The following is a 92,787-nucleotide window of genomic DNA, read 5'->3' as shown; positions in this document are numbered from 1 at the left end:
CGCTCCTCCTCGTACTGCTCGTGCCGCTCGCCGGACATCAGACGGCGGTACTCCGCGCTGGAGCGCAGCAGTTCGGCGTGGGTGCCGACGGCGGCGATCCGGCCCCGCGACAGCAGCGCGACCCGGTCGGCCAGCAGTACCGTGGAGGGCCGGTGCGCCACCACCAGGGCGGTGGTGCCGGCCAGCACCTCGCGCAGGGCGGCCTCCACCAGCGCCTCGGTGCGGACGTCGAGCGCGGAGAGCGGATCGTCCAGCACCAGGAAGCGGGGGCGGCCCACGACGGCGCGCGCCAGCGCCAGCCGCTGGCGCTGCCCGCCGGACAGACTCAGCCCCTGCTCGCCGACCTGGGTGTCCAGCCCCTGCGGCAGCGCCGCGGTGAACTCCTCGGCCTGGGCCACCCGCAGGGCACGCGCCAGTTCCTCCTCCGCGCTGTCCGCAGCCCCCATCAGCACGTTCTCGCGCACGGAGGCGGAGAAGAGCGTGGCCTCCTCGAAGGCCACGGCGACCAGCGAGCGCAGCTCCTCGCGGGACATAGCGGCGATGTCCCGGCCGTCGAGGGTGATCCGGCCGGACGTCGTCTCGTGCAGCCGGGGGATCAGGGCGGTGAGAGTGGTCTTGCCGCTGCCGGTGGCGCCGACCAGGGCCATGGTCTCGCCGGAGCGTATGTGCAGATCGACGCCGTCCAGGACGGGCGGGGCCTCCGGCGGGGTGTCGGGATGGCGGAAGACCACACCTTCGAAGCGCAGGCCGTCCCGAACGGTCCCGATCTCCCCGGCCTTCTCCGCTTTCCCGGCCTCCCCGGTCTTCCCGCGCGGGGCGGGGGAGGGGCGCTCGGCGGCGAGGACGTCCGGCGGCACCGGCTCGTCCAGCACCTCGAAGTAGCGGTCGGCCGCCGTCGCCGCCTCGTTGCTCATGGCGATCAGGAAGCCGATCGACTCCACCGGCCAGCGCAGTGCCAGGGCCGTGGTGAGGAAGGCGACCAGGGTGCCCGCCGACAGCTCGCCGTCGGCCACCTGGACCGTGCCCCACACCAGAGCTGTGCCGATGGCCAGTTCCGGCAGCGCCGTGATGACCGCCCAGATGCCCGCCAACAGCCGTGCCTTGTGCAGTTCGGTGCCCAGCAGCCGCCGCGAGAGCTCGCGGAAGGCGCGGGCCTGGCTGCGGTGGCGGCCGAAGCCCTTGATGATCCGGATGCCGAGGACGGCCTCCTCCACGACCGTGGTCAGATCGCCGATCTGGTCCTGGGCCCGGCGGGCCTGGAGGGAGAACCTCGTCTCGAAGACCGAGCAGAACACCACCAGCGGCGCCACCGGGGCCAGCAGCACCAGCCCCAGTGTCCACTCCTGGGACAGCAGCACGGCGAAGCCGACGACGATGGTGGTGCCGTTCACCAGCAGGAAGGTGAGCGGGAACGCCAGGAAGATGCGGATCAGATGCAGGTCGCCCGTGGCGCGCGACAGCAGCTGCCCGCTCGCCCAGCGGTCGTGGAAGGCGACCGGCAGTCGCTGCAGGTGCCGGAACAGGGCGGCGCGCATCGACGCCTCGACCCCGGCCAGCGGGCGGGCCACCAGCCAGCGCCGAAGCCCGAACAGCGCGGCCTCCAGCACACCGACGGCCAGCAGCAGCGCGCCGCCCAGCCACACCCCGCCCGTGTCGCGTCCGGCGATCGGCCCGTCGACGATCCACTTCAGGATCAGGGGGATGACCAGGCCCAGGCAGGAGGCGAGGACCGCGATGAAGGCCGCCGTGAACAGCCGGGCCCGCACCGGGCGGACGAAGGGCCACAGCCGCAGCAGCGAGCGTACGGCGGAACGGCCTTGCCGCCCTGCGAGCGCGGCCGGGGCCGAGGCGTCCGGGCCGCCGGGGCCGGAGCCGCCGGGTTCTGGGTGCGGGGGGTCGGGACGCGGTGGACTGGCGGCGGTGGCAGACATCACGAGTGAGACTACGGTTCACCACTGACAGGGCACACTCGGTTTTCCGCCGTAGGACTGACGGCCGAGCCCGCCCGGCCGAAGCCCCGCGCGGCCGGGTCCCGTACCGCCCGCACCGACAGGCCGCGGGCGGTGTGTCGGTGCGGGCACTTACGCTGCCCGGTATGAGTCAGGCAGAACTGAGAGAGCTGCGGGCCGCGCTGCATACCGCGTCCGACATCGTCTTCACGCTGGACGGCGAGCCCTCGGCGGAGCAGGCGGAGCAGCTGACCGACGCGCTGCGCCGGGCGCTGGACGCGGCCCGGTCGCTGGGCGAGGACCGCGGTGGCACGGGCTGCCGGGAGCATCCGCGCGGGGCGGTCGATCCGCTCTACGGGGACAAGGACGATCCGCTTCCGCCGGGCTGGGGGCGGTGCCTGCTGTGCAACGACCGGCGGCGCCGGGCGGGCGCGCGGCGGTACGCCGCACGCTGAGGTGAGCGGGAGCCGGGGGCCGGGAGCCGGGTGCGGACGGTGGGCCGGCGCCGGTCAGGGCTCCTCGTCCCGCAGTTCGAACCAGGTCGTCTTGCCGAGCGGCAGCAGGTCCACGCCCCAGCGGTCGGAGAGGTGGTCCACCAGGAACAGTCCGCGTCCGCTGACGTCGAACTCGTGGACGGGCAGCAGACAGGGCAGCCCGCGCGAGGGGTCGCGCACCTCCAGGCGGATCCGGCCGCGCTGCCGCCGCAGCCGCAGCCCCAGGGACTGGGCCCCGGTGTGCCGTACGGCGTTGCCGACCAGTTCGGAGACGAGCAGCACGGTGTCCTCGGCCAGGGACTCGGGCAGTCCCCAGCGGTCCAGCAGGACGGACCGGACCAGCCGGCGCGCGGTGCGCGCGGACTCGGGGCGGTTGGGCAGCCGCACCTCCGCGGTGGCCGGGTCGCCGAACTCGGCCGTCTCGGCGGGCTCGGCGGGTTCGCCGAGCGGGCCGGTGCCGGCGAACGGATCGGTCCCGGCGAACGACCCGGCCCCGGTGAACGATCCGGCCCCGCCCGGCCCGTCGTCGGGGACCGCGGGGGCCGGTTCCTCCCCCGGTGCCGATGACATGTGCGCCGTGTTCGCTCCCGCCATGGGCCAATCATGGCCGCGAAACGGCCGCCGTGCGGCCGTACAGCGCGAATTCACGGCCGGCGGCGGGCCGTTCGGGTCGCGCCGTGCCGTACGCGCACCGGTTGTGTGCGCCAGGGGTGGAGCGCGGAACGGCTCGCGCGCCGTTCCGCGCTCCCTGCGCTCCGGCCGCTTCCGGCGGCCGGGCGTCAGCGGAACTTCGCCTTGCCCGGCCCCTCCTCGACGAAGCTGCGCATGCCGATCTCGCGGTCCTCGGTCGCGAACAGCCCGGCGAACCAGGTGCGCTCGATCGCCAGCCCGGTGTCGATGTCCGCCTCCAGCCCGGCGTCGACGCACTCCTTGGCGGCGCGCAGGGCGATCGCCGGACCGGCTGCCAGCCTCGCCGCCCAGGCGTGCGCCTGCTCGTAGACCTCGGCCGCGGGCACGACCTTGTCCACCAGACCGATGGCCAGGGCCTCGTCCGCCTTCACCTGGCGGCCGGTGAAGATCAGGTCCTTGGCCCTGGAGGGGCCGACCAGCCGGGACAGCCGCTGGGTGCCGCCGGCGCCGGGGATCAGCCCCAGCAGGATCTCGGGCTGCCCCAGCTTGGCGTTGTCGGCGGCGATCCGGATGTCGGCGCACAGCGCCAGCTCGCAGCCGCCGCCCAGCGCGTAGCCCGTCACCGCGGCCACCACCGGCTTGGGGATGCGGGCCACGGCGGTGAAGGAGTCCTGCAGACCGCGGGACCTGGCGACCATGGCCGCGTGGTCCATCTCGCGCATCTCCTTGATGTCCGCGCCCGCCGCGAACACCTTCTCCCCGCCGTAGATCACCACGGCCCGTACGTCGTCGCGGTGCGTCGCCTCCTCGGCCAGCTCGCGCAGCCGGTCCTGGGTGGCGATGTCCAGCGCGTTCATGGGGGGACGGTTCAGTCGGATGGTGCCGACGCCCTCGGCGACCTCAAGAGTCACAGTCATGGGGGCAGGTTAGCCCCCGTTAACGCCGCGCGGTCCGCCGCCTCCCGGCCGCACGCCCCCCGCCCGGCCCCGGTCCGGCCTCACCCGGCCGGAGCAGCGTGGTGGAAAGAAGACGATCACAAGGGTGAGGCGGGCGGCCGAACGGGAACACTCCTGCCAGACCCGGGCACCGGGCCCGTGCGGCAGGCGTGCCGCGCGGGCCCCGAACCCGCCCCCGCCGCGAGCCGCCGGAGGCCACAACGTGTCGGACGTGTCGAGCGCACCCGAACAGCACACGCGCCGGGAGCCCCGGTACGCCGGGGCCCCCGCGACCCCTGCGGCCGCCCCCACCGTCTGGCCCGGCAGCCCCCAGCCGCTGGGAGCCCGCCACCACATCGGCCCGGGCGGGGTGGCGGGCACCAACTTCGCCCTGTGGTCGGCCGGCGCCGAGGCCGTCGAGGTCTGCCTCTTCGACGACGACGGCAACGAGACCCGCTGCCCGCTGACGGAGCACACCCAGGAGATCTGGCACGGCTTCGTCCCCGGAGTCGGCCCGGGGCAGCTCTACGGCTACCGGGTGCACGGCCGCTGGGACCCGTGGACGGGCGCCCGCTGGAACCCGGCCAAGCTGCTGCTGGACCCGTACGCCCGCGCGGTGGACGGCGAGTACGCCCTGCCGCCGGAGGTCTACGGACACGTCCGCGACTGGCCGCAGCGGCAGCTGGCCGACACCGTGCGCGACGAGAGGGACTCGGCGCCGTACGTGCCCAAGGGCGTCGTCGTCGACTCGGCCCTCGGAGCCGGGCCGGGAGGCGGGGACGAGTGGGCCGAGGACCGCCGCCCCAAGACCCCCTGGGCCGACTCGGTCATCTACGAGCTGCACGTGCGCGGCTTCACCATGCGCCACCCCGGCGTCCCGCCCGAGCTGCGCGGCACCTACGCCGGACTGGCGCACCCGGCCGCGATCGAGCACCTGGTGAAGCTGGGCGTGACGGCGGTGGAGCTGCTGCCGGTGCACCAGTTCGCGCACGAGGACCACCTGCTCCGCCGCGGCCTGCGCAACCACTGGGGCTACAACTCCATCGGCTACTTCGCGCCGCACGCCGCGTACGCCGCCGGCGGAACGCGCGGCCGGCAGGTGGGGGAGTTCCGGAAGATGGTCCGGGCGCTGCACGCCGCCGGGATCGAGGTCATCCTCGACGTGGTCTACAACCACACCGCCGAGGGCAGCGAGCTGGGACCGACGCTCTCCCTGCGCGGCATCGACAACCGCGGCTACTACCGGCTGGCCGACGACCCGCGTCACTACGCCGACTACACCGGCTGCGGCAACACCCTGCACGTCGTCCAGCCCCAGGTGCTGCGGCTGATCACCGACTCGCTGCGCTACTGGGTGCAGGAGATGGGGGTGGACGGCTTCCGCTTCGACCTGGCCGCCGCGCTGGCCCGCTCCATGCACGACGTGGACATGCTCTCCCCCTTCCTCGCGGTCATCGCCCAGGACCCGGTGCTGCGCCGGGTGAAGCTGATCGCCGAGCCCTGGGACGTGGGCGCGGGCGGCTACCAGGTGGGTGCCTTCCCGCCGCTGTGGACGGAGTGGAACGACCGCTACCGCGACACCGTCCGCGACTTCTGGCGCGGCGCCCTGCCGGACGTGCGGGACCTGGGCTACCGGCTGTCGGGCTCCAGCGATCTGTACGCCTGGGGCGGGCGGCGGCCGTACGCCTCGGTCAACTTCGTCACCGCCCACGACGGCTTCACCCTGCGAGACCTGGTGAGCTACGAGCGCAAGCACAACGAGGCCAACGGCGAGGACAACCGCGACGGCACCGACGACAACCGCTCCTGGAACTGCGGCGCGGAGGGCGAGACCGGCGACGAGGCGGTCCTGGCCCTGCGGCGGCGCCAGCTGCGCAACCTGCTGTCCACCCTGCTGCTGTCCACCGGGGTGCCGATGCTGGTGGCGGGCGACGAGATGGGCCGCACCCAGGGCGGCAACAACAACGCCTACTGCCAGGACAACGAGACCGGCTGGGTGGACTGGTCGCTGCTGGCCGAACCCGCCTGGCGCGAGCTGTACGCCCTGACCTCGCGGCTGATCGCGCTGCGCCGCTCCCATCCGGTGCTGCGGCGCAAGGCCTTCTTCTCCGGGCGCGCGCACGGCCCGGAGGGGCTGCGTGACCTGGCCTGGTTCACCGGGAGCGGCCAGGAGATGAGCGAGCCCGACTGGTACGCGCCCGGCGCCACGCTGGGCATGTACCTGTCCGGCCGGGACATCCCGCAGCGCGACGAGCGGGGCGGCCCGGTCGTCGACGACAGCTTCCTGGTCGTCCTCCACGCCGGGCACGAGGACGGGCGCTTCAGGCTGCCGGGACCGCCGTGGGGGCAGGGCTACGAGCTGCTGGTGGACACCGCGCGGGAGGATCAGCGGGAGGAGCCGGGCACGGTCCTCCCGGCGGGGGAGGCGGTCGTGCTTCCGGCACGCTCGGTGCTGGTGTGGCGTGTGCTGCCCTGAGATACCTGCGCTGCCAGAAGATACGCAGGTGGCTCGTGTGACGTGAGTGATGGCCCGTTAGGGTGTGCGCGTCACGACCGCACGAGGGAGGGGACGACAGGCGATGGCCGACATGGAGACCGCGCGCGAGGCGTTCGACCGCTTCGACCTGGACGGGGACGGACTGGTCACCGCGGCGGAGTTCCGCAAGGTACTGGGCGAGCTGGGGGACTACACCCTCACAGTGGACATGGCCCAGACGCTGATCAACCAGCACGACGGCGACGGCGACGGACTGCTGTCCTTCGACGAGTTCTGGCAGGCCCGCCAGAAGGCCGCCACCCGGTCGGCGTAAGGCGGGGCGCGGTCCTCGCGGTACGGCGGGGGCGCGACGCGGCACGGCGGGGCGGCCACCACAGGGAGCAACCCAGGGTGACCGCCCCGCCTTTCTGTGTCATAAGTGGCTTTTGTCGGCTGATGCCCCCAGCGCGACACCGACCGGTGCGGCGGCATCACCGAGCCCGCCGAGCCCGCCGAGCCCGCCGCGCCCCTCTTCCCCGACCGGGGCCGGGCGCGCGGCACGACACGGAAGGACCACGATGCGCACCAGACGCCCAGTCCGCCACCGCTTCGCGCCCCGGACCCCCCGCCCGCTCCGCGCCACCCGCGCCACCCGCGCCACCCGTACCGCCCTGCCGGCCGTGGCCCTGCTCTGCCTCGGTCTCGGCCTCGCGCCGCCGGCCGCCCCGGCCCCCGCTCCCGCCGCGCGTGAGGCGCCCGGCCCCGTCCAGACCTGGGCGGCCGACCTGTCCCGGGTGGACGCCGACGACAGCGGTGTCCGCCACACCGACGGGGAGCTGCGCACGACCGGCGACTACGGCGTCCAGGTCCTGGACCCGCACCGGCTCGACCGGCAGGCCAACCGCGTCCGGGTCAGGCCCGACGCACAGGTGCCCGGCGACGCGGGGATGGCCTTCGACGTCCGCGGCCGCACCGGGAGCGGCCCGTGGACCGAGTGGCGCGAGGCGGGCGACGCCGACGGCGGCACCGCCGTCCTCCCGCGCGCCGTCACCACCGTCCAGGTCCGGCTGGCGATGTGGGATCCCGAGGGCGCGATCCGGCTGCGCGGCCTGGAGGTGAGCGCCGACACCGACCCGGACGCCCGGCCGGAGCCGCAGGAGGCCGCCGCGTACGGCGCCCGTGTCTTCGCCACCCGGATCGGCCTGGTCGGCCGCACCACCGCCAACGGGCACGTCATCCGGAAGAACGACCGCTTCGTGGCCCTGCCCTCCCGCCGGGGCCTGTCGCGCAAGGGAGGCCGGGAGTACTCGGTGCGGGTCTGCGGCCCGGCCCGCTGCGTGACCGCCCCCGTGTGGGACGTCGGGCCCTGGAACATCCGCGACGACTACTGGAACCCGTCCTCGGTGCGCCAGACCTTCCGCGACCTGCCGCGGGGGGTGCCCGAGGCGGAGGCCGCGTACTACACGGGCTACAACGGCGGACGCGACGGGAAGGGCCGCCGGGTGCTCAACCCGGCCGGCATCGACCTGGCCGACGGCACCTTCCGCGACGTCGGGCTGCGCGACAACGGCTGGGTGACCGTCACCTACCTGTGGACGGGCCGCTGACCGCCGCGTGTCCTGCCCTCGTTTCCGGCCGCCCGGGTCAGCGCACGACGCCGCTCTCCCGGGCGGCCCGCAGCCAGTCGGGGAACTCGCCGGTCAGCCGGTCGTACAGCTCCGCGTCGGCTATGGCGCGCGGGTCGGGGCCGACGGCGAAGAACCCGGCGTTGTCCACCACCCTCTTCCCCGGCACGGGCAGGTCGTCCAGCTTCCGCAGGAAACGGAACTCGTCCTCCCCGAACCCGACGAACTGCCAGAAGATCGGCAGGCGCGAGGCCTCGCACAGCACACGCTCGGCGGCGGCCTTCGAGGTGGGGCCGCCGTCGGTCTGGAAGACCACCAGGGCCGGGTCGGTGGAACCGCTCGCCCGGTAGTGCTCGATCACCGCCTCCATCGCGAGGTGGTAGTTGGTGCGGCCCATGTGCCCCAGGGACGAGTGGAGGGCCTCGACGCGCCCGGCGTAGTCCTCCAGCGCCACCTCGGCGCTCCCGTCCACGCCGGTGCTGAAGAAGACCACCGGCACCCGTCCGTCGTCGTCCAGGTGCGCGGCCAGCCCGAGGACCTGCTCGGCCAGGTGCTGGACGGTGCCGTCGCGGTAGTACGGCCGCATCGACCCGGAGCGGTCCAGCACCAGGTAGACCGCGGCCCGCTGCCCCGACAGCCGGTGCTTCTCCAGGCTGACCGCGGCCTGCTTGTACAGGCTCACCAGCCCGGGAGCGGTGGCCTCCACCTTCTCCAGACTGATCGCGGACCCGGACCCGGAACCCGCCCCCGGCCTCTTCACGTAGTCGACGGCCATGACGCCCCCTTCGTACTCGGTGCTGCGGACGCCGAGGTTAACCGAGGCACGGGCGGCGGCAGGACCCCTGTGGACAACCGCCTCCCCCGGAACGCCCTGGCGCGGCGGCCGGGGGCCGCCGCGCCAGGGGTGCGGTGCTCGGAGCGCTGCCGGTGGCTAACCGGCGCTGCAGGAGACCGTTGGCCAGGTCCAGTTGCCGTTGTGTTTGATGGTGACCCCGAAGTTGTTGCCGCTGCCGTTGGGTCTGGCGACCATGACCTGGCTGCTGGGCCAGGTGGCGGTGGTGTTCCAGGTCGACAGGATCGTGGCCGGGGAGGGGACGTTCATCGTCACGGTCCAGTTGCTGGAGCCGGAGACCGAGACGTTGAGGTTGTAGCGGTCGTCCCACCTCTCGCCGGCGGACAGGGTGGCGGTGCAGCCGCCGCCGCCGCCACCGCCGCCGCCACCGCCGCCGCCGCCACCGCCGTCGGAGGTGCCGCCCACGGTGATGTTGGAGCTGCCGCTGCTCTGGTAGCCCTCGGTCGCCATGATCATGTAGTCGTGGCTGCCCAGCTGCATGCCGGCCCGGGCCCAGGCGTCGAAGTGGTTGCCGGTGGTGATGGTGCCGCCGGTCCTCTTCTGCTGCCGGACGCTCCAGTACTGGTCGAAGGTCCTGGTGCCCTCGATGGAGGGCTGGTTGTACCGCGTGGTCTTGTAGATGTCGTACGTGCCGCCGTCGGTGGTGACCGTGCCCCGGTGCTCGCCCGTGGGCCGGTAGGTGCCCCAGTTGTCGACGATGTAGTACTCCACCAGCGGGTTCCTGGACCACCCGTAGAGCGTCAGGTAGGCGTTGCCGGAGGGGTTGAAGCTGCCGGAGTAGGTCACGGTCCGGCGGCCGCCGGTGCTCCAGCCCTTGCCGATGACGAAGTTGCCGGTGTTGCGCCACGAGGTGCTGTAGTTGCCACCGTTCCCCATGGTGGCGGAGACCGTGCCCGGGGCGTCGGTCCAGAACGAGTAGAAGTAGCCGCCGTGGCTGCCCGTCTGGTTCGAGGTGACGGTCTGGGCGTGGGCGGCGCCGGGCGGAAGTGCCAGGGTCGCGAGCAGTGCGGCGCAGGCACTGGCGATGAGCAGTTTCAGCCGGGCGAACCGGCTGTTCCTCGGCAGCAGCCAGGTGCGGCCGGATCTGCGTCTCTTCCGCTGTGCGGGTGCGTCGTGCATGTGCGTGCCTCCTCGTAGGGATCGGCGGCGATGCCGGGCAGCGCGTACGGAGCTGAGGGCTCTGCGGCGGCCGGCCCGGGGCGGGGCCGGCCGCCGCAGAGCCGGTGCCGTACGGCGGCCGTGGGGGTCGATCAGTCGGTCGCCGCACGGCCGGCGACCGAGGGGCCGGGCCACGGCAGGGGTGGCCCGGGTCGACGACGGTCGGGGCCTGTCGACGCCGACAGTGTTGATTCGCTCTGATGGGTTGTCAATGGTTTCCGCAAGGATTACGGAAGGCTCCTGACGCCCTGAATCTTCGCCGAACCGAGTAATCCCTGATCAAATGCCATGCAGAGTGGGCTTTCCTTGGCCGCTTCCGTGGATTGCGTCGATCATGTGGGCGATCAACGAGAGAGATTCGCCGCAACTTCCGGATCTATTCCGGAAGTTGCGGGACCGGATACGGGTCACCCACGGCGTGGACGGGGGACGAGGGGGAACACGACCGTCCCCGGCCCGAGGGACACGGACCGGGGGCGGAACGGGGCGTCGGCCCCTGCGGGCGGACGGGAGTGAGGGCCGGACGCCCCTTCAGCACTCGATGACGTTGACGGCGAGCCCGCCGCGGGCGGTCTCCTTGTACTTGACCTTCATGTCCGCGCCCGTCTCCTTCATCGTCTTGATGGCCTTGTCCAGGGAGACGTGGTGGCGGCCGTCGCCGCGCAGGGACATCCGCGCCGCGGTGACCGCCTTGACCGCGGCCATGCCGTTGCGCTCGATGCAGGGGATCTGGACCAGTCCGCCCACGGGGTCGCAGGTCAGGCCCAGGTTGTGCTCGATGCCGATCTCGGCGGCGTTCTCGACCTGCTCGGGTGAGCCGCCCAGGACCTCGGCGAGACCGCCGGCGGCCATGGAGCAGGCCGAGCCCACCTCTCCCTGGCAGCCGACCTCGGCGCCGGAGATCGAGGCGTTCTCCTTGAACAGCAGGCCGATGGCGCCCGCGGTCAGCAGGAAGCGCACGACGGTGTCGTCGTCAGCCCCGGGTACGAACTCCATGGCGTAGTGCAGAACGGCCGGGATGATGCCCGCCGCGCCGTTGGTGGGGGCGGTGACGACGCGCCCGCCGGCGGCGTTCTCCTCGTTGACCGCCATCGCGTAGAGCGTCAGCCACTCCATGGCACGCGACGCGGCGTCCCCCTCGGCGCGCAGCCGCCGTGCCGAGGCGGCCGCCCGCCGGCGGACCTTCAGGCCGCCGGGCAGGATGCCCTCCCGCGACAGGCCGCGGGCCACGCACTCGCGCATCACCCGCCAGATCTCCAGCAGACCCGCGCGGATCTCCTCCTCGCTGCGCCAGGCCCGCTCGTTCTCCAGCATCAGCGCCGAGACGGACAGGCCCGTCTCGCGGGTGGTGCGCAGCAGTTCGTCGCCGGTGCGGAAGGGGTACTTCAGCACCGTGTCGTCGAGTTTGATGCGGCCGGCCCCGGCCGCCTCCTCGTCCACCACGAAGCCGCCGCCCACCGAGTAGTAGGTCTTCTCCAGCAGCGGCGTGCCGTCGGCGCCGTACGCGGCCAGGGTCATGCCGTTGGCGTGGTACGGCAGCGAGCGGCGGCGGTGCAGCACCAGATCGCGGTCGACGTCGAAGGGGATCTCGTGGCCTCCGTGGGCCTCATGGGCCTCACGGCCCTCGGAGCCGCCCTCGCCGTCGCCCTCCCCGCCGGCGGTGAGCAGGCCCAGCCGGCCCGACTGCCGCACCCGTTCGACCTCCGCCTCCGCGGCCTCGACGTCGACGGTGCGCGGAGAGTGGCCCGCCAGGCCCAGCAGCACGGCCTTGGGCGTGCCGTGGCCGTGGCCGGTGGCGCCCAGGGAGCCGAACAGCTCGGCCCGCAGCGAGGCGGTGCGGTCCAGCACGCCCTCCTTCCGCAGCCGGCGTGCGAACATCCCGGCCGCCCGCATGGGGCCGACGGTGTGGGAGCTGGAGGGGCCGATGCCGATGGAGAAGAGATCGAAGACGGAGATGGCCACGGTGGCGGACTCCCTTGTCTGCTCGTGGTTCGCGGCCCGCCGGGTGCGGCGGGCGTGGGGCCCTGCGGGTGTGCGGGGCGGGACACGGTGTCGGTGGACCGGACGGTCGGGAGGGACCGGGCGGTCGGGATGGACCGGGCGGACCGGGTGCGCCGCCGGCGTGGGCGGCGCACCCGGTGCCGCGCCGGGGGCCTACAGCCCCGGGTACAGCGGGTGCCTGTCGGCCAGCGCGGAGACGCGGCCGGCCAGCTCCTTGGCCTTCGCCTCGTCGAACGAGGGCTTCAGCGCCTCGGCGATGACGTCCGCGACCTCGCGGAAGTCGTCGGCGGTGAAGCCTCGCGTGGCCAGCGCCGGGGTGCCGATGCGCAGGCCGGAGGTGACCATCGGCGGACGCGGGTCGTTCGGGATGGCGTTGCGGTTGACGGTGATGCCGATGGAGTGCAGGCGGTCCTCGGCCTGGCGGCCGTCCAGCTCGCTGTCGCGCAGGTCGACCAGGACCAGGTGGACGTCGGTGCCGCCCGACAGCACGGCGACGCCCGCCTCGGCCGTGTCCGGCCGCGTCAGCCGCTCGGCCAGCAGCTTCGCGCCCTCCAGGGTACGGCGCTGGCGGTCCTTGAACTCCTCCGTCGCCGCGATCTTGAAGGAGACGGCCTTCGCCGCGATGACGTGCTCCAGCGGGCCGCCCTGCTGACCGGGGAAGACCGCGGAGTTGATCTTCTTGGCGTGCTCCTGCTTCGACAGGATCACCCCGCCGCGCGGACCGCCCAGCGTCTTGTGGGTCGTGGTGGTGACCACGTCCGCGTACGGCACCGGGTTGGGGTGGAGACCCGCGGCCACCAGACCGGCGAAGTGCGCCATGTCCACCATCAGCAGTGCGCCCACCTCGTCGGCGATGCGGCGGAAGGCGGCGAAGTCGAGCTGCCGGGGGTACGCCGACCAGCCGGCGATGATCAGCTTCGGGCGGCGCTCCCGCGCCAGCCGCTCGACCTCCTCCATGTCGACCAGGCCGGTGGCGGCGTCGACGTGGTAGGCGACCACGTCGTAGAGCTTGCCGGAGAAGTTGATCTTCATGCCGTGGGTCAGGTGGCCGCCGTGCGCCAGGTCCAGACCCAGGATGGTGTCGCCCGGCTGCAGCAGGGCGAACATCGCCGCGGCGTTGGCCGAGGCGCCCGAGTGCGGCTGGACGTTGGCGGCCTCGGCGCCGAAGAGGGCCTTCACCCGCTCACGGGCGATGTCCTCGATCACGTCGACGTGCTCGCAGCCGCCGTAGTAGCGGCGGCCGGGGTAGCCCTCGGCGTACTTGTTGGTGAGGACCGAGCCCTGGGCCTGGAGAGCTGCGACCGGGGCGAAGTTCTCCGAGGCGATCATCTCCAGGGTGCTCTGCTGGCGGCGCAGCTCGGCGTCGACGGCTGCGGCGACGTCGGGATCGACCTCGTGCAGGGAACTGTTCAGAAGCGACATCCGGGTCTTTCCGATCGTGGTGGGATGGCGGCGGACGGCGGATCCGGGCGCGGAAGGGGCGGACGGGCCGCCGCTCACTCGCCGGTGAAGGCGGCGTACTCGTCGGCGGACAGCAGGTCCGCCGGCTCGTCCGTCACCCGGACCTTGAACAGCCAACCGCCCTCGTAGGGGGCGGAGTTCACCAGCGCCGGGTCGTCCACCACGTCCTGGTTGACCTCGGTGACCTCACCGGTGACCGGCGCGTACAGGTCGCTGACCGACTTGGTCGACTCCAGCTCGCCGCAGGTCTCGCCCGCGGTGACCGTGTCGCCGACCTCAGGGAGCTGCACGAAGACGACGTCGCCGAGGGCGTTCGCCGCGTGCTCGGTGATGCCGATCGTCGAGACGCCGTCCTCGGCGGCCGACAGCCACTCGTGCTCCTTGCTGTAGCGCAGCTGCTGGGGGTTGCTCATGGCGTGATTCTCCTGATCAGGGGTGTGGTGTGAGAAACGGGTCTTGCCAGGTGGGACGGTGTCCCGGGCCGGTGGTGCGGCAAGCGGTCGGTCGGGCGGTACGGCTGGTGGGCGGTACGCGGTGGTACGGAGCGGCCGGGGCCGTCAGCGCTCGCGCCGGTAGAACGGCAGCGCGACGACCTCGTAGGGCTCATGCGTACCGCGGATGTCCACCGCCACACCCCCGGTGCCCGGGGCGGCGTGGGCGGCGTCCACGTACGCCATGGCGATCGGCCTGCCCAGCGTGGGGGAGGGGGCGCCGGAGGTGACCTCGCCGATCACCGAGCCGTCCGCGCCGACCACCGCGTACCCGGCGCGCGGCACCCGGCGGCCGGCGGCGACCAGGCCGACCAGCTTGCGCGGCGGGTTCTCGGCGGCCCGCGCGGCGGCGGCCTCCAGGGCGGCGCGGCCGGTGAAGTCGCCGGGCTTGTCGAACTTCACCACGCGGCCGAGCCCGGCGTCGAAGGGGGTGGTGGAGCGGGCCAGCTCGTGCCCGTACAGCGGCATGCCCGCCTCCAGCCGCAGCGTGTCGCGGCAGGACAGCCCGCACGGCACCAGGCCCTCGTCCGCCCCGGCCTCGGTCAGCGCCCGCCACAGGGTCTCGGCGTCGCCGGGGGCGACGAACAGCTCGAAACCGTCCTCGCCGGTGTAGCCGGTGCGGGCGATCAGCGCCTCCACGCCCGCCACCGTGCCGGGCAGCCCGGCGTAGTACTTCAGGCCGTCGAGGTCGGCGTCGGTGACCTTCGCCAGGACGGCGGCCGCCCGCGGCCCCTGGACGGCCAGGAGGGCGTAGGCGTCGCGGTCGTCGCGCACGGCGGCGCCGGTGAGGCCGGAGGCGCCGAGCCGCTCGGTGAGGGCGTCCAGCACCACCTGGGCGTTGGAGGCGTTGGCGACGACCAGGTACTCCTCGTCGCCCAGCCGGTAGACGATCAGGTCGTCGAGGATGCCGCCGGACTCGTCGCAGATCATGGTGTAGCGCGCCCGGCCCACGGAGACGGCGGACAGATGGCCGACCAGGGCGCGGTCCAGCAGCTCGCCGGCCTGCGGGCCGGTGACGGCGATCTCACCCATGTGGCTCAGGTCGAACAGGCCGGCGCGGGTGCGCACGGCGTTGTGCTCGTCGCGCTCGCTGCCGTAGCGCAGCGGCATGTCCCAGCCTGCGAAGTCCGTCATGGTCGCGCCCAGGGCGCGGTGCACGGCGTCGAGGGCGGTACGGCGGGGGGAATCACTCATGGTCGGCAGGCTCCCAGGCGAGGTGGCGATGTCGTACGAGGACGGCGGGAAGGACACGTCCTCCCCATCTGTCATCGGAACCTGAGAGGTTCGCCGCGAGTCCGCACGGGCGGGCCACGGCTTGCACCTTGGGTGGGACGGCTCCGCTCGGGGCCGCCCGCTTTTCAGATCTGCCTCGTCCACACGGTATCGGGGCCTGAGAGATTCAAGGGAGGACTTGCTCCTTCGGCGCCCCGGAAACCGTCGTTACCAGCGTTTTCCGGGAACTCTCCCGTGCGGACTCGATCGGCCGGTATGCAGTTGACCCGCTCATCATCGCACGCCCGGCGCGCACCGCCCCCGGGCGGGCGCGAAGCCGTGCGGCCGGGCCCGTGACGAGAGGGGTGACGTGACGGGTACGGCACCGTGACACACCTGATGAGCTGCCGTCTTGTCCACCGTCGTCCTTCTTGACACGCTCAGGGTGACGCCGCGAGCACGTGGCGCGAAAGCGGGGAGGGCGTATCCGGTGAGCAGCCTGGAGAGTGCTTGTACGGCACAGGGCGGAGCGCCGCCCCGGCGCAGGGCGGTGCCGGGGAAGGCGGCGCCCGCGGCGGTACCGGCAGCGGTGCCCGCGACGGTGCCGCGGAGAGCGGCGGGGGCCGGCGGACGCGATCTGCGCGGCACCGCGGCGGTGCGGATCCTGCGCTTCCCCGCGGGCGACCGGGTGGTCGTCTCAGGGCTGCCGGGCAGCGGCAAGTCCACCCTGATCCGCCGCGTGGTCGCCGAGGGCGACGCGGTGGTGCGGATCGACTCCCAGGACGTGCGGGAGCGCTGGGAGCGGCGGATGCCCGCCCGGCTGCCGTACGCCGTCTACCGTCCGCTGGTGAGGATCGCGCACTACCTCGCGCTGCGGCGGGCCCTGGCCTCGGGCGCCGGTGTGGTGGTGCACGACTGCGGGGCCCAGGGCTGGGTGCGCCGCTGGCTGGCCCGGGACGCGCGGCGGCGCGGGCGGGCCGTTCACCTGCTGCTGCTGGACGTGCCGCCCGAGGTGGCGCTGGCCGGGCAGGCGGAGCGGGGGCGCGGAGTGTCGGCGTACGCCTTCGCCCGGCACCGGCGGGCGGTGCGCCGGCTGGTGGCGGACGCGGAGGCCGGGCGACTGCCCAGGGGCTGCGTCGCGTCGGTGCTGCTGGACCGGGGAGCGGCGGGGGCACTGCGCGGGGTGGTGTTCGACTGACGTTCGCGCCCGACGCCCGCGACCGGCGTTCGCGTGCCCCGCGCCCCGCGCGCCCGTGAAAGCGTGCGCGGCCGGCGGAGGAGCACACCCGCCCGGTGCCGATAGGGTTTTCCCATGACCATCCCGCAGCAGTACGGACCGGGGCACGGCGGCGGCTGGCCCGGCAACGAGCTGGAGGAGACCCTCGCCGCCTCCCTCGGCGCCCCGGGAGCGGGCGCCCGGCTGCTGGAGGTGCTCGGCCGCAGCAGTCTGTGGGTGCCGCTGCCCGAGGGCGGCTCACCGGCCAGCCCCAACCTCGACCTGCCCACGATCCAGCTCGACGGGGCGCCCTATGTGCCCGTCTTCAGCTCCGAGCAGCAGTTCCGGCAGTGCGCCGGCTCGCATCTGCCCTTCGCCGTCGCGCCCGCGCGGGAGTTCGCCCGGGGTCTGCCGCCGCAGGTGGGCATCGCGGTCAACCCCGACGGCACCGTCGGCGTCCCCCTGCCACCCGAGGCCGTGGCCGAACTGTGCCGCGAGGGCGGGGCCGAGGGGATCCCGGGGACGGCGAGCGGCGCCCGGGTCCGGCTCTTCGAGCCCGACTGGCAGGAGGAGCCGGTGGACTTCCTGGCCGCCGCGGCCGGGGAGTTCGCGGTACTGCCGCAGGTGCGCACCGCACGCCGCGGCCTGGCCAGCGTCGAGGGCGACCCGCCCGCGCTCTTCGTCGGAGTGGAGCTGGACCTGCTGGACCCGCAGGCCCGTGCGGCGGCGCACGACGCGCTCGGCCGCGCGCTGGGCCGGGAGCCGGTGCGGTGGCCGGTGCAGATGGTGCTGCTGGACGCGGCCCAGGACCCGGTCGTGGACTGGATGCGCCAGTGCGTGCGGCCCTTCTACGACCGCCAGGGCCGGACGTACTGACCCCCGGGCCGCCCGGTGCCCCGCCCGGTGCCCCGCGCGGCACCCCGCGTGGCCGCGCCCGGGTGTCCGGCCCGCTCACCCCTGCCCGGAAACGGCCGAGTGGTCCGGGCCCTGTCGGGTGCGGACCGTAAGCTGGTTGGATGTCGGGACGGGACGCGCGCGCGGCCCGGTGAGCGAGGACGACGCGAGAAGGGGCGGCCCACGTGAGCGCGGGTGGAAGCGTTGAGCAGCTGCTGCGGCAGGTGGCGCCCGGGCGGTACGACACCTATGAAGCGCTGTTGGGTGCCCTCGCCTCCGGCCGGGTGTGGATGCTGCTCTGGCACGGCCAGACCGGCTCCCCCGACGCCCAGTACGGGAACATGGAGGTCGCCGGGCACGGCTACGCGCCCTGTGTGACCTCCGAGCACGAGCTGACGGCCTCCGGCTGGACCAGGGCCCACGAGGTGGTCGGCGGGCGCGACATCGCCGCCGCCCTCTTCCCCGACCGCTGGGGGCTGTGGCTCAACCCGCACGCGCCCGGCGGCGGCGTCGGCATCCCCTGGCTGGACCTGCGCCGGATCGCGGGCGGGCTGGAGAGGCTGCCGGCCGGGCCGCTGCGCATCGGCGAACCGACCGTGGACGTACCGCACTTCTACGCCCAGCTGGTGCACAACGCCCACCGCACGCCCGCCGTGCGCACCCTGCGCCGGGCCTGGGTGCAGCCCGCGCTGGGCGCGCCGCGGCTGGTGATCGGGCTCGACCTGTACGACTCCGCGCCGGAGGCGGTGGAGTCGGTGCACTCGATGATGCGGCAGTCGGTGGCCGCGGTGCCGGACGGACTGGCGGTGTCCACGGTGTCGATGTCGGACGAGTACGACCCGGTCGCCATGTGGCTGCGGGCCAACTCCCGTCCCTTCTTCGACCGTGACGCCCACGCCGCCGCCCCGGCGGCGGCTCCCGGACACGGCTACGGCTACCCCCGCCCCTACTGACACGGCCCCTCCGGTGCCGTCCCCGCCTCCTCGGCGGCCGGTGGTTTCGTCCGGTATCAATGCTTTGACCTGCACTGTCGCTGTTTCGGGCGCCAGGGTCTCAGGTCTATATCACCGACATGCGGACAGTTCACACCGATGGTTGGGCGCAGTACTGTTCGGGCGACCAGCAGTCAAACCGTCACCGACCCCTGAGGTGGAACATGCGAATAACCGGTTCCAGGGTCGTCCAGACGATCGCGGCGACCCTCGCGGTTGGTGTGATCGCCACTGGATGTGCCAGTGAACGAGGCGAGAAGGACGAAGGCAAGGGTGGGGAAACCTTCGTCTTCGGCGCCGCCGGAGACCCGGGCTCTCTGGACCCGGCGCTGGCCAGTGACGGTGAGACGTTCCGGGTCACCCGCCAGGCCTTCGAGGCGCTGATCGAGCACGAGCCGGGCGGCACCGAGCTGGTCGGCGGCCTGGCGAAGTCGTGGAAGCCCGACGAGAGCGGCACCGAGTGGACCTTCAACCTCCACGAGGGCGTGAAGTTCCACGACGGCGAGAAGCTCACCGCCGAGGCGGTGTGCAAGAACTACGACCACTGGTTCAACTGGACCGGTACGTACCAGGAGAGCGCGGTCTCCTACTACTGGCAGAAGATCTTCGGCGGCTTCGCGAAGAACGAGCACAAGGACACGCCCAAGGCCAACTACAAGGGCTGCGAGGCGAAGGACGAGCACACCGCCGTCATCAGCGTGCACGAGTCCACCGCCAACCTGCCCGGCGGCTTCTCGCTCCAGGCGCTGGCCATCCACTCCCCGAAGGCCATCGACGCCTACAAGAAGCAGGAGCTGAGCGGCGAGGGCGACGCCATCTCCTACCCCAAGTACAGCCAGGAGGCCGGCACCGTCGCGGGCACCGGCCCCTTCAAGATCGCCAAGTGGGACAAGGGCAACAAGGAAGTCACCCTCGAGCGGTTCGACGACTACTGGGGTGAGAAGGCCGGCGTCGAGAAGCTGGTCTTCCGCACCATCGCCGAGGAGTCCGCGCGCCGCCAGGCGCTGCAGGCCGGCAACATCCACGGCTACGACCTGGTCGCGCCCTCGGACGTGAAGACCCTGGAGAAGGAAGACTTCCAGGTCCCGGTCCGCGGCGTGTTCAACATCTTCTACATGGGCATGTCGCAGGAGGCGAACAAGGCCCTGAAGAAGAAGGACGTCCGCCAGGCGATCACCCACGCCATCGACCGCGAGAACGTCGTCAAGACGCAGCTGCCCGAGGGCGGCGTGGTGGCCACCCAGTTCATGCCGGACACCGTCGACGGCCACTCCGACAAGGTCGCCACCTACGAGTTCGACACGGACAAGGCCAAGGACCTGCTGAAGAAGGCCGGCGAGGAGAACCTCAAGGTCACCTTCTGCTACCCGACCGAGGTCACCCGCCCGTACATGCCCGCCCCGGCCGACATGTTCGAGCTGATGAAGGCCGACCTGGAGAAGGCCGGTGTCAAGGTCCAGCCCAAGCCCATGAAGTGGGCCCCGGACTACATCGACGCCACCGAGGCCGGCACCTGCGACCTGCACCTGCTGGGCTGGACCGGTGACTTCAACGACGCCTACAACTTCATCGGCACCTGGTTCGCCGGCTACGACAAGCAGTGGGGCTTCCGCGACGACAAGGTCTTCGACGCGGTGAAGAAGTCCAGCGCTGAGCCGGACGTCGCCAAGCGGGTGGAGCTGTACAAGAAGGCCAACGAGGCCATCATGGAGTACATCCCGGGCGTCCCGGTCTCCTCCTCCCCGCCGTCCATCGCGTTCGCCAAGGACGTCAACCCCCCGAAGGTCTCCCCGCTGACGCAGGAGAACTTCGCCGAGGTCTCCTTCAAGTAAACGCATGACCGCGCGCAGGTCCGCCCGGCCACGGCATCCGAAGTGGCCGGGCGGACCTGCCCATGAGGACCAAGAAAGGGGCATCGCGGGGTGTTGCGTCTCGTCGTACGAAGACTGCTCCAACTGATACCCACCCTGCTGGGCCTGTCCGTTCTGCTGTTCATCTGGCTGAACCGGCTGCCCGGCGGACCCGCAGCGGCCATGCTCGGCGAGCGTGCGACCGAGGCGGACAGGGCCCGCATCGAGGCGGCCCTCGGGCTCGACCAGCCCGTGTGGGTCCAGTACGGCCGCTTCCTCAGGCGGCTGTCCGAGCTGGACCTGGGCGTCTCCACCCAGACCGGCCAGCCGGTGTGGGACGAGTTCACCCGGGCGTTCCCCGCCACGGTGGAGCTCGGCATCTCGGCCATGATCATCGCCATCGCCGTCGGTATCCCGCTGGGCTACTTCGCCGCCCGCCGGCGCGGCAGCTGGCTGGACGTCACCGCGGTCTCCGGCTCCCTGGTGGGCATCTGCATCCCGGTGTTCTTCCTGGCCTTCCTGCTCAAGGCGCTCTTCGCCGTCAAGCTCGGCTGGTTCCCCAGCTACGGCCGCCAGACCACCGGCATCGACGCCACCGAGGTCACCGGCTTCTACGTCCTGGACGGCATCCTCACCGGCGAGTTCGACGCGGCCTGGGACGCGGTGAGGCACCTGGTGCTCCCGGCCCTGGCGCTCTCCTCGATCCCGCTGGCCATCATCACCCGTATGACCCGGGCCAGCGTGCTGGAGGTGCTCGGCGAGGACTACGTGCGCACCGCCGAGTCCAAGGGGCTGAGCCGCCAGGTGGTGCGCGGCCGCCATGTGCTGCGCAACGCGCTGCTGCCGATCGTCACCGCCGTCGGCCTGCTCACCGGCGGTCTGCTGTCGGGCGCGGTGCTCACCGAGTCGGTCTTCGCCTTCGGCGGCATCGGCTCGTTCATCAAGACCGCCATCGACGAGCGCGACTACCCGGTCCTGGTGGGCTTCATCATGTTCATCGCGGCTGCGTACGTCGTCATCAACCTGCTGGTTGACCTCGCATACAGCCTTATCGACCCGAGAGTGCGGGTGCACTGATGAGCACCAAGACCGACAAGATCGACCGGCTCGCCGAGCTCACCGCCTCCACCGAGACCTCCACGGGCGCCAGTCTGTGGGTCGAGGCCTGGCGCAGGCTGAAGGCCAGCAAGATGGCCGTGATCGGCGCGTGCATCATCGGTGTGTTCGTGGTGGTCGCGATCGTGGGCCCGTGGGTCGCCCCGTACAGCCCCACCGCGCAGCTGTGGCGCGGTGAGGTCCTCACCAACCAGAACGTCTTCGTCGGCCCCCGCGCCGAGAACTGGCTCGGCCTGGACCACCTGGCCCGCGACGAGTTCTCCCGGATGCTGGTGGGAGCCCGCCAGACCCTGCTGGTCGGCATCGTCGCCACGCTGCTGGGCTTCACCGTCGGCGCGCTGATCGGCGGCGCCTCGGGCGCCGCCCTGGTGCTGGGCGGCAAGGCCGGCCGCCGGATCGACACCGCCGTGATGCGTGTCATCGACATCATGCTGGCGCTGCCCTCGCTGCTGCTGGCCGTGTCCGTCGCGGCGGTCCTGGGCCAGTCCCTGACCACCGTGATGATCGCGGTGGGCGTGGTGCAGATCCCCATCTTCGCCCGGCTGCTGCGCGGCGCCATGCTGGCGCAGGGCGGCTCGGACTACGTGCTGGCCGCCCAGGCGCTCGGAGTGCGCAAGCGGCGCATCGCGCTCGGCCATGTGCTGCCCAACTCGCTGAGCCCGGTGATCGTCCAGGCCACCCTGAGCCTGGCCACCGCCATCATCGAGGCGGCGGCGCTGTCCTACCTCGGCCTGGGCAACCCCGACGCCGCCGAGCCGGAGTGGGGCGTCATGCTGGCCCAGGCGCAGAAGTACTTCGACAGCGCACCGATGCTCGCGGTCTACCCCGCGCTGGGCATCATCGTCACCGCGCTCGGCTTCACCCTGCTGGGCGAGGCGATGCGGGAAGCCCTCGACCCGAAACTGCGGAGTTGATCACATGGCCCTGCTTTCCGTGGACGAACTGACCGTCACCTTCACCCAGCGCGGCCGCCGCGACGTGAAGGCCGTGTCGGGGGTGTCCTTCGACGTCGACCAGGGCCAGGTCGTCGGCCTGGTCGGCGAGTCGGGCTGCGGCAAGTCCGTCACCTCGCTGGCCCTGATGGGACTGCTGCCCCCCAGGGGCGTGAGGACCGGCGGCCGTGCCGACTTCGACGGCACCGACCTGCTGACCCTGAGCCCGAAGAGGATGCGCGACCTGCGCGGCTCCCAGATGGCGATGATCTTCCAGGATCCGCTGTCCTCGCTGAACCCGGTGGTCCCCATCGGGATCCAGGTCACCGAGATCCTGGCCCGGCACCGGGGGATGAAGGGCGAGGCCGCCCGCAGGGAGGCCGCCTCGCTGCTGGAGCGGGTCGGTATCCCCGACCCCACCCGGCGGCTGAAGGAGTATCCGCACCAGCTCTCCGGCGGCATGCGCCAGCGCGCCCTGATCGCCATGGCGGTGGCCTGCGCGCCGCGGCTGCTGATCGCCGACGAGCCGACCACCGCGCTGGACGTGACGATCCAGGCCCAGATCCTGGAGCTGCTCAAGGAACTGGTCGACCAGGAGGGCACCGCCCTGCTGATGATCACCCACGACCTGGGCGTGGTCGCCGGCCTGTGCGACCAGGTCAACGTGCTCTACGCGGGCAAGGTGGTGGAGTCCGCCGAGCGGCGCGAGCTGTTCGAGGCGCCGACCCACCCGTACGCCAACGGGCTGCTGGGATCCATCCCCCGGCTCGACGCGCCGCGCGGCGAGCCGCTGAGGCCGGTGCGCGGGTCCATCAACGACACGATCGCCTGGGCTGACGGCTGCGCCTTCGCCCCCCGGTGCGACCACTACACGCTGGAGTGCCTGGAGGGCGCCCCGGAGCTGGGCGAGCCCCGCAAGCCCGGACACCAGGTGCGGTGCGTCAACCCGGTGCTCTCCGGGGGCGCCGCCGATCTGCGCAAGTCCGCGCTGCCCGAGCCGGACGAAGTGCCCGGCGCCGACGCCGAGGCCGAGGGCGGGCCCGCGGGGGACGAGCCGGTGGAGAAGACCGAACCGGTGGAGAGGACCGCCGCGGTGGAGAAGGACGCGGCGGTCGGCACGGCCGGCACGGCCGAGAAGGAGGCCGGAGCATGAGCCTGCTCCAACTGAACGGTGTGAAGGTCCACTTCCCGGTGAAGAAGGGCATCCTCTTCGACCGCACGGTCGGTCACGTCTACGCCGTCGACGGTGTGTCGCTCTCCGTCGAACCCGGTCAGACGTACGGCCTGGTGGGCGAGTCGGGCTGCGGCAAGACCACGCTGGGCCGGGCGGTCCTGCGGCTGGTGGGCATCACCGACGGCGAGGTCGTCTTCGACGGCACCGATCTGGCGAAGCTGCCGGACGAGGAGATGCGCCGCTTCCGCCGCCGGCTCCAGATGGTCTTCCAGGACCCGCTGGGCAGCCTCAACCCCCGGCAGAACATCGAGTCGATCCTCTCCGAGGGCATGGAGGCCCACGGCATCGGCGCGGACCAGGCCGAGCGCCGCGAGAGGATCCGGAAGATCCTGGCGAGGGTCGGGCTGCCGGCAGGCGCGCTCTCCCGCTACCCGCACGAGTTCTCCGGCGGGCAGCGCCAGCGCATCGGCATCGCCCGTGCGCTGGTCCTGGAACCGGACGTGATCATCTGCGACGAGCCGGTCTCCGCGCTGGACGTCTCCATCCAGGCGCAGGTGATCAACCTGCTGGAGGAACTCCAGAAGGAGATGGGGCTGACCTATGTGGTCATCGCCCACGACCTGGCCGTGGTGCGGCACATCTCCGACGTCGTCGGGGTGATGTACCTGGGCTCGCTGGTGGAGGAGGCGCCCAGCGACACGCTGTACGCCGAGCCCCGGCACCCGTACACCCGGGCGCTGATGTCGGCCGTGCCGGTGCCCGACCCGGAGGTCGAGGACAACCGCGAGCGCATCCTGCTCACCGGTGACCTGCCCTCCCCGGCGAACCCGCCGGCGGGCTGCCGCTTCCACACCCGCTGCCCGTGGAAGCAGGACACGCTCTGCGCGACCGACCGCCCCGAGCTGCGCGACCTGGGCGGCGGGCACAGGGTGGCCTGCCACTGGGCCGAGGAGATCGCCGACGGCCGGATCAGCCCCACGCACAACGCGGCCCAGGTCGTCCCGGCCGGGCACGAGGGGCACGGCGGGCACGCCGAGCACTCCGAGCCGGCCGAGGCCGTGAAGACGGAGAAGGCCGCGACCGCGGCCGAGTGAGCCGCGCGCCGTGCTCTTCGGCGCCCCGGGCGCCGCGTATCGCCCCCGCACCGCCCGCCTCCCGCCCGATGGGCGCGGAGGCGGGCGGTGCGGCGCCTGCGGCACCTGTTACAACCGGGGGGTGGATCTGTTCACCCCTTCCGTCCAGCACTGGCTCGACCTGGCCGGGATCTTCGTCTTCGCCGTCTCCGGCGCGCTGCTCGCCGTCCGCAAGAACTTCGACGTCGTCGGCATGGCGCTGCTGGCCTCGGTCACCGGGCTGGGCGGCGGGCTCTTCAGGGACCTGGTGATCGGGGCGGTGCCCCCGGCCGCCTTCACCGACCTCGGCTATCTGCTGACCCCGCTGGCCGCCACGGTGCTGGTCTTCTTCCTCCATCCGCAGGTGGAGCGGATCAACCGGGCGGTGATGGTCTTCGACGCGGCCGGGCTCGGCCTGTTCTGCGTCACCGGCACGGTCAAGGCGTACGCCTACGGGCTCGGCCTGACCGCCTCGGTCGTCATGGGGCTGGCCACGGCCGCCGGCGGCGGCGTGCTGCGCGACGTCCTGGCCAACGAGGTGCCCTCACTGCTGCGCTGGGACCGGGAGGTCTACGCCGTGCCGGCCGTCGTCGGGGCGGCGGCGGTGGCGCTGCTGATCAGGGCCGGGGAGCTGAACGGGGTGACCAGCGGCGCGGCGGCGGCCCTCGCCTTCGTCCTGCGGCTGCTGGCCCTGCGCTACAACTGGCGCGCGCCGAGGGCCTGGCACCGCCGCAGCCGGCGGACCGAGGAGAACGAGGAGGGGGGCTGAGCGGATGCCCGGGCAAGCGGGGGACGGCCCTGACGCGACTTGGCTACTAGCCGGTAATAAAAGCCTGTACCGTGTACTGCCATGACCGAGGCAACCATCGGTACCAGCGCGTTCGATCGCGACACGGCCGTCACAGCGCAGGGGGAGGGCGTCTACGGCGCCGAACTCTCCGCCCAGTGGACCATCGGGCACGCCGTCAACGGCGGCTACCTGCTGGCCCTGCTCGGCCGGGCCCTCGGCGACGCACTGCCGCACCCCGACCCCTTCACCATCACCGCGCACTACCTCACCGCCTCCCGGCCCGGCCCGGCGACCGTGCGCACCACCGCCGTACGCGCCGGCCGGACCCTGTCCACCGGCGCGGCCTCCCTGCTCCAGCGGGACGAGGACGGGCGGGAGGTCGAGCGCATCCGCGTGCTGGCGAGCTACGGGGACCTGGCCGCGCTGCCCGACGACGTCCGCACCAGCGCCAAGCCGCCGCAGATCCCGCCGTACGAGAGCTGCCTCGGGGCCAGGGACGGCATGGACCCGTCCGCCGTCCCGCCCATCACCCACCAGATCGACCTGCGCCTGGACCCGGCCACCGTGGGCTGGGCGGTCGGCGCTCCCAGCGGGCGCGGCGAGATGCGCGGCTGGTTCGGGCTGGCCGACGGTCGCGACCACGACCCGCTCTCCCTGCTGCTGGCGGTGGACGCCCTGCCGCCCACCGCCTTCGAGCTGGGCCTGTCCGGCTGGGTGCCGACGGTGGAGCTGACCGTCCACGTCCGCCGCCGCCCGGCCCCCGGGCCGGTGCGGGTGGCGATCACCACCCGCAATCTGGCCGGCGGCTTCCTGGAGGAGGACGCCGACGTCTGGGACAGCGAGGACCGGCTGGTCGCACAGTCCCGGCAGCTCGCCCGCGCCCTGCCGGCCTGAGCCCCGCCGGTCCGGTCCCCGCCGGTTTGATCCCCGCCGGTTTGAGCGCGGACCGGACCGCCCCCGTCGCGCGATCCGCGGCCCGTCCCCCCTTGCCGGAGGGGGACGGGCCGCTTCCGCATGCGGCGGGCGGCGCGGGGCACACGTGATGACGTCGCCCCGATGCCCCGGCACCCGCCGCGACCGGCGCGAACGCGGTGCGCGACCGGACCGGCGGGGCCGGCGGCACGGGAGTGGCGGAGCCCTTCACGGGTAGCCTGAAAAGGGACGAATGGCGTGAATGGCGCCACATGCGGCAAAGCTCCCCCGTGAGAGAAGTGAAGGTGGTCAACGGATGTACGCCGTGAAGAGCACACTGCCCGACCAGGACCTCAAGGTCGTCGGAGAGGCGCTGCAGGGCGCACTGGTGGACCTGGTCGATCTGTCGCTGGTGGCCAAGCAGGTCCACTGGACCGTGATCGGACCGCGGTTCCGCTCCATCCACCTCCAGCTCGACGAGGTCGTGGACACCGCGCGCACCTACTCCGACACCGTCGCCGAGCGCGCCGCGGCCCTGGGCCTGGCCCCCGACGGCCGTGCCTCCGCCCTCGCCTCCGGCAGCGCCATCACCGGGGTGGACAGCGGCTGGCACCAGGACGACAAGGCCGTCGAGGTCATGGTCGGTGCGCTGGCCTCGGTGGTGAACCGGATGCGCGAGCGCATGGACGCCACGGAGAAGCCCGACCCGGTGACCCAGGACATCCTCATCTCGATCATCGCCGACCTCGAGAAGCACCACTGGATGTTCCAGGCCGAGCACAAGGGCGGCTGAGGACGTCCCCGGGGACGTCCGGGGACGTCCGGGACGTCCCGCCCGCCCCCGGGCCGGGCGGGACGGAAGGAGCGAGGACCGGCCAGTCGGCCGGTCCTCGCTCTCGTCCCGGCCCGGGCGGCTCGTAGAATCGGTTAACCATGGCCTACCTTGACCACGCCGCCACCACCCCCATGCTTCCGGAGGCGGTGCAGGCGATGACCGCCCAGCTCGGCCTCGCCGGCAACGCCTCCTCCCTCCACGCGGCGGGAAGGCGGGCCCGCCGCACGGTGGAGGAGGGGCGCGAGGCCCTCGCCGCGGCGCTGGGCGCCCGGCCGAGCGAGGTGGTCCTCACCTCCGGCGGCACCGAGGCCGACAACCTCGCGGTCAAGGGCCTGTACTGGGCCCGGCGCGCGGCCGACCCCGCCCGCACCCGCGTCCTGGCCAGCCCCGTGGAGCACCACGCCGTCCTCGACGCCGTCCACTGGCTCGCCGACCACGAGGGCGCCCGGGTGGAGTGGCTGCCGGTCGACTCCCTGGGGCGGGTCCACCCCGAGGCGCTGCGCGAGGCGGTGGGGGAGAAGCCCGAGGACGTCGCCCTGATCACCGTGATGTGGGCCAACAACGAGATCGGCACCCTCCAGCCCACGGCCGAACTGGCCGCGACCGCCGCCGAGTTCGGCATCCCGATGCACGCGGACGCCGTCCAGGCCGTCGGCCAGGTGCCGGTGGACTTCGCCGCCTCCGGCCTGGCCGCGATGACGGTCAGCGGCCACAAGATCGGCGGCCCGTACGGCATCGGCGCGCTGCTGCTGGGCAGGCAGTGGTCCCCCACGCCGCTGCTGCACGGCGGCGGCCAGGAGCGCGACGTGCGCTCCGGCACCCTCGACGTGCCCGCCGTCGCCGCCTTCGCGGTCGCCGCACGGCTGGCGGCCGAGCGGCGCGAGGAGTTCGCCCGGGAGATCGGCGCGCTGCGGGACGCACTGGTGGCGGCCGTGACCGAGGCCGTGCCGGACGCCGTCCTGGGCGGCGACCCCGACCCGGCCGGGCGGCTGCCCGCCAACGCGCACTTCTCCTTCCCCGGCTGCGAGGGCGACTCGCTGCTGCTCCTGCTGGACGCCCAGGGCATCGAGTGCTCCACCGGATCGGCCTGCACCGCCGGCGTCGCCCAGCCCAGCCACGTCCTGCTGGCCACGGGCACCGACCCGGAGCTGGCCCGGGGCACCCTGCGCTTCTCCCTGGGGCACACCTCCACCAGGGCGGACGTGGACGCGGTGGCCGCCGCCATCGGCCCGGCGGTGGAGCGCGCCCGCAGCGCCGGGCTGTCGTAGCCGTACCCGGCCGTACCCAGGCCGTACCCGCCGCTGCAGCCGGACTCGAGTCCGGCTGCAGCGGCGTCTGTGACCCTGTCCGAAACCGGTCTGTGCCGTCGACCGCGCGAGTACGGTGTACGCGTTTCCCCGGCTCGGTCACCACCGGCACCGCCCCGCGCGGGTCGGCTCTCCAGCCTGCCCGAGGCACGACCACCACCGCGACTCGCAGCAAGGGAGAGCCGGATGCCCACCGATACCTCCAGTCCCCGGCCGCCGCACACCGCCGACGGCCACGACACGATCCAGGTGCGCGGCGCCCGGGAGAACAACCTCCGAAACGTCTTTCTGGACATTCCCAAGCGCCGTCTGACGGTCTTCACCGGCGTCTCCGGATCCGGTAAGTCCTCGCTGGTCTTCGGCACCATCGCCGCGGAGTCGCAGCGTCTGATCAACGAGACGTACACCGCCTTCGTCCAGTCGTTCATGCCGAGCCTGGGCCGCCCGGACGTCGACGGCCTGCACAACCTGAGCGCCGCCATCGTCGTCGACCAGGAGCGGATGGGCGCCAACTCACGCTCCACGGTCGGCACCGCCACCGACGCCCACACCATGCTGCGGATCGTCTTCAGCCGGCTCGGCACCCCGCACATCGGCACCTCCAGCGCCTTCAGCTTCAACAGCGCCGAGGGCATGTGCCCGGACTGCGAGGGCATCGGCCGGGTCTCGGACATCGACGTCGGCCAGGTCGTGGACCGGGAGCGCTCCCTGAACGACGGGGCGATCACCGCCCCCGGGTTCACCGTGGGCTCGTGGTTCTGGAAGGTCGTCACGGGCTCGGGCCTCTTCGACCCCGACACTCCGCTGAGGGACTTCACCCCCGCCCAGTGGGAGGACCTCCTCCACAAGCCCGCCACCAAGATCAAGACGGGCGGCGGGACGATCACCTACGAGGGCCTGGTGACCAAGATCCGGCGCACCTACCTCTCCAAGGACCGCGAGTCGATGCAGCCCCACATCCGGGCCTTCACCGACCAGGCGGTGATCTTCACCGACTGCCGCGCCTGCGGCGGCGCGCGCCTGAACGCCGCGGCCCTCTCCTCGAGGATCGGCGGCGTCAACATCGCCGAGTGCTCCGCGATGCAGATCAGCGACCTGGCCGAGTTCGTCGCGGGCATCGAGGACGAATCCGTGGCCCCCCTGCTGGCGGGCCTGCGGCAGCTGCTGGACTCGCTGGTCGAGATCGGGCTGGGCTACCTGAGCCTGGACCGCACCTCCGGCAGCCTCTCGGGCGGCGAGGCGCAGCGGGTGAAGATGGTCCGCCACCTCGGCTCCTCCCTCACCGACGTCACCTACGTCTTCGACGAGCCCACCACCGGCCTGCACCCGCACGACATCCAGCGGATGAACAACCTGCTGCTGCGCCTGCGCGACAAGGGCAACACCGTCCTCGTCGTCGAGCACAAACCCGAGGTCATCGCCATCGCCGACCACGTCGTCGACCTCGGCCCCGGCGCCGGGACGGCCGGCGGGGAGATCGGCTACAGCGGTGACGTGGCCGGGCTGCGCGCCTCCTCCACCCTGACCGGCCGGTACCTGGAGCACCGGGTCCGGCTGCGCGAGGACGTGCGCACCCCGGGCGGGCACCTGCCCGTCAGGGGCGCGCGGCGGCACAACCTCAAGGACGTGGACGTCGACATACCTCTGGGTGTGCTGACGGTGGTCACCGGAGTCGCGGGCTCGGGCAAGAGCTCGCTGATCCACGGCGCGCTGCCCGGCCGGGAGGGCGTCGTCGTCGCCGACCAGTCGCCGATCCGCGGCTCCCGCCGCAGCAATCCGGCCACCTACACCGGACTGCTGAACCACATCCGCACCGCCTTCGCCAAGGCCAACGGGGTCAGGGCCGCGCTGTTCAGCGCCAACTCCGAGGGCGCCTGCCCCGCCTGCAACGGCGCCGGCGTCGTCTACACCGACCTGGCCATGATGGCCGGGGTGGCCTCGGTCTGCGAGCAGTGCGAGGGCAGGCGCTTCACCCCCGACGTCCTCACCCACAAACTGCGCGGCAAGGACATCAGCGAGGTCCTGGGCATGTCGGTGGCCGAGGCCCACGAGTTCTTCCCCTCCGGCCAGACGCACACCGTGCTGGGCCGCCTCGTCGACGTCGGCCTGGAGTACCTCAGTCTGGGGCAGCCGCTGAACACCCTCTCCGGAGGCGAGCGGCAGCGCCTGAAACTGGCCGTCAACATGGCGAGCAAGGGTGCGGTCTACGTACTGGACGAGCCGACCACCGGTCTCCACCTGGCGGACGTGGACCAGCTGCTGGCCCTGCTGGACCGGCTGGTGGACGAGGGCAACACGGTCATCGCCATCGAGCACCACCAGGCCGTGATGGCCCGCGCCGACTGGCTGATCGACCTCGGCCCGGGCGGCGGCCACGACGGCGGCCGGATCGTCTTCACCGGCACCCCGGCCGAGCTCGTCGCCAAGGGCGACACCCTGACCGCCCTGCACCTGCGCGAGTACGTGGAGGCCGGCGTGTAGGCCACGGGAGGGCCGGCCCGTCCCCGCCGGGGGAGGGCCGGCCGCCCCCGGCTCACGCCCGGTGGGTCACGCCTCGCGGACGGGGACGTCCCGCACCATCCGCATGTACCGCTCCCAGTCCCAGTGCGGCCCGGGATCGGTGTGGTCGGTGCCGGGCACCTCGACGTGGCCGATGACGTGCTCGCGGTCCCGGGGCAGGCCGTACCGGTCGCATATCCCGGCCGTCAGCGCCGCCGACGCCCGGTAGGTGGCGTCGGTGATCGTCTCCGGGCGGTCCACGAAGCCCTCGTGCTCGATGCCGACGCTGCGCTCGTTGTACTCGCGGTTGCCCGCGTGGTACGCCACGTCCAGCTCCCGCACCATCTGCGTCACCTTCCCGTCGGAGGTGCGCACCACGTAGTGCGTCGCGGCGCGGTGGGACGGGTCCTGGAAGACCTTCAGGGCCACCGCGTAGGGGCCCTGGATGACGTGCACCACCACCCGGTCGATGGTGTAGTCGTAGGGCCGGTCGGCCCGCCGCCAGTTCGCCTCGGACGCCGGCACCCAGTCCGCCCCGGGGTGGTCCACCTCGCCCTCGGTGCGCGGCCGGTCCACACCCGGCACCTTCCACCACGTCCGGGCCAGATCGTCGCGGGCCGCGTACCCGAGGGCGCCCAGTCCCACCGCCGCCCCGCCGACCAGCAGGGCGCGGCGGCCCACCGGCCGCCCCTTCCCGTCCGCCCGGCGGTGTCCGGGGGCATCTTTCTCGCTCACGGCGAGCACAACGCCCGGGAACACCCGTACGGTTCCATCGGGCCGCGCCCGGACCCGTACCCTGGAGGGCGCTATGACTGACACGACCGGTGCGCCCGCCCCCGCCCCCCGCCTCCGCGTCCTCGCCGCCATGTCCGGCGGCGTGGACTCCGCCGTCGCCGCCGCCCGCGCGGTGGAGGCGGGCCACGACGTCACCGGCGTCCACCTCGCCCTCTCGGCGAACCCGCAGTCCTTCCGCACGGGCGCCCGCGGCTGCTGCACGGTCGAGGACTCCCGCGACGCCCGCCGCGCCGCCGACGTCATCGGCATCCCCTTCTACGTGTGGGACCTGGCCGAGCGCTTCCGCCAGGACGTGGTGGAGGACTTCGTCGCCGAGTACGAGGCCGGCCGCACCCCCAACCCCTGCCTGCGCTGCAACGAGAAGATCAAGTTCGCCGCGCTGCTGGACAAGGCCCTGGCACTGGGCTTCGACGCGGTGTGCACCGGCCACTACGCCACCGTCGTCGTCCGCGAGGACGGCGCCCGCGAGCTGCACCGCGCCACCGACATGGCCAAGGACCAGAGCTATGTGCTGGGCGTGCTGGACGAGCGGCAGCTCGCCCACGCCATGTTCCCCCTCGGCGACACCGCCACCACCAAGGAGGAGATCCGCGCCGAGGCCGAGCGCCGGGGCCTGGCGGTGGCGAAGAAGCCCGACAGCCACGACATCTGCTTCATCGCCGACGGCGACACCCAGGGCTTCCTGGCCAGGCACCTGGGCACCGCCGAGGGCGACATCCTCGACGAGGACGGCAACAAGCTCGGCACCCACTCCGGCGCGTACGGCTTCACCGTCGGCCAGCGCAAGGGCCTGCGCATCGGCCACCCCGCCCCCGACGGCAAGCCGCGCTACGTGCTGGACATCTCCCCGGTGGACAACACCGTCACCGTCGGCCCGGCCTCCGCACTGGACGTGGTCGCGCTGCGGGCCATCCGCCCCCGCTGGTGCGGCACCCCGCCCACCGGGCCGGGCACCTACACCGCCCAGCTGCGCGCCCACGGCGGCGAGACGCCGGTGACGGCGGAGCTGGTCGGCGGTCCGGACGGCGACGAGCTGAAGGTGGCCTTCACCGAGCCGGTGCGCGGCGTCGCCCCGGGCCAGGCGATCGTCCTCTACGACGGTACCCGCGTGGTCGGCTCGGCCACCATCGCCGCCACCGAGCGCCGCCGGGCGGCGGCCGTCAGCTGAAGCTGACGTTCCGGTAGCGCTGCTCTGGATGGGGTCTTAGGCTGCCTGACGCGGGTAACCCGTACAGGAGAACCTATGACGGTCGCCGAAGAGCCGTCTCGTGAGGAGGTCGGCCGTGCTGCTCAGCTTCCGGGTGGCCAACCACCGGTCGATCCGTGACGAGCAGGAGCTGTCACTGGTGGCCACCGAGTTCAACGAGGGCACCGGGCGCGACACCGGTGTCCGTATCGAAGGCAAACCGGTCTCGGCGCTCCCGGTGATCGGGCTGTTCGGCGCCAACGGCTCGGGCAAGTCCAACGCGCTGAGCGCCATGCGCTTCATGCGCACGGCCGTACTGGACTCCGTCGCGGACTGGGCCAAGGAGCCGGGCGTGCCGCGCGAGCCCTTCGAACTCGACCCCGAGGCGCGGGAGGAGACCAGCCTCTTCGAGGTGGACCTGCTGCTCGGCCGCGACCCGGTCCGCTACACCTACGGCTTCGAGGTCTCCGACGAGCGGGTCGAGGCCGAGTGGCTGCACGCCTACCCCTCCGGCCGGCGCCAGGTCTGGTTCGACCGGGAGGCCGAACGCCCGGAGGAGGAGGGCGGCGAGTTCAGGTTCCCCGGCACCGGCCTCGGAGGCCGAAAGGAGGAGCACACCGCCATCACCCGCCTCACCCGGCCCAACGCCCTGTTCCTGACCGCCGCCGCGACGCTGAACCACCCCCGCCTGTCGGCCCTGCACCGGTGGTTCAGGGACAACCTGTGGCTGGTCACCTCGCACAAGGATGTACCCGCCCGCACTCGGTGGACCAGGGAGCGTCTCACGGCCGGGGACGCCGGCCCGCACTTCCGCGAACGCCTGGAGCGGCTGCTGGTCAGGGCGGACCTGGGCATCACCGGCCTCACCACCGACCCGGACACCGGGGAGGTCCAGCTCCTGCACCGCACCCGCGACGGCGGCACCCGGCCACTGGACTTCATGCGGCAGGAGTCCCTGGGCACCCACGCCTGGTTCGCGTTCCTCGGCCCCCTGCTGCGCGTCCTGGACCGGGGCGGCACGCTGCTGGCCGACGAACTGGACTCCAGTCTGCACCCCCGCCTGGCGGCGGAGGTCGTCCGCATGTTCCAGAGCGAGGACGCCAACCCGCGCACCGCCCAGCTGATCTTCACCACCCATGACGCGACGCTGCTCGGCCCGTCCGTCGCGGAACGGCCACTCGACCGCGACCAAATCTGGATCACCCTGAAGGACGTGACGGGGGAGAGCGCGCTGTATCCGCTCACCGCCGCGCGGAAGGCCCGCAAGGACGAGAACCTGGAGCGCCGCTATCTCCACGGCCACTACGGCGGAGTCCCCCGGCTCACCGCGGGCGAGCTGGCCCGGGAGATCGCCGTTCTCGAAGAGGAGCTGAAGGCGACAGCGTGAGCGGCAGGGGGAAGAGGGAACAGGAGCGGCAGCGCGGCGGCGGCCGGGGCCGCAGGCGGGAACGGCCTGTCGGCGGCCCGGCACGCCGCCCGGTCACCTCCTACGGCGACCGGTCGCAGCGGGTGGTCTACATCGCCTGCGAGGGGACGAAGACCGAACACGACTACCTGCGGCTCCTCAACACCACCTACGGCGACCGCCCCGGGAAGCAGCCCTTCCACCTGCACTACATCGGCGACACCAACGGGCTGCGCCCCGAGGAGACCGTCGACCGGGTGCTGGAGGAGGCCGGCCCGGAGGACGAGAAGTGGGTCCTGTTCGACCGCGACGCGAAGGACAACCGCGACGCCGACATCCCCAGGGCCATGCGCAAGGCGCACGAGAACGGCGTCCAGGTCGGCCTCTCCCACCCCTCCTTCGAACTGTGGCTGCTGCTGCACTTCAAAAGCTGGACCAGCCAGGAGAACGGCCGCGACGACAAGGTCAAGGGCGAACTGCGCAGGCACAGGGACGCCAAGGGTTTCCAGGACTACGACAAGGCGTCCGGAGACCGGGGCAAGGGGCTGGGCGGGCAGCGCGGCCAGTCGCTGATCGGGCGCGAGAGGACCGCGATCCGCAACGCCCGCGGCCTGATCGGGCAGTGCCCGCACGGCGCCTGCTCCGCCAGGAGGGCCGACGCCGGACCGATCCGCCCGGGCGTCTCCGAGACGTACGGGAAGTGGGTGGCGCGCACCGGCCACGCAGCCGACTGCGACCCCCTCCGGCGGGACCCGTCCACTGAGGTGTGGCGCCTGCTCACCGCCCTGGACATCGGCACCGAGGGTCCTTGAGAACGCTTTGACCTGCCGTTTTCCCCTCCAGGCCCTGCTCCGTCTAGGCTGCGGAGGCTCCTTTCCGCAGACCCGAACCACCCAAGGACGGGACGGCCCGTGGCCAGACTCACCCTGCCCCAGCTCGAACGGCACCTGTTCTCGGCCGCCGACATCCTGCGCGGCCGGATGGACGCCTCGGAGTACCGGGACTACATCTTCGGGATGCTCTTCCTCAAGCGCTGCTCGGACGAGTTCGAACCGCGGTGGCGCCGGGTCTTCGAGCAGGCGCTGGAGCGCACGGGGAGCGAGGAGAAGGCCCTGGCACGGGCGAACGATCCCGACTCCTACGACGACCTGTACGTCCCGCCGCGCGCCCGCTGGTGGCCCGGCCCGCACTTCGACCCCGAGCGCCCCGGCCACCCGGCGCCCGGCATCTCCCGCCTGACGGAGAAGGTCGGCGAAGGACTCGACCAGGCGCTCTCGGCGCTCCAGGACAGCAACGAGGCCATCACCGGAGTCGCCTCGCACATCGAGTTCAACGGCCTGGTCGGCACCCGCCCCCGCTTCACCGACAACGAACTGCGCACCCTCGTCCGGCACTTCTCGCTGTACCGGCTGCGCAACGAGGACTTCGAGTTCCCCGACATGCTGGGGGCGGCGTACGAGTACCTGATCGGCCGGTTCGCCGACACCGCCGGCCAGAGCGGCGGCGAGTTCTACACCCCGCGCTCGGTGGTGCGGATGATGGTCCGCCTGGTCGATCCGCGCCCCGGCCAGACGGTCTACGACCCGTGCGCGGGTTCCGGAGGCATGCTCATCGCCGCTCGTGAGTACGTGGAGGAGCACGGCGGCAACCCCCAGGAGCTGATGCCTTACGGCCAGGACAAGAACGGCGCCTCCTGGTCCATGGCCACCATGAACATGCTGCTGCACGGCATCACCGAGTTCGAGCTGAAACACGGCGACACCCTTGCCGAGCCGCTGCACCTGGACGAGCACGACCGGTTGAGGAAGTTCACCAAGGTCCTCTCCAACCCGCCCTTCTCCCTGAACTACGACGCGGCCATGGTCGCCAAGGCGGACAAGGACCACGGGGAGCGGATGCGCTGGGGCTGGGCCCCGGAGAACGGCAAGAAGGCCGACCTGATGTTCGTCCAGCACATGGTGTCGGTGCTGGAGGAGGACGGCGTCGCCGCCACCGTCATGCCGCACGGCGTGCTGTTCCGGGGCGGTGAGGAAGGCAAGATCCGCAGGAGGCTGCTGGAGGACGACGTCATCGAGGCGGTCATCGGTCTCGGCCCCAACCTCTTCTACGGCACCGGCATCCCCGCCTGCATCCTCGTCCTGCGGCGGCCCCACCGGAAGGAGGGCGACCGGAAGGGGAAGGTGCTGTTCATCAACGCCGACCGGGAGTACACGCCGGGCCGCAACCAGAACGAGCTCGGCCCCCAGCACGCCGAGAAGATCGTCACCGTCTTCCAGAAGTGGCGGCCGATCCCCGGCTACTCGCGGATCGTGGAGCGCGATGAGCTGCTGAAGGCCGACGCCAACCTCAACGTCCGCCGCTGGGTGGACAACTCCCCGCCGCCCGAGCCCCAGGACGTACGGGCGCACCTGTACGGCGGCGTGCCCAGAGCCGAGGTCGAGGCGAAGGCGAAGCTCTTCGAGGCGTACGGCGTGGACGTGCGGACTCTCTTCGCGGAAGGGGAGAGCCGCGAGGGCCGGGAGGAGTGGGACGACGACTACTACGACTTCCTGCCGGAAGGCCCCGAGGCCACGGCCGCGCGTATCCCGGAACTGACGGCGGCACGTGAGGCGAAGCTGAGGGATGCCTACGGCACGTGGTGGGAAGAGCATGCGCCCCGGTTCGCCGAGCTGACCGAGCACCGGAAGCTGATGCGGCTGCGCGGCTCGCTGATGAGCGGCTTCACGAAGGCCGTGGGCGGGGCGGGGCTGCTGGACGAGTACACCACCGGCGGCATCATCGCCGACTGGTGGACGGCCAACCGTTATGACGTGAAAGCCCTGGCAGCCGGCGGTTTCGTGCGGGTACTGGAAGGCTGGATCGACTCGGTCGAGGCCATCGTGGAGCCGGCCGACGCGGGCGCGAGCGCGGGCAAGCGCAAGGCGGCCGTCTCGGCGGCCGACCGCCGCCGCGCGATGGACCATCCGGTGGTGCGCGAGCTGATCCCGGAGTTTCTGGGCGAGGTGGCCAGAGCGGACGCCGCCCTGGCGGATGCGGACACGGCGTACAAGACGGCGCTGGAAGCGCTGAAGGCAGCCACGGGCGACGATGCAGAAGAGGATGAGGACGTGGACGCCGGGGCGGACGCCGACGTGGACGAGGCCGCCGAGAAGAAGGCGGCCGACCCGGAGGAGATCGCCCGCCTGGATGCGGCCGTCGAACAGAAGAAGAAGGCCCGCACGGCAGCCTCGAAGAAGCGCCGCGACCTGGACAAGCGGTTCCTGAAGGACCTCAAGGCCGCGGCGGAGGTGGCCGCCGCGACGCCGGGCGACGCGGAACGCGTCGTGCTCGCCGTACTGGAACGGGATCTCGGCCAACGCCTCGACGCGGCGATCGCATCGGGACGGCGTGGCCTGGTCGCCGCGTTCCGCACCTGGGTGGACAAGTACGCCGTCTCGCTGGCCGAGCTGGAAGCGGACAGCGACAGCGCGGCTGGCGAGCTGACGGGATGGCTGAAGGAGCTCGGCTATGCGCGGTGAGGGTGAGACGGCGGCCGCTGAGCGGAACTGGCCCGGTAGCTGGCGCCGGGTGACGTTGGCGGAGGCCGGGCAGTGGCTGTCCGGAGGAACCCCGAGCACCTCCAATGAAGCGTTCTGGGGCGGAGACATTCCATGGATCAGCGGAGCGAGCCTGAAAGAGTTCCACCTGGCTAACTCGGACCGACGCCTGACTCGTCTGGGCGCTGTGAACGGATCTCGACTGGTGCCGAAAGGCGCCACGCTCTTCGTCGTGCGGGGCATGAGTCTGAAGTCGGAGTTCCGCATCGGTGTTGCCGAACGGGAGCTGGCGTTCGGCCAGGACTGCAAGGCGATCATCCCCGCTGATGGGATCGACCCATACTTCCTCGCCTACGCAATTCGGGTGCGCGCTCCTGAAATCTTGAGCATGGTTGAGGAGACCAGTCACGGTACGGGTCGTCTGGACACTGGACGCCTCAAAGGGCTTGAGATCCCCATTCCATCTATCACTGAGCAGCGACGGGTTGTTGCGACTCAGGTTGCTTTCGAGCGTCGCGTTGAAGTGATTGAGCGGCTTATGCAAAAGCAGGCATCTGTGTTGGATGCTCTGGTGAGCACTCTTCTTCATGAGAGTGCGCATGACTTCCGGACGCTGGATGATTTGAGCGATTCTATTATTCCTGGGATCACTCTCGGTTCGCATCGTGTTCCGCGTCGCAAACCTTCAGGTTACTTGCGAGTGGCCAATGTGCGGAAGGGGCGGATCAACGCCAGTGATCTCTCCTTTCTTGAGGCTGATGAAAAAGACCATGCGCGGTATGGCTTGGTCAACGGGGACATCCTTGTGGTGGAAGGGCATGCCGATCCTGACCAGATCGGGCGAAGCGCCGTAGTCGGGGAAGCGGAATCGGGTCTCCTCTACCAGAATCATCTTTTCCGTGTGAGGTTCACGGAGGTGCTGCCCGAGTTCGCGATGCTGTGGCTTAATTCTGCAACTGTTCGTTCCTATTGGAAAAAGCACTGCGCTACCAGTTCGGGGCTTTATACTCTTAATTCGAAGCTTTTGTCAAGGGTTCCGTTCCCTTGTGTTGAGTTCTCTGAACAGGAGCGGATTGTTGCTGCATGGAGGTCTGTAAAGAATTCGCTTGATGTGTTGAAGAAGGAGGCTGTCAAGCTCCGCATGGTCCAGAGGGCAGTTTGCGGTGATCTGCTGGGAGATAGATAGAAGCGCTCGCTTGTTAATTTCATCGGGGCTTTATTCTGGAAATGAAGGATCGGAAGGTGGCGCTGCTGGTCGTGATGACTTGTTCCGGTGTATTGCTGTCCCGGATCGCTATGTCGTCACCGTCGATGGCTATCTCGACACAGTTGTTGCCGCCGTTTCCGCAGTAAGACGACCTCTGCCAGGTAAGCTCGGGCATGTCCGTTCCTCTCACATCTCACGTGCGATGGACCAGATGAAGTCACGAGATTTCTTGGCGGGCAGTGCGATGCCCTCCATTATGTCCAGCACGGTTCGGTAGTTGGCGAGCGGCGTCGGGGAATCAACGAAGGCCGGGCCGTGCACCGTGTCGATGTGCACGGTATCCAATTCGGGAACCGGGCTCTCCGCGTACAGGATCGACTGGCCGGCGCTGGGGAAGCCGCCCGCGCTGAACGGGATGACCAGCAGCGTGACGTGATCGTGCTCCGTGACGTCGGCCAATCGCTTGAGTTGCGCGCGGGTGACGTCACGGCCGCCGAACTGCATACGCAAAGCGGCTTCGTGGATGATGCCGACGTACGGTGTCGGGTTCTCCCGCTCGAAGATCGCCTGCCGCCCGAGGCGGTGCGCCACGCGCAGTTCGACTTGCAGCCGGGGGAGCTTCGGAACGGCAAGTTCGAACATCGCCCGTGCGTGGTCCTCGGTCTGGAACAGGCCCGGTACGTGCACGGTCTGCGAGGTCCGGATGCGGGTGGCGTGGTGCTCGATCTCGGAGATGTCGAGGAAGCCGTCGGGCAGCTTGCCCCGGTACTCCTCCCACCAGTTGCGGTTTCTCCGGCTGCCGGCCATGGCGGCGAGTGCGTCGACAAGCGCCTGGTCCGGGCAGTGGTAGAGGCAGGCGAGCTGGCGGACGCGGTCCTCGCTGAGCCCGGTCCGGCCCGCTTCGATGTTGGAGATCATCGTGCGGTCGGCGCCGAGAAGTGCTGCTGCCTGCTGGGTTGAGATGCCCGCCTGTTCTCGCATGCGGCGGATCTCTGTGGCCAGGCGGCGCTGACGGCCGGTGGGGGCGTTCCTTGGTGCCATCTGTCCTCTCTCGCCGTGAGCCCGGCCAGTCTGCCAGCGCTGCATGAGGCGGTCTAGTGAGTCATTGGTGGGTTCACTCTTTCGTGAGTAGGTGACTCACGTGTGAGTTGTTTTCCTCTAGCGTGTGAGCCGCGCCACCGCGCCGTGTCGCCGAGCGCGTAGCGGAAGCGCACCGGTTCGCTCATGCCCGGGAGGGCGAAACGGCAGGCCACCGCTCACAGTTCGACGCACCGAGGACCGCGCGGTTCGCGCGTAACGCCCACCCGTCACCCGAGGCACGACCACACCTGACCCGGAGGAGCCGCGTGACCGCACTGCCGCTTCCGACCCCCTCGCCGATGCCGTTCGACCACCCCTGGGAGTACGAACTCCGCTTCCCCCGTGACCCGCGCGGCCCCGGGATCGCCAGAACCACCCTGCGCGCCGTCCTGGCCGCCCATGGACTGCACGACCTGACCTACCGGGCCGAGCTGCTGGCCTCCGAACTGGCCACCAACTCCGTGCGGTACGCCGAGCACAGCCCCGCCGTGCGGCTCCAGTGGTCCTACCCCGTCCTCCGCGTCAGCGTGTGAGACGCCGACCCGAAGATCCCCTCTCCCGTCCTGCCCCCGCCACCACCCGACCGGGAGAGCGGGCGAGGGCTGCTGATCCTGGACGTGCTGGCCGACAGGTGGGGCGGCTGTCCGGACGCCGGCGAACCGTCCGGAGGGACCGGAGGGAACGGGCCGGGCGGCAAGACCGTCTGGTTCGAGCTGCTCTGGGGTGAGCCCCCGCCCCCGTCCGACTTCGCGCCCGCCGCCTGACGAAGGGACAGGCATGCGTAACCGCCGCCCACCGGAGGTAGGGTTCCCCGTACCCGTCTCCGGTGGGCTCCGGGGCGGGCGGCGCCCGCCCCGCGCGGCAGGCGCGGTGAGGAACGGTGACGGGGAGACCGTTGGTGGGACAGCCGGAGTACGAGTACGTCGAGCGGCCATTAATCGAACAGCTCAAGGCGATGGGGTGGCAGCACCTCCGGGGCGCCCCGCCCGGCTCGCCCGAGTCCGGCCGGGACGGCTACGCCGACGCCGTCCTCGCCGGCCGATTCCGCGAGGCCGTACGCCGCATCAACCTCACCGACGACGGCCGCCCCTGGCTGACCCCTGAGCAGCTGGACCGCGTCCTGGCCATCGTGCTCGGCACCGCGCCCGGCCACACCGGCCGCGACGGCGTGGCCGGGAACCTCGCCGTCACCGAACTGCTCCGCAAGGGGATCGAATCCCGCTTCCTGCCCGGCTGGCGCAGGGACGAGGGGTTGCCCGAGCACGTCCGCCTGGTCGACTGGAATGGCGAGACCGAGGGCGGCAACGACTTCCTGGCCGTCTCGCAGTTGCGGATCGACCGGCGAGGCGGTTCGGGCCCGGAGTACGGCGTGCCCGACCTGGTGCTCTTCGTCAACGGCCTGCCGTGGGTGGTCATCGAGTGCAAGGCGCCCGGTCCCCTGGCGCTGGACCTCGCCGTCGAGCAGGTCATCGGGTACGCGGGTGCCTCCGCGTCCACCGCCGTGCCCGAGTTGGTCCGCTTCGCGCAGTTGCTCGTGGCCACCGACCGGGAGGGCGCCGAGGTCGGAACCGTCACCGCCGGGCCCGAGCACTTCGCCCCCTGGCGCACCGTCGAACCCGCCACCGAGGCACAGGTCAGGACCGAGGTCGGCAAACCGGAGACGGCCGGGGAGGACAAGCGTCCCCTGACCGCGCAGGAGGTGCTGGTGGCGGGCGCGCTGCGCCCCGCCCACCTGCTGGACCTGGTACGTGACTTCACCGCCCAGGCCGGGCACGGGACCCGAACCGTCAAGCTGGTCGCCCGCTACCAGCAGTTCCGCGCCGTACAGAAGCTGGCCCGCGGGCTCGCGAGGCGCAAGGCGACCGTGGACGCCGGGCGCGAGGCGGGGCACCGGGCCGGGGTGGTCTGGCACACGCAGGGCTCCGGCAAGAGCCTGACCATGGCGTTCCTGGTGCGCCGGCTGCGCAGCGACCCGGTCCTGCGCGGCCACAAGGTCGTGGTGGTCACCGACCGCATCGACCTGGAGAAGCAGATCACCGGCAGCCTCACCGGGGCGAGCGGCGACGACGTCCACCGCGCGTCCAGCGTCCGGGAGGCCCGCCGCTACCTCGCCGTGGACGTGCCCGACCTCACCCTGGTGACGATCCAGAAGGCGCGCAGGGACGAGGACGCGGACGACGGCGAGGAGGAGAAGCTCGCCGAGACCCCGGAGGAGAGCCGGGTCCACAACCGCGTCGCCAACCCCGGTCACGACATCGTCGTCCTGGTCGACGAGGCCCACCGCTCCCACCGCAGCTGGCAGCACGCCCGGCTGCGCGCCATGCTGCCCAACGCCGCCGTCGTCGGCTTCACCGGCACTCCCATCGTCAGCGGAGCGGTCAAGAAGTCCGAGGAGATCTTCGGGACCTTCGCCGACATCTACACCCTGCGGGACGCCGAGCGGGACGGCGCGGTGGTGCCGGTGCGCTACGAGGCGCACCACGTGCCGCTGGAGGTCGTGGAGAAGGCGCTCCTGGACGCCGACTTCGACGGCGAGGTGCCCTCCGATCCCGAGCAGCGCGAGCGGGTGCTGCGGCGCTTCGCCCGCCGCAAGGAGGTTCTGGAGGCCCCGAGCGTCATCGAGGCCAAGGCCGAGCACATCATGTGGCACTGGGCGAGGACCGCCCTGCCCGACCGGCTCGGCGCGCAGGTCGTCGCGGTCTCCCGGCTCGCCGCCGTCCGCTACCGCCGGGCCCTGCTGATCGCCCGAGACCGGTTGTTGGAACGGCTCGCCGCCATCGACTCGGACGTGGCCCACGACCCGATGGCCCATGAGCGAGCCGACGCGGAGCAGCGCGCACTGCTCGACCTGCTCCCGCACCGGCACGTCCTGGCGGAGATCGACGCGGCCGTGGTGATCTCCGAGACGGCGAAGACCAGGGATCCTGAGGAATGGGGGCGCTGGACGTCCAAGTCCCGCCACCAGGAGTACATCCGGAACTTCACGCAGGGCATCGCCGCTGCCGTCGGCACCGCCCCGGACCCCAGTTGGGAGGCGGACACCCACGGGGCGCCCGAGCCGGGACCGGACGGTGACAGCGGCACGGCCACCGGCGAAGCCTGGCACCAGGAAGGGCAGAAGGAAGGCCCCGCCGACGGCGGGGAGCGGCAGGCGCCGGAGGAGGACTCCGAGGCGCTGGGACCGCTGGCCTTCCTGGTGGTCAAGGCGATGCTGCTCACCGGCTTCGACGCTCCGGTGGAACAGGTCCTCTACCTCGACCGGGCCGTCTCCGGCGTCGAACTGCTCCAGGCCATCGCCCGCACCAACCGCCCGTACCCCGACAAGCAGTGGGGACAGGTGGTCGACTACGTCGGCATCGGCCGGGAGCTGGGCAGGGCGCTGGGCGAGTACGACCGTGAGCACCTGCGCCGGGTCTACGGCTACGAGGAGGCGCCCAGCGCCGAGCACCTGCGCGAGGACTACGAGGGCGAGCAGCCCACCGCCGAGCAGCAGCCCTGGCGCAAGACGGACGCCGCGGCCGACGACCTGCTCAGGGAACTCTCCGCCGGGGTGCGGGAACTCCTGGACGAGCGGGGCATCGGCTCGCTGGACGACGAGCGGCAGCGCGAGGACCTGCTGGCCGCGCTGGAGGACCCGCTGCTGCGGGCCCGGTTCGACGAGCGCGTGAGGGACTTCCTGGCCGCGCTCAACGCCGTACTGCCCCGGCCGCAGGCCCTCGCCTACGAGGACCTGGCACGGCGGCTCGGCGAGGTCCAGTACCTGGCCCGGCGCCGCTACCTCGACGGGCACGACCGGTTCAGCCCGCGCCGCTACGGCGCCAAGGTGCGGCAGCTCATCTCGCGGCACCTGCGGGTGACCGGCATCGAGGAGCGCATCCCGCCGGTGGAGATCACCGACCCCGTCTTCCTGGAGCGGGTCCGGGCGAACCGCGACCCGCGCGCCCGGGTGTCGTACCTGAGGAGTTCGCTGGAACTGCACATCACCGCGCGGCTGCGTTCCGACCCGGTGGTCTACGGGCGGTTCAGCGAGCGGCTGGAGCAGATCGTCCGCTCCATGAACGAGGACTTCGAGCAGGCAGCCTCGGCGATGGCCGACCTGGTGGACGAGGTCGTCCGGGCCGGCGAGGCCGAGGGCGAGGACGACGGCACCGGCCTGGATCCCTGGGCGGAGCAGCCGGTCCACCGGCTGCTGAAGCAGGCGCTGGAGGAGGGCGGGCAGGCACCGGCGCCGCCCGGTGCGGACCTGGTGGCGGCGACGCGGAACCTGACGGTGGAGATCGCCGGGATGGTCCGTCCGCCGCAGTTCGCGACGCTTCCGCTGGCACAGGACAAGGTGCGCAGGAGGCTGCGGCGTCTCCTGGAGGAGCACATGGCGATGGACTGGGACGCCACCGGAACGCTCGCCGGGAAACTGCTGGACGTCGCCCGTGAACGGCGTGAGGACTTCCTGCGGTACGGGCGGCGCCACGAGCAGGGCGACGGCTGAGCCTGTCACCGCCGGGTGGTACGAATGACCGGTGAGTAACGTCGTCCGGCGAGCGATCGGGGCACTGCCCGTACCCCGGGAGTGGACCTGGCGGGTCGAGGTGCGCCCGCGCCGCCGGACACTGGGCATCGAGGTCGCCCCGGACGGGAGCGTGCTCTTCGCCGTCCCCGAGGGCGCCGATCCGCAGGCCGTGGCGGAGGCCGTACGGAGCCGGCTGCCGCGCCTGGCCCACGAGGTCAGGAGGCGGCGGGCCCGGCCGGGGGAGCCGGTCAAGGAGTTGATCGGGGGAACGGGCTTCTCCTACCTCGGCCGCCGCCACCGGCTGCGGACGGTCGATCCGCCGGAGGGAGAAACCCGGCCGGAGGTGCGGCTGCGGCAGGGCTGGCTTGAGCTGCCCACTCCCGCGGATGACCGGGAGGGCGCGCGGCTGATCGCGGCCTGGTACACCGCGCGGGGCGCCCGCTGGCTGGCGGCGCGGACACCGCCGCTGGCCACCAGGGTCGGGGTCGTTCCTGCCGGGGTGGAGGTGGACGACCTGGGGCCGCGCTGGGGCTCGTGCGGGCCCCATGACGTGATCACCGTGCACTGGGCCGTCATGCAACTGCCCCCGGACCTGATCGATTTGGTACTCGTCCACGAACTCGTCCACCTGGAGGTGCCCGGTCACGGCACCGAGTTCCGCAGGCGGGTACGGCTCGCCCTTCCGGATGCCGACGAGCGGGAGCGGCGGTTCGAGGCCGAGGAACCCCTGCTGTGGCGGGGAGCGGTGAGGTAGTCGACCACTGCGGAATGGGTTGAGTGGGTCGACGGGACGAGCCTTAGACCGTCTTCAGCGGGTGGTGCGGCTCGGCGGGGAGTTCGACCCCGATCGTGTCTCCGGGGCGGACCACGCCGCCCGTCCGCACGACGCCCATGATCCCGGCCTTGCGCACCACGTTGCCGTCCTCGTCGCGGCCCACGACCCGCTTGAGCAGGCCCCGCTGGAAGCTGTCGATCTGGGGGCACGGATTGCGCAGGCCGGTGACCTCCACGACCGCCTCCGCGCCGATGCGCAGCAGCGTGCCGGTGGGCAGGCCGAGCAGGTCGACGCCGCGGGCGGTGACGTTCTCGCCCAGTTCACCGGGCTTCACGGTGAAGCCCGCCTCGCCGACCTCGGCGAACAGTTCCTCGTGGATGAGGTGGACCTGACGCAGGTTCGGCTGGGTGGGGTCCTTGGCGACGCGGGAGCGGTGCCTGACCGTCCGTCCGGCGTGCGCGTCCCCCTCCACCCCGAGCCCGGCGAGCAGTGTGACGCTCTCCCGGCCGGCCTTGCTGAACGAGTGCTCACCGCTGCTGCTGACCGCGACCACGGTCCCTGTCCCGCTCATGAAGCGGCCCCCTTCGCCGGTGGCGTGTCCCGCCGGGAGCCTAGCTCAGGCGGCTCTACGGGAGTAGGTGGTCGAAGGCCCCGGCCTTCGCACCCCGCAGGAGGGCGCGGAAGGCGGCGCGGTCGGTGGTGAGGACGCGGCCGGGGTCGGTGCTCTCGCGGACGGCTATGCCGTCACCGTCGTCGGCGGCCACCTCCACGCAGTTGTTGCCGCCGCCGCCGGAGAACGAGGACTTCTGCCAGGAGGGTTCGGACACCGCTGTTCCTCTCACACGTCACGGGCGATCGAGTGGATGAAATCCCGTGATTCGGCCGGAGGCAAGGAGCGCTGCCCGATCAGTCGCAACAGCGTCCGGTAGTTGGCCAGCGGTGTGGGGGAGTCGATGAAGACGGGACCGAACTCGGAGTCGAGCTGCACGGTGTCCAGCCGGGGGACGGGGCCCTCCGCGTACAGGACGGACTGGTCCGCTCCGGGGAAGCCGCCGACGTGGAAGGGGATCACCGTGAGGGTGACGTTGTCCCGTTCGCCTGCTTCGATCAGGCTGCTCTGGGGCGGGCCCCCGCACCCGTCCGATCTGGTGCCCGCCGCCTGACGGGGGGCGACTGCGTCCGGCGGGCGGCGGGTCAGCTCCCGAGGAGAGCGGCGAGGGTGTCGCGCAGCGGGGTGGTGGGGCGGCCGATGAGGCGTGAGAGGTCGCCGGGGGTGTCGCCGAGGTCGCCCGCGGCGATGGCGGCGTCGGTCCCGGCGAGGAACCGGGCCGTCCCCTCGGGCAGCCCGGCGCCGGTGAGCGCCTTGGCGTATCCGTCCGCCGACAGGTCGCGGTAGACGACCTCGGTGCCGGTCAGATCGGTGAGGACGGCGGCGAAGTCGGCCATGGTCCAGGCGGTGTCGCCGGACAGCTCGTACACGGCGTCCGTGTGGGCCCCGCCGCCGTCGGTTCCCTCGTCGGCCAGGACGGCGGCGGCCGCCGCCGCGTAGTCGGCGCGGGAGGCGGACGCGATCCGGCCGTCTCCGGCGGCCCCGGCGATCACCCGGGTCTTCAGTCCCTGGCGGGCGGCCTGCTCGTAGTTCTCGGTGTACCAGCCGTTGCGCAGCAGGCAGTGGGGCAGACCGGAGTCGCGCAGGTACTCCTCGGTCTCGCGGTGCTCGGGCGCCACGGGGACGGTGGTGGTGTCGGCGTGCAGGACGCTGGTGTAGGCCATCAGCTCCGCCCCGGCCTCCCCGGCGGCGTCGATGACGGCCCGGTGCTGCGGGACGCGGCGGCCGACCTCGCTGCCGGAGACCAGCAGCACCCGCCGGGCGTCCTCGAACGCGGCGGCCAGGGTGGCGGGCCGGTCGTAGTCGGCCTCACGGACGTCCACGCCCCGCCGGGCGAGGTCGGCGGCCTTCTTGGGCGAGCGCACGGCTGCGACGACCCGGGACGCGGGCACCCCGCGCTCCAGGAGGGCCTCGACGGTGAGACGGCCGAGCTGTCCGGCGGCTCCGGTGACGACGATCATGATCTGCTTCCTTGCCGGGGGAGAGGGCCTGGTACGGCCGGGTACCACGGAGTCCGGAGGGCCATGTCCTCCTCCGGCGGCCGAGCGGACGCCGGCGTCCCGGAGGCCCGGCGGGCGGGGCGTCCTTCCCGGCCGCGGCGTCTGCTCGGCCGCCGTCACCGTGCCGTCCGTCGAGCGGCCCCTTTCCGCCCGGCGCCGATGCCCCGCCGGGAGCCCGACCCGGCCCACCGGCGGGGCGCAGGGTCGCGACCGTCCGGCACCCGCGGGTACGCCACCGGTTCCGGCGACTCGCGCGCCCCGCGCTCGCGGTCCGGCGCCGGCAGCCGTCCGGGGCGGGGCGGGAGCGGACGGGGCCGCACCCGTGCGGGTCACACCGTGCGGTCCAGCAGGAGGGCCGACAGGGCCCGCAGCTCGCCCAGCGGGTGCGGTGCCAGCGGGACCGACTCCAGGCAGGCGTGCGCCTCGGCGGCGAGGCGGCGGGCCTCGGCCAGCGCGGCCGTGCGGCCGCCCGCCTCCTCGGCCAGTTCCGCCGCCCGGCGGGCATCTCCGGGCCCGAGGGCACCCGGGGCTTCCAGGAGGCCGGCGAGGCGGCGGGCGGCCGGTCCGCCCGGAGCGTCCCCGGCGGTGCTCAGTGCGGCCAGCACCGGCAGGGTCTTCTTGCGGCGCAGCAGGTCGGCGTGGACGGGCTTGCCCGTGACCAGGGGGTCGCCCCAGATGCCCAGGACGTCGTCCGTGATCTGGAAGGCGGTGCCCAGGCGCCGTCCCGCCCGGTCCAGGGCGGCCACGGTTCCCCCGGGCGCTCCGGCCAGCAGCGCTCCCAGCGCGAGGGCGGCGCCCAGCAGGGACCCGGTCTTGCGCTCGGCCATCACCCGGTACTCGCCGGGCGGCACCGAGCCGGGGCCCCGCCACGGGCGAGACTCGAACAGCAGGTCGTCGGACTGGCCGCGGACCAGGTCGGTCAGGGCAGCGGCCAGCCGTTTGACCGCGGCCGGCCCGCGTGCGCCGGGCGCGCCCGCCAGCGTCTCCACCGCGAGGGCGAACAGGGCGTCGCCCGCCAGCACCGCCGGGCCGGTGCCGTACGCCTTCCACACCGCGGGACGGCCCCGCCGGACCGCGTCGCCGTCCATGACGTCGTCGTGCAGCAGGGAGAAGGTGTGCACCAGCTCCACCGCCACCGCACCCGCCACCGCACCCGCCGAGCCCGGCGTGCCCGCGGCCTCGGCCCCGAGCACGGCCAGCGCCGGGCGCAGCCCCTTGCCCGGGGCACCGGCGACGGGCGCGCCGCCCACCCCGCACCAGCCCAGGGAGTAGGCGGCCATCTCCGCGGGCCAGGGGTGCAGCCGCTCCACGGCGGCCGCCAGCGCGGGCGTGACCAGCCGCCGGCAGCGCTCCAGGACAGCCCGGGCGTCCGGGGGCGCGGGAGCCGTCCGGGCAGCCGCCGTCACTGCCCGGCCTCCGGCGCCGCGGCCCCGGGTGCCTCGATGCCCAGCTCCTCGTGGGCGGCCAGCACCATGCGCCGGGAGTGCCGCAGCCCGATCCGCTCCAGGTCGCGAGCGAGCCCGGCCAGGTCGGCGGCCGTCCGCGCGCGGTCGCGGCCCAGCCGGGCCAGGGACTTGACCAGCCCCAGCCGCGCGAGCGCGGTGCCGCGCGGCTCGTCCATCTCGCGGAACTCCGCCAGGGCCAGCCGGTACAGGTCGCGGGCCTCGGTGTAGCGGGCGGCGCGGTACAGGACGTTGCCGCGCATCTTGTGGTTGTAGGCCAGCGCGCCGGACAGGCTCATCTCCCGGCAGGCCGCCTCCGCCTCGTCCAGCAGCTCCAGGGCGCGGCCGGCGTCCCCGTCGCGCGCGGAGACGATGTCGGCCATGCCGCGCAGGGCCCAGGCGCGCCCCCGCCGGTCGTCGGCCCCGAGGGCTATCTCCGCCGCCTCCGCGAACATCGCGTACGCCGAGTCGTAGGAGCCGTTGTTGCGGTGCATCTGCGCGATGCCCTCCAGTGCCCACACCGTGTGCCGCGCCTCGCCCCGTCTGCGGGCCTCGGCCAGGAGCTGCTCGTGCAGCGCGCCCACGGCCTCGTAGTCGCCCTGAATGCGGCCGGTCTCCGCCAGGCCCGCCAGCGAGTAGCCGCGTACCACGACATCCCCGCTCCGCTCGCCGAGTTCGGCCGCCAGGGCGAGGAGGCGCCGGGCGAGGGCCAGTGCGCCGCGCTGCCGGGCCAGGGTGCCGCCGCTCCACAGCGCCCAGGCCATGGCGGAGGTGTCCCCGGCCCGGCGGGCGGTGCGGTAGCTCGCCTTCCAGGCGCGGTCGGCCTCGGCGGTGTTGCCCAGTCTGCGGTGCGCCTCGGCGACCGCCAGTCCCGAGCGCGCCGCCTCGGCGGACGAGCCCTCCCGCTGCGCGGCCCTCAGCCGTTCGGTGCCCGCCGCCAGCACGTCCTCCAGGGACGAGTTCACCGACAGCGCGGCCAGGGCGCCCTGGTACTCGGGGGCGAACGCCTTGCCGTACATGATGCTTTCCCTCCCACCGCCGGAGAGGGTCTGACGCCCCGCCCCGCGGCTGTATGCAATGTGTGTATACGTTGAGTGTATACACGGTGTGTATAGCGCGGTGGACCCACTGCCGGGAACCCCCGGCTTCCGGAACACCGGGCAGGTCACCCCTGTACGGACCAGGACGCGTACGGGGCTCGGCGGGTTGAGCGCCGACCGCGCGCGGTGCGCGCACGGGGCGTCCGGTGGATACTGACGCCACCGGCCCGACCCCGAGCTAAGCGGAGGTCCCCATGGGAACCAGGACCCCATCCGACTCCAGGCTCTCCCGGAACCGCGCCACCCTCGCCCACAAGGTGCGCTACGCGATCGGCCATCCCGAACGCGTCCCCGCCCATCTGCGCCGGGCCGCCCGGGACGCCTGGCTGCGGGCGAAGTACCGCGACGACCACATCGGGTACTACCGGGCCGTGATGGCCTCCGACGCCGCCCGCAGCCCGGAGGCGGCGGTCGGCGGCAGGGCGTCGTACGAGCGGTGGCTGGCCATCGGGCGGATGCAGTTCGACTATCTGCTGGAGCACGGGCTGAGGCCGGACGACCGGATGCTGGAGATCGGCTGCGGCAACCTGCGGGCGGGCCGGCTGTTCATCGACCACCTCGACCCCGGCCACTACTACGGGATCGACATATCGCCCCACATACTGATCGAGGCCAAGCGGACCGTCGTGCGCCACGGGCTCCAGGACAAGCTGCCCCATCTGGCGATCGCCGACGACCTGACCTTCGACTTCCTGCCCGAGGGGCACTTCACGGTCGTCCACGCCCACAGCGTGTTCTCCCACTCGCCGCTGGACGTCGTCGACCAGTGCCTGGAGAACGTGGGGCGGATCCTCGCCCCGGGCGGCTTCTTCGACTTCACCTTCGACCGCACCGAGGGCCGCGAGCACCATGTGCTGCGCGAGGACTTCTACTACCGCACCGAGACGCTGACCGACCTCGCGGCCAGCCACGGCCTGACGGCGCGTCTCATGGACGACTGGGAGCGGCTCCCGCACGGCCAGTCCAAGATCCGCGTCACCCGGCCGGCGCCCGACCGGGCGGCGGCGGGCGGGCCGGAACCGGAGCGCAGCCCGGTGTAGCCCGCGCCGGGGCGGACGGCGGCGCGGTTCACGGCGCGGGGGCCGGGCTCCCCGCTCCCGCTCCCGTGCCGCCGGCGCCGTTCGCGCCACCGGTGTCCGCCCCGCGAGGGTCCTCGCCCGAGAGCAGGACGCCCAGGCCCTCGCGGGTGGCGGCCACCACCACGCGGTCGCCCGCCGTCAGCACGTAGCCGTCGTGCAGCCGCCAGGCGAGGTCGCCGGTGAGGGTGTAGGTGCGGGCGCCGGAGGTGAGGGAGCCCAGGTCGGCGCGGCGACGGTCGGGCGGGGCTGTGTCCAGGGCCAGGATCCGCCAGGAGCCGGGGCGGAACGCCTCGCCGACGGTGCGGCCCTCCAGCAGCCGGTTGCCCTCCACCGAGACCGCGGCGAAGACCAGCACCCGGCGGCCCACGGGGATGGCGCCCAGCACCTGCCGGCCCATCATGGCTCCGGCGAAGGCCGGCGCCGCCAGGGCCGAGACGCTGCGGCTGCGGGTCTGCGCGCCGGGGTAGGTGTCGCGCAGCGTGCGGTAGACGGTGGCGGCGAACTCGTCGTCGAACAGGCGCATCACCACCCGCAGGTCGGGGTTGACCTGGCGGGCGTAGAGCGTGGCCTCCAGATTGGTGCCGCTGTCGCTGGTCAGCGCCAGCAGGGCGCGGCTGCGCGCTATCCCCGCCTCCTCCAGCACCCCGTCCTCGGTGACGTCCGCGATCAGGGTCGGCACCCGGCGCGCGCGGGCGGTGGCGATGCCGCGGGCCTCGTCGTCGCGCTCGATGCACACCACGGGGATGCCCAGTTCCAGCAGCTGGTCCAGCACACGGGTGCCGACCTTGCCCAGGCCCAGCAGGACGACGTGCTTCTCGATGCCGCGCGGCGGGGGCGGCAGGGTGGCGGCCCGGCGGAAGGTGCCGTAGCTCTCCAGCACGACGGCGAACATCAGCGGCAGCAGCGCGGTGCCCGCCAGCCCGCCCAGCAGTTGCAGGACCTGTTCCCCGGTGCTGCCCTCCAGTTCGGGCTCGTTGATGGACATCACGTTGAGCAGGGTGATGTAGGCGGCGTGCAGCGGCGTCTCGCGGGTGACGTACCAGTTCGCGGCGGCGAGCAGGACGACCACCGCGGTGAGGCCGAGCAGGGCGGCCCGCAGCTTCCGGGAGAAGAAGCTGCCCACCGGCAGTCTCGGCACCCGGGGGGCCGGGGCGCCGGCCCGGTCGGGACGGCGGGTGATCGCCTCCAGGACGACGGTGCCGCGCTCGTCGGGCAGGCCCTCCAGCTCGCGCGGGTCGGGCAGCAGCACGGGGCCGTCGTGGTCCTCGGGGTCGGTGTAGACGTCGCCCTCGTCGGAGTCCGGGGCGTCGGGCAGCAGGGCCAGGGTGCACAGCGGGTCGCGGCGGCCCGCGGTGCCCACGGTGCGCTCCTTGGCCCGCAGCAGCAGCCCGCCGGCGTGTATGACCTTGCTGGTGCCGACCACGGCCGCCGCCACCATGGAGGGGGCGGCGGTGTCGGCGTCGGACAGGACGGTGGTGGAGGCGTCCACGGCCCGCTGGTTCAGGCCGGGGACGCGGGCGGCGATGGTCCGGTCGAGCAGGTCCTCCAGATAGCGGCCCAGCGTCCGGTTGAACATCCGGATGACCAGGCGCAGTTCGGGGTTGATGCGGCGGGCGCGCAGCGCGGTGTGGATGTTGAGCTGGTCGTCGCCGGAGGTCAGGGCCAGCGCGGCGGCGTGCTCGATGCCCGCCTCCCGCAGCGCCTCGTCGTCGGGTATCTGGGCCTCCACCGCCCGTACGTCCAGGTGCCGGTCGCCGACCAGCGCGGCGATCTGCGGGCCCTGGTCACCACCGCGCAGCGAGGGCAGGACGACGGTGACCTTCTGTCCGTAGACGGAGGCGAGTTCGCGTACCAGCCGCTGCGACAGGGAGTTGTCGCCGCACACGACCATGTGGCCGGAGTGCCCGCCGCCGCCCTGCCGCGGGCCGCCCTGCGGAGGGACGGCGGGGACGGGGACGGCGGCGTGGGCGGGCGCGGAGGGCTCCGGCCGAGGGGGCTGCGGTACGGGAGCGGCCATGAGGCCCCATTCGATCACGCCCGCCGCGGTGGACGGCACCATTCCCGCCACCGGGGACGGCGGATGGGACGATGTCGCGCATGGGAACGCATGTGATCACCGGGGCGGGCTCCGGCATCGGGGCCGAGATCGCCGAGCGCCTGCGGGAGCGGGGCGAGGAGTTGTGGCTGCTGGCGCGGAACGCCGGCCGCGCCAGGGAACTGACCGAGCGCTTCCCCGGCGCCCGCACCCTCGTCGGCGACCTGGCCGAGCCCGAGAGGCTGTCGTGGGCGCTGTCCCACCAGGAACTGCCGGAGCGGGTGGACTCGCTGCTGCACGTCGCCGGGGTGGTGGACCTGGGGAAGGTCGGGGAGCTGACGCCGAAGGTCTGGAACGCCACCCTGGCGGTCAACCTCGTCGGCCCCGCCGAGCTGACCCGGCTGCTGCTGTCGCAGATCCGCCTGGCGCACGGCCACGTGGTCTTCGTCAACTCCGGAGCGGGACTGAACGCCAACGCCGACTGGGGCGCGTACGCCGCCAGCAAGCACGGGCTGAAGGCGCTCGCCGACTCGCTGCGCGCGGAGGAGGGCGGCGCCGGGGTGCGGGTGACCTCCGTCTACCCGGGGCGCACCGCCACGCCCATGCAGGCCAAGGTGCACCGGCAGGAGGGCAGGGAGTACGACCCGGCGCGCTGGATCCCCCCGTCCGCGGTGGCGACCGCCGTCCTGACCGCCCTCGACCTGCCCGCGGGCTCGGAGATCACCGACCTGAGGGTGAGGCCGTCGGCGTGAGGGAGCACGTGTGGGGCGAGGGGGCCGCGACCGGCGTCGGGTCGATGCCCGGCACCGACGCCCGGGAGGCGGCCAGGACCGTCACCGGCAGCCTGGAGCACTTCCCGTACCTGCCGGAGCTGCCCGCGCGCGGGCCCGGCGCGGACATGATCGGGCGGACGGCCGGGATGCTGGTGGAGCTGTACGCCCGCCTGGAGCCCAGCGGGTGGCGGGTCGGCGACGCGCCCGGGCGCGACACCCGGCGGGCCCGGTCCTGGCTGGGGGAGGACCTGGACGCGCTGGAGGAGTTCACCCAGGGCTACGCCGGGGCGCTGAAGGTCTCGGCCGTCGGGCCGTGGACGCTGGCGGCGTCGCTGGAGCGCCGCGGCGGCGAGGCGATGCTCGGCGACGCGGGCGCCTGCCGCTATCTGGCCGAATCCCTGGCCGAAGGCCTGCGCGTCCATCTCGCCGAGGTGCGGCGCAGGGTGCCGGGGGCCCGGCTCGTCCTCCAGCTCGACGAGCCGTCGCTGACGGCCGTGCTGCTGGGCAGGGTGTCCACAGCCAGCGGCTACCGCACCCATCCGGCCGTGGACCGCGGCGTGGCCGAGGGGGCGCTGCGGCAGGTGGTCGGGGCGGCCCGGGAGGCGGTGGAGGGGACTTCCGTGGTGGTGCACTCCTGCGCTCCGGGGGTGCCCTTCGGGCTGCTGCGCCGGGCGGGCGCGGACGGGATCTCCTTCGACCTCTCGCTGCTCACCGAGCGTGACGACGAGGCGGTCGGGGAGGCGGTCGAGGCGGGCACCGCGCTGTTCGCCGGGGCCGTCCCGGCGGTGGAGCCGGACTCGAGGGCACTGTCAGACCCTGCCGGTAGCGTCATGGGTGTCAGGACGCTGTGGCGCAGGCTCGGGCTGTCTCCGAAGCTGCTGGCGCGGTCGGTGGTCGTCACGCCCGCCTGCGGTCTGGCCGGCGCCTCGCCGGCCTACGCGCGGGCCGCGCTCGCGCACTGTGTCCGGGCCGCACGCTCGCTCGTAAACGACCCAGAGTAACGGGAGGCTTGGATACATGGAGACGGTGAGCCCGGACAGCGAGGCGCGCGAGCGGCACGCGCGGCTGGCCCAGGAGGTCGACGAGCACCGCTTCCGGTACTACGTGACGACGCCGGTCGTCAGCGACGCCGAGTTCGACGCCCTGATGCGCGAGCTCCAGGAGCTGGAGGCGAGGTACCCGGAGCTGGCCACGCCGGACTCGCCGACGCAGAAGGTGGCCGGCTCCTACGAGACGGAGTTCACCGCCGTACAGCACCGCGAGCGGATGCTGTCGCTGGACAACGCCTTCGACGACGAGGAACTGGCGTCCTGGGCCGACCGGATCGCGCGCGAACTGGGCGGCGTTCCCTACCACTTCCTGTGCGAGCTGAAGGTGGACGGACTCGCGGTCAACCTGACGTACGAGCACGGCAGGCTGACGCGCGCCGCGACCCGCGGCGACGGGCGCACCGGGGAGGACATCACGCCCAACGTCCGCACCATCGCGCAGATCCCCGAGCGGCTGAAGGGGGAGCGCATCCCGGATCTGGTGGAGATCCGCGGCGAGGTGTTCATCCCCATGGAGCGCTTCGAGGAGCTGAACGCGCGGCTGGTCGAGGCGGGCAAGCCGGCGTTCGCCAACCCGCGGAACGCGGCGGCCGGCTCGCTGCGGCAGAAGGACCCCAAGGTCACCGCGGAGCGCCCGCTGCACATGGTGGTGCACGGCATCGGCGCCCGCGAGGGCTTCGACATCGACCGGCTGTCGCACGCCTACGAGCTGCTGCACGAGTGGGGTCTGCCGACCGCCGCGCACGCCAGGGTGGTCGGCTCCACCGAAGAAGTGCGGGAGTACATCGCCCACTACGGCGCCAACCGCCACTCGGTGGAGCACGAGATCGACGGGGTCGTCGTCAAGCTGGACGAGATCCCCCTCCAGGGGCGGCTGGGCTCCACCTCGCGGGCGCCGCGCTGGGCGATCGCCTGGAAGTACCCGCCGGAGGAGGTCAACACCAGGCTGCTGGACATCAAGGTGAGCATCGGCCGTACCGGGCGGGCCACGCCGTTCGCCGTGGTGGAGCCGGTGACGGTGGCCGGCTCGGAGGTGGAGTTCGCCACCCTGCACAACCAGGACGTGGTCAGGGCCAAGGGCGTGCTGATCGGGGACACCGTGGCGCTGCGCAAGGCGGGCGACGTCATCCCCGAGATCCTGGGCCCCGTCGCCGATCTGCGGGACGGCAGCGAGCGGGAGTTCGTGATGCCCGCGGAGTGCCCCGAGTGCGGCACCGGGCTGAAACCGGCCAAGGAGGGGGACGTCGATCTGCGCTGCCCCAACGCCCGCTCCTGCCCGGGCCAGTTGCGCGAGCGGCTCTACTACCTGGCGGGGCGCAAGTGCCTGGACATCGAGCACTTCGGGTACGTGGCGGCCACCGCGCTGACGCAGCCGCTGGAGCCGGCCACACCGCCGCTGCGGGACGAGGGGGATCTGTTCGACCTCACCGTGGAGCAGTTGCTGCCCATCAAGTCCCTGGTGCTGGACCAGGACAGCGGCCTGCCCAAGCGGGATCCGAAGACGGGGGAGGAGAAGGTCGTCACCTTCTTCGCCAATCTCAGGGGCGAGCCGAAGAAGAACACGCTGGCGATGCTGGAGAACATCCGGGCGGCCAAGGAGCGTCCGCTGGCCAGGATCATCACGGGGCTGTCGATCCGCCATGTCGGCCCGGTGGCGGCCGAGGCGCTGGCCAGGGAGTTCCGTTCGCTGGAGCGGATCGCCGAGGCGTCCGAGGAGGAGCTGGCGGCCACCGAGGGGGTCGGCCCGACCATCGCGGCCTCGCTCAAGGCGTGGTTCGCCGAGGAGTGGCACCGCGAGATCGTCGAGAAGTGGCGGGCGGCCGGTGTCCGGATGGAGGAGGAGGGCGGCGCCGAGGAGGGGCCGCGTCCGCTGGAGGGGGTCACCGTGGTGGTCACCGGGACCCTGCGGTCGTACACGCGGGATGGCGCAAAAGAGGCCCTACAGGCCCTGGGAGCGAAAGTGACCGGTTCTGTTTCAAAGAAGACCGGTTTTGTTGTAGCGGGAGACAGTCCTGGATCGAAATATGACAAGGCCGTGCAGTTGAAGGTCCCGATCCTGGACGACGACGGTTTCGCCGTCCTGCTGGAGCAGGGCCCCGACGCCGCGCGGGAGGCCGCCGTCGTCCCCGTCGAGCCCGCCGCGGAGCAGCCCGCCGGGTGACGGAGCGTTGGCGGCGGTGGTGTCACCGCCGCCAAATCCTTTTTCGGCCAATGTCGTTGACCGAGTGATGAGGAGAGGCTGCACGGCGCTTATCAGACGGACGCGATCGACCGGTCGGCATTCGGGCAACCCCGATCGATCACTGCCCGGCCGGCCGGCCGCGCCCTACTGTTGACGGGGTGCGCCTGCCGTGGCGTGGGCACCGACGGCTGTGAGAGGGACGCGCATGCAGCACAAACCCCGGGACCGGGGACAGCAGTGGCTCCGCCACGGGCGGCCCCGACCGACCACCGCCCCGCCGGGCGACGGCCCCGACGGCGCGCCGAAGCCGCGGCGCGCCGCCCCGCCGGAGGCGCCCGGGCTCTCCCGCGCGGTCGTCGCGGTCGCCGCCGTCGCGCTGGCCGCCGGGATCCACCGGGTGGTCTCCGAAGGACACGCCCTCTTCCCCAGCGGCACGACGGGCTGGTCCTTCGCCGTCCTCACCGGCCTCATCGTCGGCCATCTGGTCGCCCTCGGCCGCGACCGCTGGTGGGGCGGCACCGGCTCCGGCGCCGCCCTCACCCTGGCCATCCTGCTGCTGTACGGCTGGATCCCGGCCACCCTGGTCAGCCTCGCGGTGGTGGTCCTGGTCGGCGCGGCCCGGCGGCACCGCTGGCGCCAGGCACTGCGGCACGGCGCGGTCGACATCCTCGGCATCGGCGCCGCGGCGCTGTGCCTGGCGGGCTTCGGCGTACACCCCTCGGTGGAGCAGCCCTGGCGCCCGGCCGCCTGGAGCCTGTACGCGCTCCCCGAGGTCCTCCTGGCCGCCGCCGCCTACCTGCTCGTCACCCGGACGCTGCTGTGGTACATCCTGGCCCCGCGCCAGGCGGGCCTGCCCACCGTCGCCCGCACCGCCCTGGCCCGGCAGGGACTGGTCGCCCTCGCGCTGCTGGCCATCTCCCCGCTGATCGTCGTGGTCGCAGTCCACATGCCGCTGCTGCTGCCGCTGTTCTCCGTGCCGCTGGTCGCGCTGGACTTCGCCCTGTGGATCGCCCGGGCCCGCGCCGAGGAGCAGCTGCGCGACCCCCTCACCGGGCTCGCCAACCGCCAGTGGCTGCTGGAGCGCACCTGGTCCGCCCTGGACGAGGCGGACCGGCTGGGCGCCCGCTCCGCCCTCGTCCTCATCGACCTCGACCGCTTCCGGTCGGTCAACGACACCCTCGGCCACCTGGCGGGCGACCGGCTGCTGCTGCAGATCGCCGACCGGCTGCGGACGGCGCTGCCCCGCGGCGCCGAGGTGGCCCGGCTGGGCGGCGACGAGTTCGCCGTGCTGCTCCCGTTCGCCGACTCGCCCACCAGCGCCCAGCGCGTCGCCCGCGCGCTCGTCGGCGTCCTCGGCTCGCCGCTGGACCTGGACGGACTGACCCTGGAGCTGGAGGCCAGCGCCGGGGTCGCGGTCTTCCCCGACCACGCCGGCGAGGCGGAGGGCCTGCTGCGCCGCGCCGACGTCGCGATGTACCAGGCCAAGCGCGACCGCAGCGGCGTGGAGGTCTACGAGGCCGCCCGCGACGGCAACACACCCGACCGGCTGGGCCTGCTGGGCGACCTGCGCCGCGCCCTGGACGCGGGCGAGATCGAACTGCACTACCAGCCCAAGGTCGCCTTCGACGGCTCCGTCTGCGGCCTGGAGGCACTGGTGCGCTGGGTGCACCCCGAGCGGGGCAGGGTCCCCCCGGACGAGTTCATCGCCATCGCCGAGACCTCCGGCCTGATGCCGCGCCTGACCGACTACGTGCTGGAGACCGCCCTCGCCCAGGTCGCCCGCTGGCGTTCTTGGGGCCTGACCGTGCCGGTCGCCGTCAACGTCTCGCCCCGCGACGTCCACAGCCCAGGCTTCGCCGGATCGGTGGCCGCCCGGCTGGCCCGGCACGGAGTCCCGGCCGGGTCGCTCCAGCTGGAGATCACCGAGCACGTCCTGCTGGAGGACCCGCAGCGGGCCGCCGACACCCTCGCCGCGCTCACCGGCCACGGGGTGCGGATGTCGCTGGACGACTTCGGCACCGGCTACTCCTCACTGGTGCACCTGCGCAGACTGCCGGTGAGCGAGCTGAAGATCGACCGCTCCTTCGTGGCGCGCCTGGCGGTGGACGCCGAGGACGCCGAGATCGTGCGCTGCACGGTGGACCTCGCGCACTCCCTCGGCCTGCTCGTCGTCGCCGAGGGCGTGGAGGACGACGAGACCTGGGAGCGCCTGCGCGATCTGGGCTGCGACGCCGTGCAGGGCTGGCTGGTGTCGGCCGCGATGCCCCCGGCCGAGGCCACCGCCTGGCTGCGGGCACGCGACGGGGCGCCGCCCGCGGTCGAGGCGGCGCACCCCGCGCTGCCGGGACCGGCCCGGAAGACCACCCCGGGGCGCCGCGGGCAGCCCGCGCGGTAGGCGCGAGGCAACTCCGTCCGGGCGCCCGGACGGAGGCGTGGACGGGGGCGCGGGCCCCTTCCGCCCCCGTCCCGGCACCGCCGTGCGCCGCGGCCAAACTGTTAGCATGCTGTTCTGCCCTCCGGGCAGCGGTCAGGACTTGGCCGCGCCCCGGCCGGAAGGCCGGGGGGAAAGCCGTCCCGCTCAGGAGACGGAGGAGTCACAGGATCGGGGCGGACGGCGGGAAGAGTCCGCCAAGCCCCGAAGGATCCACCACTCACCCCGAGGAATCGCTGCATGCCTGGCATCACGCGCGAGGAGGTCGCCCACCTCGCCCGGCTGGCACGTCTGGAGCTGAAGGACGAAGAGCTCGACCACTTCGCCGGACAGCTCGACGACATCATCGGCGCGGTCGCCCGCGTCTCCGACGTCGCCGACGAGGACGTACCGCCGACCTCCCACCCGCTGCCGCTGACCAACGTCATGCGCCCGGACGAGGTCCGTCCGTCGCTGACCCCCGAGCAGGCGCTCTCCGGCGCCCCGGCCCAGGAGCAGCAGCGTTTCAAGGTGCCGCAGATCCTGGGGGAGGAGTGAACGCCATGACGCATTCGAGCGATCTGACCAGGCTCACCGCGGCCGAGACCGCCGCACGCATCGCCTCCGGCCAGGCGAGCGCCGTCGAGGTGACCGAGGCACACCTCGCCCGCATCGAGGCCGTGGACGAGAAGGTGCACGCCTTCCTCCACGTGGACCGCGAGGGCGCGCTGGCCCGGGCCCGCACCGTGGACGCCAAGCGCTCCCGCGGCGAGAAGCTCGGCCCGCTGGCCGGCGTCCCGCTCGCGCTCAAGGACATCTTCACCACCGAGGGCGTGCCCACCACGGTCGGCTCCAGGATCCTCGAGGGCTGGATCCCGCCGTACGACGCCACGCTCACCAGGCGGCTCAAGGACGCCGACGTGGTGATCCTGGGCAAGACCAACATGGACGAGTTCGCCATGGGCTCCTCCACGGAGAACAGCGCCTACGGCCCGACCGGCAACCCGTGGGACCTCACCCGCATCCCGGGCGGCTCCGGCGGCGGCTCCTCCGCGGCACTCGCCTCCTACCAGGCCCCGCTGGCCATCGGCACCGACACCGGCGGCTCCATCCGCCAGCCGGCCGCCGTCACCGGCACCGTCGGCGTGAAGCCGACCTACGGCGCCGTCTCCCGCTACGGCATGGTCGCCTTCTCCTCCTCCCTCGACCAGGGCGGGCCCTGCGCCCGCACCGTCCTGGACGCGGCCCTGCTGCACGAGGCGATCGCCGGGCACGACCCGCTGGACTCCACCTCCATCGACGCCCCCGTCCCGCCGGTGGTCGAGGCCGCCCGCAACGGCGACGTCAAGGGCCTGCGCGTCGGCGTGGTCAGGGAGTTCGCCGGCGAGGGCTACCAGGCCGGGGTCATGCAGCGCTTCAACGAGTCGGTGGAGCTGCTGCGCGAGCTGGGCGCCGAGATCGTCGAGATCTCCTGTCCGTCCTTCGACAGGGCGCTGGCGGCCTACTACCTGATCGCGCCCTCGGAGTGCTCCTCCAACCTGGCCCGCTTCGACGCCATGCGCTACGGCCTGCGCGCCGGCGACGACGGCACCCGCTCGGCGGAGGAGGTCACCTCTCTCACCCGCGAGGCCGGCTTCGGCCCCGAGGTCAAGCGCCGCATCATGCTGGGCACCTACGCGCTGTCCTCCGGCTACTACGACGCCTACTACGGCTCCGCCCAGAAGGTGCGCACCCTGATCAAGCGCGACTTCGACGCCGCCTTCGAGCGGGTGGACGTACTGGTCTCGCCGACCACGCCGACCACCGCCTTCCCCATCGGGGAACGGGCGGACGATCCGATGGCCATGTACCTGGCTGACCTGTGCACCATCCCGTCCAACCTGGCGGGCAACGCGGCCATGTCGCTGCCGTGCGGCCTGGCCCCCGAGGACGGGCTCCCGGTGGGCCTGCAGATCATCGCCCCCGCCATGGCCGACGACCGGCTCTACCGTGTCGGAGCGGCGGTCGAGGCCGCCTACCACGCACGCTGGGGACACCCGCTGCTCGAGGAGGCGCCCTCGCTGTGAGCGTCGCACGCGCGGCCGACGGGCCGCAGACGACTACGAAGGCCGCGTCTTTCCGCCGCGCGGGCGGAGAAGCGAACGGAGGCAGGCTGTGAGCGTCGCACGCGCGGCCGACGGGCCGCAGACGACTACGAAGGCCGCGTCTTTCCGCCGCGCGGGCGGAGAAGCGAACGGAGGCAGGCTGTGAGCGCACTGAAGAAGGCCAAGGGCTTCAAGAAGTCCCGGCCCGGCCTGTACCTGTCCATCGGCACCTCGCTCTTCGGCGCCGTCGGCGTCGTCAAGCAGATGCAGCTCGCCCGGCGGGAGGACGACAGGCTCCAGCTCCTGGACGCCATCGTCTCCGGCGCCGCGATCCTGACCAGCGTCGCCATCCTCGTCCGCGAGGTGCGGCGCCTGGACATCGACGACGTCCTCGCCGACGACTGACCGCAGCGCCTGAAAGGTTTGACTTTCGTGACTGTCACCGAACTGGTGTCGTACGAGGACGCGCTGGCCTCCTACGACCCCGTCATGGGCCTTGAGGTCCATGTCGAACTGGGCACCAGGACCAAGATGTTCTGCGGCTGCTCCACCGCGCTGGGCGCCGAGCCCAACACGCAGACCTGCCCCGTCTGCCTGGGGCTGCCCGGCTCGCTGCCGGTGGTCAACGCCACCGCGGTGGAGTCCGCCGTGCGCATCGGCCTCGCGCTGAACTGCGAGATCGCCCAGTGGTGCCGCTTCGCCCGGAAGAACTACTTCTATCCGGACATGCCGAAGAACTTCCAGATCTCCCAGTACGACGAGCCGATCGCCTTCGACGGCTACCTGGACGTCCAGCTGGAGGACGGGGAGGTCTTCCGCGTCGGCATCGAGCGCGCCCACATGGAGGAGGACACCGGCAAGTCCACCCACATCGGCGGCGCCACCGGCCGTATCCACGGCGCCGTGCACTCGCTGCTGGACTACAACCGCGCCGGCATCCCCCTGATCGAGATCGTCACCAAGCCGATCACCGGAGCCGGGGAGCGCGCGCCCGAGGTGGCCAAGGCGTACGTCGCCGAGCTGCGCGAGCTCATCCGGGCCCTCGGGGTGTCCGAGGCCCGGATGGAGATGGGCCAGATGCGCTGCGACGTCAACCTGTCGCTGCGGCCGCACGGCACCGAGACGTTCGGCACCCGCTCGGAGACCAAGAACGTCAACTCGCTGCGCAGCGTGGAGCGGGCCACCCGCTTCGAGATCCAGCGCCACGCCGCGGTGCTGGGCTCGGGCGGGACGATCGTCCAGGAGACCCGTCACTTCCACGAGGACGACGGCTCCACCACCTCCGGCCGGGTCAAGGAGGAGGCGGAGGACTACCGCTACTTCCCCGAGCCGGACCTGGTGCCCGTCGCGCCCGCGCGTGAGTGGGTGGAGGAGCTGCGGGCCGGTCTGCCCGAGCTGCCGCGTCTGCGCCGCAACCGGCTGCGCGAGGAGTGGGGCATCTCCGAGCACGAGATGCAGTCCGTCCTCAACGCCGGCGCCATCGACCTGATCACCGCCACCATCGACGCCGGTGCCCCGGCCGACCAGGCCCGCAAGTGGTGGATGGGTGAGCTGGCCCGCCGGGCGAACGAGCAGGGCACCGAGCTGTCCGCCCTGCCGATCACCCCGGCCCAGGTCGCCCGGGTGGGTGAGCTGGTCGCCGACGGCTCCCTCAACGACAAGCTGGCCCGCCAGGTCATCGAGGGCGTCCTCGCGGGCGAGGGCGGGCCGGACGAGGTCGTCGAGAAGCGCGGTCTGAAGGTCGTCTCGGACACCGGCGCGCTGAGCGCGGCCGTGGACGAGGCGATCGCCGCCAACGAGGCGATCGCCGAGAAGATCCGCGGCGGCAAGGTGGCGGCGGCGGGTGCGCTCGTCGGCGCCGTCATGAAGGCCACCCGGGGCCAGGCGGACGCCGCCCGGGTGCGCGAGCTCATTCTGGAGAAGCTGGGCGTGCAGGGCTGACGCCCCTCCGGCCGCCACGGCCCGGCCCCCGCGCTCCCCGTCCGGAGCGCGGGGGCCGGGCCGTTCGCCGTGTGCGGGGCCGGCGTGCGGGACCTGTGTACGGGACCGGTGCGTGGCAGCCGCCGCGCGGGGCCGGGCCGACCGCGAGGTCAGGCCGACTTCGGGGCGGAGCCGCGGGTCCTGATCAGAACGTGTCCGGAGGAGAGGTCGATCGGGCCGCGCCCCGGATCGTGGCTGCCCTCCTCGACCCGGGTGTTCTCCAGCCGCCTGCGCTCGTCGTCGGCGTGGCGGCGCCCGGGGTTGAACAGTTCCTCGATCAGGTTGAACATCAGCTGACCTCCAGCCTCAGGATGCGGTCGTCCTCCTCGGCGGGCGTACCGCGCGAGTCGGTCTCACTGGTCACCAGCCACAGCCCGTCGCGGCCGTCGGAGACGACCGTCCGCAACCGCCCGTACTCACCTTCCAGGAACGCCTGCGGCTGTGCCACCTTTTTCGCGCCGTCCAAGGGAACGCGCCACAGCCGCTCCCCCCGCAGCGACGCCATCCACACCGAGCCCTTCGCGACGGCGATGCCGCTGGGGGAGGTCTCGGCGGGCTTCCACTGCGCCACGGGGTCGACGAAGCCCTCCTCGCCGGCCTCGCCCTCGACCTCGGGCCAGCCGTAGTTCCCGCCGGGCCGGATCAGATTGAGTTCGTCCCAGGTGTTCTGGCCGAACTCCGAAGCCCACAGGCGCTTCTCCGCGTCCCAGGCCAGTCCCTGGACGTTGCGGTGGCCCCAGGAGTAGACGACCGAGTCCGCCTCGGGGTTGCCGCGGCCGGGAGGGTCGCCCTCCGGCGTCATGCGCAGGATCTTGCCGCCGAGCGACTCCCGGTCCTGGGCGAGGCTCTGGTCACCGGAGTCGCCGGTACCCACATAGAGCATCCGGTCCGGGCCGAAGGCGATCCGGCCGCCGTTGTGGACCATCCCCTTGGGAATGCCGCGCAGAACCGTGCTGGGCGCGCCGAGCCGGTTGCCCTCCTCCTTGCCGGCGTCGTAGAGCATGCGCACGACCCGGTTGTCGGAGGCACTGGTGAAGTAGGCGTAGATGTAGCGGTCCTCGGCGAAGTCGGGCGACACCGCGATGCCCAGCAGGCCACCCTCGCCGCCCGGTTCGACTCCGGGCACCGAACCCAGTTCGGCGGTCTTCCCGCTCTCCGGGTCGACCAGCGAGATCGTGCCCTCGTCCCGGGAGGAGACCAGCAGACCGCCGTCGGGCAGCGGAGCCAGTCCCCAGGGGGAGTCCAGGTTCTCCGCCACGGTGCCGGTGACCTCCGCCGAGCCCTCGGCGGGCGCGGCCGAGGAGCCGGGGGAGCGGGACTCGCCGGGGGAGGGGGAGGAGGTGGTGCCGGTGCGGTCCGGTGCCCCCTCACCGGATCCACCGTCCGAACAGCCCGCCGCCAGCAGGGCGAGCCCGGCGAGGGCGGCGGCGGCCTTACGCAGCGGCGGCCGCGGACGCGGACGTACGGAGGGGGGACGGCTTCGCGGCATCGGTGCGCCTTTCGACTGCTCGACTACGGGCGGCTCTCGCCTGCGGTACGGGGACCGGCCGCGCACGCGGTGCGCGCCGGCCGGCCCGTACACCCGACCGTACGCCGTGGAGGCGCCGGATGTTCCCGGCTCAGTCCCACGACCCCTGGGCGGCGGGCAGCGCGGCGATCTCCGCCAGGTCCCGCGAGTCCAGCTCCAGACGCGCCGCCGCCGCGTTCTCCACCGCCCAGCGCTCCCTCTTGGCGCCCGGAACCGGCACCACGTGCCGCCCCTGGGCCAGCAGCCAGGCCAGGGCCACCTGCGCCGGAGTGGCGTCGCCGTACCGGGCGGCGACGCGCCGCAGCCCGGCGATGATCGGCTGGTTGGCGGCCATCATCTCGGCGGTGAACCGCGGGTGCCGGGCGCGTACGTCGTCGCGCTCGAAACCGCCGCCCGGGGTGAGGGTGCCGGTCAGGAAGCCGCTGCCCAGCGGCATCGCGGCCAGGAAGCCGATGCCGCGCGCCTCGCACCACGGCAGCAGCGAGGCCAGGGCCTCGGGGGACCACACCGACAGCTCGGCCTCCACGCAGCTGACCGGGAAGACCTGCTGGATCCTCTCCAGTTGCCGGAGCGTTCCGGCGTACGCGGGTGCGCTGGACCCGCGGCGCCGCTCCCGCGCGCCCACCGCGCACAACCCCAGCGAGCGCACCTTGCCGGCCGCGACCAGTTCGGCCATCGCGCCCCAGGTCTCCTCGACGGGCACCTCCGGATCGGCGCGGTGGAGCTGGTAGAGGTCGATCACATCGGTCTGCAGCCGGCGCAGCGAGGCGTCGCAGGCGCGCCTCACATAGCCGGGGCGCCCGTTGGCGACGATGTGCTGCTCGCCGACGAGGAGGCCGCACTTGGTGGAGACGAACACGTCCGCACGGCGCCGCCGCAGCACCCGGCCCAGCAGCAGCTCGTTGGTGAACGGCCCGTACATGTCGGCGGTGTCCAGCAGCGTCACCCCGCGGTCGAGGGCCGCGTGCACCGTGCGCATCGAGGACTCGCCGTCCCGCTCGGACGCGGTGTAGGCCCAGCTCATCGGCATGCAGCCGAGCCCGATGGCACCCACCTCCAGTGCCCCCGCACCGATTGTCCTGCGCTCCACCTGGACGTGCTCCCTCCTCGCCCCCGCGGGGTCGCCCCCGTAGGGCGCTCCCAACCTAACGGGTGCCTTCCGGCGCCCCCGCACAGCCTCCGGATAGCCTCTGGCCATGGCTTCCGCAGATGTCTGGCTGCCCATCCCGCCCGCCGAGATGGGTGGGCTTCCCGAGTCGTTCCGCTACGTCCACTGGGACGGGGAGGAGGAGTTCCCGGCGGACCCGGCGGACTGCGTCTTCTACGCCGTTCCCTACCTGAAGGGTCAGGCCGTCGCCGTACGACCGCTGGCGCACATGCCGAACGTGCGCGTGGTGCAGACGCTCACCGCCGGCATCGACCACGTGGAGTCCGCCGTACCGCAACTGCCCCGGGGCACTGTGCTGTGCAACGCCCGCGGCGTCCACGACGCGAGCACCGCGGAACTGGCGCTCACCCTCGCCCTCGCCTCGCTGCGCGGCATCCCGGCCTTCGTCCGCGCCCAGGACGAAGGCCGGTGGACGCCGGGCTTTCGGCCCGCCCTCGCCGACCGGAGGGCGCTGATCGTCGGCTACGGCTCCATCGGCGCCGCCATCGAGGACCGGCTGGCGCCCTTCGAACCGGAGGCGGTCCACCGGGTGGCCCGCAGCGCCCGCACCGTGCCGCGCGGTCCGGTGCACACCCTCGCCGACCTGCCCCGGCTGCTGCCCGAGGCCGACGTGGTCTTCCTGGTCACCCCGCTCACCGACGCCACCCGCCGTCTGGTGGACGCGGACTTCCTGGCGCGAATGAAGGACGGAGCGCTGCTGGTGAACGTCGCGCGCGGCGCCGTCGTGGACACCGGTGCGCTGCTGGCGGAGCTGGAGTCCGGGCGGCTGCGGGCGGCGCTCGACGTCACCGACCCCGAGCCGCTGCCCGCCGGCCATCCGCTGTGGAAGGCGCCCGGCACCCTGATCACACCGCACGTGGGAGGTCCGACCTCCGCGTTCCTGCCGCGCGCCAAGCGGTTGCTCCGGGCCCAGCTGCGGCGCTTCGCGGCCGGGGAGGAACCGGAGAACGTCGTCGCCTCGGCCGGGTGAAGACCCCGCCGGAAGGGGGACGGGGCGCGAGACGGGTGGTGCAGACGCGGACGACCGCCCGCACGGCCATCCGCACGCTCCGGATACGGGTGGCTGCGGATTGTATCGGCAATTCCTTCATCAGTCACGCTGTGTAGAAGTGCTATGTCCCTGAGTGACCATTCTGGTGTATCGTCCGATCCGGGGGCGTACCAGACCAGCGAGGGGGGACGGGCGACATGCACGGCCACCGGACGAACCACCGGACGCACCAACGGTGTTGGACACCACCCGGGCCCGGGCTCCGCGGGCCGGGGCGGGCACTGCCGCATCCAGGGGCGGCGCGATGAGCGCCCGGGGGACGGAACAGCCGCGCTTCCCGCGGCTGCCCCGCACGGCCCGCCCGCACGGCGGGACGGGGGCCGCGGAGCGGCGGGCGTTCTCGCGGCTGGCGCTCGCCGCCCTGTGCGGGGCGTACGCGCTGGGCGCGCTGCTGGGCTGGGGATCCCCGGCGGTGGCGCTGTTCATGGGCGACTTCGGACTGAGCGCCGCGGCCTTCGCGGCCGCGGGATCGTGCGTGCACTACGCCCGCACCCACCCGGACACGCCCTTCCGGCCCGCCTGGACGCTGTTCGGGATCTCCTCGGCGATGGCCGGGCTCGGCAACGGGATCTGGGGCTGGTACGAGGTCGTGCTGGGCGTGCCCGTGCCCAGCCCCTCGGCGGCGGACTTCTGCTTCCTGCTCTTCGCGCCACCGGCCATCGTCGGACTGCTGGTCCTCGCCAAACGGCCGGTCACCCGGGCCGGCTGGACGCGCCTGGTCCTGGACACCTGGCTGGTCGGGGGATCGCTGCTCACCCTCTCCTGGAGCCTGGCGCTGGACCACCCCTCGTACTGGCGGGGCGAGTCCCTCTCCCTGGTGGCCCTGTCGCTGGCCTACCCCCTGATGGACATCGTGCTGATCAGCATGGTCCTCGCGCTCCACTTCCGCCGCTCGTCCGCCCACCGGTCGGCCGTCAACACCGTCATCGGGGCACTCGCGCTCACCGTGCTCTGCGACGCCCTGTTCACCTCGCCCCTGCTGCGGGAGAACTACTCCTCCGGCCAGGTCCTCGACGCCGGCTGGTTCGCCGGCTCGCTGCTGCTCGCGTACGCCCCCTGGGTCGGCTGCCGGGAGGGGGGCGGCAGCCGGCACACCCCCCTGCGTCCGGCCGTCCGGCCTCCCGCGCCCGGGAACGGAGCGGTGGCCGGATCGCTGGCCGCCCTCGCCCCGTACCTGGCGGCCGCCGTCTGCACCCTGGGGATCCTCTACAACGTCCGCGACGGCGGGGCCATCGACCCGGTGGTGCTGCTGACCGGCTGCACCGTCGTACTGGCCCTGGTGGTCCGGCAGGGCATCATGCTGCTGGAGAACATCCGCCTCACCCAGGAACTGGCCCAGAAGGAGAACCACTTCAGGTCGCTGGTGCAAGGATCCAGCGACGTCATCATGATCGCCTCGCCGGCCGGGATGCTGCGGTACGTATCCCCGGCCGCCGCCGGCGTCTACGGCCGGGAGCCGGACAAACTGGTCGGCTCCGAACTGGCCTCCCTCATCCATCCCGAGGACCTGGGCCGGGTCCTGCACGAGGTGCGCCGCTTCCTGGCCACCCCGCCCCGGGAGGAGGCGTCCACCCGCATCGAGTGCCGCATCCGGCACGCCTCGGGCCGCTGGCTCAACATCGAGTCCACGGTCAACCGCTACCAGGGCGGCCTGATCTTCAACAGCCGCGATGTGACCGAACGGGTGCGGCTCCAGGCTCAACTCCAGCACAACGCCTCCCACGACCCCCTGACCGACCTGCCCAACCGCTCGCTGTTCACCGAACGGGTCCGCCGGGCGCTGGGCGGCCGGCGCCGGGGCGACGCGGGAGCGGGCCACACGGCGGTGCTCTATATCGACCTCGACGGATTCAAGGCCGTCAACGACACCATCGGCCACCAGGCGGGGGACGAACTGCTGATCCAGGCGGCCCGCAGGCTGCGGGAGGCCGTACGAGCCGGGGACACCGCGGCCCGGCTCGGCGGGGACGAGTTCGCCGCGCTCATCGTCGGCGACGGGAAGTGCGACCGGGCCGAGCGCGAGTACCGTGTCCTGGAGATCGCCGAACGGCTGCGCACCACCCTCTCCCGGCCCTACCGGGTCGAGGGCGGCGAGGCGCGGGTCGCCGCCTCCATCGGCGTGGCCTTCGCCGAGCCCGGAGTGACCCCTGCCGTGCTGATGCGCCATGCCGACCTGGCGATGTACCGCGCCAAGCAGGCGGGCAAGAACCGGGTCGAGTTGTACGCCTCGCAGCCGCAGGCCGAGGCCGTCCGCCGGGCGGAGCTGACCACCGACCGGCTGCGCGGAGTGCTGGCGGAGAGCGAGTTCGCGCTGCTCCACCAGCCCGTGGTCGAGCTCTCCAGCGGGAAGATCGCCTCGGTCGCGGCCCAGGCCCGCAGGCGCTCCGCCCGGGGCGTGCTGTTCCCGCCGGGCGGCCCCCAGTCCGCCCCCCAGGCCAGGCCCGCACCGCCGGCGCAGTACGGCCCCCAGCCTCCGCACGGCCTCGCGGCGGACGCCCGCGGTGACGGGGACGCGGGCCGGTGGCTGCTGCGCAGGGCCGTCGAGCAGGCCGCCGAACGGCACCAGGCGGGCTACCGCGTACCGGTGTCCGTACGGCTGGACGCGCGCCGCCTCACCGACCGTTCCACGACTCCGGCCACGGTCGAGGCGCTGCTGTCCCGGCACGGGCTGCCGCCCGACGCCCTCGTCGTCGAACTGGCCGACACCGACCCCCGCGTCTCGCTGGACGAACTGGAGCTGTGGGTCACCGCACTGCGGCGCATCGGGGTCGGCATCACCCTGGACGGCTTCGGCGCCCACTCCGGTCTCGCCGCGCTCCGCAGGCTCCCCGCCGACGCGCTGAGGCTGGACCGCACGCTGGTCGACGGGGTGGTGGACTCCCCCCGGGTGCGGAAAATCACCTCCGGGCTGCTGCGGATCGCCGACGACCTCGGGATGCTCTCCGTCGCCGACGGGGTGGACCTGCCCGAACAGGCCGCGGCGCTGCGCGCGCTGGGCTGCACCCACGCCCAGGGAGCCGCCTTCTCCAAGCCCCTGGACGAGCACCGGCTCAGGCGTGCCCTGGCCCGAGGGAGCTACCCCGTCTCCGGTGAGGAGCAGCACTTCCCGGGCGCCGGCCGCTCGGTGGTGGTCGCCGGTTCGCTGCCCGCGCACAGGGGCGGGCCGAGTGCGCGCGGCCTGGCGGCGCATCCTCCGTTGCGTTCAAATAGTGAGACGTCCGTCCCACCCACTTGACACCCCAGGCGCCGCGGGAGGAAGGTCGGTGCCATGCGCACCCGACTTCTCGTAATTGGACAGCGCGTCGACTGAACCAGGGCATGCCCGCCCTGTGGACGACATCGACGCGCTCCCCTCGCTTGCCTGACGGCACGAGGGGTTTTTTGTTGCACCGGTGCCAGCGGCACTCGAGCGCGACCCACCCACAGCCACCTACAACGAGCGTCAAACCCTCAACTCTCCGAGAAGAGACAAGTGATGACCGAGCAGGCCACCGGGGCCCCCCGCCCGCAGCCGCGGGCCCGTACCGGCGGAGCACAGCCGCAGCCCGCCACCGTCGAGCACGTCACGGGAGCCCAGTCCCTCATCCGTTCTCTCGAGGAAGTCGGCGCCGACACGGTATTCGGCATTCCGGGCGGCGCCATCCTGCCCGCCTACGACCCGATGATGGACTCCTCCCGGGTGCGCCACGTCCTCGTCCGTCACGAGCAGGGCGCCGGTCACGCCGCCACCGGCTACGCCCAGGCCACCGGCAAGGTCGGCGTCTGCATGGCCACCTCCGGCCCCGGCGCCACCAACCTGGTCACCCCGATCGCCGACGCGCACATGGACTCCGTCCCGCTGGTCGCGATCACCGGCCAGGTGGCCTCCAAGGCGATCGGCACCGACGCCTTCCAGGAAGCCGACATCTGCGGCATCACGATGCCGATCACCAAGCACAACTACCTGGTCACCGACCCGGCCGAGATCCCGAGGGTGATCGCCGAGGCGTTCCACATCGCCTCCACCGGCCGGCCCGGCCCGGTCCTGGTGGACATCGCCAAGGACGCCCTGCAGGCGCGGACGACGTTCTCCTGGCCCCCCACCACGGACCTGCCCGGCTACCGTCCGGTGACCAAGCCGCACGCCAAGCAGATCCGTGAGGCCGCCCGGCTGATCACCGAGGCCGCCCGCCCGGTGCTGTACGTGGGCGGCGGCGTCCTGAAGGCCGGGGCCACCACCGAGCTGAAGGTGCTGGCCGAGCTGACCGGCGCTCCGGTGACCACCACCCTGATGGCGCTGGGCGCCTTCCCCGACAGCCACCCGCAGCACCTGGGCATGCCCGGCATGCACGGCACCGTCGCGGCCGTCACCGCTCTGCAGAAGGCCGATCTGATCGTCGCGCTCGGCGCCCGCTTCGACGACCGCGTCACCGGCAGACTGGACTCCTTCGCGCCGTACGCGAAGATCGTGCACGCGGACATCGACCCGGCCGAGATCGGCAAGAACCGCACCGCCGACGTCCCGATCGTCGGTGACGCCCGCGAGGTCATCGCCGATCTGGTCGTGGCCGTCCGCGCCGAGCACGAGGCGGGCAACACCGGCGACCACACCGAGTGGTGGCAGCAGCTCAACCGCTGGCGCGAGACGTACCCGCTGGGCTACGACCACCCCGAGGACGGCTCCCTGGCCCCGCAGCAGGTCATCGAGCGCATCGGCGCACTGGCCCCCGAGGGCACGGTCTTCGCCGCCGGTGTGGGCCAGCACCAGATGTGGGCCGCCCACTTCGTCAAGTACGAGAAGCCCGCCACCTGGCTGAACTCCGGCGGCCTGGGCACCATGGGCTACGCCGTCCCGGCCGCGCTGGGCGCCAAGGCCGGCGTCCCGGACCGCACCGTCTGGGCGATCGACGGCGACGGCTGCTTCCAGATGACCAACCAGGAACTGGTGACCGCCGCGCTCAACGGCATCCCGATCAAGGTCGCGATCATCAACAACGGCGCCCTGGGAATGGTCCGCCAGTGGCAGACCCTCTTCTACAACCAGCGCTACTCCAACACCGTGCTGCACAGCGGCCCGGACGCCGTCAGCCCCGGGAACAGGGGCACCCGTGTCCCGGACTTCGTGAAGCTGGCGGAGGCCATGGGCTGCGTCGGCATCCGCTGTGAGGACCCCGCGCAGCTCGACGCGGTGATCGAGAAGGCCAACTCCATCAACGACCGCCCCGTGGTCGTGGACTTCATCGTCCACGAGGACGCGATGGTCTGGCCGATGGTCGCGGCCGGCACCTCCAACGACGAGGTCATGGCGGCGCGCGGCGTCCGCCCCGACTTCGGCGACGGCGACGACTGATCCCCAGACGACCGAGTCCCAGAGGAATCCGAGGAACGGAACACCACATCCGATGTCCAAGCACACGCTCTCCGTCCTGGTGGAGAACACCCCGGGCATCCTCGCCCGGATCGCCGCCCTGTTCTCCCGTCGCGGTTTCAACATCGACTCGCTCGCCGTCGGCGTCACCGAGCACCCCGACATCTCCCGCATCACCATCGTGGTGAACGTCGAGGACCTTCCGCTGGAGCAGGTGACCAAGCAGCTCAACAAGCTCGTCAGCGTGCTGAAGATCGTCGAACTGGAGCCGGGGTCCGCGGTCCAGCGCGAACTGGTCCTGGTGAAGGTCCGCGCCGACAACGAGACCCGTTCGCAGATCGTCGAGATCGTCCAGCTCTTCCGCGCCAAGACCGTCGACGTCTCCCCGGAGGCCGTCACCATCGAGGCGACCGGCAGCAGCGACAAGCTGGAGGCCATGCTCAAGATGCTGGAGCAGTTCGGCATCAAGGAGCTGGTCCAGTCCGGCACGATCGCGATCGGCCGCGGAGCGAGGTCGATCACCGACCGTTCGCTGCGCGCGCTCGACCGGACCGCATAGCGAGACCCCAGCCCGTCCCCGCCCGCACCGGCATACGGTGGCCCAGGCGGCGGCTGCGGGGACGGGCCCCGCACCCCCGACCCGTACGGCGAGACCGCCGGTGCGGCAAGAACAACAAGGAGATATCCCAAGTGGCCGAGCTGTTCTACGACGACGACGCCGACCTGTCCATCATCCAGGGCCGCAAGGTCGCGGTCCTCGGTTACGGCAGCCAGGGCCACGCCCACGCCCTGTCCCTGCGCGACTCGGGCGTCGACGTCCGCGTCGGTCTCCCCGAGGGATCCAAGTCCCGGGCCAAGGCCGAGGAGCAGGGGCTGCGCGTGGTCACCCCGGCGGAGGCCTCCGCCGAGGCCGACGTGATCATGGTCCTGGTGCCGGACCCGATCCAGGCCAAGGTCTACGAGGAGTCCATCGCCCCGAACCTCAAGGACGGCGACGCCCTCTTCTTCGGCCACGGCTTCAACATCCGCTTCGGCTTCATCAAGCCCCCGGCCGGTGTGGACGTCTGCATGGTCGCCCCCAAGGGCCCGGGCCACCTGGTCCGCCGCCAGTTCGAGGAGGGCCGCGGCGTCCCCTGCATCGCGGCCGTCGAGCAGGACGCCACCGGCAGCGCCTTCCAGCTGGCCCTGTCCTACGCCAAGGGCATCGGGGGCACCCGCGCCGGCGTCATCAAGACCACCTTCACCGAGGAGACCGAGACCGACCTGTTCGGTGAGCAGGCCGTGCTGTGCGGCGGCGCCTCGGCCCTGGTCAAGGCGGGCTTCGAGACCCTGGTCGAGGCCGGCTACCAGCCCGAGATCGCGTACTTCGAGTGCCTCCACGAGCTGAAGCTGATCGTGGACCTGATGTACGAGGGCGGCCTGGGGAAGATGCGCTGGTCGGTCTCCGAGACCGCCGAGTGGGGCGACTACGTCACCGGCCCGCGGATCATCAACGAGAACACCAAGGCCGAGATGAAGAAGGTCCTGGCCGAGATCCAGGACGGCACCTTCGCCAGGAACTGGATGGCCGAGTACAACGCCGGCCTGCCCAAGTACAACGAGTACAAGAAGGCCGACGGCGACCACCTGCTGGAGACCACCGGCCGTGAGCTGCGCAAGCTCATGAGCTGGGTCGACGACGAGAACTGAGCGGACCGCCGGGCCGTCGCGGACGGCCCGGCGCCGCCCGACCCGCCCGCAGGTGGACGCCGCGGCCCGCCGACGGGGCGGAGCGGCCCCGGTGACCGGCCACCGGGGCCGCCCCTCCGCCGATACACTGCACACACAAGCGCGTCACAGGCTCACAGCGTCGTGCGTCTCCACGCGGCTGCCCACCTCCACCGCCCTCGGCCGTCGGGACGCGGCCGCCGGCACGGACCAGTGAGGACTGAAGACCGAAGTGAGCAAACCCGTAGTACTCATCGCCGAAGAACTCTCGCCGGCCACGGTCGACGCCCTCGGCCCGGACTTCGAGATCCGGCACTGCAACGGGGCCGACCGAGCCGAGCTCCTGACCGCCATCGCCGACGTCGACGCGATCCTGGTGCGCAGCGCCACCAAGGTCGACGCCGAGGCCATCGCCGCGGCCCGGCGGCTGAAGGTCGTCGCCCGTGCGGGAGTCGGCCTGGACAACGTCGACGTCTCCGCCGCCACCAAGGCCGGCGTGATGGTCGTCAACGCGCCGACCTCCAACATCGTCACCGCGGCCGAGCTGGCCTGCGGCCTGATCGTCGCCACCGCCCGCAACATCCCGCAGGCCAACACCGCCCTGAAGAACGGCGAGTGGAAGCGCAGCAAGTACACCGGCGTGGAGCTGTCGGAGAAGACCCTCGGTGTCGTCGGCCTCGGCCGCATCGGCGTCCTGGTCGCCCAGCGGATGTCCGCCTTCGGCATGCGGGTCGTCGCCTACGACCCCTACGTGCAGCCCGCCCGGGCCGCGCAGATGGGCGTCAAGCTGCTCTCCCTGGACGAGCTGCTGGAGACCTCCGACTTCATCACCGTCCACCTGCCCAAGACCCCCGAGACGCTGGGTCTGATCGGCGACGAGGCGCTCCACAAGGTCAAGCCGACCGTGCGGATCGTCAACGCCGCGCGCGGCGGCATCGTGGACGAGGCGGCGCTGCTGTCGGCCCTGAAGGAGGGCCGGGTCGCGGGAGCGGGCCTGGACGTGTACGCCACCGAGCCGTGCACCGACTCCCCGCTGTTCGCCTTCGACAACGTGGTGTGCACCCCGCACCTGGGCGCCTCCACCGGCGAGGCCCAGGAGAAGGCCGGCATCGCGGTCGCCCGCTCGGTGCGGCTGGCGCTCGCCGGCGAGCTGGTCCCGGACGCGGTCAACGTCCAGGGCGGCGTGATCGCCGAGGACGTACGGCCCGGACTGCCGCTGGCCGAGCGGCTGGGACGGATCTTCACCGCGCTGGCGGGCGAGGTCGCCGTCCGGCTCGACGTCGAGGTCTACGGCGAGATCACCCAGCACGATGTCAAGGTGCTCGAACTCTCCGCTCTCAAGGGCGTCTTCGAGGACGTCGTCGACGAGACGGTCAGCTACGTCAACGCGCCGCTGTTCGCGCAGGAGCGCGGGGTGGAGGTCCGGCTGACCACCAGCTCGGAGTCCCCGGAGCACCGCAACGTGGTGACCGTGCGTGGCACCCTGGCCGACGGCCAGGAGGTCTCGGTCTCGGGCACCCTCTCCGGACCCAAGCACGTCCAGAAGATCGTCGCCGTCGGCGAGTACGACGTGGACCTGGCACTGGCCGAGCACATGGCCTTCCTGCGGTACGCCGACCGTCCCGGCGTGGTCGGCACCGTCGGCCGCATCCTGGGCGAGGCCGGCATCAACATCGCCGGTATGCAGGTCTCCCGCGCCGAGGAGGGCGGTGAGGCACTGGTCGCCCTCACCGTGGACGGCCCCATCCCGGCTCCGGTGATGGCCGAGATGGCCGAGGAGATCGGCGCCACCTCGGCCCGCAACGTCAACCTGGAGGACTGATCGAGGATCCCTCCTCCGGGTGAACTTCCCGGGAGGGATCCGGAGACCGCCACGGCCCCGGCGCGGACATCCGTGCCGGGGCCGCGGCGTTCCGCCGAACCGAGCCGCCCGGCCCGCGGCGGGCGTCTTCCGCGGAGGCGCCCCTCAGCCCCTCAGCAGCCGCGCCGTCTTCAGCGCCATGTGCAGCAGCAGCCTGTCCTCGCCGTCGTCCAGGTCGAGGCCGGTGAGCTGCTCCACCCGCGACAGCCGGTAGTACAGCGTCTGCCGGTGGACGCCCAGCAGCGCCGCGGTACGGCCCGCCTGGCCCGCGCAGTCCAGGAACGCCTCGGCGGTGCGGGCCATCTCCCGGTGGCCCGGCTCCAGCAGCGCCCGCACCGACGGATCCGGCACACCGGCCGCCGGCGAGCCGGAGGGGCGGGTGAGCGGGGCCAGCAGCCGGTACGGCCCGATCCGGTCCCACCGCGCCACCGGCCCGAACCTGCTCTCCGCCCGCGCCGCCCGCGCCGCGGCCAGCGCCTGCCACCAGGCACCGGGCACCGGGCCCAGCCCCGTGCAGGGCTCGCCGATCCCCGCCGCGGCCCCGGCACGCGGCGAGCGCAGCAGCCGTTCGGCGGCTGTGCGGGCCGGATCGAGGGCTCCGGGGGTGCGCAGCCGCACCAGCACGGCCAACCCCTCCGTCCCCGGCACCGCGCACACCGCGACCGCGCCGGGGATCCCGGGCGCCGCCGCCGACCGGCCCTCCGCACCCTCCTCCCACGGCACCACGGCCACCACCGCCAGCGGCCCCGCCGCCACCGGACCCAGCTCCCCGGCCAGTTCCGCCTCCGCGAGCTCCACGGCCGCCCGGTGCCCCGGCGCCGCGGTGAGCAGGGCGCACAGCAGCTCGCCCCGGCGCGCACCCGCCCGGGACTCGTCGGCCAGCAGCACCCCGATGCGGCGCGCGACGGCCCGCACGTCCGCCAGCCGGGGGTCGGACAGCTCCAGCGCACCGTCGTCCAGCAGCCAGATGTAGCCCAGCACCACCCCGGCGTGCCGCACCGGCACGCAGATCCGGCCCCGCAGCACCCCGGCCGACGGATCCGGTGGAATCCGTACGGGCTCCACCGCCCGGGTGATGCCGAAACTCTCGAACCACGCCCGCACCCGTGCGGTGGAGCGACGCCGCAGGATCGAGCGGGTGCGCACCGGGTCCATCAGGAGGGCGCCGTCCTCCCCGTCCTCCTCGTCGCCCTCCCCCTCATGGGCTCCGAAGGCGATCAGCCCGAAGTCGCGGTTCTCCAGCGTCGCGGGAGTGCCGAGGAGGGCGGTCACCTCGTCGATCAGCACCTGGTAGTCCTCGCGCACCGCCTCGCGCCGCCTTTCGCACACCGCCCGCAGCACCCCCGCGGACACCACCATTGTCATACAGATGTCTGAGATCCGGGCCACGGAAGCGTGACAGCTGTCGATGGCGGGAAGACGGAGCGATCCTTAGTTTCGACGGTGGCTCACAAGCCGCTCGAACACCGTCGGAGAACCACCCGTGGAGGTGCCCCGTGCTGGGTCCCGTGCTCCTCGCGGCCGCGCGCAGCGACAGCATCCGCCGCGTCGTCTCGGCCGCACCGGTCACCCGCCCCGTGGTGGACCGCTTCGTCGCCGGAGAGCGCCTCGACCAGGCCATGGAGACCGTCGGCTCCCTCATCGGCCGGGGTCTGGAGGTCACCCTCGACCACCTGGGCGAGGACGTCACCGACCGCACCGAGGCCCTGCGGGCCCGCGACGCCTACCTGGCCCTGGCCGAGGCGCTGCGGGAGGCCGGCCTGGGGGTGCGGGCCGAGATGTCGGTGAAGCTCTCCGCCTTCGGGCAGGCCCTTCCGGGAGGCGACGACATCGCCTACGAGGGCGTCCTGCGGGTCGTGGAGGCAGCCGCCGAGGCGGGCACCACCGTCACCCTGGACATGGAGGACCACACCACGGTCGACTCCACGCTGGCCATCCTGGCGAAGCTGCGCGAGCGCTTCCCCGCCACCGGCGCGGTGCTCCAGTCCTACCTGTACCGCACCGAGGACGACTGCCGCGCCCTGGCGGGCGAGGGCTCCCGCGTCCGCCTGGTCAAGGGCGCCTACAAGGAGCCCGCCTCCGTCGCCCTCCAGGACAAGCGCGAGGTGGACCGGGCGTACGTGCGCTGCCTGCGGATCCTGATGGCGGGCGAGGGCTACCCCATGATCGGCTCCCACGACCCGCGGATGGTGGCCATCGCCCGGGAGCTGGCCCGCCGCGCCGGCCGCAAGCCGGACGAGTACGAGTTCCAGATGCTGTACGGCATTCGCACCGCCGAGCAGGACCGGCTGGCCGCCGCCGGCCACCGGATGCGCGTGTACGTCCCGTACGGCACCGACTGGTACGGGTACTTCATGCGGCGCCTGGCCGAGCGCCCCGCCAACCTGGCGTTCTTCCTGCGCTCGCTGGCCACCAGAGGCTGAGGCCGGGCGGGCCGCGGCCGCGCACGGCCCCGTGACGTACGACGACAGATCCGACCCCTCGAAGGAGACACGGCTCATGGACGCTGTGACCCAGGTCCCCACGCCGGTGAACGAGCCGGTGCACACCTACGCACCCGGCACGCCGGAGCGCGCCCGTCTCGAAACCAGGCTCAAGGAGCTGGCCGAGAACCCGATCGACCTGACGATGACCATCGGCGGGAAGCGGCGCCTCGGCGGCGGCGAACGCTTCGACGTCGTACAGCCCCACAACCACAAGGCGGTGCTGGGCACCGCCGCGCACGCCACCCGGCAGGACGCGCAGGAGGCCGTCGACGCGGCGCTGGCCGCCGCCCCGATGTGGCGCTCGCTCTCCTTCGACGACCGCGCCGCGGTCTTCCTGCGGGCCGCCGAACTGCTGGCCGGCCCCTGGCGCGAGACGATGGCCGCCTCCACCATGCTCGGCCAGTCCAAGACGGCGCAGCAGGCGGAGATCGACACCCCCTGCGAACTGATCGACTTCTGGCGCTTCAACGTCCACTACGCCCGCCAGATCCTCGCCGAGCAGCCGGTCGCCAACTCCCCGGGCGTGTGGAACCGCATGGACCACCGCCCGCTGGAGGGCTTCGTCTACGCGATCACGCCCTTCAACTTCACCGCCATCGCGGGCAACCTCCCCACCGCGCCGGCGCTGATGGGCAACACGGTGATCTGGAAGCCGTCCCCGACCCAGACCCACGCCGCCGTGCTGCTGATGCGCCTGCTGGAGGAGGCGGGACTGCCGGACGGCGTCATCAACCTGCTGACCGGCGACGGCAAGGAGGTCTCGGAGGTGGCGCTGACCCACCCCGACCTCGCCGGCATCCACTTCACCGGCTCGACGAAGACCTTCCAGTACCTGTGGAAGACGGTCGGGAACAACATCGAGAACTACCGGACCTACCCGCGCCTGGTCGGTGAGACCGGTGGCAAGGACTTCGTCGTCGCCCACCCCTCGGCCGACCCGGCGGTGCTGAGGACCGCGCTGACCCGCGGCGCCTTCGAGTACCAGGGCCAGAAGTGCTCGGCCGCCTCGCGCGCCTACGTGCCGCGCTCCATCTGGGAGAGCGGCTTCAAGGAGGAGTTCGCGGCCGAGGTCGAGGGCCTGACCATGGGCGACGTCACCGACCTGTCGAACTTCATGGGCGCCGTCATCGACGAGCGGGCCTTCGCCAAGAACAAGGCCGCCATCGAGCGCGCCGAGTCCGACCCGTCCTGTGAGATCGTCGCCGGCGGGAGCTGCGACGACAGTGTGGGCTACTTCGTCCGCCCGACCGTGATCGCCTGCGCCGATCCGGCGAGCGAGGTCTTCCGGCAGGAGTACTTCGGCCCGATCCTGGCCGTCCACGTCTACGAGGACGCGGAGTACGAGGCGGTGCTGGAGCAGATGGAGTCGGTCGCCCCGTACGGTCTGACCGGCTGCGTCATCGCCCAGGACCGCGCCGCCGCCGCGCACGCCTGCGAGAAGCTGCGCTACGCCGCCGGCAACTTCTACATCAACGACAAGCCCACCGGCGCCGTCGTCGGCCAGCAGCCCTTCGGCGGCGGCCGGGCGTCGGGCACCAACGACAAGGCGGGCTCCAAGCAGAACCTGATGCGCTGGACGTCCACCCGCTCCATCAAGGAGAACCTGATCCCGCCGACCGACTACCGCTACCCCCACATGGGCTGACCTCCCCGACCGGCCCGTGAAGCGGCCATGAACGGCGCCCCCGCCCGGACGGATCCGGGCGGGGGCGCCGTCGCGTGCGCGGGGCCGGCGGGGGCAGGCTGTGTCAGGCGCCGCGGCGCGGGCCGGTGATCGCCTCCCCGATCACGAAGCCCTTCGCCGCGCCGTCGGGGATCGCCACCTCCGTCCCGTACGGGACGCGGGTCTCGGTGGCGTAGACGGCCTCGCCGGGGGAGGGGGAGGTCAGCACGGTGACGGTGCCGTGGCCGTCGTGGTCGTCGATCAGGACGTACACCGGCACCCCCGCGCGGGCGTACGCGCGGCGCTTGTGGACCCGGTCGCGCTCGATCGCGCGGTGCCCGGGGGAGACCACCTCGACGACCATCTCCACACAGGACGCCTTCAGCCCCAGCCCGTCCTCGGTGACGTGCTCGGTGTCGTCCTCGGGGGCGACGAACAGGTCGGGGACACAGACCGTCAGCTCGTGGATGACGTTCATGTCCTGATAGGCCACGTGGTCGCCGTCGTCGAGGAACCTCTCGAGGGCGCGGCGCAGGCGGTTGACGATCTGACCGTGGCAGTGGCGGCCGGTGGGAGACACCTCGATGGACCCCTCGACGATCTCGGCGTGAAAGCCCTCGGGGAGTTCCAAGGTTTTCCACGCCTGCCACAGGGCCTCGTCCAGGCCGGCCCGGGGCGGGACCTGCGGGCCGTCGTGGGACCCGGGGTCCTCCTCGGTCTCGTCGACCTCGGTGACCTCGGGCGCCTCGTGCGTGAGAGCGGTCATGGCGTAGCACCTCCTCCTTGAAGTATGGGCGGGCTCTTCGTCGCGGTACAGCGCGTACGGCGGTACCGGCGCGACGCCAGTGACGCCAGTGACGTTGGAGATCTTCCGCCGGCGCGCGCCCGCAATGGACCAGTCCTCGTCCGAACGAGTGAGGTGTGCGGCGTCACGGTGACAAAACCGCAGGTCGGAGAAGGGTCCGTCTCAGATAGTAGGAAGGCCAACTAATCGGCGGGACATTACAGCTTTCAGCCCTTACTTTGGTAGAAGCCGAACGTCTCGCTCCATCAGCGAATGGCGGATGAGGTGCCGTGCCCGTCGCAGGTGACCCCTGCCGCACCGGCCGCCCCCGCCCTTACGGCGCGCTCGGGAATCCCTCCTGTCTCCACCCTCCGGTTCTTCCGTCCCCTCAGGGAGTTCGCCATGGACGCGACCGCACACCGCCGCCCCCGCCACATCGCCCGCGACCACCACGACAACGCCGATCGCCGCAACGCGGCCGCGGCCCTCCAGCGGGCGCTGGACCGCCGGGACAACGGCGGCGCCACCGGCCACTGAGGCCGGCCCCGCCACCCGTTCGGGCCGTACCGCCGCAGGTGCCGCCGTACGAGCCGCCGCCGGGCCGAGAGTCCCGGCGACGGCTCGTACGGCGCCGCAGCGGCGCTCGTGCGGCGCTGGAGCACCCGGTCCGCATCGCGGACAGCGCGTGTCATCCCCTGGGACGAGCGGTATGGTCCCTCCCATGTCTCGCAGCATCGACCTCGCAGTGATCCCCGGTGACGGCATCGGCCGGGAAGTCGTGGCCCAGGGCCTGAAGGTCCTGTCCGCGGTCCTTCCGCAGGACGCGAAGCTGCGGACACGGGAGTACGACCTCGGCGCGAAGCGCTGGCACGCCACGGGAGAGACCCTCCCGGACGCGGAGCTGGAGCGGCTCAAGGGCCACGACGCCATCCTGCTCGGCGCGATCGGCGACCCCTCGGTCCCCTCCGGAGTGCTGGAGCGCGGGCTGCTGCTCAAGCTGCGCTTCGCCTTCGACCACTACGTCAACCTGCGCCCCTCCAGGCTCTTCCCGAACACCGCGACCCCGCTCGCGGGCCGCCCCGACATCGACTTCGTCGTCGTCCGGGAGGGCACCGAGGGCCCGTACACCGGCAACGGCGGCTCCCTGCGCACCGGCACCCCGGCCGAGGTGGCCACCGAGGTCAGCGTGAACACCGCCTACGGTGTGGAGCGCGTGGTCCGGGACGCCTACGAGCGGGCCAAGGCCCGGCCGCGCAGGAAGCTCACGCTGGTCCACAAGAACAACGTCCTGGTGCACGCCGGCCACCTGTGGAAGAACATCTTCGACCGGGTCGGCGAGGAGTACCCCGAGGTCACCACCGACTACCTGCACGTGGACGCCGCGACGATCTTCTTCGTCACCCAGCCCGAGCGCTTCGACGTGATCGTCACCGACAACCTCTTCGGTGACATCCTCACCGACCTCGCCGCCGCCGTCACCGGCGGCATCGGACTGGCCGCCTCCGGGAACATCAACCCCACCGGCGCCTTCCCGTCGATGTTCGAGCCGGTCCACGGCTCCGCGCCCGACATCGCCGGCACCGGCAAGGCCGACCCCACCGCGACGATCCTCTCCGTCGCGCTGATGCTGCGGCACCTGGGCCTCGACCCCGAGGCGGCCCGCATCGAGGAGGCTGTCTCGGCCGACCTCACGGAGCGCTCCGCGCCCCGCACCACCGACGAGATCGGCGACGCCCTCGCGGCGCGAGTAGCCGGCTGACGCCCGGCCGTACGCTCCGTCCGGCCGGGCCGCAGGCGCCCGGCCGCTGGGCTACTCGGCGGTTGGGTGCGAACATCTACCACCAGGACCGCCCACCCGTGACCCCATGCGGTCTGCTGCCCCCGATAATCGGACACGGGGCCGCTGTACGCAGGGAAGCTCGGACGTCCTAGTACCGACCGGGGCGACGGGAGCGCGGTCCACCACGACACCCAGTGAAGGACGCGCTCACCATGACGACGCCCCGTATCGAATTCGACCTCAAGCCCTCCGCGCAGCTGCTGCCCGCCGCGGAGCGCGAGGCGGTGCTCGCCGACCCCGGTTTCGGCCGGCACTTCACCGACCACATGGTCACCATCCGTTGGACCGAGGGCCGGGGCTGGCACGACGCGCAGCTCCAGCCGTACGCCCCGTTCCAGATGGACCCGGCGAACATGACGCTGCACTACGCCCAGACGATCTTCGAGGGGCTCAAGGCGTACCGTCAGCCCGACGGCTCGGTCGCCGTCTTCCGCCCGGACGCCAACGCCCGGCGCTTCCAGCGCTCCGCGCGCCGGCTGGCGATGCCGGAGCTGCCGGTGGAGACCTTCGTCGAGGCGTGCGACCTGCTGGTGCAGCAGGACAGGGCCTGGGTGCCCGGCAAGGGTGAGCAGTCGCTGTACCTGCGCCCCTTCATGTTCGCCGCGGAGGTCGGACTCGGCGTCAAGCCCGCGAACGAGTACCTGTTCATGGTGATCGCCTCGCCCGCGGGTGCCTACTTCCCGCGCGGCGTCAAGCCCGTCTCGGTCTGGCTGTCGCAGGAGTACGTGCGCGCCGCCCCCGGCGGCACGGGCGAGGCCAAGACCGGCGGCAACTACGCGGCCTCCCTCGTCGCCCAGGCCGAGGCCGCCGAGCACGGCTGCGACCAGGTGGTCTGGCTGGACGCCGGCGAGCGCCGCTGGATCGAGGAGATGGGCGGCATGAACCTGTACTTCGTGAAGGGGTCGGGCAAGGACGCCACCATCGTCACGCCCAGGCTGACCGGCACCCTGCTGCCGGGCATCACCCGCGACTCCCTGCTGACGATCGCCTCCGACCTGGGCTACCGCACCGAGGAGGCCCGCATCTCCGTCGACGACTGGCGCGAGGGCAACGCCGACGGCTCGATCACCGAGGTCTTCGCCTGCGGCACCGCGGCCGTCATCACCCCGGTCGGCACGGTGAAGTCCGCCGCCGGGAACTGGACGGTGGGCGACGGAGAGCCGGGCGAGATCACGATGGAGCTGCGCGAGGCGCTGCTGGCGGTCCAGACCGGCCGCGCGCAGGACACGCACGGCTGGATGCACAAGCTGGCCTGAGCCCGGCCCGGCGGTGGCGGGAGGACCGGGAGCGTCCCGGCCCTCCCGCCCCGCCGTCCGCCTCCGCGGACCGCGGCGACCACATTGTGAGACCGCCCGATCCGCGGAGCGGATCCGTGCCAGACTGTGCCCGTGCCTCACCTCGCCATGATTATCGGCAGCAGGCGCGCCGGTCCGCAGTGACCGCCTACGCACACACCCGGTGCGGTGGCGGACACCGTGTCCCAGACCCGCGCGCAGACCTCTCGCACCCGCGAGGGGTTTTTTCGTTTTCCGGCACCACCGGGCCGGAACGAGGGCGTGAGGGATGATGGGGACAAGTAGGGCCAAGTATTCCGGACCTACATCCATCGACAGGAGCCAGACCAGCATGACCGACGCCGCGGCCTCCCGGCAGCCGGGGGACGCGTCCCCCGGCGACGCGTTCCACGTCTTCGACACCACGCTCCGCGACGGGGCGCAGCGCGAGGGGATCAACCTCTCCGTCGCGGACAAGCTGACCATCGCCCGTCACCTGGACGACTTCGGTGTCGGCTTCATCGAGGGCGGCTGGCCCGGTGCCAACCCCCGGGACACCGAGTTCTTCCGGCGAGCCCGTGAGGAGATCGACTTCCGCCACGCCCGGCTCGTCGCGTTCGGCGCCACCCGCAGGGCGGGCGTCGCGGCCGCCGACGACCCCCAGGTGCGGGCGCTGGTCGAATCGCAGGCACCGGTGGTCACCATCGTCGCCAAGGCGCACGACCGCCATGTCGAGCTGGCGCTGCGCACCACGCTGGAGGAGAACCTGGCGATGGTCCGCGACACGGTGGAGCACCTGCGGGAGCAGGGCCGGCGGGTCTTCGTCGACTGTGAGCACTTCTTCGACGGGTACCAGGCCGATCCCGAGTACGCCAAGCGTGTCGTACGCACCGCGTACGAGGCCGGCGCCGACGTGGTCGTGCTGTGCGACACCAACGGCGGCATGCTCCCCGCCCAGATCCAGGCCGTGGTGCGGACGGTGCGCGCCGACACCGGCGCACGCCTGGGCATTCACGCCCAGGACGACACCGGCTGCGCGGTGGCCAACACCCTGGCCGCCGTGGACGCCGGCGCCACCCATGTGCAGTGCACCGCCAACGGCTACGGCGAGCGCGTGGGCAACGCCAACCTCTTCTCGGTGGTCGCGGCCCTCCAGCTCAAGTACGGCATGGAGGTCCTGCCCGAGGGCGCGCTGCGCGAGATGACGCGGATCTCCCACGCCATCGCCGAGGTCGTCAACCTGACGCCCTCCACCCACCAGCCGTACGTGGGCGTCTCCGCGTTCGCCCACAAGGCCGGACTGCACGCCTCCGCCATCAAGGTGGACCCCGACCTCTACCAGCACATCGACCCCGAGCTGGTCGGCAACCGCCTGCGGATGCTGGTCTCCGACATGGCCGGCCGGGCCTCCATCGAGCTCAAGGGCCAGGAGCTGGGGATCGACCTGAGCGGCGACCGCGAGCTGGTCGGCCGGATCGTGGAGCGCGTCAAGGAGCGCGAACTGCGCGGTTACAGCTACGAGGCCGCCGACGCGTCCTTCGAGCTGCTGCTGCGGGAGGAGCTGCTGCGGGGCGGGGCGCAGGAGCGCCCCCGGAGCTTCTTCTCCACCGAGTCCTGGCGCGCCATCGTGGAGAACCGCCCCGACGGCTCCCACGCCAACGAGGCGACCGTGAAGCTGTGGGCCAAGGGCGAGCGTATCGTCTCCACCGCCGAGGGGAACGGCCCCGTCAACGCCCTGGACCGGGCCCTTCGGCTGGCGCTGGAGCGGATCTACCCCGAGCTCGCCCAGATGGAGCTGGTGGACTACAAGGTCCGCATCCTGGCGGGCACCCACGGCACGGAGTCCACCACACGCGTGCTGGTGTCCACCGGGGACGGCGGGGACGAGTGGTCCACCGTCGGAGTGGCCGACAACGTCATCGCCGCCTCCTGGCAGGCCCTCGTCGACGCCTACACCTACGGTCTGCTGCGCGCCGGCGTCGAGCCCCAGGGCTGACCGGCCGTCACGACACGCCCACCCAGGCCTGAACGCCTCTTCGGCGCGGACTGTGGGAATCCCACAGTCCGCGCCCGGGGAAACTGGGGATCCTCCCTGGTGTAGCGGTGCCAGAGGCGTGGTTCTGTCCAGCGTGGCCATGAATCGCGGGCTGAGACTGTACGAATCCGACGACGGCGAACAGTGCGACGGTTTCGTAGGGTCTGAACATGACCGATCTGTCCCAGACGCCGCTCGCGGCGAGTGACGCCCGTGGCCGTGTGGCGGAGTTGCACGCCATCCGTGAGCAGGTTCGGCGCGGTCCGAGCGAGCGGGCCACCGAGGCCCAGCACGCCAAGGGCAAGCTGACCGCGCGCGAGCGGATCGAACTGCTGCTGGACGAGGGGACGTTCCAGGAGGTGGAGCCGCTGCGGCGGCACCGCGCCACCGGCTTCGGCCTGGAGGACAGGAAGCCGTACACCGACGGGGTGATCACCGGCTGGGGGACGGTCGAGGGCCGTACCGTCTTCGTCTACGCCCACGACTTCCGGATCTTCGGCGGGGCGCTGGGCGAGGCCCACGCGGCCAAGATCCACAAGATCATGGACATGGCCATCGCGGCCGGTGCGCCGCTGGTCTCCCTCAACGACGGGGCCGGCGCGCGCATCCAGGAGGGCGTGGTGGCCCTGGCCGGATACGGCGGGATCTTCCAGCGCAACACCAAGGCGTCCGGCGTCATCCCGCAGATCTCGGTGATGCTGGGCCCGTGCGCGGGCGGGGCGGCCTACTCCCCGGCGCTGACCGACTTCGTGTTCATGGTCCGCGACACCTCGCAGATGTTCATCACCGGCCCCGACGTCGTCCAGGCGGTCACCGGCGCGCAGGTGAGCCAGAACGGGCTGGGCGGCGCCGACGTCCACGCCGCGACCTCCGGCGTGGCGCACTTCGCCTACGACGACGAGACCACCTGCCTGGAGGAGGTCCGCTACCTGCTCTCCCTGCTGCCGTCCAACAACCGGGAGAACCCGCCGCGCACCGAGTGCGCCGATCCGGCCGACCGGCGCGGCGAGGCGCTGTACGACCTGGTGCCGGCCGATGGCAACCGCCCCTACGACATGCGCGCGGTGATCGAGGAGATCGTCGACGACGGCGAGATGCTGGAGGTCCACGAGCGCTGGGCCACCAACATCATCTGCGCGCTGGCCCGGATGGACGGCCAGGTGGTGGGGATCGTCGCCAACCAGCCCCAGCAGCTCGCCGGCGTGCTGGACATCCACGCCTCCGAGAAGGCCGCCCGCTTCGTGCAGATGTGCGACGCGTTCAACATCCCCATCCTCACCCTGCTGGACGTGCCCGGCTTCCTGCCCGGGGTGGACCAGGAGCACGGCGGGATCATCCGGCACGGAGCGAAGCTGCTGTACGCGTACTGCAACGCCACCGTGCCGCGGATCTCGCTGGTGCTGCGCAAGGCCTACGGCGGCGCGTACATCGTCATGGACTCCCAGTCCATCGGCGCCGACCTGACCTACGCCTGGCCGACCAACGAGATCGCGGTGATGGGCGCCGAGGGCGCGGCGGGCGTGATCTTCCGGCGGCAGATCGCCGCCTCCGACAACCCCGAGGCCACCCGGGCGGAGCTGGTCAAGGAGTACAAGTCCGAGCTGATGCACCCCTACTACGCCGCGGAGCGCGGCCTGGTCGACGACGTCATCGACCCCGCCGAGACGCGCTCCGTCCTCATCGGCGCCCTGGCCATGCTCCGCACCAAGCACGCCGACCTGCCCGCACGCAAGCACGGCAACCCGCCCCAGTGACACCTGTGAGGACCAGCCCCGTGAACACTTCCGCCGCCACCACCGCAGCCACAGCCGTCGCCGACGTGGTCCGTGTGGAGAAGGGCCACGCCAGCGAGGAGGAACTCGCCGCGGTCACCGCCCTGCTCCTGGCCCGCGCCGCCGCCCACCGGTCCGGCCACGCCGCCTCCCGCCCGCGCCGCAGCACCGCGCCCTGGCGCCGGCTGGAGCGCACCTCCGGTTTCCGGGCCCCCCACAGCTGGCAGGGCTGAAACCGGGCAGGGCCGGCCGGGGAGCGGCAGGGCCGGGGAAGGGCCCTGCCGCCGGGACCGTGCGAACCGGCCCTGGGGCGAATCCGTATGGACCGGCCCCCGTACACCTCGGGTGTACGGGGGCCGGCGAGGTCCGTCTCGCGGAGTCGGTCAGCCGACGGGGGCGTCCATCAGGACGGTCCGGCGCGGGTTGGCGGTCTGGGCCGGAAGCTCTCCGGCGCTCTCCGCGCGCTCGGCCCGGACGGCCGTCAGCTCGTCGGCGTCCTTGAGGTGGGCCAGGGTGGTGCGCTGCGGATTGGCAACACTGCGCGTGATCATCGTCGTCTTCACCGGGTCTGCCTCGTTCGCCTTCTTGTCGTTTACGTACCTTGTGTAAAGCTGAGCGTAAGGGGCCTCTTTCCCCTCCAGGGATGACTCCTATAACGATCCGCCTGTGATTTTACTCACGAAACGACGGGCAAAAGGCGCATAACGGACCGTCTGAATCGGTCATCCAAACGGACATACGCCCATCAAAGTGGATGATGCACCCTCTGGTGTCGCTACCGGGGCAGTGGGCACTGTAGCGGCTCACCTGTGGCGTCAGCTGCCAAAAGTCCGTGATGTGCCGTATGCGGCTACACCCTCCGCCACGGAGTGTCTGCGTAGCGTCACGCATGTCACAGCCTTATCCACGGACCTTGTTGGAGATCCGGCACTGTGCTGGAATTCCACGGACCGCCGCAGGAGACGACCCGGCGCGCAAGGGGGCGCAGAGGAGCGCCGCGCGGCGGAGACTTGGGGGCGCGCCGGTCACTCACGACCGTCAGGGGGTCCTCGGACCTTCCCGACTCGATACCGTTCCGCCGTTCGCGGGGGGACGCCTGGTCCAGAGGTTGCGACGCTAGTGCAGGGACGTTTCAAGAGGGATGGCAGCGCTGTGGGGGACCCGGAGCTGCGCGGTGCGACCGACCGCGGCTCCTCACCACAGCGCGCCCAGGAGAGCAGTGGCCGGGAGCAGGCCCTCGACGCCGACAAGGGCAAGCGCGCGAAGGCGCGACCGGACGGCGAGACCGAGGGCGCCCCGAAGCCCAAGGAGCCCAGTGCCACGGGCTCCCGCCTTGCCCTGCGCAACTGGCGCATCAGTACCCGTCTGGTCTCGCTGCTGGCCCTTCCGGTCGTCACGGCCACCTCGCTGGGCGCGCTGAGCATCAACAACTCGCTCGCCGAGGTCGACCAGCTCGACAACATGAAGCTCCTCACGGAGATGACCGAGCGCGCCACCGAACTGGCGACGGCGCTCCAGGAGGAGCGGGACCGCTCGGCCGGCCCCCTGACCGGTACCGGCAACCCCAAGGACGACGCGGTCGTCGGCCCCCGCGAGGAGACCGACCAGGTCAAGGCGGCGTTCTTCGACGCCACCCCCGGGCTCGAGGAGGCCGACGCCGGACTCCTCTCCGGTGTCCGCGCCACGATCACGGACATCACCCGGCAGCTGAACCGGCTCAAGACCATCCGGGAGCGGGCGTACGACAACCCGGACAACATCTCGCAGACGGTCAACGACTACAACCAGCTGATCGAGTCGCTGCTGAGCCTGTCCCAGGACATGGCGCAGGCCACCAGCAACCCGGAGATGATCCAGAGCACCCGTGCGCTGGCGGCGTTCTCCTCCGCCAAGGAGTACGCCTCCATGCAGCGGGCGATCATCAGCGCCGGCCTGGCCCGCGAGGACGGCCCCAAGCTCTCGGACAACGACCACCTGTACATCAGGACGGCCTGGGAGAGCGAGAGCGCGGCCCGTAAGCGCTTCGACGACATCTACGGCAACAACGAGGCGGCCGAGCTCACCAAGCCGCTCGACGAGGGCATCGTCAACATCACCTCGGCCGACGAGTACGCCGAGCGCGTGGTGAAGGACCCCAAGGGCATCTCGCGCGAGAACCGCTCCTACCTGGACTGGTTCGACCAGGACCAGGTCAAGATCGAGCAGATGCGGAAGATCGAGGCCTCGCTGCTCACTCAGATGGACGAGCAGGCCCGTACGCTGCGGGCCGAGGCCCAGCAGTCGGCCCTCTTCAACGGTGTCCTGGTGCTGCTCGTGCTCGGCATCTCGCTGGTCGGCGCGTTCGTCGTGGCCCGCTCCATGATCCGCTCGCTGCGCCGGCTGCAGGACACCGCGCAGGACGTGGCCCACCGCCGTCTGCCCGAGCTGGTCAAGCAGCTCTCCGAGGCCGACCCGCAGGACGTCGACACCTCCGTGGAGTCCGTCGGCGTCCACAGCCGCGACGAGATCGGCCGGGTGGCCGCGGCGTTCGACGACGTGCACAGCGAGGCCGTCCGGCTCGCCGCCGAGCAGGCGCTGCTGCGGGGGAACGTCAACGCGATGTTCACCAACCTCTCGCGCCGCAGCCAGGGCCTGATCCAGCGACAGCTCTCGCTCATCTCCGAACTGGAGTCCCGCGAGGCCGACCCGGACCAGCTCTCCTCCCTGTTCAAGCTGGACCACCTGGCGACCCGTATGCGCCGCAACGGCGAGAACCTGCTGGTCCTCGCGGGCGAGGAGCCCGGCCGCCGCTGGACCCGCCCGGTGCCGCTGGTGGACGTGCTGCGTGCCGCCGCGTCCGAGGTGGAGCAGTACGAGCGCATCGAGCTGAGCGCCGTACCCACCGCCGAGGTCGCGGGCCGGGTCGTCAACGACCTGGTGCACCTGCTGGCCGAGCTGCTGGAGAACGCCACCTCGTTCTCCTCGCCGCAGACCAAGGTCAAGGTCACCGGCCACGCGCTGCCGGACGGCCGGGTGCTGGTCGAGATCCACGACACCGGCATCGGGCTGTCGCCCGAGGACCTCGCGGCGATCAACGAGCGACTCGCCAACCCCCCGACGGTCGACGTCTCGGTCTCCCGCCGCATGGGCCTGTTCGTGGTCGGCCGCCTGTCCCTGCGGCACGGCATCCGCATCCAGCTGCGCCCCTCCGACTCCGGCGGTACGACCGCGCTGGTCATGCTCCCGGTCGACGTCACCCAGCGCGGCGGCCAGCAGAACGGCCAGCAGAAGAAGCCCTCCGGCGACGGCGGCCAGGGCTCCGGCCCGTCCGCCACGCTCCGGCGCGAGCCGCAGGGCGGCGGTGCGCCGGCCGGTACCAGCCGGCTCGGTGCGCTGCCCACCCGCAACCAGGTCCAGGGCGGCCCCTCCTCGCGCGCCGCGCTCCCCGGCGGCCCCGCGACGGGCGGCCCTGCGGCAGGAGGCCCCGCAGGTGGTCCCGCGGGCGGGGGCTTCGGCGCCCCCGGCCGTCCCGGCCCCGGACAGCCGCCCCGCCCCGGACAGCCCGTCCGCTCCGGGGAGGGCGCCCCCGCCGGCGCCTTCGGCTCCGGCGCGCGCCCCGAGCCTCGCGCCGGCCAGCAGCCGCCGCAGCGGCGTGACGGAGCCTCCACGGGAGCGCTGCCCGCCGGAGCGGGGGAGCGGCGACCCAGCTGGGCCGACGGCCGCGGCGGCCAGGGGGCCGGCAGGTACGAGGCCCCCGACGCACCGCGCGGTCACGAAGAGGCGGAGAGCACCTCGGAGTTCGCCCGTCCGGGCGGAACCGGCGCGTATCCGCAGCAGCCCGCCGGGCCCGGCGAGACCGCCCGGCTTCCGCGTGTGGAGCCGCAGGGCGGCCCGCGCGGTCCGCAGGACACCGGTCAGTACCCCCGGCCCCAGGGCCCGCAGGACACCGGCCAGTACGCCCTTCCGGGCGGTCCCCAGGACACCGGTCAGTACCCGGTCCCCCAGCCCCCTCAGCCCTCTCAGGGGCAGCAGGGCCCGCAGGACACCGGCCAGTACGCCGTCCCCCGGCAGGGGGCCTCCGCCCCCCGCGAGTCCTCCGCCTACGAGCTGCCCGGCAGCAGCCCGGCCGCGACGGGCTCGGACGAGCGCACGCCGATCTTCGAGTCGATGGAGTCGAGCTGGTTCAGCGCCCGGCAGGCCGCCCAGCAGGCTCCCGCGACCGCTTCGCCGGGCGAGCCCCCGTCGGCGGGGGCGTCCGGTCAGGCATCCCCCCAGCGGCCCGAGCGGCCCGCCCAGCCGGCGCCCCAGCGGCAACCCGGTGGCGCCGAGGCCGGCGCCGGGTGGCAGGAGACCCCGAACGACGAGCGCTGGCGCCGGGCCGAACAGCTCCGCCAGCCCGCGGCAGGCGGGGTCACCACCTCCGGTCTGCCCCGCCGCGTGCCGCGTGCCAACCTCGTGGCGGGCACCGCGCAGCAGCGGCCGTCCACACCGACCGGCCCGCAGGTCTCGCGTGCGCCCGATGACGTACGCGGCCGGCTGACCAATCTCCGCCGGGGCATCCAGCAGGGTCGGCAGGCCGGAAGCGGCCAGGCCGGCGGTGCCCGCGGCGCAGGCCCCACCTACCAGCAGGAGCGTTAGTTGAGT

Annotated in this window: 75 protein-coding genes and 1 riboswitch; of the genes, 50 read left to right on the top strand and 25 right to left on the bottom strand. The window is 72.4% G+C overall.

The features are described from left to right. The coding region (locus ACW69E_RS23150) for an ABC transporter ATP-binding protein (RefSeq protein ID WP_457500206.1) at positions 1-1,931 on the bottom strand (1,931 nt) is incomplete at its 3' end. A 164-nt stretch (positions 1,932-2,095) separates the two neighbouring features. Between ACW69E_RS23150 and ACW69E_RS23145 the strand changes: the two genes are divergently transcribed. Next, positions 2,096-2,404, top strand: a complete 309-nt coding sequence (locus tag ACW69E_RS23145) for a hypothetical protein (protein WP_206349579.1) — start codon at positions 2,096-2,098, stop codon at positions 2,402-2,404. Positions 2,405-2,458: 54 nt separating this feature from the next. Here ACW69E_RS23145 and ACW69E_RS23140 read toward each other — a convergent pair whose 3' ends face one another. Then, positions 2,459-3,037 (bottom strand): ATP-binding protein, encoded by a 579-nt coding sequence (locus ACW69E_RS23140; protein WP_457500205.1) that lies wholly within the window; start codon positions 3,035-3,037, stop codon positions 2,459-2,461. Positions 3,038-3,222: 185 nt separating this feature from the next. Continuing rightward, positions 3,223-3,990, bottom strand: a complete 768-nt coding sequence (locus tag ACW69E_RS23135; RefSeq protein WP_457500204.1) for an enoyl-CoA hydratase/isomerase family protein — start codon at positions 3,988-3,990, stop codon at positions 3,223-3,225. Positions 3,991-4,240: 250 nt separating this feature from the next. Here ACW69E_RS23135 and glgX point away from each other — a divergent pair, with 250 nt between their 5' ends. The 3 genes from glgX (at position 4,241) to ACW69E_RS23120 (ending at position 8,091) form a co-directional block, all read left to right on the top strand. Then, the gene (glgX, locus tag ACW69E_RS23130) at positions 4,241-6,484 is read left to right on the top strand and encodes a glycogen debranching protein GlgX (protein ID WP_457500203.1); all 2,244 of its coding nucleotides are present in this window, start codon (positions 4,241-4,243) and stop codon (positions 6,482-6,484) included. Between the two features lie 103 nt (positions 6,485-6,587). Continuing rightward, on the top strand, positions 6,588-6,818 hold the full coding sequence (locus ACW69E_RS23125; RefSeq protein ID WP_457500202.1) for an EF-hand domain-containing protein: 231 nt from the start codon (positions 6,588-6,590) through the stop codon (positions 6,816-6,818). Between the two features lie 244 nt (positions 6,819-7,062). Continuing rightward, on the top strand, positions 7,063-8,091 hold the full coding sequence (locus tag ACW69E_RS23120; RefSeq protein ID WP_457500201.1) for a hypothetical protein: 1,029 nt from the start codon (positions 7,063-7,065) through the stop codon (positions 8,089-8,091). A gap of 37 nt (positions 8,092-8,128) precedes the next feature. Here the strand turns inward: ACW69E_RS23120 and ACW69E_RS23115 are convergent, their stop codons facing one another. From ACW69E_RS23115 to gcvT, 6 genes are all read right to left on the bottom strand, one after another. Further along, positions 8,129-8,884, bottom strand: coding sequence for a vWA domain-containing protein (locus ACW69E_RS23115; protein WP_457500200.1), 756 nt, complete (start codon positions 8,882-8,884; stop codon positions 8,129-8,131). Positions 8,885-9,040: 156 nt separating this feature from the next. Beyond that, a complete protein-coding gene (locus tag ACW69E_RS23110) occupies positions 9,041-10,081 on the bottom strand; it encodes a glycoside hydrolase family 11 protein (protein WP_457500199.1) in 1,041 nt (346 codons plus the stop codon). Positions 10,082-10,651: 570 nt separating this feature from the next. Then, positions 10,652-12,082, bottom strand: a complete 1,431-nt coding sequence (locus ACW69E_RS23105; protein WP_457500198.1) for an L-serine ammonia-lyase — start codon at positions 12,080-12,082, stop codon at positions 10,652-10,654. A 192-nt stretch (positions 12,083-12,274) separates the two neighbouring features. After that, positions 12,275-13,543, bottom strand: a complete 1,269-nt coding sequence (gene glyA / locus ACW69E_RS23100) for a serine hydroxymethyltransferase (protein WP_457500197.1) — start codon at positions 13,541-13,543, stop codon at positions 12,275-12,277. A gap of 74 nt (positions 13,544-13,617) precedes the next feature. Beyond that, entirely contained in the window at positions 13,618-13,995 is a 378-nt protein-coding gene (gene gcvH, locus ACW69E_RS23095; protein ID WP_093847526.1) for a glycine cleavage system protein GcvH, read from the bottom strand. Between the two features lie 144 nt (positions 13,996-14,139). Beyond that, entirely contained in the window at positions 14,140-15,267 is a 1,128-nt protein-coding gene (gene gcvT, locus ACW69E_RS23090; RefSeq protein ID WP_457500196.1) for a glycine cleavage system aminomethyltransferase GcvT, read from the bottom strand. Positions 15,268-15,441: 174 nt separating this feature from the next. Then, positions 15,442-15,551, bottom strand: a riboswitch (glycine riboswitch). 335 nt (positions 15,552-15,886) lie between these two features. On the opposite strand from gcvT, the gene ACW69E_RS23085 reads away from it, so the two are divergent. From ACW69E_RS23085 to ACW69E_RS23025, 13 genes are all read left to right on the top strand, one after another. Next, complete coding sequence (locus tag ACW69E_RS23085; RefSeq protein WP_457500195.1) at positions 15,887-16,483, top strand: AAA family ATPase; 597 nt, start codon at positions 15,887-15,889, stop codon at positions 16,481-16,483. A gap of 114 nt (positions 16,484-16,597) precedes the next feature. Then, the gene (locus tag ACW69E_RS23080) at positions 16,598-17,377 is read left to right on the top strand and encodes an enhanced serine sensitivity protein SseB (RefSeq protein WP_457500194.1); all 780 of its coding nucleotides are present in this window, start codon (positions 16,598-16,600) and stop codon (positions 17,375-17,377) included. A 203-nt stretch (positions 17,378-17,580) separates the two neighbouring features. Beyond that, a complete protein-coding gene (locus ACW69E_RS23075; RefSeq protein ID WP_457500193.1) occupies positions 17,581-18,348 on the top strand; it encodes an enhanced serine sensitivity protein SseB C-terminal domain-containing protein in 768 nt (255 codons plus the stop codon). Between the two features lie 203 nt (positions 18,349-18,551). Next, positions 18,552-20,219: an ABC transporter substrate-binding protein gene (locus tag ACW69E_RS23070; protein ID WP_457500192.1), complete on the top strand. Its 1,668-nt coding sequence runs from the start codon at positions 18,552-18,554 to the stop codon at positions 20,217-20,219. A gap of 90 nt (positions 20,220-20,309) precedes the next feature. Beyond that, entirely contained in the window at positions 20,310-21,314 is a 1,005-nt protein-coding gene (locus ACW69E_RS23065; RefSeq protein ID WP_457500191.1) for an ABC transporter permease, read from the top strand. After that, a complete protein-coding gene (locus tag ACW69E_RS23060; RefSeq protein ID WP_457500190.1) occupies positions 21,314-22,267 on the top strand; it encodes an ABC transporter permease in 954 nt (317 codons plus the stop codon). The genes ACW69E_RS23065 and ACW69E_RS23060 overlap by 1 nt, the downstream gene beginning before the upstream one ends. Positions 22,268-22,271: 4 nt before the next feature. Further along, positions 22,272-23,438 (top strand): ABC transporter ATP-binding protein, encoded by a 1,167-nt coding sequence (locus ACW69E_RS23055; protein ID WP_457500189.1) that lies wholly within the window; start codon positions 22,272-22,274, stop codon positions 23,436-23,438. After that, a complete protein-coding gene (locus ACW69E_RS23050; protein WP_457500188.1) occupies positions 23,435-24,553 on the top strand; it encodes an ABC transporter ATP-binding protein in 1,119 nt (372 codons plus the stop codon). The genes ACW69E_RS23055 and ACW69E_RS23050 overlap by 4 nt, the downstream gene beginning before the upstream one ends. Before the next feature lie 121 nt (positions 24,554-24,674). Continuing rightward, positions 24,675-25,340, top strand: a complete 666-nt coding sequence (locus ACW69E_RS23045; protein ID WP_457500187.1) for a trimeric intracellular cation channel family protein — start codon at positions 24,675-24,677, stop codon at positions 25,338-25,340. Positions 25,341-25,421: 81 nt separating this feature from the next. Continuing rightward, positions 25,422-26,255 carry a thioesterase family protein gene (locus tag ACW69E_RS23040; RefSeq protein ID WP_457500186.1) on the top strand — a complete coding sequence of 278 codons (834 nt, stop codon included), beginning with the start codon at positions 25,422-25,424 and terminating at the stop codon, positions 26,253-26,255. Between the two features lie 334 nt (positions 26,256-26,589). Continuing rightward, the gene (locus ACW69E_RS23035) at positions 26,590-27,066 is read left to right on the top strand and encodes a Dps family protein (RefSeq protein ID WP_457500185.1); all 477 of its coding nucleotides are present in this window, start codon (positions 26,590-26,592) and stop codon (positions 27,064-27,066) included. A 140-nt stretch (positions 27,067-27,206) separates the two neighbouring features. Next, complete coding sequence (locus ACW69E_RS23030; protein WP_457500184.1) at positions 27,207-28,376, top strand: cysteine desulfurase family protein; 1,170 nt, start codon at positions 27,207-27,209, stop codon at positions 28,374-28,376. 225 nt (positions 28,377-28,601) lie between these two features. After that, positions 28,602-30,896 carry an ATP-binding cassette domain-containing protein gene (locus ACW69E_RS23025; RefSeq protein WP_457500183.1) on the top strand — a complete coding sequence of 765 codons (2,295 nt, stop codon included), beginning with the start codon at positions 28,602-28,604 and terminating at the stop codon, positions 30,894-30,896. A gap of 66 nt (positions 30,897-30,962) precedes the next feature. Here ACW69E_RS23025 and ACW69E_RS23020 read toward each other — a convergent pair whose 3' ends face one another. After that, positions 30,963-31,649: an N-acetylmuramoyl-L-alanine amidase gene (locus tag ACW69E_RS23020; protein WP_457500182.1), complete on the bottom strand. Its 687-nt coding sequence runs from the start codon at positions 31,647-31,649 to the stop codon at positions 30,963-30,965. A 73-nt stretch (positions 31,650-31,722) separates the two neighbouring features. On the opposite strand from ACW69E_RS23020, the gene mnmA reads away from it, so the two are divergent. The 5 genes from mnmA (at position 31,723) to ACW69E_RS22995 (ending at position 39,022) form a co-directional block, all read left to right on the top strand. Next, positions 31,723-32,877 (top strand): tRNA 2-thiouridine(34) synthase MnmA, encoded by a 1,155-nt coding sequence (gene mnmA, locus ACW69E_RS23015; RefSeq protein ID WP_457500181.1) that lies wholly within the window; start codon positions 31,723-31,725, stop codon positions 32,875-32,877. 115 nt (positions 32,878-32,992) lie between these two features. Next, the gene (locus ACW69E_RS23010; RefSeq protein ID WP_457500180.1) at positions 32,993-34,282 is read left to right on the top strand and encodes an AAA family ATPase; all 1,290 of its coding nucleotides are present in this window, start codon (positions 32,993-32,995) and stop codon (positions 34,280-34,282) included. Continuing rightward, positions 34,279-35,112 carry an RloB family protein gene (locus ACW69E_RS23005; protein WP_457500179.1) on the top strand — a complete coding sequence of 278 codons (834 nt, stop codon included), beginning with the start codon at positions 34,279-34,281 and terminating at the stop codon, positions 35,110-35,112. Before ACW69E_RS23010 ends, ACW69E_RS23005 begins: the two co-directional genes overlap by 4 nt. A 99-nt stretch (positions 35,113-35,211) precedes the next feature. Next, positions 35,212-37,818 carry an N-6 DNA methylase gene (locus ACW69E_RS23000; RefSeq protein ID WP_457500178.1) on the top strand — a complete coding sequence of 869 codons (2,607 nt, stop codon included), beginning with the start codon at positions 35,212-35,214 and terminating at the stop codon, positions 37,816-37,818. After that, positions 37,808-39,022 (top strand): restriction endonuclease subunit S, encoded by a 1,215-nt coding sequence (locus tag ACW69E_RS22995; RefSeq protein ID WP_457500177.1) that lies wholly within the window; start codon positions 37,808-37,810, stop codon positions 39,020-39,022. Before ACW69E_RS23000 ends, ACW69E_RS22995 begins: the two co-directional genes overlap by 11 nt. Before the next feature lie 19 nt (positions 39,023-39,041). Here ACW69E_RS22995 and ACW69E_RS22990 read toward each other — a convergent pair whose 3' ends face one another. Next, positions 39,042-39,218 (bottom strand): DUF397 domain-containing protein, encoded by a 177-nt coding sequence (locus ACW69E_RS22990; protein WP_457500176.1) that lies wholly within the window; start codon positions 39,216-39,218, stop codon positions 39,042-39,044. 11 nt (positions 39,219-39,229) lie between these two features. Beyond that, a complete protein-coding gene (locus ACW69E_RS22985; RefSeq protein ID WP_457500175.1) occupies positions 39,230-40,084 on the bottom strand; it encodes a helix-turn-helix domain-containing protein in 855 nt (284 codons plus the stop codon). Positions 40,085-40,389: 305 nt separating this feature from the next. Here ACW69E_RS22985 and ACW69E_RS22980 point away from each other — a divergent pair, with 305 nt between their 5' ends. The 4 genes from ACW69E_RS22980 to ACW69E_RS22965 all read left to right on the top strand — a co-directional run bounded on the left by ACW69E_RS22980 (position 40,390) and on the right by ACW69E_RS22965 (position 45,384). Then, the gene (locus tag ACW69E_RS22980) at positions 40,390-40,656 is read left to right on the top strand and encodes an ATP-binding protein (protein ID WP_457500174.1); all 267 of its coding nucleotides are present in this window, start codon (positions 40,390-40,392) and stop codon (positions 40,654-40,656) included. A gap of 84 nt (positions 40,657-40,740) precedes the next feature. Then, positions 40,741-40,887 carry a hypothetical protein gene (locus tag ACW69E_RS22975; RefSeq protein WP_457500173.1) on the top strand — a complete coding sequence of 49 codons (147 nt, stop codon included), beginning with the start codon at positions 40,741-40,743 and terminating at the stop codon, positions 40,885-40,887. Positions 40,888-41,021: 134 nt separating this feature from the next. After that, positions 41,022-44,609, top strand: a complete 3,588-nt coding sequence (locus tag ACW69E_RS22970; protein WP_457500172.1) for a type I restriction endonuclease subunit R — start codon at positions 41,022-41,024, stop codon at positions 44,607-44,609. A 31-nt stretch (positions 44,610-44,640) separates the two neighbouring features. Further along, positions 44,641-45,384, top strand: a complete 744-nt coding sequence (locus tag ACW69E_RS22965; RefSeq protein ID WP_457500171.1) for a M48 family metallopeptidase — start codon at positions 44,641-44,643, stop codon at positions 45,382-45,384. 43 nt (positions 45,385-45,427) lie between these two features. Here ACW69E_RS22965 and ACW69E_RS22960 read toward each other — a convergent pair whose 3' ends face one another. From ACW69E_RS22960 to ACW69E_RS22935, 6 genes are all read right to left on the bottom strand, one after another. Continuing rightward, on the bottom strand, positions 45,428-45,976 hold the full coding sequence (locus tag ACW69E_RS22960; protein WP_457500170.1) for an MOSC domain-containing protein: 549 nt from the start codon (positions 45,974-45,976) through the stop codon (positions 45,428-45,430). A gap of 55 nt (positions 45,977-46,031) precedes the next feature. After that, positions 46,032-46,232: a DUF397 domain-containing protein gene (locus tag ACW69E_RS22955; protein ID WP_457500169.1), complete on the bottom strand. Its 201-nt coding sequence runs from the start codon at positions 46,230-46,232 to the stop codon at positions 46,032-46,034. 11 nt (positions 46,233-46,243) lie between these two features. After that, entirely contained in the window at positions 46,244-46,513 is a 270-nt protein-coding gene (locus ACW69E_RS22950; RefSeq protein WP_457500210.1) for a Scr1 family TA system antitoxin-like transcriptional regulator, read from the bottom strand. An 86-nt stretch (positions 46,514-46,599) separates the two neighbouring features. After that, positions 46,600-47,478: an SDR family oxidoreductase gene (locus ACW69E_RS22945; protein ID WP_457500209.1), complete on the bottom strand. Its 879-nt coding sequence runs from the start codon at positions 47,476-47,478 to the stop codon at positions 46,600-46,602. A gap of 365 nt (positions 47,479-47,843) precedes the next feature. Then, positions 47,844-48,920 carry a polyprenyl synthetase family protein gene (locus tag ACW69E_RS22940; protein ID WP_457500168.1) on the bottom strand — a complete coding sequence of 359 codons (1,077 nt, stop codon included), beginning with the start codon at positions 48,918-48,920 and terminating at the stop codon, positions 47,844-47,846. Beyond that, positions 48,917-49,975, bottom strand: a complete 1,059-nt coding sequence (locus ACW69E_RS22935) for a tetratricopeptide repeat protein (protein ID WP_457500167.1) — start codon at positions 49,973-49,975, stop codon at positions 48,917-48,919. The genes ACW69E_RS22940 and ACW69E_RS22935 overlap by 4 nt, the downstream gene beginning before the upstream one ends. Positions 49,976-50,250: 275 nt before the next feature. Between ACW69E_RS22935 and ACW69E_RS22930 the strand changes: the two genes are divergently transcribed. Further along, positions 50,251-51,096 (top strand): class I SAM-dependent methyltransferase, encoded by an 846-nt coding sequence (locus ACW69E_RS22930; protein WP_457500166.1) that lies wholly within the window; start codon positions 50,251-50,253, stop codon positions 51,094-51,096. Positions 51,097-51,124: 28 nt separating this feature from the next. On the opposite strand, the gene ACW69E_RS22925 is transcribed toward ACW69E_RS22930, so the two are convergent. After that, positions 51,125-53,026: an NAD-binding protein gene (locus tag ACW69E_RS22925; RefSeq protein WP_457500208.1), complete on the bottom strand. Its 1,902-nt coding sequence runs from the start codon at positions 53,024-53,026 to the stop codon at positions 51,125-51,127. Positions 53,027-53,232: 206 nt separating this feature from the next. Between ACW69E_RS22925 and ACW69E_RS22920 the strand changes: the two genes are divergently transcribed. The 8 genes from ACW69E_RS22920 to gatB all read left to right on the top strand — a co-directional run bounded on the left by ACW69E_RS22920 (position 53,233) and on the right by gatB (position 63,609). Further along, positions 53,233-53,922, top strand: a complete 690-nt coding sequence (locus ACW69E_RS22920; RefSeq protein WP_457500165.1) for an SDR family oxidoreductase — start codon at positions 53,233-53,235, stop codon at positions 53,920-53,922. Then, positions 53,919-54,944, top strand: a complete 1,026-nt coding sequence (locus ACW69E_RS22915; RefSeq protein WP_457500164.1) for a methionine synthase — start codon at positions 53,919-53,921, stop codon at positions 54,942-54,944. Before ACW69E_RS22920 ends, ACW69E_RS22915 begins: the two co-directional genes overlap by 4 nt. Positions 54,945-54,960: 16 nt before the next feature. Next, a complete protein-coding gene (gene ligA / locus ACW69E_RS22910; protein WP_457500163.1) occupies positions 54,961-57,153 on the top strand; it encodes an NAD-dependent DNA ligase LigA in 2,193 nt (730 codons plus the stop codon). Positions 57,154-57,379: 226 nt separating this feature from the next. After that, positions 57,380-59,569, top strand: coding sequence for a putative bifunctional diguanylate cyclase/phosphodiesterase (locus tag ACW69E_RS22905; RefSeq protein ID WP_457500162.1), 2,190 nt, complete (start codon positions 57,380-57,382; stop codon positions 59,567-59,569). A gap of 276 nt (positions 59,570-59,845) precedes the next feature. Further along, positions 59,846-60,142 carry an Asp-tRNA(Asn)/Glu-tRNA(Gln) amidotransferase subunit GatC gene (gene gatC, locus ACW69E_RS22900; RefSeq protein WP_031505700.1) on the top strand — a complete coding sequence of 99 codons (297 nt, stop codon included), beginning with the start codon at positions 59,846-59,848 and terminating at the stop codon, positions 60,140-60,142. 5 nt (positions 60,143-60,147) lie between these two features. Next, on the top strand, positions 60,148-61,650 hold the full coding sequence (gene gatA / locus ACW69E_RS22895) for an Asp-tRNA(Asn)/Glu-tRNA(Gln) amidotransferase subunit GatA (RefSeq protein WP_457500161.1): 1,503 nt from the start codon (positions 60,148-60,150) through the stop codon (positions 61,648-61,650). A gap of 180 nt (positions 61,651-61,830) precedes the next feature. Further along, entirely contained in the window at positions 61,831-62,073 is a 243-nt protein-coding gene (locus ACW69E_RS22890) for a hypothetical protein (protein ID WP_206351791.1), read from the top strand. Between the two features lie 27 nt (positions 62,074-62,100). Further along, on the top strand, positions 62,101-63,609 hold the full coding sequence (gene gatB, locus ACW69E_RS22885; RefSeq protein ID WP_457500160.1) for an Asp-tRNA(Asn)/Glu-tRNA(Gln) amidotransferase subunit GatB: 1,509 nt from the start codon (positions 62,101-62,103) through the stop codon (positions 63,607-63,609). 149 nt (positions 63,610-63,758) lie between these two features. Here gatB and ACW69E_RS22880 read toward each other — a convergent pair whose 3' ends face one another. The 3 genes from ACW69E_RS22880 to ACW69E_RS22870 all read right to left on the bottom strand — a co-directional run bounded on the left by ACW69E_RS22880 (position 63,759) and on the right by ACW69E_RS22870 (position 66,266). After that, positions 63,759-63,938: a DUF6191 domain-containing protein gene (locus ACW69E_RS22880; protein WP_093847474.1), complete on the bottom strand. Its 180-nt coding sequence runs from the start codon at positions 63,936-63,938 to the stop codon at positions 63,759-63,761. Then, entirely contained in the window at positions 63,938-65,137 is a 1,200-nt protein-coding gene (locus ACW69E_RS22875; protein WP_457500159.1) for a PQQ-dependent sugar dehydrogenase, read from the bottom strand. Before ACW69E_RS22875 ends, ACW69E_RS22880 begins: the two co-directional genes overlap by 1 nt. Before the next feature lie 130 nt (positions 65,138-65,267). Next, a complete protein-coding gene (locus ACW69E_RS22870; RefSeq protein ID WP_457500158.1) occupies positions 65,268-66,266 on the bottom strand; it encodes an aldo/keto reductase in 999 nt (332 codons plus the stop codon). Between the two features lie 106 nt (positions 66,267-66,372). Between ACW69E_RS22870 and ACW69E_RS22865 the strand changes: the two genes are divergently transcribed. From ACW69E_RS22865 to serA, 6 genes are all read left to right on the top strand, one after another. Further along, on the top strand, positions 66,373-67,314 hold the full coding sequence (locus tag ACW69E_RS22865; protein ID WP_457500157.1) for a 2-hydroxyacid dehydrogenase: 942 nt from the start codon (positions 66,373-66,375) through the stop codon (positions 67,312-67,314). 325 nt (positions 67,315-67,639) lie between these two features. Beyond that, on the top strand, positions 67,640-70,630 hold the full coding sequence (locus ACW69E_RS22860) for a putative bifunctional diguanylate cyclase/phosphodiesterase (protein WP_457500156.1): 2,991 nt from the start codon (positions 67,640-67,642) through the stop codon (positions 70,628-70,630). Positions 70,631-70,870: 240 nt separating this feature from the next. Then, on the top strand, positions 70,871-72,724 hold the full coding sequence (locus ACW69E_RS22855) for an acetolactate synthase large subunit (RefSeq protein ID WP_457500155.1): 1,854 nt from the start codon (positions 70,871-70,873) through the stop codon (positions 72,722-72,724). Between the two features lie 52 nt (positions 72,725-72,776). Beyond that, positions 72,777-73,301, top strand: coding sequence for an acetolactate synthase small subunit (ilvN, locus tag ACW69E_RS22850; protein ID WP_093663300.1), 525 nt, complete (start codon positions 72,777-72,779; stop codon positions 73,299-73,301). 131 nt (positions 73,302-73,432) lie between these two features. After that, positions 73,433-74,431, top strand: coding sequence for a ketol-acid reductoisomerase (ilvC, locus tag ACW69E_RS22845; protein WP_457500154.1), 999 nt, complete (start codon positions 73,433-73,435; stop codon positions 74,429-74,431). Positions 74,432-74,681: 250 nt separating this feature from the next. Then, positions 74,682-76,271 carry a phosphoglycerate dehydrogenase gene (gene serA, locus ACW69E_RS22840; protein WP_457500153.1) on the top strand — a complete coding sequence of 530 codons (1,590 nt, stop codon included), beginning with the start codon at positions 74,682-74,684 and terminating at the stop codon, positions 76,269-76,271. 144 nt (positions 76,272-76,415) lie between these two features. Here the strand turns inward: serA and ACW69E_RS22835 are convergent, their stop codons facing one another. Further along, on the bottom strand, positions 76,416-77,615 hold the full coding sequence (locus ACW69E_RS22835; protein WP_457500207.1) for a PucR family transcriptional regulator: 1,200 nt from the start codon (positions 77,613-77,615) through the stop codon (positions 76,416-76,418). Positions 77,616-77,806: 191 nt separating this feature from the next. Here ACW69E_RS22835 and ACW69E_RS22830 point away from each other — a divergent pair, with 191 nt between their 5' ends. Both ACW69E_RS22830 and pruA read left to right on the top strand, forming a co-directional pair. Next, positions 77,807-78,733: a proline dehydrogenase family protein gene (locus ACW69E_RS22830; RefSeq protein WP_457500152.1), complete on the top strand. Its 927-nt coding sequence runs from the start codon at positions 77,807-77,809 to the stop codon at positions 78,731-78,733. A gap of 76 nt (positions 78,734-78,809) precedes the next feature. Beyond that, positions 78,810-80,441, top strand: coding sequence for an L-glutamate gamma-semialdehyde dehydrogenase (pruA, locus tag ACW69E_RS22825; protein WP_457500151.1), 1,632 nt, complete (start codon positions 78,810-78,812; stop codon positions 80,439-80,441). Positions 80,442-80,544: 103 nt separating this feature from the next. On the opposite strand, the gene ACW69E_RS22820 is transcribed toward pruA, so the two are convergent. Further along, positions 80,545-81,225, bottom strand: coding sequence for a Uma2 family endonuclease (locus ACW69E_RS22820; RefSeq protein ID WP_457500150.1), 681 nt, complete (start codon positions 81,223-81,225; stop codon positions 80,545-80,547). 420 nt (positions 81,226-81,645) lie between these two features. Here ACW69E_RS22820 and ACW69E_RS22815 point away from each other — a divergent pair, with 420 nt between their 5' ends. The 6 genes from ACW69E_RS22815 to ACW69E_RS22790 all read left to right on the top strand — a co-directional run bounded on the left by ACW69E_RS22815 (position 81,646) and on the right by ACW69E_RS22790 (position 88,397). Next, entirely contained in the window at positions 81,646-81,780 is a 135-nt protein-coding gene (locus ACW69E_RS22815) for a hypothetical protein (protein ID WP_457500149.1), read from the top strand. Positions 81,781-81,964: 184 nt separating this feature from the next. Then, positions 81,965-83,002, top strand: coding sequence for a 3-isopropylmalate dehydrogenase (locus tag ACW69E_RS22810; protein ID WP_457500148.1), 1,038 nt, complete (start codon positions 81,965-81,967; stop codon positions 83,000-83,002). Positions 83,003-83,235: 233 nt separating this feature from the next. After that, a complete protein-coding gene (locus tag ACW69E_RS22805; protein ID WP_457500147.1) occupies positions 83,236-84,339 on the top strand; it encodes a branched-chain amino acid aminotransferase in 1,104 nt (367 codons plus the stop codon). Positions 84,340-84,709: 370 nt separating this feature from the next. Further along, entirely contained in the window at positions 84,710-86,353 is a 1,644-nt protein-coding gene (cimA, locus tag ACW69E_RS22800) for a citramalate synthase (protein ID WP_457500146.1), read from the top strand. A gap of 209 nt (positions 86,354-86,562) precedes the next feature. Beyond that, on the top strand, positions 86,563-88,146 hold the full coding sequence (locus ACW69E_RS22795; protein ID WP_457500145.1) for an acyl-CoA carboxylase subunit beta: 1,584 nt from the start codon (positions 86,563-86,565) through the stop codon (positions 88,144-88,146). Between the two features lie 20 nt (positions 88,147-88,166). Further along, positions 88,167-88,397 (top strand): acyl-CoA carboxylase epsilon subunit, encoded by a 231-nt coding sequence (locus tag ACW69E_RS22790; RefSeq protein ID WP_457500144.1) that lies wholly within the window; start codon positions 88,167-88,169, stop codon positions 88,395-88,397. 150 nt (positions 88,398-88,547) lie between these two features. On the opposite strand, the gene ACW69E_RS22785 is transcribed toward ACW69E_RS22790, so the two are convergent. Further along, the gene (locus ACW69E_RS22785; RefSeq protein ID WP_457500143.1) at positions 88,548-88,727 is read right to left on the bottom strand and encodes a hypothetical protein; all 180 of its coding nucleotides are present in this window, start codon (positions 88,725-88,727) and stop codon (positions 88,548-88,550) included. Between the two features lie 556 nt (positions 88,728-89,283). Between ACW69E_RS22785 and ACW69E_RS22780 the strand changes: the two genes are divergently transcribed. Continuing rightward, complete coding sequence (locus tag ACW69E_RS22780; RefSeq protein WP_457500142.1) at positions 89,284-92,781, top strand: nitrate- and nitrite sensing domain-containing protein; 3,498 nt, start codon at positions 89,284-89,286, stop codon at positions 92,779-92,781. Positions 92,782-92,787 lie beyond the last annotated feature (6 nt).

Source organism: Streptomyces sp. SS8 (assembly GCF_054072955.1).
This window is presented reverse-complemented; position numbering and strand designations above follow the sequence as displayed.

Excerpts from the sequence above, each read along its gene's own strand:
- ACW69E_RS23145 (WP_206349579.1), top strand. The coding sequence starts at position 2,096 with ATGAGTCAGGCAGAACTGAGAGAGCTGCGGGCCGCGCTGCATACCGCG.
- ACW69E_RS23140 (WP_457500205.1), bottom strand. The coding sequence starts at position 3,037 with ATGGCGGGAGCGAACACGGCGCACATGTCATCGGCACCGGGGGAGGAA.
- ACW69E_RS23135 (WP_457500204.1), bottom strand. The coding sequence starts at position 3,990 with ATGACTGTGACTCTTGAGGTCGCCGAGGGCGTCGGCACCATCCGACTG.
- ACW69E_RS23125 (WP_457500202.1), top strand. The coding sequence starts at position 6,588 with ATGGCCGACATGGAGACCGCGCGCGAGGCGTTCGACCGCTTCGACCTG.
- ACW69E_RS23120 (WP_457500201.1), top strand. The coding sequence starts at position 7,063 with ATGCGCACCAGACGCCCAGTCCGCCACCGCTTCGCGCCCCGGACCCCC.
- ACW69E_RS23115 (WP_457500200.1), bottom strand. The coding sequence starts at position 8,884 with ATGGCCGTCGACTACGTGAAGAGGCCGGGGGCGGGTTCCGGGTCCGGG.
- ACW69E_RS23110 (WP_457500199.1), bottom strand. The coding sequence starts at position 10,081 with ATGCACGACGCACCCGCACAGCGGAAGAGACGCAGATCCGGCCGCACC.
- glyA (WP_457500197.1), bottom strand. The coding sequence starts at position 13,543 with ATGTCGCTTCTGAACAGTTCCCTGCACGAGGTCGATCCCGACGTCGCC.
- gcvH (WP_093847526.1), bottom strand. The coding sequence starts at position 13,995 with ATGAGCAACCCCCAGCAGCTGCGCTACAGCAAGGAGCACGAGTGGCTG.
- gcvT (WP_457500196.1), bottom strand. The coding sequence starts at position 15,267 with ATGAGTGATTCCCCCCGCCGTACCGCCCTCGACGCCGTGCACCGCGCC.
- ACW69E_RS23080 (WP_457500194.1), top strand. The coding sequence starts at position 16,598 with ATGACCATCCCGCAGCAGTACGGACCGGGGCACGGCGGCGGCTGGCCC.
- ACW69E_RS23070 (WP_457500192.1), top strand. The coding sequence starts at position 18,552 with ATGCGAATAACCGGTTCCAGGGTCGTCCAGACGATCGCGGCGACCCTC.
- ACW69E_RS23060 (WP_457500190.1), top strand. The coding sequence starts at position 21,314 with ATGAGCACCAAGACCGACAAGATCGACCGGCTCGCCGAGCTCACCGCC.
- ACW69E_RS23055 (WP_457500189.1), top strand. The coding sequence starts at position 22,272 with ATGGCCCTGCTTTCCGTGGACGAACTGACCGTCACCTTCACCCAGCGC.
- ACW69E_RS23050 (WP_457500188.1), top strand. The coding sequence starts at position 23,435 with ATGAGCCTGCTCCAACTGAACGGTGTGAAGGTCCACTTCCCGGTGAAG.
- ACW69E_RS23040 (WP_457500186.1), top strand. The coding sequence starts at position 25,422 with ATGACCGAGGCAACCATCGGTACCAGCGCGTTCGATCGCGACACGGCC.
- ACW69E_RS23035 (WP_457500185.1), top strand. The coding sequence starts at position 26,590 with ATGTACGCCGTGAAGAGCACACTGCCCGACCAGGACCTCAAGGTCGTC.
- ACW69E_RS23030 (WP_457500184.1), top strand. The coding sequence starts at position 27,207 with ATGGCCTACCTTGACCACGCCGCCACCACCCCCATGCTTCCGGAGGCG.
- ACW69E_RS23025 (WP_457500183.1), top strand. The coding sequence starts at position 28,602 with ATGCCCACCGATACCTCCAGTCCCCGGCCGCCGCACACCGCCGACGGC.
- mnmA (WP_457500181.1), top strand. The coding sequence starts at position 31,723 with ATGACTGACACGACCGGTGCGCCCGCCCCCGCCCCCCGCCTCCGCGTC.
- ACW69E_RS22995 (WP_457500177.1), top strand. The coding sequence starts at position 37,808 with ATGCGCGGTGAGGGTGAGACGGCGGCCGCTGAGCGGAACTGGCCCGGT.
- ACW69E_RS22990 (WP_457500176.1), bottom strand. The coding sequence starts at position 39,218 with ATGCCCGAGCTTACCTGGCAGAGGTCGTCTTACTGCGGAAACGGCGGC.
- ACW69E_RS22985 (WP_457500175.1), bottom strand. The coding sequence starts at position 40,084 with ATGGCACCAAGGAACGCCCCCACCGGCCGTCAGCGCCGCCTGGCCACA.
- ACW69E_RS22960 (WP_457500170.1), bottom strand. The coding sequence starts at position 45,976 with ATGAGCGGGACAGGGACCGTGGTCGCGGTCAGCAGCAGCGGTGAGCAC.
- ACW69E_RS22935 (WP_457500167.1), bottom strand. The coding sequence starts at position 49,975 with ATGTACGGCAAGGCGTTCGCCCCCGAGTACCAGGGCGCCCTGGCCGCG.
- ACW69E_RS22930 (WP_457500166.1), top strand. The coding sequence starts at position 50,251 with ATGGGAACCAGGACCCCATCCGACTCCAGGCTCTCCCGGAACCGCGCC.
- ACW69E_RS22925 (WP_457500208.1), bottom strand. The coding sequence starts at position 53,026 with ATGGTCGTGTGCGGCGACAACTCCCTGTCGCAGCGGCTGGTACGCGAA.
- ACW69E_RS22920 (WP_457500165.1), top strand. The coding sequence starts at position 53,233 with ATGGGAACGCATGTGATCACCGGGGCGGGCTCCGGCATCGGGGCCGAG.
- ligA (WP_457500163.1), top strand. The coding sequence starts at position 54,961 with ATGGAGACGGTGAGCCCGGACAGCGAGGCGCGCGAGCGGCACGCGCGG.
- ACW69E_RS22905 (WP_457500162.1), top strand. The coding sequence starts at position 57,380 with ATGCAGCACAAACCCCGGGACCGGGGACAGCAGTGGCTCCGCCACGGG.
- gatC (WP_031505700.1), top strand. The coding sequence starts at position 59,846 with ATGCCTGGCATCACGCGCGAGGAGGTCGCCCACCTCGCCCGGCTGGCA.
- gatA (WP_457500161.1), top strand. The coding sequence starts at position 60,148 with ATGACGCATTCGAGCGATCTGACCAGGCTCACCGCGGCCGAGACCGCC.
- ACW69E_RS22880 (WP_093847474.1), bottom strand. The coding sequence starts at position 63,938 with ATGTTCAACCTGATCGAGGAACTGTTCAACCCCGGGCGCCGCCACGCC.
- ACW69E_RS22875 (WP_457500159.1), bottom strand. The coding sequence starts at position 65,137 with ATGCCGCGAAGCCGTCCCCCCTCCGTACGTCCGCGTCCGCGGCCGCCG.
- ACW69E_RS22865 (WP_457500157.1), top strand. The coding sequence starts at position 66,373 with ATGGCTTCCGCAGATGTCTGGCTGCCCATCCCGCCCGCCGAGATGGGT.
- ACW69E_RS22860 (WP_457500156.1), top strand. The coding sequence starts at position 67,640 with ATGAGCGCCCGGGGGACGGAACAGCCGCGCTTCCCGCGGCTGCCCCGC.
- ACW69E_RS22855 (WP_457500155.1), top strand. The coding sequence starts at position 70,871 with ATGACCGAGCAGGCCACCGGGGCCCCCCGCCCGCAGCCGCGGGCCCGT.
- ilvN (WP_093663300.1), top strand. The coding sequence starts at position 72,777 with ATGTCCAAGCACACGCTCTCCGTCCTGGTGGAGAACACCCCGGGCATC.
- pruA (WP_457500151.1), top strand. The coding sequence starts at position 78,810 with ATGGACGCTGTGACCCAGGTCCCCACGCCGGTGAACGAGCCGGTGCAC.
- ACW69E_RS22820 (WP_457500150.1), bottom strand. The coding sequence starts at position 81,225 with ATGACCGCTCTCACGCACGAGGCGCCCGAGGTCACCGAGGTCGACGAG.
- ACW69E_RS22815 (WP_457500149.1), top strand. The coding sequence starts at position 81,646 with ATGGACGCGACCGCACACCGCCGCCCCCGCCACATCGCCCGCGACCAC.
- ACW69E_RS22810 (WP_457500148.1), top strand. The coding sequence starts at position 81,965 with ATGTCTCGCAGCATCGACCTCGCAGTGATCCCCGGTGACGGCATCGGC.
- ACW69E_RS22805 (WP_457500147.1), top strand. The coding sequence starts at position 83,236 with ATGACGACGCCCCGTATCGAATTCGACCTCAAGCCCTCCGCGCAGCTG.
- cimA (WP_457500146.1), top strand. The coding sequence starts at position 84,710 with ATGACCGACGCCGCGGCCTCCCGGCAGCCGGGGGACGCGTCCCCCGGC.
- ACW69E_RS22795 (WP_457500145.1), top strand. The coding sequence starts at position 86,563 with ATGACCGATCTGTCCCAGACGCCGCTCGCGGCGAGTGACGCCCGTGGC.